Here is a 115,343-nt window from a genome sequence, read left to right as displayed (position 1 = left end):
GTATCTGCTCATTTGGCTAGGATCATCACAAAAAAGCACCGCCCCTATTCAAGTGGCAGTGCCTATAAATACATTAATGACTCTTTAACGGTATAGATGTTTAGTAGAGTTGGATATCCAATTCATTTTGGATCAAGACAATGCACTGGGAAGCAAACAGCATTTTCGGCCCTAAGCTAATTTTCATTGTATCAAGACGTTTTAAACTATTGATTGTTTTCTTCGGCATAGGGATATGATCAGTCAGTAAAAAACACGAATCATGGGCTAACTCGATATCTCGAACAGAATCGCCTTTTTTATCCAATAAATAGAGCTGATAGGCCTCTGCCAGTCTTTGTACTAAACGCTCAAAACTGATGGTTTCTACAGTAACGCCTGATTCTACTTCACGTAACTGTTCCTTACCCATACCGACTGACATTTCGAGGGCTTGGGCAATTTTATTGATCAACGCTTGTTCATGAAAACCACCGATATTGCGAATAAGGCTCGATTGAAAACGCACGGTGCGCGAATAGTCTTTGGTACTTTCTAGTACTAAGAACACTTCTACATCATCCCTATGCGACTGCGCGGTAAAAATAGCATTCATCAACACATGAGCCAAAATTTCGGTATGTGCTTCTTCTCCTACAGAGGCTAGGAATGTGTTTTTATCAGTTGAAGCGGCTCGCGCTCGAACAACAAATGCTCTCATGTTGATACTCTTTGGCCAATGCGATAGCAACCTCGTTGTTGCTATCCAGTAAACGGGGCACAAAGGATACCATAGAGATCACGCCCTAACCTATTAGACTCCGACTAAATAGTGTCTGGCGGATTGTGCTTTACATAGATTGCGCGTTAAATAGATTACGCACTAAATAGAAAGCAACTAAATAGAAAGCAACTAATGCTCAATCCCCGACGGGTTAAAACTAAACTCAGTTTGCTGATAGACCTGTGATAATGATTTACTGCGCGCTTGCTTCTTAGAGCGCTTTTTTATATCGGTGCACTCTTGCTCTCGTAAAGCATGTTCATGCTCTTTTGCTGAATCGATGAACTCTTGGTTGCTTAAAGCTTCTTGTCGTAAGCGATTCACTCGCTCTAAGGTTTCCCACAACATATCTCACCTCAATTAACGCTGTACCTATAAACAGTATAGAAGCTGATTGAGATTTTACAACAAAATACTGTATATAAAATCAGTATCGATATGTGAAGCACTCACAGCAGGCTATCTGAAGCTTTAGCCTGTTAGGAAGATAGGAATAAATAAAAAAAATGAATGCGCAAAGTAAGAGGCGTTAACGCCCCTGTGATTGGCGGGTTAATAACGAATGAAATGAATGTCCTTTAGAGTAGCTCCAAAAATACTGATCGTACGCATGACTCTGGCTACTCGATGATGCCATTTTCAATCGCGTATTTAGCAAGCTCTACGGTCGAATTGAGTCCCAACTTATGCTTAATATTTTGCCTGTGAGTCTCCACCGTACGGCAGCTGATATCGAGCAAGAGCGCGACTTTTTTGCTACTGTTTCCTTGAGCAACGAGTTTTAACACCGCCTCTTCTCGGCGACTCAATGGGCTGACGGTGCTGCTTGATGGAATCACATTTTCAGAAAATAGAGTTTGAGTAGCGGTTTCACAGAAGTAAGTCGACCCCTGATTAACCGTCTTGATTGCTTGCACCATCTTTTCTGCCGTGATCTCTTTTAGCATATAACCCACCGCTCCGGCTTGCATCACCTTCATAATGTATTCACGCTGATCGTGCATCGTCAGCATCAAGATCTTGGCGTCAGGGGACTCTTCTCTAATCAGACGTGTTGAGTCAATGCCATTCATTAAAGGCATGCTCACATCCATTAGAACGACATCGGGTTTTAGATCTCTGACCTTATCAATGGCTTCAATTCCGTTACTCGCTGTGCCTATCACCTCGATGTCTTTTTCTAATTCCAATCGAGCGATGAATCCATCTAATACGACCTGGTGATCATCAACGATGACGACTCTAATAATTTCATTCATAAATTAATCCATCTAAATCCAGCAATACGATTATTTCCGTCCCAAAACCGGGTTCGCTCATCATTTCAAAATCTCCGCCCATAAACTCGACTCGTTCCCGCATATTCCTTAAACCAATGCCACGTGTCTTTAGGATACCATTAACCAGAAATCCTACGCCGTCATCTCGAATCATGAGTTGGAGCATACTGCCCATTTGTTGGAGTACAACCGTTACCTTAGTTGCGTTGGCATGTTTCTCAATATTGTTTAACGATTCTTGAGTGACTCGATACAGTGTTGTTGCCGCCTCTGATTTCAGCTTCCCTTTCTGCATATCAAACACGGTTTCAATCTCCACACCCGAATGAGATCGAAAGTCTTGTAACAGCGCGGACAGAGCCGCCTCTAGACCAATATCATCAAGGGCGCTTGGTCGTAATTGATGAGAAATATGACGCACTTCATTAATTGCCGACATCAACGATTGCTGAGATTTCTCAACATGCGTTTTAAGTGACTGATCTTGAAGTTTATGCCCCAGTAATTCCAGGTGACATTTACTCGATACTAATAGCTGATTAATACCATCGTGTAGTTCTCTAGCTAGGTGTTTCTTCTCATCCTCTTGAAACATCACCGTCTGATAAACGAGTTCTTTTAGGTTTTTATCCGCTAACCGGTGCTCATGCAAATTAATCGCAAGTGTCAGCACGATGATCACCGCAACCGTCACCGCTAGAATCACCATAACCGTGAAAAACGTCGTTTCTATATTGTTCCGGACGGCGGATTGCATCGTCGCGACTTCTTGACTGATGTCCTCAATATAAAGGCCAGTACCAATCATCCAGTCCCATTTCTCTAGCCATTTTGCGTAGCTCAGCTTTGGTACTATTTCCCCTGTCGAAGGCTTTTGCCACAAATATTGGTGGAATCCTCCCCCTCTCCTCGCCTGAGAAATGAGGGCTTCAATAAGGTAGTCTCCATCACTGTCTTGAATATTCAGTAAGTCTTTACCGATCAGATCTGGCTGGATAGGGTGAACAAGGTTAATGCCATTTTCATCATACGCAAAAAAGTACCCGTCGGTACCGTATCGAAGTCGAGTGAGTATCGCTTTAACCTCTGCTTTTGCTTCGGCTTCGTAGAGGTCAGGGTTATTGTAGACATAAGAAATTGCGTCGAAGGCAAGATCCAAACTGTCCTTTAGAGCACTCTCTTTCGCCGCAATCAGACGGTCATAAAAAATTTCGACTTCTTTTTCGCCGAGTTTTTGGGCTTGATAAATAGAAATCCAGCTAATGCTCACGGTAACCAGAAGCAGCGGGATAAGCGTTAATAATATTAATTTAGCTTTTAGAGGCATTCCTTTTCCTCATAGAAAAACGGCTTATCAAAACTTGATAAGCCGTTCTACTGTAACAGTTTGTCACGCCAGGTTGAATTTAAGCGATCACACTATTTCATCTAATCATTAAACTCACGGATGAATCCGCCAGCGAACCCTCAACTGTCACAAATTAACCTGCTATTAAGACATGCCATAGAAACCAGGGAATAGTAACAATGACATCAGTACGACAATTTGGATTGCAATAAATGGCATCACTCCTCGATAAATATCCATGGTAGTCACTCCTTTAGGCGCAACCCCTTTCAAATAGAATAAACTGAAACCAAATGGCGGCGTTAAGAAGGAGGTTTGTAAGTTCATCGCGACTAGGATTGCAAACCACGTCATATTAATGCCCATTATCTCAGCGACTGGTGCGATAATAGGAACAATAATGAAACAGATTTCCACAAAGTCGATAAAGAAACCGAGGATTAAAATCACAACCATTGTGATGATTAAGAAGCCCCATTTTTCGCCAGGCAACTGAAGCATCCACTCTTCGACTAAGTAATCTCCACCAGTGTAAGTGAAGGCCATAGAGAACGCCGTTGCGCCTAGCAAAATAGCAAAGACCATTGCCGTCACTTTAACAGTCTCTTTCGCTGCCTCATAAACCATTGAAAAGCTAAATTGTCTGTACAGAAGTGCTAACACTATTGCACCAGCACCACCTAAAGCAGCAGATTCAGTTGGTGTAGCAATACCGGCAAAAATAGATCCTAGTACAACGATGATTAAAGTCAGTGGCGGGATGACCGCTTTTAGCGCCGTGATCACTTCATCTTTACGACTAATCGACTCATCTCGCTCCATCGATTGTGCAGATTCAGGGTTGAGTTTGGCGTAAATGAGAATGTAAACAATGTAAGCGCCAACAAGAACAAAACCGGGGCCAATCGCTGCACTGAATAAATCACCGACAGGGACACCCAGCACATCACCAAGTAAAATCAAGACTATCGAAGGCGGAATGATCTGACCAAGCGTACCCGAGGCACAGATGGTTCCACACGCGAGACCTTTGTCGTAATTGTATTTAAGCATGACAGGGAGTGAGATAAGCCCCATCGCCACAACCGACGCTCCAACCACACCGGTAGACGCAGCCAATAATGCACCGACTAGAACGGTAGATATTGCAATACCGCCTTTAATGCCCCCAAAGAGTCTGCCCATCGATTCGAGCAGCTGCTCAGCCAAACGTGTTTTTTGTAGCACTAATCCCATGAAAACAAACAAGGGAACGGCCATTAAAACGGTGTTCTCCATGATCGATTGGATTCGGTAAGGCATGAAAGCAAACATTTCAATGCCTTCCGCCCAAACGCCAAAGATCAGTGCAATACCACCAAATGTGAAGGCAACAGGGAAACCAAGTAACAGTGCAAACAATGCAACAAAGAACATTACTATTCCGATCATAACAATATCCTTTATTTAGTAGAGTGGATTAAATGAGGGTTGAATATCTTATTAAGCGAGTGCAAAACAAGACCCACTCCGCTCACTGCCATAAAGAAAAATGACAATGGAATAAGACCTTTAATGATCCATCGGTAGGCTAAACCACCTGGATCCCCAGAGGTTTCTCCGAGTACATAACTCTCTTTAGCGAAGTCCACGCCATACCAGGTAACCAAAAGACAAAAAGGAAAGAGAAACAGAAAGCAACCGGCTAAATCAATGATGGCCTGAGCTTTGTGGGATAAACGTTCATAGAAGATGTCAACGCGAACGTGCCCCCCTGCTTTAATCGCATAAGGTACGCCAAGTAGGAAAACAGCAGAAAATAAATGCCATTCCATTTCTTGAAACGCAATCGACACATCATTGAAGACATATCGCATGACTACGTCATAGACGACATTGATGACGAGTAAAATGAATAACATGCTCGATAACCATCCAAGCATATCTCCAATTCGATTAAATATTCGTTCGATATAAATTAGGCTTCTCATTCCGAACTCCATGGAATTTTGAAAAGTGCGCCACTTCATCCGTAACAAGGTTACCTATGAGTGGCGCTTAATAATAAGTGTTTCTTGGGCTTCTTCGATGCGATGGTGTTTCCATCGCATCTATTTGGGTTTTATTTTGCAGCTTGGCTGTTCAAGTAAGCTCGGTGTGAAATATCTGACCATGGACGAACCTGATCAATATACGCCGCTTGTGACTCTTGGATTTCTTTTGCAAGTGCATCTTTATCCGCATGCTCTTTTAGTAGACGAGTGTTCGCCTCTTCCAAAGCTGAGATAACTTCTTCTGGGAAATCTTTTACCTGTACGTTCGGGTACTCTGATTTAATTGATGCCCAGTTTTTGCCACTTTCATGCTTAGATTGGGTGTACATGTCGTAGGCAGCTGTTTTCATTGCCACTGTTAAGATAGCTTGAAGATCTGCTGGTAACTTTTCCCATGTACGTTTGTTCACTAGGAATTGAAGTTCCGTTCCTGGCTCATGCCAACCTGTGTAGTAGTAAGGTGCAATTTTGTGGAAGCCCATACGAAGGTCTAGTGAAGGTCCAACCCACTCAAGAGCATCAATCGTACGACGCTCAAGAGACGTGTACAGTTCACCCGGTGCAATGTTCGTTGGTTTTGCACCTAGCTCTGCCAATATTTCACCGGCGAAACCAGGGATACGCATTTTCAGACCTTGAAGATCTTCAACCGAGTTGATTTCTTTTTGGAACCAACCACCCATTTGAGTATCGGTATTACCTCCAGGGAACGACATCAAATTATGTGGAGAGTACACCTTTTCCATCAGCTCCATACCGCCACCGTGGTAGAACCAAGCGTACTGCTCAGTAGGAAGCATACCGAATGGCATTGACGTGAAATACAAAGTATTCGGTACTTTGCCTTTCCAGTAGTATGACGCGGAATGCCCCATGTCATATTGACCCGATTTCACCATATCAAACACGCCCAAAGGCGCTTTGTGTTTATTCGCAGAATCTATACGGATCTGTAAGCGACCGTTTGACATCTCTTCTGCCATTTTTGCCATGTTTTTCGTTGCATCACCGAAAATTGGGAAGTTTGCACCCCACGTCTCTGCAAGTTTGAGGCGGTAAACTTTTTCTGCTGCAGTGGCTGAAGTCGCCATCATCGCTAAACAGGCAGTGGCAATCACTGTACTGTTTTTCAGTACTCTCTTTAGAGAGCAAGTAATAAGACTCATATCTACGTCCTTTGTTTAGTGGTAGCCATCTAGGCTTATGTCGTTATTTAGCATTAACCAAACAGGAAAAAATAGAATCAGCGAGAACACGCAATAAGAATTGAGAGAAAATTGGGCATTAAACTTTGGTGGTACGTATAACTACGTAAGATAAAATTTAAAATCATTAAAATTCAACAATTTAATAATTTGCCCACACAAAAAATAAGAGAGATTACGTAGGTAGATACCGAATCGAATAGTTATACATTTGTTCACAAGTTGTGACATATGTATATGCACTAAAGCGAATCTGTGGGGAATCGAGGTGTAAAGAGCAAGATTCAGCCAAAGATAGTGAGAAAATGACAAGCTCATTAAGATGATGAGAAACAGAGAAACACATAAACAGAGAAACAGATAGAAAAAAGCCTCGCAAAAGCGAGGCTTAAACTTAAGAGATAAACCTATTAAACAGATTTATAGATAACTTTGTTACCCGCTAACTGTTCTTTTTCTACAAGGTTTTCTTCCAGTAGTTTTTTTAGTGCGCCTGTCGCCCAAGAAGCCGCTTTTGCTTCTTCTTGACCAGCGGCAAGGCCGATACCTTTCGGGTTAATACCTTCGGCATTGCTAACAACGATGTCTAATACTTGTTGCTGTTTAGGTGTTAATGCAACATCCACTGTTTTCGCGACAACCGCTTTCACTGGTGCTTTTACTGCTTCTTCAGCAACAGGCTTCGCTTTTGGGGCTGCTTTAACAGTGGCAACTGTCGTTCTAATGCGCTTTTGCAGTTTCATCTGCACTTTACGCTTATGAGCAAGTCTCATCGAGTATTTCTCCATTTCACTGCAACGATACAGTGGTGAAAATTTGAAGCGCGATTTATACCAAAAAAACGCACCTATTTGTAGGGAATTAGCGATATTGTCGTTGAAAAATGCGCTCAAAACCCAACTATGGCTATAATTTAAACAGACACATTGCCCACTCAAAAGAACCACTGATTATTTATACATAGGTCAATAACCAGCGATGAAAATACAGAGCCAGCACCTTTCCAATCATAACCTCGATAACACATTGGCTGCTTTTAGGCCCGTATTCATCGTCGTGACGATGGTATATTTGATCTTAATTTACTCGTTTTTGAGTGTGAAAATCGCGACGACCATGGCTATCACCACCTTAATCATTGCGGTTACAAGCTATGCACTTATTCAACGTTCTAAAGTCTCCTACACGCTCACAGCCACTCACTTTCAGCAACATTTGCATAAAGGAGGCTGGGTGGTTAGGTGGAGCAACATAGAAAAAATAGAGCTGTGTCATATCGAAAAAAGTGGCCTTCAAATACCGCTCCCCTGGATAGGGATAAAATTGAGGCACTACTCCCCTTACCTCGACAGTATATGCCCTAGAATCGCGAGCGAGATACTCTTGAGCCAACGAGCACTGCTGTATACCGGGCTTCGTAATATGCAAGATAAGCGCGATTCCTCGCTCGGAAACAAGCCCTTTGAGGATCTTGTTTTAGACTCGTCACCCCATACCACCCAATCAGGAAAACAGTATGATGGATTAAAGGCGATGCTGGGTAACCGAATGGCTCATCAAAGAGCTGCACTTGGGTTTGATATTTTTATCTCGACTAATGACTTGGATAGAGATGAAGGGAGTTTTGTGGGATTAACTCGGCGGTACTTAGCGGCCGCCGAGCCTAACATACTGGACTGATTTAACGATAGAATCAGTACAGTGGCATTTCATCGGCAACAAATGGATTAGAGACTCGCTCTTTGCCAAATGTCGATGAGGGGCCATGACCTGGGATGAAGGTAACGTCATTACCTAGAGGCCATAATTTTTGCTTAATCGAAGCAATCAGCGTGGCATGATCACCTTGAGGAAAATCAGTGCGGCCGATTCCACCCGCAAAAAGAACATCCCCCACAAACGCCAACTTGGCCGTCTCACTAAATAAAACCACATGGCCAGGAGTATGACCTGGCGTGTGCAACACGCTTAATGTTTGATGACCCACAGTGACCGCGTCACCTTCATCCAACCACTGATTGGGTGTAAAAGGTTCTGTTTTTTCAAAACCAAACATCTGACTCTGCCCGACCAAACCATCAAGCCAAAAGCGATCACCTTTATGTGGGCCAATCACTTCTATGCCACCCAATTCTTTTGCCAATGGCTCGGTCCCACCAACGTGATCTAAATGGCCGTGAGTAAGAACCAGGCGAACGACATTCACACCGAGTTCTTTGATCATCATAACGAGTTGTTTTACATCGCCGCCGGGATCGATCACGACGGCTTCCATCGTATCGTCACACCAGACAATAGAACAATTTTGTGCAAAAGAAGTCACCGGAACAACTTGGTACTGAAGAGACATATATCTACCTTGGAACTATCGAAATTGCTCGAACTATGACACTACCACTCGAGATTTTCAATGCTTGAAGGGCTCAAATCCACAGAGCCATGAGAACACGCTAAACCCAACTTCTGACCGGTCCGGTATCGATGTGAATAAAATTGCTCCTAGGATAATACCCAACACCACCAGCTTTGAGACTCATTGCCGCTTCACGGACATCTTTCAAATTGACACCATGGAGCCTAAAATCCATGGCTTGACCTAGCATATGGAAGCTCTTTTTTGCAACGCCATTAGAATTAGCACGCAAAGCACTATTTGTTGCAGGGGAACGATAACCTGAAATGATCTGAACTTCCGATTGAGAACCAAGCAGAGATTGAATCTGTGAAATTTGATCGAACAAACGTCGATCCATTGGATGAACTTCGTTACGTCTAAAATCTCGACACAAATGACTCAAGCGGTCCAGCTCGCCTTCCACGTAGTCAATCCCATTAAAATAACTCGATTCCAGACTTTCTCCAGTATGTAAGTTATTCATCACAAGGTGTCTTGGCTGATCGGGATAAGAAGCCAGAGCTAAAGAAGGAATGCCACTCGCAACAACGATACTGCTCCCTGCCAATTGAATAAAACGACGACGAGACAAACTCAAAATATTAACCTTCACATACACTGCCCAATGATTCGAACGTGGACATTACCTAACTAGAATATGAAGTTCAAATGCATAAATCATGCTAGAAGCGCTTAAACAGCTCTCTATTTTCGTTTACTCTCTGACCAATATACATATTTTGTATGCTGGCACTAAATTGCAAAAAAATGGTAAAAATTACCCTTCACTCAGTGGTGGTTGATTTTGGCTCAACGTGTCGTATTGATAAATATCATCCCGATACTGAACCTGGCCTGACTCAACCCAAACTGTTTGATAGATAATATGAACCGGAATTCGTTTTTTTAGGGGGATGGCATGCGTCGTTGACTGATCATTTTTCCCCGCTTCAGTCCTATCCATGCCTTGGGTTGCCAGTAAGGTAGCCGCAAATTTGTCCGCATGTTCCACTCTTACACAACCTGAACTGAAGGCCCTGACATCCTTGGAAAACAGGTGTTTACTCGGTGTGTCGTGCAAAAATATGGCTCGCCGATTCGGGGTGTTAAATTTGTACAACCCTAATGCATTTCTTTTTCCCGATTGCTGACGCATTTTATACGGGAATGTCTCTGGGGTTACCTCTGACCAATTTATCTCAGAAGGATTAACCGTTGATGATGCATTCCATCGTTCAATGATCTCTATATTATGGTGAGTGAGGTACTCCTTATCACGTTTTACCTGAGGCAATATATCTTCAACCATAATTTTCCACGGTACATTCCATGTTGGATTTAGGATCAGTGAATCCAGTTTGGTATGCATAACCGGTGTTTTACGAGTGGTTTTTCCGACCACAACTTTTGACTGAAACACCTCTTCACCCAGATACCAATAGCTCATATCAAAGCTGGGCACATTGACCAAAATCACCGTATCTCGTTGCACAGGCCAAAGCCTAGATCGCTCAGCATTTAATGCAAGCATTGATAATCGAAGTGAAGGATCCATATTCAGCCACTTCATTGTTTGATGGCCAATCATCCCATCCTGTTTTAACCCATGGATACGCTGAAACTCTTTGATAGGCTCAATCAGTGATGCGTCGTACCAACTGACATCCTTTCTGATCGGTTTAGTATCAATATTGACGACATTAAGACGTAAAATGAGTTCATCACGATGTGATAGCTTGTCGCCTGCTTTTTTGAGTCTGTTTTGGTGGTATTTCGGCAGCTCTGTTTGTTCAAACTGTTTTAAGTGCTGGTAAGAACCGCTGATCTGACGATAATCTTCATTGGACGGCGTATAGTCATCAATAAATTCACTAAGCTGGTTGAGCTCAATAGAAACCAATAGTGAGTTTGTCGCCTCTTTGCTTGGCGCAGGTAGTGAATCTGTTAGAGGCTGATTAAAAAACCAAGACTGCCCCATCAGAGGAGCTTGCTCAGCGTAGCTGATGTAAAGGAGCAACGTGTCGGTCGCCAGCAGATCATACTCAAACCAACGATTCTGATTCCGAAGCTGCTGTAGTTGTTGCAATCGACTAGAGAACAGTGGGCTAAACCCTGCCTTATCGATCATTTCCAGTTGGAGTTCGAATTTTTGACTTTGCTCTACATCAAACCAAATCAATTGGTCATCGTTTTCTTGATAAATGTCACTCAACAATTCAGGGTATTGAATCAATTGATAAGTCGATGATTGTGGCTCTAGCCATGTTAACTGTTCAAAACGCTCAAGGGCGAGAGATGGCAGCGATAAAAGCACGCCCAAAAACACGGTTAGAACTTTAATTATCATACCCACATGCTCTCTTTTGAAATCCAATTTTTCATTCTGAAGTAAAGTATGGCAGATAATTGAGAAACTGTATGGGGGTGACAAAGCAAAACCGCCTCATGGTTTGAGGCGGTTTGAAAAGATTCGATAACGCGAGGCAATTAGAGCTTTAGATTATGTTTTCCGTGGGAAACCTTAGCTTGCAGATAACTCTCGTTCCCGACTTTAATATGAGCAGAAGTATTGACTATTTCCTCAATGTCAATTCCGTTTTCTTTTAGCTCTTTGATCTTTTTCGGATTATTAGTGACTAATCGAATCTTTGAAATATTCAATGCCGTAAGCATTTGAGCCGCTTCAGTAAAATCTCGAAGATCATCACCAAATCCTAAGTGATTATTTGCTTCGTAGGTGTTCATTCCATCACTTTGTAAACGATACGCATCAATTTTATTGTACAGACCAATTCCACGGCCTTCTTGACGTAAATAAAGAATGATACCGCCCTGCTCGCCCATCTTATTGATGGTCTCTTCGAGCTGTTCACCACAATCGCAGCGTGAAGAGTGGAAGACATCTCCTGTCAAACACTCTGAATGCATCCGAACTAATGGGGTGTCTGTCTTTTTATCCGCTTGCTTAAAAACGATCGCAATGTGCTCTTTTTCTGTCTGCAAGCCATGAAAAGAAAGAATCTCTGCATCAATATTGCTTTGGGAGCCAACTTTCAGGTCAACTCTGGCACGAACTTCCGCCATATTTTTACTCACTCAACTGTTTGCTTTAGTACTAATGACAACAACTTGTAAGGTGCCTCTTTGCTATAACTATGGGGATTATCGCGAAATTTTTCAATGTTTCATTGAAAATGAGAGACTACTCCAAGGTGATTCATAACAATAAAGGGAGTAAGAACCAAAAATAACACGAAGGTTTTATTCACAACATCACAGAAACGACGAGAAAGGTAAACGGGAAAAAAGAAAGGTTACTGACTCTGATTATGTTGCCAAACAGACAATTCGACCCAAACCGATTCAAGAACTTTTAATTCTTCTTCAGTGAGCGTTGAAAGCGTTGGATCGGGCACTTGTTGAGCTTCAGCATGAATAAAACCCAACTTTGTATAAAAGTCTTTTTTAAACTGTGACAGTAGGTTTTCCACCGTGCATTCTGGCATGTGAACACTCAAAATTAATAACATGTCAATATAATGTTAGAATACCACATGATGTTTCAGAGTCTTATTTAGGCCACAATTATGGAATAATAATCACAGATAACCTCTTGAAGATGCTTGCAAATTAAAATAATTCCACATCACTATCGCCCTTATCATCTTCTATCAATATACCTTCGTCTTTTAACCACTGATAGCTGAATACTTGATTCCTACCGTTATCTTTCGCGTAGTAGAGTGCTTTGTCGGCGTTATCTAAAATATCGGTTAGAAAGTCGGTTGTTTTGATCGTACATATACCACCGCTGAATGTGACTTGAGGTACTTTAGGAAACTCATAGCTTTCAATATGCTGTCTAAATTTTTCCATTTTTCCTTCGGCTTGTTTCAATGTCGAACGCGGGAACAACACCACAAACTCTTCGCCCCCAAAACGAAACAAATTCTCTTCATGGCTAAAAGACTCCTGCATTTGTTGAGCAAACATGAGCAGCACCTCGTCACCAATCAAATGACCATAGGTATCATTAATATCTTTAAAATTGTCGATATCGATAATGGAGACGATTGAAGCGTATCCGTCATCCAACTGATTGTTCACCGTTGATTCAAAGCTTTGATTTAATTTCTGCTCCATCATTTTACGATTCCATAACCCCGTTAACGGATCATGTTCACTTTCACGTAGAACCACTAGATAGTTCTTATAAATTTGACTGAAGCCATCCATAAGCAACTGATATTCATTAGGAGGGCGGTCCATCAAAACGATAAAGCGGGCGGATGAATTTTCATCGATACGTATTGGGAATGTGCAACGATAAAACCCATTGTCGTCACGCTCGACTACGCTCAAACTCAGCGTATGATCAAAATCTTCAGGCACTTTTTCATCGCGCTTGCTCAACCATTCATAGCTGGCCTGTTCCGCTGGATTTTCTACTCGAGTAAGGGCTGCGGTGAGTTGGGCGATTTCGCCGTTATAATGAAATAGATAAACGCTTTGAATGGGGACCATTTCCGACAATGTCGCGACGACGCAGTGTGCCAGCGAGATGGAGTTGGTTTGTTCTGTTATACCAACAACTAAATCAAGTATCTTTTTCTCGACATTCATTCTTAGCCTATTTGTTGATAACTGTCTGCTAAGTATAGGCACTGAATGTTGAGTCAAGCACAAAAAAAGCAGCGAACGTCACTGCTTTCATACTACTTGGATAAATTTTATAAGGCTTTGATAAAAGAAACTCAGCTCCGAACGCCGAACTTAACCGTTCCTTTAGAGTTAAACCACAGTGCTTCTTTTCTGCGGCGGGCAATCAAGATTGGGCCATCATCATAGAATAAAAAGTTCTTCCAATGCTGTTTAAACGTAGCCCACTTGGTTTCCAATACATTGTATTTCTCATAGCAAAAGTAAACGGTCACATCATCTTGCCAGTTCAACATCTCGGCTAATTCTTCAGGAAAGCCTTGATCGTCATCTTCCCAACTGTCTATCCAATTCACTTCCGCCGACCAGTTAGAATCTTTACTGGGCCAGTCTTGATTGCTTAGACGATCGGCATCAGGGCTCTGTGGGCTGATATTTTCTTTCCACAGTTGCGATGCTCTCACGGCATCCATAGGTTTAATCTTAGCGAGATCCTCTTCTGGAACGGGCATGGACTGGTGTGTGAAAATCCATTTTCTTTGGTACTGTTCCAAAGGCAAATACGACATTAAATTTCCTCGTTATTTTTTAGCCAGCCATTGTCGACGGCTTGCTCAATCATTCTTTTCGCTTCATCCCACAATGTTTGCGAGCCGAGCGCTATTTTACTGTTAACGCCAAGGACTTGCTCTTTGGTGACACAGTGCTCTTTCCAACTCTGCCCTTCATTATGAAAGTTTAATAACATTGGAATCAAGCGATCAAGCGCTTTGGCAAACTTGGCGTCTGCTGTGGAGGCCGATTCGAATTCTAGCCACAAGGTTTTCAGTTCATGACCTTGATCACTTGGAAGCATTGAAAACAGACGCTCTGCTGCGGCCAGTTCTTTTTCTTCTTGCTCTAACGAAGCAGCGACATCATAAACAAACGTATCTCCGGCGTCGATTTCAACGATATCATGCAGTAATAACATCTTAACGACTCTCGATACATCTACGCTCTCATTGGCATGCTCTTCCATCAATATCGCCATCAGCGCAACATGCCAACTGTGTTCAGCACTGTTTTCTAACCGACCATTTGCACTCTTGACTCGCGTACGACGCAAAACAGATTTGAGTTGGTCAAGCTCAATAATTAGAGAGAGTTGCTTTCCTAAGCGTTCATTCACTTACTTCACCGCCTTCCAATCTTCATTAATACAACTGGTTAAAATATGGTCTTCCCACTTGCCATTGATGAGCAAGTATTTTTTGGCAAACCCTTCTTTTTCAAACCCATTATTTTTTAACACCGCAGCGCTGCGCTCATTATTGGGCATGTAAGCGGCATTAATTCGGTGCATTGACTGATACGTAAACATGTAGTTTACCGCTCGATTGAGAGCGCGAGTCATGATCCCTTTACCCTGTAACTGTCCATCTAACGAATAGCCGACCGTACAGGTGTAGCAAGGAAAACGGGATAAATTACTAAACGAGACGGTCCCAAGGACGGTTTGCGAATCGGAAGAGAGGATAATCAAATAAAACCCTAACCCCAGAGAGTGCAGTTCGTGTAGTTTGATCAGTTTTTTTAACCAACCTTCATACGTGAAAAATGCGTCTTCTCGCTTAGGTTCCCAAGCCTTTAGGTGAGTCCGGTTGCGATTAAAGTAATCCGTAATTCGCTGAGCATCGTCTATTTCAGCGGTACGAAGAATAAAATCATCATCGGCTTCATAAACACTTCTATGGGAGTTAACTCTATTCATTAATTTTTACGTATCGAGTAGTCACGCAACTTATTTGCGATGGAAGTATGAGACACGTTCAATCGCTTCGCGAGCTTACGACTCGATGGGAATGACTGATACAATCGTTCAAGCACCTGAGACTCGTATTCTTTCATGATCTCATCAAGCGAACCGTCTAAGTTTACGTTGGGAATGCCTGAAGAGGCGGTTTCTAATTGTGGTAAATGGAACAAAGACAAGTCTAGCGGACCTTCTTGCCATTCTGTTAGCGCCCTAAGTACCATATTATCGAGCTGTCGCATGTTGCCCGGCCATTGGTAGTTCGATAACCCATCCACCAGGTCATCGGCTAAACTAGGTCTCACCATACCCAGCTGATTCGCGTATTTCGCCGCAAATAACTCTAACAAAGGAACGATATCATTCGTTCGTTCTCGCAATGCTGGAATACGCAGTGTCAGGACATTGAGTCGATAGAATAGATCTTCTCTAAATGCGCCTGAATCGGCGAGTTCAGCCAGCTTATGTCGGGTTGAGGCAATAACTCGAACATCAACATGGACTTCATGCTCTTCACCCACCCGTCGGAACGTTCCATCTTGTAAGAATCGTAGCAACTTAATTTGTAGATGCGCACTCATTTCACCGATTTCATCTAAGAAAACTGTTCCGCCATTGGCTTGTTCAAAAATTCCTTTATGACCTTGCTCGTGATTGAACGAACCCGGTGCGTGACCGAACAATTCCGTTTCAGCCACATCATCTGGCATCGAGGCACAACTTAAGATAAGAAATGAAGAAGCCGCTCTGTTAGATCGATTGTGGCATGCTCTTGCCAGCATCTCTTTTCCAGTGCCCGTTTCACCCTCAATCAACAAGGGCTGATCGAGCATTGAAAGTTTCTTAGCTTGGCTGATTAACGCTTTATGTCGGTTAGATACGCCAACGAAATGTTCAAAACCGAGATTGTTATTCAGCGGTAAACTGTCATCAAATTGAGGCTTATTACTTCCTGAACGGATGATCATAACCGCACTGGCTAAACTGGATTCATTCGACTCACTGCTGATGTATACCGGCATGATTTCCATGGCGTAATCTAACCCATCAATGACGATGTTTTCACGTTGGCGAGTAATGTTACCTTCAAACCACAGTGAGAAATCAAAGCAGGGTAAAAGTGCTGAGACCTGTTGCCCAATAATGTCCGTATCAGCAAGCTTAAAGAGGTCGACTGCGGCATGGTTGGCGAGATCAATTTGACCATTCAAGTCGATGGCCAGTACGGGATCAGGAAGGTTATTAAGAAGAGAGATCAGCTCAGTATTGTGCCTTTCCATAGGCATAAATTGAATTTTTCTCACATCCTTAACACCAGATATTCGACGAATTTCAGTCATAAGTTCGCTGAACGTATCAAAATCAATATCTGGGCAATTCAGGTAAATGATGCCACTGATATCGATTTCGATGCCACGCAAATCTATATTCTTCGAGGCCAAGATAGCAAGCAGTTCACGGGTAAGGCCTAATCGATCTTCACAAAATACTTCAAGACGCACTAAGAAATCCTAATTGAGCGGTGTCAGAAAAAGTTGACACTAGTGTCGCTCATGGCTTTTATTGCGTCAAGAAATCTAACTTGAATACGCTGACACCAGCCACTATTTGATTGAAATTGCAGCGACTTTCGACACGATCTGTGTGCGTATGGTAGAGAGCGTCAATGCGTTTTCTTTTTCCCAAGCCATTGGTCGTAATAACGCGATAGCCTTTAAGCCGACTCTTGCCGACAGAATACCCACGCCAATCCCTTGCCCTGCTCTCGCAGAAAGCTTGCCCGCGAGATCCATCGACAATAGATCCATGCTTGCATCAATCGCCAATTCACTGGCTCCGGCTGCCGCCATATTTGTTAACACCATTTTGAACAAGGAAAGTCTCGACCAGTAACCCAGCTCTACCCCATACAGTGCCGCCAGTGAGTCGATCATTTTCAAATTACGCCAGGCGACTAATGCCATATCAGCCAAAGCAAGTGGGCTAACCGCCACGAGTACGGCCGATTCGCAGGCATGTTTTGTCACGACCTGCGCCGCTTTTTGATCAAATTGCTTCACCACGATGGACTCGTAAAGCTCGATGACTTCCGCATCGCTGTGGGACGCGGTTAGGCTATTTTTCCACTTATCAAAACTTGGGTTCTGGTCCGACAAACCACTTTCTTTTGCTACTCGGGTACAAAATGAACGTGCTTTACCAATTCCCCCCTCTTGAATTAAAGCGTGACTCTCTTCTTGAGTGCTGAAGTGATGGCGGAGCTTTCTTAGCTTCCATAGCTCCTTTCCTATTGCACTAAGACCCAATAACGAGACACCACTGATCAGTGCTGCCCAGCCTAAAGAGAGCCAATCCGATGCGCTAATCGCAGCTACTACCGCATCAACCGCTTGCCAACCCAATAAACCACTAAAAGCAATAAATAGGGATACTGCCAGGCCTTTGGTGCGTTTTTTGGGCTTAATTAATTGCTCCAATTCGAGCTCTGGGCTTTCCTCTTCTACCGATGTAACCATGGGTGAGAAAGTGTCTGGTGACTCAAAGGTTTGTTGTTTATTCAGCACCAGATGCGCGTTTAATTCTTTTTTTTCGTAACCATCGCTTTGGTGACTATCGTTTTCGTAACCATCGTTTTTGTAACCACCGCTTGGTTGACCAGCACTGGATGTGTCTAATGACGTCACTAAGGTTTCGTTAAATACCTGTTTATTTTTTAAATCGGTCATCTAAGCTTATCTCCAATGACATACTCTAACGCCTTATCCATGCGAATATGTTCACACGGGCCATATTCACTCTTTGGTTTTGGCGAGAATGAGGTAAATTCAAACCCGGCTTTATCCCAATAATCAGCGGCGGGAAGTGTATTCGGTAATTCACCCGGAAATACCGTTAATGCTTCACCTTGTAAGGTTGTTCCTTGTATTGCGGGCATCATTTTATCGCCTGCCCCAATAAAGCCTGCCGTGGTTGCTTGTATTGATGACATAGCCATGCAACTCATATCAACATTTTCAAACGCGGCACTTTGCCAAGCCGGGTGAACAAGCTGCTGTAACAAGGAGACTAAATTAGGGTGCTGCTCCGGCGTGACGTGATCAGCCTTGGTTGCCGCAAACAAAATCTTATCGATCTTAGGCGAAAATAGTCGCTTTAACAGACCGTTACGCCCATATCGAAAGCTGTGCATTATTTGCTCTAGGGCTCCGCTCATGTCATTAAACGCTTCATGACTGGTATTTAAAGGCGATAAGCAATCGACCAACACAATCTGGCGATCAAACGTCGAAAAGTTCTGCTTATAGAAACCCTTAACGACATTTTGCTGGTACTGCTGATAGCGCTGAATCAGCATCTGTAACTGGCTGTTTTTGGGCGTTTTTGTGCTGGAATTGAATCGACATGGAAAAAACTGCAAAACCGGTGCCCCTGCGAGATCGCCTGGTAAGATAAATCGACCCGGTTGTACCCAGTGCAGCCCTTCTTCTTTGCATTTGTGCAAATACTCAGTGTAAGCATTAGAAATCGACTCTAGCTGTTTTTCATCGACTTCGGCCATTGCGTCTAGCGCATCCAATCGATCAAGCCAATCTTGAGCCAACTCTTTTCTTTTGCCCTTGAGAGCGTCAAATTGGGACGTGGACCATTGATGAAAGTCCATATCGAGAAGAGGGAGATCAAGTAGCCACTCTCCTGGATAATCAATAATATCCAAGTATAAAGTCGCCGTAGAACTGAGAAGTTTTTTATGGCGCTTCATTGGCTTGTACTTGATAGCCAACCTAATTTCACTGACATCTCGAGTCGGCTCTGGCCATTGAGGTGGCGTTGAGTCTAACTGGGCAATGGCTTCATCGTAGGAAAACCTTGGAATCATCATATTGCTTTGCGGGACACGCTTTGCGCCAATAATGCGTTTGTCACGGGTTGACTTGAGCAGAGGCAAATTATCATGGGTCGACGTGTGCAATAACTGATTTACCATTGAAGTAATGAACGCCGTTTTACCTGCTCGTGATAATCCAGTAACAGCAATACGGACATGGGAGTCCATACTCCGATAGATAAAATCGTTCACTTCTCGAGTCAACTTTTTCATTCATTCTCTCTTTTTATGACTTTCGACTACTTTAATTGAGTCAATCTTAATCTTAGATGAACAAAAAAGCCCCCGATAACATTCAGAGGCTTTAGAAACAATGCACTTAATAGTTGGGCTAATCGTCTTCTATGAGCTTGTAGATGACGAACAAAGCTAATTCTAACATGACGAATAAGACACAAGTGATAGTGACGTATTTGACGTCAAAAATACTAATGCCATGTAAAATCAAGTCGTAGCCTAGAAAGCTACCCACTACGACCGCAATGGCAATCTGTAAAATCTGAATAAATCGAGGCACGCTCGTCTCCTTAAATGACCGAGAGAGTATACTGCGTTATGGTGTGGTCAACACCACACCAACGTTATATTTTCTTCATTAGGTCAACGTTTTGTCAAAGTCTTAGAACTAAGAAAGTTTTTACTTCGAAGATTCCGCTTCCGCTATTTTCACTTTCCAAGTGTCAGGGCCAATTTGATGGGCATTCGCACCTGTCGAATCAACAGCTACAGTGACAGGCATGTCTTCAACATCAAATTCGTAAATAGCTTCCATACCGAGATCTTCAAACGCAACCACTCGTGCTTTCTTAATCGCTTTTGAAACAAGGTATGCCGCGCCACCAACAGCCATTAGATAAACGGCTTTATGTTTTTTGATAGACTCAACCGTTGCAGGGCCGCGCTCAGCTTTACCTATCATGCCCATGATGCCGACATCATTGAGCATCAAGTCCGTGAATTTATCCATGCGTGTCGCGGTTGTTGGACCGGCTGGGCCAACGACTTCATCGCCTACTGCATCAACTGGGCCAACGTAATAGATGAATTTCCCTTTCAGATCCACACCTTCAGGTAGGCTTTCCCCTCGTTCGATCATGCCTTGCAAGCGCTTATGCATCGCATCTCGACCGGTCAATATTTTCCCAGACAGGAGCACTGTTTCACCGGTTTTCCACTGTTGAACTTCTTCTTGCGTGACAGTATCGAGATTGACGCGACGAGTATTTTCCCCCGCTTCCCAGGTAATATCCGGCCAATCTTCGAGTTTAGGCGGTGTTAATTCCGCAGGGCCACTGCCATCAAGCGTGAAATGCACGTGACGAGTCGCGGCACAGTTCGGGATCATACACACGGGTTTTGATGCCGCGTGAGTTGGCGCTGTCTTAATTTTGACATCAACAACGGTCGTTAAGCCACCTAAACCCTGTGCTCCAATACCCAATTTATTCACTCGGTTGAAAATGTCCAAACGCAGCTCTTCTTCTGCATTTTCTGGGCCTTTATCAATCAAATCTTGGATATCGATATGTTCCATTAAGGATTCTTTCGCCATGACTGCAGCCTTTTCAGCCGTGCCGCCAATGCCTATTCCTAACATACCCGGTGGACACCAACCCGCCCCCATAGTTGGAAGGGTTTTTTCTACCCACGCAGCAATGTCATCTGACGGGTTCAACATCACCATCTTAGTCTTATTTTCAGAGCCGCCACCTTTAGCCGCTATCTGAACTTCCACTTTATCTCCTGGCACCATATTGATATGGACCACGGCAGGGGTGTTATCTTTGGTATTGATTCGTTTGCCGGCAGGGTCTTTCAGAATAGAGGCGCGTAATGGATTGTCTGGATTGGTATAAGCTTGACGTACGCCTTCATCCACCATTTCTTGAACCGTTTGGTCGGATTCCCATTGAACATTCATACCGATGTTGACAAAACAGGTCACAATGCCGGTATCTTGACAGATAGGTCGATGCCCTTCTGCCGACATTCTTGAGTTAATTAAGATTTGCGCGATCGCGTCTTTAGCCGCTTGGCTTTCTTCTCGTTGGTATGCAGCATCAAGAGCTTGGATAAAATCGAGTGGGTGATAAAAAGAGATGTATTGTAGAGCATCAGCTACGCTGCTGATGAGATCCTGTTTGCGAATGACTGTCATTGCTTGCCTCGTTATAGTTATACTTCCTTGTCGCTACCCATATAGTAGAAAGAGTCGTGTGTTATCGAGAGGGACGAACCAGTGTCATTAACAGCTTCTATCTACAATACAGTTAAGTAGAGACTTTTTAATTTGTTTTTATGATACTCTTGCTTTCCTCTAGGCGCTATGAAGCGATCGTTTTCTTCGTCACAAATTATACAAATGAACTGTTATCTGCATGAATAATAACGCTATCCAAACGATTCCTGTTGACTATCAACCAAAACTAGCCAATGAGCTATTTCATTATATTCAGCATCAGCCGTGGGCAATGTTACTGCGCTCGGCGTCTAACGATCATGTCGATAGCCGATTTGATATTTTGGTCGCTTGCCCGGTGGTGACTCTGACAACCAAAATAGACAGCACTTTTGTCACTACCCCTGACGGCGATTATACGAGTAGCGATGACCCATTTGAGCTGTTAGCGACGCTTCAGGAGCACTACTTACCCAGTATTGCACACAGTGGTGATCTACCTTTTATTGGGGGCGCGGTTGGCTACTTCTCTTACGATCTTGGACGACGAGTCGAAACACTGCCCAATATCGCTATTGATGATATTGAGCTGCCAGAAATGGTGGTCGGTTTGTATGAATGGGCACTGGTTATTGATCATCATAACAAGTCAGCGTCTGTCGTCGGTCATCAACCTGAACATCATTGGCAATGGTTACAAGCACAGAAACCGTATCAAGTTACCCAAAACAAGGGCGTCCAGGACAAGGGTATCCAGAACAACAGTGGCCCAAAGCACGAACAGAAGAATAATGAGCAGACGCCATTCAAGCTCAGTTCAGCTTGGCAGTCCAACATGACCAGAGCAGACTATTCACAAAAATTTGATGCGGTGCAGCAGTACCTATTATCTGGAGACTGTTATCAAATCAATTTAGCCCAACGATTTCACGCTCAATTTCAAGGCAGTGAATGGCAAGCGTATCAAAAACTGGAATCCTATAATCTCGCTCCTTTTTCTGCTTTCATACGGACCGATGATGGTGCGATTCTCAGCGTTTCTCCGGAGCGTTTTTTACAGGTGAAAGATCGAGTTATCGAAACAAAGCCGATTAAAGGCACTCGACCACGATCTCAAGATGCCAACCAAGACCGACACTACGCGGATGAACTGACCAACGCAGAGAAAGATCAAGCCGAGAATCTGATGATTGTCGATTTACTGCGCAATGATATCGGTCGTGTTGCAAAGCCTGGTAGTGTCCACGTACCAAAACTGTTTGATGTAGAAAGCTTCCCGGCCGTTCACCATCTGGTGAGTACCATTCGCGCCAAGCTCGATGACGACTTTAGTAATGCCGATTTGCTCAAAGCGTGTTTTCCTGGTGGATCGATTACTGGTGCACCAAAAGTCAGAGCGATGGAAATCATTGAGGAACTGGAACCTCACAGGCGAAGCGCTTACTGTGGCAGCATTGGGTACATTAGCCGTAACGGCACTATGGATACCAGCATTACTATTCGTACTTTGGTTGCAAAAGAAGGAACTATTTATGCGTGGGCGGGCGGTGGTGTCGTGGCAGATAGTGAGTGCGAGTCTGAATACCAAGAAACATTGGATAAGCTCAGCCGCATCTTGCCGATACTGGCTACGCACTCCACTTCATCATAATTTCATGCAATCCTGAGGCGGTATAGGGCTTGGTTAAAATATCATCCATACCGCTTTTCATGCACTTTTCTCTCTCTTCCAGCGTGGTGCCAGCGGTTAAGGCAATGATCGGTTTTTTATAGCCTTGTGAGCGTAAAATCGCCGTTGCCTCAAAGCCATCCATTTCTGGCATACGGCAATCCATAAAAATGATGTCGTACTCATTTCTTTTGACAGCATCGAGAGCTTCCACTCCATTATTACCAATATCCGCATTCAATTCGAATTTTTTAAGCATCTGATTAATAATGATTTGGTTCATACGAATATCGTCAACCACCAAAATAGACAAGGATTTAACCAGTGGCTTTAATGGCCCCTTCGATAGGGCTTCTTGATTGGCATCGGTATTCTTAGCCTCTTCCAGTGGAATCTGAACCGTGAACGTAGTGCCTTTACCTAACTCACTGTTGAGGTCGACGCTGCCTTTCATCAAGTCCAGTAACTGCTTACAAATCGCAAGGCCCAATCCTGATCCCTCAAAATTTCGCTTGCTCGAACGGTCGGCTTGGACGAAAGGATCAAACAGATTATCTTGCGCCTGCTTATCGATTCCAACCCCCGTATCGACAATCACAAAGATCAGTCGATTCGATTCCCAACTCACTTTTAATGTCACAGAACCGTACTCGGTGAACTTAATCGCATTACCGACAAGGTTGACCAATACTTGGCTTATCCTCTCAACATCACCGATAAAGACATTAGGAATCTCGTTGCTGTGCTCTATGGAAAAATCGATTCTCTTTTCCATTGCCTTCGAGGTAAAGATCCCTTTCACCGTTTTTTCTACATCATGCCAATAGAATTGACTGGGAATCAACTCCATCATACCGGCGTTCATTTTACTAAAATCCAGAAGATCGTTAATAATGCTCCGCAATAGCTCACCCGATTGCGTCAAATTCATCAAATAACTGTTTTGCTCTTCATTTAACCCCGTATCAGCCATCAACTCTGCACTGCCCAGTAGCCCATTTAATGGCGTTCTAAGCTCATGGTTGATCATGGCGACAAACTCTTTGGTGGCGCGTTCGGAGTCTTCCGCCCGAGTTCGAGCTTCAATCGTTTCATTGAGCATAAGCTGTCGATTAATGGCACTGCACAGTAGGTCGTTCACAAGCAGCATTTGGCTGACAATGAATTCTTTATCAACATCACCAACAATCACGCCAAAAATCAGTTCGCCAATCAAATCATTACCAATTGCTATTGGCAAATGGAGAGTGTCTCCTTCCCAGTGAATATCATGGCTCAGTTGCCTCGTATGCCGATGCTCCGAGTGCCCAAAATGTTCGTACTTCAAAGACGCTACCGGGACATTTGGAATGGTTAAATAAGCCGTTTCAATGACACTGCTGTTTGTGAGTCGCTTCAAAAAGCTGGACAGCAAAACATCGTCGAGATTTCGCGACAGAAAAGCTCGTCCAAAGTGAATCAGTGCTTCATCAATCAGCTGCTCAAACTCAAATTTTCTTAGGTCCGTCGTCGTTTGGTGCTCTAATTTCTTTAACGCTAACTGTAAATGCTGGTTAGATTGATAAAGCTCTAGTCCTTTTTGTTCCAGTAAACGTTCTGCTTCTTTTCGAGCAGCGATTTCCCTGTTGAGTTTACGTTCAAGGAGAGAGAGCTTGTCCATAGTCAAGAACCCAGAGTAAGGGTAAATCGAACATGGTCATGGTTCGCTGATTGACTTTGTGTCGCTATATTCACACTCTCATTAAAATGCTCTGCGCACCCTTTGATCAAACCAAGGCAAACATGAGACAAACACCGTGCACTCTTATAATCAAAGACCATCTCTGTTTGGGTCTCAGAGATAAAATCAAATGAGGGCGGTTTAGCGTCAGGGTAGAGTTTTTTTACCTCGATGTGGATGTAGTCTTCTACATGGCGGATAAATTGAAACGAACTGCCACACTGATTCAGCTCAGCATTATCTGGCATCGATTTATACAGGGTAATAAACACTGACTTACCAAATACTTCCTGTAGTTGTTCACTAGGAATATCGGTTTTTTTACTTAAGGCAACAATGAGCTTGACCAAGGCTTTGTGATCATAGCTCCCGACCGAAGTGTAAATGCCGCTATCTCCTGCCTCATCAAGAATAGTATCCAATACTTCCAGGCCAAACTCACGCTCAACCAGCTCCATAAATTCCGTAAAAATAATCCCTTTCATCTTTATGAGCTATCCTTATGATAAACAACACAGTTAAAAGCATGATCCATAAGTGGGTCTTTTACAAATCCAATTGCGAGGCAAATACGTTGTTTGAGCTTAATAAAAATGACCTAATTCAAAAATTTCAGTTTCAGCAACCGGTCAATTACCACGTGGAATCCACTAAACGCGTGTCTGCCTTGGCCCAACGCCCACTGAGAAAAGCTTCTGTATTAGTGGGGTTTATCGAAAGGCCTCACGGATTATCTGTCGTACTCACCAAACGAGCCAAACATTTAAAGCACCACCCAGGGCAAATCAGCTTTCCTGGAGGGAAATACGAAGAAAGCGATCCATCAATATTATTCACTGCGATTCGCGAAACTCAGGAAGAGGTGGGAATAGACCCTGAGCACATCGAAATTTTTGGCCAAATGCCAGAGTTAACCACCGTCAGCCATTTTTCTGTCACTCCGGTGCTCGCTTTCATCAGCCCAAACCATTCTAAGTCGATTGATCCAAATGAAGTGGATGAAGCTTTTGAAATGCCGGTAAGCTACATGCTCGATAAAAAGCAACTTCACAGCTACCTTTTTATGGTCAATAAAGACCATCACCGTGTTTTCGCCCTTCCCTATAAACATCATTTCATTTGGGGGATGACGGCTCAAATCATTCAGGCCATGCAGCAACATATTATGATAAACAACTGATCTTCGTCTCGATTTTTGTTTGTACGTCCTTCTATTTTTTAATTAGTTTAATTTACCCAACCAGAAGGCAAACGTTTGCCAAGCACCCTTCAACACCAATGAAATAGTAAACCCTGTCATTCCATTCATTAATAAAACTAATCCATGGTTTCAATTTAAATAATGAGTAGCACGTAAATTTCGTGACCTAAGCATTGTTTTTATTGATAGGTTTATAATCCAATCAAATACATGATCTAGATCTAATATTTGTGCAACAAATCTATGCACAATGCACTCAACTTATTTCCTGTTCCCAAAAATGAGTACTTTTAATGACTACACAAACTTCTTCAGCTACGGCTGTACAAACTTCATCTAAGTGGACTTATAAAGATTTTACTTGGTGTCTTTCACTTTTCGGTACTGCTGTCGGTGCTGGCGTACTATTCCTTCCAATTCGCGCTGGTGCAGGTGGTTTTTGGACCCTTGCAATTCTTGCGTTAATCGCGTTCCCAATGACTTGGTTCGCGCACAAATCTTTGGCTCGTTTCGTTCTATCTTCTAAAAACCCGAATGCAGATATCAGTGATACTGTTGAAGAACACTTTGGTAAAACTGGCGCAAATCTCATCACTTTTGCTTACTTTTTTGCGATTTATCCTATTGTTCTTATTTACGGTGTCGGTATCACGAACACCGTTGACTCTTTCTTGGTTAATCAAATGGGCATGGAATCTATTCCACGTTGGCTACTGTCTGGCGCGCTGATTGCTATGATGACAGCAGGTATCTTGTTTGGTAAAGAACTGATGCTGAAAGTCACTTCAGCTCTGGTTTACCCGCTGGTTGCTATCCTGCTTGCACTGTCGTTCTACCTGATTCCTGAGTGGAACACCTCAATGATCGCTGTTAGCCCTGACTGGAGCTCAATGCCAGTGATGATTTGGCTAGCACTTCCAATGATTGTGTTTTCATTCAACCACAGCCCTATCATCAGCCAATTTGCTAAACAGCAACGCCTGACTCACGGTGACAATGCGGTTAAGAAAACCGATGCCATTACTGGCGGTGCGGCAATGATGCTGATGGGTTTTGTCATGTTCTTCGTATTCTCTGTGGTTTTATCTCTATCACCAGAGCAACTTGCACAAGCGCAAGCTGAGAACATCAGTGTTCTGTCTTACCTAGCGAACATTCATGAATCCCCATTCATCTCAATCTTGGGTCCTTTTGTAGCATTCGCTGCAATCACTTCAAGCTACTTCGGTCACTTCCTTGGTGCTCAAGAAGGTCTAGTTGGTCTTGCAAAATCTCGCACTAAAGCTTCTGAAGCTAAGATCGAGAAAGGTTCACTTATCTTCATCGTGCTGACAACTTGGGCTGTTGCCATCATCAACCCAGATATCTTAGGAATGATCGAAGAACTGGGTGCTCCAATGATCGCGGCTATCTTGTTCCTAATGCCTATTTTTGCAATGAACAAAGTCCCAGCAATGGCAAAATACAAAACATCTAAAGCGGCTCAAATCTTCACAGCGATTTGTGGTCTTGCTGCTGTAACTTCTGCTATAAACGGTATATTCTAAGCCGAATCTAGTCTTGATTAGATATAATAACTATAATTAGGCTCCAGCTCAGGAGCCTTTTCTAATGAGGTTTCAAATATGATCAGTGTATTCGACATCTATAAAATTGGTGTTGGTCCTTCAAGCTCACACACTGTAGGGCCAATGAAAGCGGGTAAAGAATTTATTGATGATTTACGCTCAATGGGAAAATTGCGCGACATCACTAAAATCACCGTGGACGTTTATGGATCATTATCACTGACAGGGAAAGGTCACCACACCGATATCGCAATCATCATGGGTCTTGCTGGAAATTCCCCTGAAAAAGTCGATATCGATTCAATTCCAGGCTTTATCGCTCGTGTTGAAGAAACTGAGCGTCTGCCTGTTGGTATGCATTGCCATACTGTCTCTTTTCCAAAAGATGGCGGCATGAATTTCCATACTTCAAACTTATCTCTTCACGAAAATGGCATGCAGATACACGCCTGGATCGATGAAGACGTTGCTTACTCAAAAACGTATTACTCTATTGGCGGTGGTTTCATCGTTGATGAAGAGAACTTTGGAAAAGAAGACCAAAATCCAATTAAAGTGCCGTACGAATTTACCTCTGCTGAGCAACTGATTGAGCAGTGTAAAGAGAGTGGTTTGTCCATCAGTACATTAGTCATGGAAAACGAAAAATCACTCCATTCTGATGAAGAATCTCGTACGTACTACGCGAACATTTGGAAAACCATGCGCGAATGCATGGATCGTGGGATGAGCACCGAAGGCATTCTTCCTGGTCCCCTGCGTGTGCCTCGTCGTGCGCCAGCACTTCGTCAATTATTAATGACGTCTGAAAAGACCACAACCGATCCTATGGCAGTGGTTGACTGGGTAAACATGTTTGCCTTTGCCGTTAATGAAGAAAATGCGGCTGGTGGCCGTGTCGTGACAGCCCCGACCAATGGCGCTTGTGGTATCATTCCAGCGGTTCTCGCTTACTACGATAAGTTCATTCAAACCGTGACCGAAAAAGACTACACGCGCTATTTTGCAGCCTCTGGTGCTATCGGCGGTTTGTACAAACGTAATGCTTCCATCTCTGGTGCTGAAGTCGGTTGCCAAGGTGAAGTCGGTGTGGCTTGCTCTATGGCGGCGGCGGGCCTTGCAGAGCTTATGGGTGGCAGCCCCGAGCAAGTATGTATGGCCGCAGAAATCGCGATGGAACATAACTTAGGTTTAACCTGTGACCCCGTCGCAGGCCAAGTTCAAGTGCCATGTATTGAGCGAAATGGTATTGCCGCGGTAAAGGCGATCAACTCAACTCGTATGGCCTTACGTCGCTCTTCTGCTCCTCGCGTTTCGCTGGATAAAGTGATTGAGACCATGCTGGAAACGGGTAAAGATATGAACGCAAAATACCGTGAAACCTCTCAAGGTGGATTGGCTATCAAGGTCGTCTGTTAGAAACCTGCCTTTCTAACGCTTACCTTTCTAGTTTTACACTTCTCGATGATGAAGCCCAAGCAAATAGCCTGGGCTTTTTATTATTCCAAAGAATCAAGAGACACCTTAGATCGGATCTCATCACCAGCACCTCGAAGTAGGTTGATTGGTGATAACACCACCCCTTTCACTGCGCCTTGTGTCGCTTCTGCGGCTATTTGCTGTGTCTTGTCAATAATCTCATCGGCTTTGGCGAGCATTGGTGGGATATCACTTCGTAGGTTATTGGATTCCATTAAGACATTAGGTATCACCGTTGAACGGTACGCCTTACTTTCCAATAGTACAGGAGGAATCACATCGACCCGGTATTTTTCGAGTTCATTGACTGTGGTTGGAACGACATCAACACGATAATGTCTCATCTCAGCAAGCGCGGCGGGGATAGTGTTCTCGCGATACGCTGTAAATTCTGACACGATAGCAGGAATTTTCTTGTCAACAGAATCCACCGTCTGGTTTACTTCCACCAGCGTCTTATTCACATCGTTAACCGCAACCAAAATTTGTGGAACAATAGCTTCAACATGTTCTGTAAACAGCAACCATTCTTTTATTTCGAGTTTATCGGTGATATCACTAATATCTGTGACCATCTGCGGGTATTTATCGACAACCTCACCGACTTTTTCGGTAAAACCATGAATAGCAAAACCTAAATATAGAATCGCTATGGCTAGTACGGATTGAACAATAATTGAGAGTCGTAACATCATAAAACCATTTCCCCTTGGGCTTCACCTTAATACCTTCACCCGTGACTAAATCGAACCGCAGTACCAGTTCGATGTTAACACGATTACTCGGGTGAAAAAAAAGCGAAGACTCGCTTCGCTTTTTTATAACTGATTGTTAATGCTTAATCTTCACCAACATAAATACAGCCTGCTGTACACGTTTCTTTAATTTCAACTTTACTCAGCAGTGGAAGACTTGGTTTCAATTCTAGCCAAATCCACTTAGCTAAAACTTCACTAGTGGGATTTTCTAGCCCCTGAATATCATTTAAATAGTAGTGATCAAGGCGATCATAAATCGGCTTAAACGCTTCTTTAATCTCTGAAAAATCGATCACCCAACCAGTGTGAGGATCGACTTCACCTTCAACAAAAAGACGAACTAAAAAAGAGTGACCATGAAGACGTCCACACTTATGCCCTTCCGGTACATGTGGCAGATGGTGTGCAGCTTCAAACATAAACTCTTTGTACAATTCAGCTTTCATTTTTATTCTCTAGGTTTTTAACGACGCGCAATAGTAAGAAATAACCCACGTTGTGACAACGTTTAGTTGAGAGAAATTATATCACTTAACTTAGCCCTTCGAGCACTCGGTGTTAACGCTACCCTTAGCACTTAAACTTGGTACTTAGCATTTAGCATTTAGCATTTAGCATTTAGCATTTAGCATTTGGAAATGTATCACATGTAAAACAGCGAGACCACAAAGCGCTAACATCACATTTACAATGAAACCTTATGCTACATATCACATCAACAATACATCCATCATATTAACCTTACTTCAAACAAGGTATATTAGAGACGTCTGTTACAAAACTATAAAAATAACATTATGAAAATATCCGTCAGCTTCAAACTACTCGTGACCTTAATCTCGGTCTCTACACTGGTATTATCGGTGTCTACTGGTTATCAATACATCCAGCAGCGTAACCTGATCAACTCCGTTCTTAGTGAACAACTGCATGAAAAAGCGAGCAACTATTTCGATAGCCTGAATATGATGATGATCACGGGCACAATGGCTCAAAAAGAGACCTTGAGAGAGAAAGCGATGGCTCAAGAAGGTATTGAAAACGTCAAAGTGTTGCGCGCAGATGCAGTCAGCAAAATGTATGGGGATGGGACGGAAAACCAAAAACCAAGCGATGACATTGATCGCAGAGCGCTTGCCGGAGAAACCGTGATTGAACCGTATTCTGGCGAATGGGGGAATGGGATTGTAGTGGCCCTGCCGATGAAATCCAGCGAAAATTATCGCGGAACTAACTGTGTGTCTTGCCATTTAACCTCAGAAGGTGAGGTGCTGGGGGCTATTCGTTTAGAGTACAACTTAACCAACGTGAACAAACTCATTAACAGCCAAACCATCTTTGCTTTAGGAATCACAGCGCTGATTTCCTTTGTTGGTTTTCTCGTCACACTTGTTGTCATACGAAAAACGATTGTTCGCCCGATTCAACGCACTTCCCAATTCATGCAATCTGTTAGTCAAACAAAAGATCTTTCAAAACGCGTGCATAACACAAAAAATGATGAAATTGGCGACCTTTCGAATGCGATTAATTCGTTCATGTCTACCGTGAGTGATAGCTTAAGTAAAGTGCAAGAGACTTCCCACAGCTTGTCCGCATCGGCGGCGACTCTAATTGATGTTGCGAAAATCACCGATCATGCTGCCAATAACCAACAACGAGAAACTGCCGATGTTCAAGCTAATGTTGAACAAATGCAAACTCAGCAAAATCAAGTGGAACAAGCGACGGTCGATGCGTCATCTTTAATCAAACATACCACCACGATTGCTAAAGACAGTGCGCACCAAGCACACCAAGCGAGTGAGGGTGTTAAAGATCTTGTCGGCGATATTGAGAACGTTAAAGACAATATTCTGCAACTTAACAACCAAACCAATGAAGTTTCTAATATTTTGGCCGTGATTAAGGGAATTGCAGACCAGACCAATTTGCTGGCACTCAATGCGGCAATAGAAGCGGCCAGGGCTGGAGAACAAGGACGTGGGTTTGCAGTTGTTGCCGATGAGGTAAGACAACTTGCAAGTCGAACATCAGAAGCAACGGACAGTATTGAGCGCATTATTTCTGAGCTTCAATCAAATAGTGAAGGTTCGCTACTCTCTGTCGACAATGTTTGTGATCAGGCGCATCAACGGTCCACCGTTATTGATGCTTTATCTTCTGCAATGAACGAAGTGGTTACTGAAATGCAGCAAGCATTAAATCACGCAGACAGTATTCAACAACAAAGCCAAGTCAGCACTCAAATTAACCAAGATATACTAGGGAAAATAGACGTCATCACTCGTCACTCTGATGACACGTCGAGTTCCGCAACACAAACGCGTGAAATCAGTATAAATCTTGAGCAACTATCTGACCGATTAGAAGCTTTATTAAACCAATTCACCCTTTCAGACAAGAAATCCACATGAATGGATAAATATTCGCCAGATGAAGGATAATAAAGGTTGAAGCTCTCGATATGACAGGTAATATGTCCTATCGATTACAATGTTTTAACTGCCCCAGTGCTGTAAGTTTTGCTTCTTTATCTTTGTTGACAAACGAGTTGACCTAAGAGAGCAAGCGATCAGCGGCACTGGGTGATTTATCCCTCAATGGAGAATGAAACCAACATGACTTACGCGCCTGTAACAGACGTACTTGGCGGCAAGCTAGCGGTAGACAGTGAAGTCACTGTTCGCGGCTGGATCCGTTCACGTCGTGATTCCAAAGCTGGAATCTCTTTCCTTGCCATTTATGACGGCTCTTGTTTCGACCCGATTCAGGCCGTGGTCCCTAATAATCTTAATAATTACGAAAACGAAGTACTAAAGCTAACAACTGGCTGCTCTGTTGAAGTAACTGGCAAGATTGTTGAGTCTCCTGCAAAAGGTCAAGATTTCGAACTAGCAGCAACTGACGTTAAAGTTGTTGGCTGGGTTGAAGATGCTGACACTTACCCTATGGCTAAGACACGTCACTCTATCGAATACCTTCGTGAAGTTGCTCACCTACGTCCACGTACAAACGTGATTGGCGCAGTAGCACGTGTACGTAACTGTCTATCGCAAGCGATTCACCGTTTCTACCACGAGCAAGGTTTCTTCTGGACTTCGGCTCCACTTATCACTGCTTCTGATGCTGAAGGCGCAGGTGAAATGTTCCGCGTATCTACGCTAGACATGGAAAACCTACCTCGCACTGACGAAGGCAAAGTTGATTTCAACGAAGATTTCTTCGGTAAAGAAACTTTCCTAACCGTATCTGGCCAACTTAATGCTGAAGCTTACGCTTGTGCACTAAGCAAAGTTTACACATTCGGTCCTACGTTCCGTGCTGAAAACTCAAACACAAGCCGCCACCTAGCTGAGTTCTGGATGGTGGAGCCTGAAGTTGCGTTTGCAGACCTTGACGATGTAGCGAAACTGGCTGAAGACATGCTTAAGTACGTTTTCGCTGCTGTTCTTGAAGAGCGCCGTGACGACCTTGAGTTCTTCGCTTCTCGCATCGACAAGCAAGCGATCACTCGCCTAGAGCAATTCGTAGAGGCTGATTTCGCACAAGTTGACTACACTGACGCCATCCAAATCCTACTAGACTCTGGTAAGAAATTTGAGTTTGACGTTGAGTGGGGCATCGACATGTCTTCTGAGCATGAGCGTTACCTAGCTGAAGAACACTTCAAAGCGCCTGTTATCGTTAAGAACTACCCGAAAGACATCAAGGCTTTCTACATGCGCTTAAACGACGACGGCAAAACAGTGGCAGCAATGGACGTACTTGCACCAGGCATCGGTGAAATCATCGGTGGTGCACAACGTGAAGAGCGTCTAGACATTCTAGACGAGCGTATGATTGCTATGGGTATCGACCCTGAGCACATGAGCTGGTACCGCGACCTACGTAAATACGGCACAGTGCCACACGCTGGTTTCGGTCTTGGTTTCGAGCGTCTAGTATCTTACGTAACAGGTATGGGCAACGTTCGTGACGTGATTCCATTCCCACGTACACCACGCTCTGCAAACTTCTAAACCATTGGTTAGAACTTTAAAAGCCGGACATCAATATTTGATGTCCGGCTTTTTTATTACAACGTCCATTCGGCTATTTATTATTGTTTATTCTGAGTCAATGATCCTCACCTGACCTTTTCTCGCCTTTTTCGCTTCGTACATGGCTTGATCAGCCAATCTTAAACTATCGTATAAATTCGATTGTTCTTCTGAGGTAAATACGACGCCAATGCTTGCAGACATTGAGTGTTTCAGCCCTCTAAGGCTTTCTAGTCGATCATTTGAAAACAGATCAATTACATCATCCGCTAGCGCAACAACGTTATTTTCTCCACGTGGTGCCTGTTTAACAAAAATCGCAAACTCATCACCACCTAACCTCGCCACATCATACTGGCTTAATCCATCCCCTATTCTATCGCCAGCGATCCTCTTTAGATGGTAACCAAAGTCAACGAGCACACTGTCTCCGGCATCGTGCCCATAATCATCGTTGATCTGCTTAAAGTTATCGAGATCAATGTATATTAAGGCAGAACGCTGAGTCGATATTCTTTGCATGGTGCGGCCTAAGATAGAACGAAAAGTGGCTCGGTTGGCCAATTGAGTTAATCCATCAAAATAGGCTAAGTTATGGATACCTTCTTCATGCATTTTCAATATGTAATCATCGGCTTTATTTTGAAAATAGATCAAAATATGACACATACCACTCAGTGCAGATAGAGTGATAACAAAACGAATTTTCATCACATCGTTATAGTCAGCAATGAGCCAATCATTAACGATCAATAAGGTTAACACCCCAATAAAAAAAGTATTTAAAATCAGCCCTTGGCGAAAATGATTAATGAAAATACTGATAGCAGCTAGCGGATAAACCCAAAGAGAACCTGTATTTTGATAGCCCCCAGAAACGACCAATATTGTTGAAAGTGAATAGATAATCGTCGTCAAGACGATCAAACCTATATTTCTCCAACGGCTCATAACATAAATGTTCACTAGGCCGGCAACAGAAAAAAAAGCTAAAATACTGGCAAGAGTAATGTTTTGATTGTTAAAATTAAACAAGCTAAAAAGAGTAAGAAAGCATAAGCCCAAAACCGTTAGCGCATTCACCATCATCCTTTGCCGACGATGTTTATCTTCCACCACTTCTACAAGCTTTTCAGCAACAAAATTATGTGTTTTTAGAGACACTAATGCTATTTCCTTTACAATCGGTAAATGGGCATTCAACAACAGAAAAATGAATACTGATAATAACAATAACAGTAATTACAGTACAGCACCCTCTAACATGTCACAATTTACTATGTGTGACGCTCTATCCTCAATGTCACCGTTCTCCATGCTAGCGATAACAGCACTCGCTGTTCAATGGGATGATGATAATGATAAGCAAAATTGAAAGCGTTTTACTACTTACTCGGTCTACTTAAAGGCAGAATTGGTTTAAACGATTAAACTAACAAATAGACCAAAAATAAGGTAACTAGGCTAGGCTATGACAAACTATCGGTACAATGTTTCACTGACTCTCAAAATGTACATTCTTGCTGGTGTCATCTTTGGTATCTACGGTGGACGAGTCTGCCCAATGCTAGAGACATTAACAGCGAACGAAATACTGATTCATGTCGGGATTACTTTTACTGCGATGTGGTTTGTTCGTCATCGACTATCAATAAGCCATAACTCTTGGGCAACACAAAATGTAACCCAATTTGAACCTCTACTGTTCTTTATTTTCAGTATTCCACTCGCGCTGTTTTATAACTTCAGCTACGACTTTCCAATAGAAAGTAACCTTAAAGTTCTCTTCGGTATGACGCTGTTTGGTTTTTTTACTGGCATGATTTTGCAACTCCACTCAAAAATAGCGCACTTTGAATTATGGCAAGATAATAGTAATGAGAGCGAAGTATTAGCGGGTCAACGTGAGTCGATGGTCAAGCAAATGATCATGATGATGGCTTTATTGCTCATTACTCTCACTACGATGTTAGCCATGGTTGCATTAAAAGATATTTTCTGGCTACAACATAGACCGGACCGCTTGTTAGATGGTTCTGGCCAGTTAAGTGTTATCAAAGAGTTTGTCTATATTTCTCTCGTCTTAGGGGGCTATGCAGGAGCAATTTTGTACCTATGGACAAAATTGATGAAGAAAATCTTATTAAGCCAAGAGTGCTCTCTCATTGAAGTGACCCAGGGAAACATAAATACTCGTCTTCCTGTTTTCGAGCATAATGAACTGGGATCGATGGCTTTCTTAACCAACCAAATGCTTGATAGTCTTCAATCTTCCCAAGATGAAGTTAAAGTGACTCGAGATGTTGCCATCATGAGTTTGTCGGCTCTCGCGGAATCTCGCGACAATGAAACCGGTGCACATATCATGCGCACACAAGAATATGTTAAAGCACTGGCGACAGAATTGAGCCACGACAAACGTTACCAGCCGCTGCTCTCCCCTGACTACATTGAGCTTCTGTATAAATCCGCGCCGCTGCACGATGTAGGAAAAGTGGGGGTTCCAGATAATGTCCTACTTAAGCCGGGTAAATTAACCGAAGACGAATTTGAAATAATGAAGCAGCATCCAGAAATTGGGGCGCAAGCTCTCTCTATGGCAGAGGAACAACTGGGCACGACATCCTTCTTGATACTGGCAAAAGAGATTTCCCTCACCCATCATGAAAAGTGGAACGGCAGCGGTTACCCTAACCAATTAAAAGGGGAAGACATTCCTCTTTCCGGAAGACTGATGGCATTAGCCGATGTGTATGACGCCTTAATCTCTAAACGAGTATACAAACCCGCCTTTAGCCATGAGGAAGCCCGCTCGATCATTATTGAAGGTAAAGGGCTGCACTTTGACCCTTCTGTTGTAGATGCATTCATCGCCATTGAAGAGCAGTTCATTCAGATCGCTCGTGATCATCAAGATTAGACATAGAGCTGCGTGCCGAATACAAATTTAGGGACATTTGGTCACCAAAAAGGGCTAAAACTATGGGTGGGTTCTAATGCAAATAGCGATTCCAGCAACAAAATTATGACTATCGCATTTTTTTGTCATTTTCTGTTTTGTTTCGGTTGTTTCAAAAGGCGCACAAAGGTATAAATAAAGGAGTAATGAATACCACCCTAACCTAACACGGATGAAGATTATGTTTGAAAAAGTTCTCGCAGCTCCCGCTGACCCTATCCTTGGCCTGACAGAAGAGTTTAAGAAAGATACACGCTCTGAAAAGATTAACCTTGGCGTTGGCATTTACAAAAATGAAGCTGGTGAAACTCCGGTTCTTGCCACGGTAAAAAAAGCGGAAGCAGCGCTGCTTGAAAATGAGAAAACTAAATCTTACCTGACCATTGAAGGCACTGCCGAGTACGGTCTAGCTGTTCAAAAACTGCTTTTCGGTGCTGATTCAGACATTGTCGCTCAAAAAAGAGCAAAAACGGCACAAGCACCAGGCGGTACAGGCGCACTTCGCGTTGCTGGTGAATTCATCAAACGTCAACTCGGTGATGTGAAAATTTGGATCAGTAACCCTACTTGGGCAAACCACAATGGTGTTTTCGCGGCGGCGGGCATTGAAACGGCTCAATACGGTTACTACAACGCTGAAACCAAAGACAAAGATTTTGCAGGTATGGTTGCAGATCTTAACACAGCGTCTGCAGGTGATGTAGTTCTGCTTCATGGATGCTGCCATAACCCAACGGGTATTGACCCAACAGAACAAGAGTGGGAAGTATTGGCTAAACTGGTCGCAGACAAAGGTTTGCTTCCGATGTTCGATTTTGCTTACCAAGGTTTTGCTAAAGGCGTTGAAGACGATGCGATTGGTCTCCGTACTTTCGCTAAATACAACAACGAAATTCTCGTTGCGAGCTCATTTTCTAAGAACTTCGGTTTATACAATGAACGTGTTGGTGCTTTCACTTTGGTTTCTGAATCTGCAGACGTCTCTGAAACCGCATTTTCTCAAGTAAAAGCCATCATTCGTTCTATTTACTCAAACCCACCTGCTCATGGTAGTGCCGTTGTTACTCACATTCTGAATAACACTGAACTTCGTGCTGAATGGGAGCAAGAAGTTGCCGAAATGCGTGATCGTATCCAAGAGATGCGTGAATTATTTGTAGCAACATTAAAAGCAGAAGGCGTGAATGCAGACTTTAGCTTTATCGAGCGCCAAAATGGTATGTTCTCGTTCTCTGGTCTATCTAAAGAGCAAGTGACGCGCCTAAAAGATGAGTTTGCGATCTATATTGTTGGATCTGGCCGCATCAGCGTTGCGGGGATGACAAAATCTAACATGGGACCACTTTGTAAAGGTATTGCAGCCGTTCTTTAATGTTGCTTTATTGTTCGCAGTAACAATGACTTATACCGCATAAAAGCCATCACTATTGATTTATCAATGAGTAAGGCCGATACAAAGAGTAGGCCGATACAAAAAAGAGTCAGCATAATTGCTGGCTCTTTTTATATCTGGAATTTCGTCTCTGGGACACTTAATGATGCGTTAGCTTAACACTGGCGTTAGAAGTGCAATATAAATTCTTCTTGCTGCTGGCTAGTAACAGCAAACTGGCATTGTTGCTGTATCGCCTCAATTTGCTCTTTTTCTAAAGAGTAAGGCATCACGACTTTAAGTTGATCTATCCCCTCTTCTTTGGCCAATTCGACCAGTGTCAACAGATTAACTTCATCGCTATAGCTTGGAGATAAGGATTGTAATGCAGACGCCCACAAGCGTTCCTCGACAGACATCCGTGGTTGCTCTGTGCCACTGAGTTTCTGAGTCAATGTCGGAGCGAGCGCCCTTAAAGCTTCAACGAACGTCCATGTTTTCGTGCATGACGCGCCAAGAAAAGACGTATAGTCAAAAACTATGCACTGTTCTTCCTGTTTATCCATTGCATTCTCATTCAGTTAACCGCTCTGCGTTTACTTAATATCATGCAACCGCCTGACTATATCAATAGGATATAAAGGAATGGTCTGTTATAGCCAAAACAAAGGACAAATGGCTATATAAAAACCAACTATGTAACAAATGATGTACATGAAACAATCAAGTCACACCCTAATAGTTAATATTTTCCAACCTAAATTAAAGTGCCCTGAATAGTGATAGATCACTTAATATCAATGCTGATGGTTACTGTTAGAGTAGTAATATTGCAGACTGATACGAGTGTTGTAGGAAGGAAGTTTAAATCGCGTCAATTAGAATCGATGCATGATGACCCGCAGGCTAAGACATGAATGGCCTAAGATACTCATGTTATTCAAATAAACGCATTTGTATCAATATTTTCCATTAACATGGTTGAATTCGCGAGTCAGCATCCAGTGTTCTATTTACAATAAGATAACTTAACCCTATCATTTTGTAGTCCCTCCACCCTACAATAGGCACACAATGAAAATCGATAAACGCCCCCTCTATATTACCTACGCTGGGCCAGCGCTTCTTAGTACGCCATTGCTCAATAAAGGCAGTGCATTTACTGCGAGCGAACGAAGCTCTTTTAACCTTGAGGGGCTTCTTCCGGAAAGTACAGAAACCATTCAAGAACAAGTTGAACGTGCCTATCAGCAGTACACCAGTTTTGAAAGTGATATGGATAAACATATCTACCTTCGTAACATCCAAGACACCAATGAAACGCTCTTTTACCGATTGGTTCAAAACCACATATCCGAGATGATGCCCATCATCTATACGCCGACTGTGGGGGCTGCCTGTGAAAATTTCTCGAATATTTACCGTCGTGGCCGCGGGCTCTTTATCTCCTATGCCAACCGAGACCGCATTGATGACCTGCTTAACAACGCGACCAACCATAACGTAAAAGTCATTGTGGTGACGGATGGTGAGCGCATTCTTGGTCTAGGAGATCAGGGCATTGGAGGGATGGGTATTCCAATTGGTAAACTGGCTCTTTATACCGCCTGTGGTGGTATTAGCCCTGCGTACACCTTACCTATCGTACTGGATGTTGGTACCAATAACCCGCAGCGACTTGCGGATCCAATGTACATGGGCTGGAGAAACCCTCGAATTACAGGTGAAGAATACGCAGAATTTGTGGAAGAATTTATGCAGGCCGTTCAACGACGTTGGCCAGATGCCTTGATTCAATTTGAGGATTTTGCGCAAAAGAATGCCATGCCTTTACTGGAAAGATATAAAGATCGCGTTTGTTGCTTCAACGATGATATTCAAGGAACCGCGGCAGTCACCGTGGGATCTTTACTAGCAGCGTGTAAAGCGGCTGGCAGTCAATTATCTGAGCAGAGAATCACCTTCTTAGGGGCAGGTTCAGCCGGTTGTGGTATTGCTGAAGCAATCATCGCCCAAATGGTGTCTGAGGGCATCAGCGACCAGCAAGCTCGTTCACAAGTCTTTATGGTTGATCGCTGGGGCTTATTGCAAGAAGGTATGCCAAATCTCCTCGACTTCCAGCAACGTCTGGTACAGAAGAATGCCGACACAAAAGACTGGAAAACAGAAAACGGCGCGTTCTCTTTACTGGATGTCATGGTTAATGCCAAACCAACAGTACTGGTCGGTGTGTCAGGGGCTCCGGGATTATTTAGTAAAGAAGTTATTCAAGAGATGCACAAGCATTGCGAACGCCCGATTGTCTTTCCACTATCCAACCCAACCAGTCGTGTCGAAGCAACACCAAACGATATTATTCGCTGGACGAACGGGGAAGCTTTAGTCGCAACGGGCAGTCCTTTCGATCCCGTCATACACGATGGAAAAACCTACCCTATCGCTCAGTGTAACAACAGTTACATCTTTCCGGGCATCGGGTTAGGGGTACTGGCAGTAAGTGCTAAACGCGTTACTGACGAAATGTTAATGGAATCAAGCCGCGCATTATCCGAATGTTCGCCACTTGCGATCAATGGTCAAGGTGCTCTGCTTCCTCCACTGGAATCTATCCACTCGGTATCGAAGAAAATAGCGTTCGCTGTTGCTAAAAAAGCAATACAACAAGGTGTTGCGTTAGAAATCACAGATGAAGCCATTGAATCAGCAATTGAACAACATTTCTGGCAACCTGTATATCGCCGTTATAAGAGAACTGCATTTTAATCGATTCATTTTAATCGACTGTTGCCTTGCCTAACTCAAAAATAAGATGCTTAGGCAAGGTTTTTCCTTTGAGGTCCCTATGTTTGATTTGTTAGCGCCGCTCGGCCGCTATCTAAACCCCTATATGTATGAAGTCTCTACGGCTTTGATTGCCTGTACACTCGTCGTATTTGGCTCAGAGATAAACCGAGTCCTTAGAAACTTGCTACGCCCACATCACTTTATTCTCCGAACGCTAGCCTTTATTTTGGTCAACGCCTTTGGTTACGGGTTTTTCATCGTAAAAGCAACGCCTTATCTATCTCGCACACTCTCTGGCCTGAACTCTGGTATGATGTTTTTTACCGTTCTAATCAGTTTTATTATTATTGGATTATGGGCTCAACGGAATCGACAAATTTGATCGTGCGATTAATCAATAACCTTCATACCCGGATTTCCTGGCGGTTATCACTCCAGGTATTTCGTTATGGCGTGCTTGCTATTACCTTGATCGCGTTATTGCTCATTTCTATTGATCGTTGGATTAGCTGGCGTACCTCTGATTCCATCATTTCAAACAGCCAATCAATCGAGCACTATGACGTTGCCGTCGTGTTAGGCACCAGTAAGTACTTAGGGCGAACACTCAATGACTACTACCTGCACCGTATAAATGCAGCCATTGAACTGTTTCAACAGGGTAAAGTTGACGATTTCTTGCTGAGCGGTGACAACGCTCATCGCTCTTATAATGAGCCATGGACAATGAAGCGTGACTTGTTAAAAGCAGGGATACCTGAACGTAATATTCATCTTGATTACGCCGGATTTAGAACCTTAGACTCCGTCATACGAGCTCGGATGATATTTGATAGTGACGATTTTCTTATCATCACACAAAGGTTCCACTGTGAACGCGCACTCTTCATTGCAGAGCACCATAAGATCAATGCCCATTGTCTTGCCGTGTCTGGCCCCAAAAACCACTGGGGAGTCAAAGTTCGGCTTAGAGAGGTGTTTGCAAGAGCAAAGGCATTTCTCGACCTCTACATCATCAATACTCAGCCGAAATTTTTGGGCCCTAAAGAGCCTATTGTGAACAGCCGAGAATTAGAAGGCCCACCAGAAAACAGTTCGTCATTGGAGACAACCTCATCGAAATAAAGAATAAAACAGATGACTTCAAGTGAAACAGACTATTCATTCCCAGCGATAAACTGAACTCGATTCCGACCTAAATGCTTTGCCAGATAGAGTGCTTCATCGGCTCTTGCGATGGCTTCTGTTGAACGTTCATTGGTCAACATCGACACACCAATGCTGCACGTCAATGGATCACCATGGACCCATATATGGTTTTCGACACAGTGGCGAATGTGTTCAGCCAATTCCATCGTGTCCGTTTGACTTATCGAAGAGCAAAAAACAATAAATTCTTCTCCTCCCCAGCGAACCAATCGATGCTCTTGTTTGATGACGCTAAAGATCACCATAACAAACTCACGCAGAATATCGTCACCGATACTGTGACCGTAGTGATCATTTACCGCCTTAAAATAGTCGATATCAACATAAAGAATGCCAACAGAGTCGTTGTCATTCGAGCATTTTTCCGACTGGACCTTAAGCCAGTCGCGAATGGCATGACGATTCATTGCCCCCGTGAGAGCATCACGGTGGGCAAGCTCAGCGTATTGAAAGTTTTGAGCTCTTAAGGTGCGGTTGATATTTTTCAAGTGTTCTTGTCTTGCCGTCGACTGATTAATCAACCTATGATTGCGGCGTATTTCACTCAAAGAAAGTAAGCTCCCACCCACTACCCACATCAATAACAATGAGATGAATAACTGGTCACTTGGGATAAACTCGCCGACGAGTGACACTTCATGGATCGTCATTTGGTACTGACCAGAGGCCGTCTCCGACCCAGTGGCAAACTCTATCTTGTTGATATTCGAGAACTCTGGGGCGGAGTGTGCAATTGGAATATTATTATCCACCAACCACCACGTCATCACTTGTAAGCTGTATAACGGAATCTCAATAATACCTTGCCCCTCGATTGGCAAGTACTCTATCCCATTATATTTATGCGTATATTCGTCATCGACACTCGAATATTCCGGGTTGAAATTACGCATGTAAAAACGCATTCTGGGATGAGACTTATCCGTTAAGTTCACTAAATCCACATCTAGCCTGACCGTATGGTAGCCGGAAAAATCGAGCCCGTTCTCCGCTTTAGGGTCTAAGTGAATTGAAACACCACAATAAGGCCAAGGATAATCGCTTTCTTTAATCTCACAGGTCAACACAGCGGAGTTGCCAGCGCTCGTCACTTCAGAAGTAGATAGCCCCCCGTTAGAAGCGTCACTGGTGGGTAAAAATGCGTACATGCTTGGCGAAATGGTTTTGACTCGGCCATCGCCATACATAAGGTACAGCTGAACCGTAGATATAGTCACCACGACCATAAAAAGTACCGATTTATGTACGAAGTTCATGCTTTGGTGTTCACCCCATAGCTCATTGGAGAAATCAAAAACTTCCAAGCATAGAATCTAAGGGTTCGACCCGATCCGCTTTGCAGGAAACTCATGGTGCGCAAATAACGATATCTCTTTGATACCGTAATATAAGTATATTCTACTTTAGATGATTGGCATTTTATTAAATCACTTTTTGTTTGTTAGAATGAGTAACAAATCATAAAAAGACGAGCCATGTCATGTCAGCAACCGTAACCGGTACATTAAAGAAAATGTCAGCTTCCTTAATGGAGCAAGTCAGCTATCAATTGCCACTAGGAGACCACTTAGTCGATCTCAACCCGTATATTGGAAAAACCATTACGCTTACCCATACTGGTAATATATTTTGCAGTTCATGTGGCAAGAAAACCAAGAAAAGCTACTCGCAAGGTCACTGCTTTGTTTGTATGAAAAAGCTGGCGAGTTGCGATATGTGTATTATGAAGCCAGAAACATGCCACTACGAACAAGGCACATGCCGAGAGCCTCAATGGGGCGAAGAGAATTGTATGGTTGATCATTTTGTTTATCTCTCTAATACATCCAGTATCAAAGTGGGCATTACTCGTCATAGCCAAATCCCAACACGATGGATTGATCAAGGAGCCACACAGGGACTTCCAATATTCAAAGTGAAAACTCGTCATATTTCTGGGCTCATTGAAATTGAGCTAGCAAAACACATCGGTGACAAAACAAACTGGCGAACATTGCTGAAACAAGATGGTGATGACCTGCCACTTGAGCAACATTTCCAAGAACTGCTCCCATTAGTGCAATCGAAAATCGATGAAATAAAACAGCAGTACGGTGACGATTCAATAGAAGTACTCAATGGAGAGATCACATCACTGAGCTACCCAGTGCTTGAACATCCTGTAAAAATAACATCCCATAACTTTGATAAGAATCCCGAAGTGACTGGCGTTTTGAAAGGGATTAAGGGCCAATACCTTATTTTTGATACGGGTGTCATTAACATTCGAAAATTCACATCCTACGAAGTTGAACTAGGCATCTAATTAGAGAAAGCGCCTAACCCAAGCAAGAGCCTAATTAGAAATAGCGGGATTACATCACTCGATGCATACCGTTTACTTAAGCGAGCCTTATCTTTTGAACTATTAGAGTGAGGCTCGCCTATCCGGATAATGAGCACACCCATGATCAATGAGTGCATCTCTACCAAGTAACAGCCCTAACTAACGTCTCTATTTCTTCTAGACGTTACCTCTATTTCACGTTCATGCTCCATATGAAGAAAGCCACCTCCTCCCTGACGATCATTTTCTCACCAATAACCGGTTAATCACAGTAGCAGGCTTGTTTGTCCTTTCTTTGTCCCCATATCTTCAATACAATCATATCAATAACTATTCGATCATTAGCATTGGAGCAAGAATGAGCGACGTGAAACATTGTAACCTTCTAATCCTTGGATCCGGTCCTGCTGGATACACTGCCGCAGTTTACGCTGCTCGTGCAAACCTTAACCCGGTATTAGTGACTGGGATGCAGCAAGGTGGGCAACTCACAACCACGACAGAAGTTGAAAACTGGCCAGGTGATGCAGAAGGGCTAACGGGTCCTGCTCTAATGGAGCGTATGAAAGAGCACGCTGAACGCTTTGAAACCGAAATGATTTTTGATCACATCAATGAAGTCGACTTAAGCCAGCGCCCTTTCCGCTTAAAAGGCGACAGTGCCGAGTACAGTTGTGACGCTTTGATCATCTCAACGGGTGCGTCTGCAAAGTACCTGGGGCTAGAATCCGAAGAAGCGTTTAAAGGCCGAGGGGTTTCAGCCTGTGCGACCTGTGACGGATTTTTCTATAAGAATCAAAAAGTCGCCGTGGTCGGTGGTGGGAATACTGCCGTAGAAGAAGCGCTATACCTGTCCAATATTGCTGCGGAAGTTCATCTTATTCACCGTCGTGACACCTTCCGTTCTGAAAAAATTCTAGTGAAACGTTTGATGGATAAAGTCGAGAACGGCAACATCTTCCTGCATACCGACCGTACATTAGATGAAGTTCTTGGCGACGACATGGGTGTGACAGGCGTACGAATCAAAGATACGCAATCCGACTTAACTGAAGAACTTGACGTCATGGGTGTCTTTATTGCGATTGGTCACCAACCTAACACTGCGATCTTCAAAGATCAGCTCGATATGAAAGACGATTACATCATCGTTCACTCTGGGTTAAACGGCAATGCGACCCAAACCAGTGTCGAAGGTGTTTTTGCCGCTGGAGACGTGATGGATCATAACTATCGTCAAGCGATTACCTCTGCAGGGACAGGTTGTATGGCAGCTCTTGATGCCGAACGATACTTAGATGGGTTATCTGAACGCTCATAGCGGAACGGAATTGATTCACCTTGGTTCAAAAGAAGTACCCATCGCAGTCAGTAAGTGGTCAGAAGTAGCGTAGGAAAAAGGCTGGATAGTCAGGCGAGATTTTTCGATAATTCGTTATTCTACAATCAAAAGTTTTGACGCAACTATCGAGTATTTTAACACGCTAGGATGGCCCGTTATTTACGATGATGAGAATTATAGCCCAGAGGTATTACCTTTGGGCTTTCTTTTGTATACTGCGTCTCTAAAATTCATAATAATTATCATTAAGTTTTCATATGGATAAGAAAAAGCAACGGAGCCTGAATGTATGGCTCAAACAGCAAAGTAAGCTCGCAAAACGCTGGCTTATGATTACTGTTGGCCTTGGCGTACTTTCAAGTGTTTTTTTGTTGGCTCAAGCCGCTCTTCTCGCGACAATTTTAAGTCAACTTATTATGGATCACGTTGATAAAAGTGAGCTCGTTCCACAATTTATCGCACTTGCCGCCACCATTGCACTTCGAGCCATTTGCGCTTGGGGCAGAGAAATCGCAGGTTTTCGCTGTGGTGAACAAATTCGCATCTATATCCGTCAGTTGATCCTAGACAAACTGCGTGCACTCGGGCCTGCTTATATCAAAGGAAAGCCAGCGGGATCCTGGGCAACGTTACTACTAGAACAAGTCGAAGATATGCAGGACTTTTTCTCTCGTTACCTTCCCCAAATGTCTCTTTCCGTGATGATTCCTTTCATCATTTTGGTGGTCGTTTTTCCGGTAAACTGGGCAGCGGGCCTCATCTTCTTAATCACAGCACCGCTCGTACCCATATTTATGGCATTAGTTGGAATGAAAGCCGCTGAAGCCAATAGAAAAAACTTCAAAGCAATGCAGCGCTTATCTGGACATTTTTATGATCGTTTGCAAGCCATGACCACGATTCGACTGTTTGATAGAACTCAAGCAGAAACCGACGTGTTAAAAGGGTCATCTGAAGTATTTCGAGTGCGCACGATGGAAGTGTTAAAAATTGCTTTCTTATCCTCCGCTGTTCTTGAGTTTTTTACCTCACTCTCGATTGCGGTTACCGCCGTATACTTCGGCTTTGCTTTTATTGGTGAGTTGAACTTTGGCCACTATGGTGTCGGTGTCACTCTGTTCGCAGCGTTATTTATTCTTATCTTGGCACCTGAATTTTATCAACCGTTACGAGATTTGGGCACCTACTATCATGCTAAGCAGCAAGCAGTAGGTGCCGCTGAGAGCATTGTTGAGTTTCTAGAGACCGACGTCAGCCAAGTTGAGTCTGGCGACACAAAAGTTAAGGGCAGTGACCCTATTTCGATCACCGCTCACAACCTAGAAATATTCAGTCCAGACGGTAAAAAACTCGTCGGGCCAATATCATTTGAACTTAACTCGACGTCTCAAACCGCGCTTGTTGGCCCAAGTGGCGCAGGGAAAACCACCTTAGTGAATGCCCTATTAGGCTTTATGCCTTATCAAGGCAGCCTCACTATTGACGGAGTCGAACTGAGCCAAGTTGACCATTCCAGTTGGAGAAAATGCATCAGTTGGGTTGGACAAAACCCGCTACTTTTACACGGTTCAATACGCGATAACATGACTTTAGGTAATGAGTCCGTATCAGAGCAGAAGATAACTCAAGTTCTGGAAGATTCTTATTCTGCTGAATTTGTCGATAACCACGGTTTAGACTATCTTGTCTCTGACCGTTCTGGTGGCTTGTCTGTAGGCCAGGCTCAACGTATCGCTCTTGCTCGAGCCATGCTTCAAGACGGACAGTTTTGGCTGCTCGACGAGCCTACAGCTAGCCTTGATGCGCGAAGTGAACGCCTAGTAACAAAAGGCTTACATAGCCAAACAGTAGGAAAAACCACCTTAATGGTGACGCATCAACTCGAACCGCTTAAACGCGTCGATCAAATACTCGTGATGAGTGAGGGCTTGATTGTTGAGTCCGGTCACTATCAACAGCTTGTAGAAAATGACGGACTGTTCCATACCATGCTGAATTCCAACCAAGCTCTTAGCCAATCAAACGAGGGTAATTTAGATGCGTGATCTTCTTCCTTATTTGAAACTTTATAAAAAGCACTGGTTTGGGCTATCTCTTGGAATGGTGCTGGCTTTTGCCACTATTTTTGCTTCTATCGGACTACTGACTCTCTCTGGGTGGTTTTTGTCTGCGGCTGCTGTCGCGGGGTTAACCGTTGCTCGCGAAACCTTTAACTACATGTTACCCGGTGCCTTTGTGCGGGGCTTTGCAATGAGCCGAACCGCTGGGCGTTGGGGGGAAAGGGTCGTCAGTCATAATGCGACATTTAAGCTGTTGACTGATTTGCGTATTTTCTTTTTCAAGAAGCTCGCACCTCTTATACCTGGAAAAATATCCGCCATTCGCGACGCTGATTTATTGAATCGTCTGGTTTCCGATGTCGATGCAATGGACCACGTGTACCTGCGTTTAATCAGCCCTGTGGTTGTGGGCATTTTTGGTATCGCAGCGCTCACCGCTTTCTTAAGCTGGTTTGATCTGACTTTAGGGCTGACGCTCGGCTCAATTCTGCTTTTACTGCTGTGCACCTGGCCAATTCTTTTTTACAAGCTCGGGAAGCAGAATGGGCAAGAACTCACCCAAAACAAAGCAACCCTTCGTATCGCGACTCTCGATTGGATTGAAGGCTATAGTGAACTCACTTTATTTGGTGCTGAGGAAAAATATCGCAACGCTATTTTAAGCGCTCAAGATAAATTGATTCGGAACCAGTTTTTCAACGCACATTTCGCAGGGCTTGCTCAGGCGGCTCTCATGCTTGCCAGCGGTTGGACGTTGGTGTTGGTTGTCTGGCTATCTGCGGATGGTGTAGGAGGCAATCCACCCGACCCATTCATTGCATTGGTAGCGTTTGCCACAATGGCAAGCTTTGAGCTACTTATGCCTATAGCGGGCGCGTTTCAGCACTTAGGTCAAACACTCACCTCGGCAAGACGTCTTAATGAAGTGACACTCTCTGAGCCTGACGTTGTCTTTTCCTCAGAAAAACAGGCTCTACCCGATGCCTACTCTATTCAGTTTCAATCGATCAGCTTTCAATACCCAGGTAGTGAACAAGCGGTGTTGAATAACATCAATCTCGATATCGCGAGTAATGAGCGAATCGCGATTGTCGGCCAAACAGGCTCCGGTAAATCTACCTTGCTACAGCTGCTAAATCGCTACTGGGATCCTAAGCAAGGCCATATTTCTATCGCTGGGCTCCCCCTCACTCAATGGAACGAAAGCCAATTACGATCTTCTATTTCGGTAGTCAGTCAGCGAGTCGACATCCTGAATGGCACACTTAGAGACAATCTTCTCATGGCCAATCCATCCGCCGATGATGACACTCTGTCGAACGTACTAAACCAAGTACAGTTAGATAAGTTGCTGGAAGACTTAGGGCTGGATGCTTGGCTCGGTGACGGTGGACGACAACTTTCTGGTGGTGAGAAACGTAGAATCGGTATCGCTCGTGCTATTTTACATAATGCACCCATTCTACTACTGGATGAGCCCACCGAAGGGCTAGATAAGCAAACAGAACAACAAGTAATGGACTTACTCGAATCGCATTTTGTTGGTAAGACGGTGCTGTTTGTTACCCATAGGCTCGTTAATTTACATAAGATGGATAGAGTTTGCTTGGTTGAGCAAGGAGAAATCGTTGAAGTAGGCAGTCATCAAACGTTATTAGAGCAGCGCGGACGTTACTTCAAGCTGACTCAAACACTCTAGCGCTCGATCAACCACTATGAGTAAACCTTAAAGAGCGAGCCTATGTGGCTCGCTTTTTCTAGCAGCATTTTAATCATGTTGGATCTGATTTCTGCCATCATCTTTCGCTTTGTATAAAAGATTATCGGCTCTGGTTAACATGACATCAATATCATCACCTACTCTTAATGACGTTAGGCCAATGCTGACTGTTAGCTTCAGTCCTGCCTGCAAGGCATCTAGATTAGAATTTTTAAGCTGGGACATAATGCGTTGCAAAACTTTGGAAGCGGCTTGAGTATCTGTCGATGAATACACAGCAATGAACTCTTCTCCACCCCAGCGCCCAATAAAATCGGTTTTCCTACTGAATGAACGGGCTATTTCGCCAAATAATTGCAGCACCTTATCACCCACTAAATGCCCGTAGGTATCGTTAATATCTTTAAAATGGTCAAAATCGATGATAGCGACCGAAAGATGATTGCCATGACACTGAGAATGCTCGATGAGCTCTAGCAGTCTGATTTCTGAAAATCGTCGATTAGGCAGCTGCGTGAGTACATCCGTATTCGCAATAGACTCCATTTTCTGACTGACTTCTTCTAAAGCGCGTAAATCGTTTTCCCTCGCAATTTCATGACCTACCCAGTTCGAGAACAATTTCACTAACTCAAAATCCTGGCGGATAAAGGGACGGCAAGGGGTTGGGCTTGAAAAGTTCAAAGTACCAAAACGTTCCCCATCTACAAATATGGGTGCTCCGAGGTAAGACTCTAAACCAAACGCCACAAAACATGGGTGTGTCGCGATTTCACTTTTCGAAACATGGTTAAACCCTTGCACTTCATTGGCTTTATAAACGTGACTGCAATACGTTCCTGAAAGCTCAAAGCTCATGCCGGTTTCTAATCCATCTTCTGGGTGAATCGCTTGTTTGATGACGTATTTGTTACCATCAATTTGGCTGAATATTGCGATAGGTAAGCCAAACAAGTCTATCCCTAATTGGAGGATGGCGTGAACGCATTGTTGAAAATCCAATTGCCGAGAAGAAGTGATCGAATGAAGTTTATTAAGCGCTTCTTCAGCCGCTAGCGAGGCCGACTCATCCGATATCATTGACACAATGAGAAGGTTATTTCCTTGTTCATCTTTGATGACTCCGCCAGAGGTTTTTCCAATGAATCCATTTCCAAATTTGGTTTGGTAGTCAACGAGTATCGAAGATTCTGACGTGTTCATCTCTGGGTTGTAGCGAGAATCACCCAACCGTAAATATTCTTCACGATTTGGGTATAAGATTTCCGCACTTTGATTGATGACCTCATCGAGAGAATATCCAAAAAGATCACTTGCTGCTCGATTGATAGTAAGGATCCTTCTATCCAAAGAGGCGATGATAACCGCTTGATCTAGGTGTTCAAATACCTTGCTCAATAGCGAGCTGTCCATGACTTGTTCCGTGGGCTTATTGGGCATAACACTTCTCTGAATAACGTGCGATATTGAAAATAAGTATGCTATAACCTTAGCACATACCGCTTCATTGCCAACTTATTGATTAATTATATAAAGCGTCCAGTTTGGATGGCCAAAATTTGAAAATCAATTGAGAAACACACCACAATTACGATAAGACACAAACAATGGACAAAGGTTGTATTTGAAATTCAACATTACAGATATAAAAAAAGCTGATAGAGAACTATCAGCTTATCAAAACAGTGTTGTGTGGCAATAAACGCTTATTTAACGTCGACTTTTATTGCGTGCGCCCGGTTCACCTGCCGACTTCTTAGTTGGCTTTTTACCGCGAGACGGGTTATTGCTGCGACCTTTTGGCGTACTTACTCGCTCTTCGTGACGCTTAACCGCACGACGAATTTTTTGACTACGAGAACGTTCACGTTTACGTGATGTATTGTCTTTAGACTCATCAAGCATCGTGTTCTTTTCTGGGCCTAATTCAACCAGAGTTCTAAGGTAATTCACCTGGGTAAGATCAAGCTCAGCCCAACCACCACGAGGCAGTTTTTTATCTAAATAGATGTCGCCGTAACGCACACGCTTAAGGCGGCTTACCGTCGTATCTTGAGATTCCCATAAACGACGAACTTCGCGGTTACGGCCTTCGTTGATTGCTACGTAGAAAGTATGGTTCATACCTTCCCCACCCGCATAAACGACATCTTCAAATCGAGCCATACCATCTTCAAGCTTAACGCCGCGAACAAGGTTTCTTACTTTTTCTTCGTTAACTTCACCAAAAACTCGAACCAAATACTCACGTTCTACTTGACGGCTAGGGTGCATCAAACGGTTTGCAAGCTCACCATCAGTGGTGAATAAAAGCAAACCAGACGTATTGGCATCCAAACGGCCAACAGAAATCCAACGTGAACCACGAATTTTAGGCAAGCGGTCAAAGACGGTTCTGCGCCCCTCAGGATCATTGCGAGTACACAACTCACCTTCAGGTTTGTAATAGGCGAGAACACGACAAACCACTTCTTCAGAAACTTTAGCAGAGACCGTGTGTCCATCGATACGAATAACAGCACTTTCATCTTCTAGGCGTTCACCCAGTTTTGCTACTACTCCGTTGACACTGACACGGCCAGATTTAATTAACGTTTCAAGTTCACGACGTGAGCCATGCCCTGCGCGTGCTAAAACCTTCTGTAGTTTTTCGCTCATTTTTTTACCTAGTAATTGTCGTCTTCACAGACGTCGAAAGAATAATTGTGCGACCAAAAATCGCGGCCGCGCAGTATCTCAAATTATCATCTGAAAAGCATCATTTTTTGGTTATTCAAATGGAGATGGATCTCCTGAACCTATACGGGCTACAACCGCATCATCTTCACTAAAATCAATCACCGTTGTGGGTTGCTCGCCTAAGTAACCCCCATTTAAAATACAATCGACGGCATGCTCTAACTGATCTCGAATATCTTCCGGATCCGATTCGGTGTGATCATTACCCGGCAAGATGAGAGACGTCGACATCAGCGGTTCGCCTAAAGCTTCTAATAGATCCAGTGCGATTTTATTATCAGGAATACGAATACCAATGGTTTTACGTTTGGCATTCATCAGACGTCGAGGCACTTCTTTTGTCCCTTTGAAGATAAACGTATAGGGACCTGGTGTATTCGCTTTTAGCAAACGGAAAGCTGTATTATCAACTCTTGCGTACAGTGCTATTTCAGAAAGGTCTCGACATAAAAGCGTGAAATTATGCTTACTGTCTAGCTTACGTATCTGACAAATTCTCTCTAACGCTTGTTTATTTTCAAGCTGACAACCTAGCGCGTAGCCTGAATCGGTCGGATAAATCACAACACCGCCATTGCGTATGATTGCGACTGCTTGATTAATCAAGCGAGCCTGCGGATTGTCAGGGTGTACATAAAAGAACTGGCTCATTGTTATTCCTCATTATCGAGTCTCGCGACTCTATACCGTGAGATCATCTTCATTATTCGTGGTATTTGATGATCTCAACGTCCAATCTTTCCAAACTGGTTCAACGCCAGAAGGCAACCAGAGGTTTCTTCCTAACTCTGTCCACGGAGAAGGATAATGAAAGTCACTGCCTTGAGAGGCTAATAGTTTGTATTGTATCGCATAATCAGCAAGTGTGCGTCTTTCTTGTTGCGCTTGTTGAGGAAGCGCTATTTCCATCGCATCGCCCCCAGCTTCGGTAAAGGCCGCCAATAAACGCTTTATCCATTTGGCTGTCAGGTTATAGCGCCCCGGATGAGCCAATACTGCGAGCCCTCCCGCACTGTGTATCGCATCCACCGCATCTTTCATAGAGCACCAATTAGGTGGCACATACCCTGGGTTATTGCGAGTTAGGTATTTTTTAAACACTTGCTGCATTGTTTTAGCATAGCCGTTATCAACCAACCATTTGGCGAAGTGTGCGCGAGTAATGGGCGCATCCCCTGCGATATCCTGTACTTCGGAAAAAACACCGTCCCTTGTTGATTTCTCTAATCGGTGGGCAATCAGTTTTGCTCTTTCGTGACGATGTAACTTTTGTTGGTTAATTAACGCGAGTACAGCATCATCATTGGTGTCGATATTCAGCCCAACAATATGGATATCTTTATTTTGCCATACCGTAGAGAACTCAATACCAGTAATGAGCTCAAGGTCTAACGCATTTGCTTCAATGTGCGCCTTGGCTACACTGATCCCATCTAACGTATCATGATCGGTTATCGCTAACACTTTTACGTCAAAGTTCACCGCCCTTTCTACAAGTTCTTGCGGGGTCAGCCTGCCGTCTGAAGCGGTTGTGTGACAGTGTAGATCTATTTTCATTTTTTCATTCGTTTTGGTTGACTTTTTCTTCGCATACTAGTTAACTAGTACACAAATACAAGCATATCCGATAAGGCCTACTATGTTACAAGAATTTAACCTAACGAATAAAGATAAAGTTTCTGTACTTTGTGCTGACATTTGTTGGTGGCGTACTTGGACATATTCTAAGTGGGTAAACGTGTAAAAAAACAAGCCAGATTGTTTCACTATAGCCCGCTAAAATTAGCGGGCTTTTTTATTTTGTCGACGCGCTCACACTCAACCGCTGAACAATTCATCAAATAAGGCATATTGTTCATTGGGAGTCTAGGTAGTTTGTGCGAGTATGTACGATAAGCAGATACAAAAAACTAGAAGGAAGTCTTGTGAACAAGACCATAAATATTAAACAGTTGGGAAGTATTGAAACCATCAATACCGCCGTCCCATACGCTCAAGACCCCACTCAGCTATTTCATTCTCTGTGTGAAAATAAGCGAGACAGTTTATTGCTTGAATCCGCTGAAATTGACTCAAAACAGAACCTTAAAAGTATGCTTTTGATCGATTCTGCGGTCAGAATTATCTGTTACGGGCATCAAGTTACCTACCAGGCGCTCACGGAAAATGGTTGCAGCTTAATCAAACATATTCACGCCAATGTGAACCCAGAGATTCACTCTGAATTCACTGAAAATCAGCTGGTACTGACATTCTCATCGGCATGCGACACATTAGATGAAGATTCTCGCCTTAGGGAGTCTTCTTCATTTGATGCCCTTCGCCTTGTACAGCATAGCTATAAAACAAACCCAGACGAAAAGTTAGAACTGTTTTTGGCCGGCCTGTTTGCTTATGACTTAGTCGCAAATTTCGAGCCGTTAGGTGAGGCAGAAAGCACTAACCAATGTCCTGACTATGTTTTTTATGTCGCCGAAACCTTATTGCGCTTCGATCATCAAACCGAGCAAGGTCACCTTCACGCCAGTAATTTTAGCCAAGATCCAAAGGTTAAGGCACAGCTAGAGCAACGACTGACAGAAATCACGACGCAGTGCCAACAACCACCAACAGAGGTTCGCGCTCAGAAGCTCGCTAAGGTTGATGTGGTTCCAAGTATCTCTGACGATGTTTTTTGTCAGACGGTAAGAGACCTAAAACACTATGTCGTTAAAGGGGATGTATTCCAGGTGGTTCCATCACGCCGATTTACCTTGCCATGCCCATCTCCTCTTGCCGCTTATAAAGAGCTGAAACAGAGTAATCCAAGCCCGTATATGTTCTACATGCAGGATGAGCTTTTTACTCTGTTTGGCGCGTCTCCTGAAAGTGCCTTGAAGTACGAAACCGAGACCAATCAAGTGGAGATCTATCCGATCGCAGGCACTCGCCACCGTGGTAAGCGCCCGAACGGAGAGATTGACTTTGACCTAGACAGCCGCATTGAACTTGAATTGCGTAGCGATAAAAAAGAAAACGCTGAGCATATGATGTTGGTCGATTTAGCAAGAAATGACGTCGCTCGAATCTCTGAGCCCGGCACTCGCCATGTTGCCGACTTACTTAAAGTCGATCGCTACAGCCATGTGATGCACTTGGTCTCTCGCGTTGTCGGTCAATTACGTGGGGATTTAGATGCACTCCATGCCTACCAGGCTTGCATGAATATGGGCACCTTAACCGGCGCACCAAAAATTCGTGCGATGCAACTCATTCGCGACGTAGAAAAAGCAAGACGAGGCAGTTATGGCGGCGCTGTAGGGTACTTAACTGGAGAGGGAACGCTGGATACCTGTATCGTAATTCGTTCTGCATACGTAGAAAATGGCGTCGCGCAAGTGCAAGCGGGCGCTGGGGTTGTCTTTGATTCAGACCCTCAAGCCGAAGCCGATGAAACTCGTGGAAAAGCTCAAGCGGTTATTTCTGCCATTCAAGCTGCGCATAAGGAATAACGACATGACACACGCGAATAACACCTCATCCGCTGATATCGTATTTATCGATAATTTTGACTCATTTACCTACAACCTAGTGGATCAATTCCGCTCGCTCGGTTATCCCGTGACGGTTTATAGGAACAACATTGATGCTAACGTCATTGTTGAAGCCATCACAAAACTCACCAACCCTGTTGTGTTGCTTTCCCCAGGTCCTGGCGCGCCTTCACAAGCAGGTTGTATGCCCGAGTTAATTCAGTTACTCAAAGGGAAAGTGCCAATGATTGGGATTTGCTTAGGTCATCAAGCGATCGTCGAAGCCTACGGTGGCACAGTCTCTGGCGCAGGAGAAATCATTCACGGTAAAGTGTCAATGATGGATCACCAGCAACATGATATCTACCAAGGTTTACCCTCTCCTTTGGCTATCGCACGCTACCACTCTTTAGTTGCTACTCATGTAACCAAAGAGCTGACCGTCACTGCTGAAGTCGATGGCCTTGTCATGTCGGTTGCTCACGAACTCGATAAAGTGTGTGGGTTCCAATTTCACCCAGAATCAATTATGACGACTTATGGTGCAACGCTTCTTGCCAACGCGATAGAATGGGCATTAGAAAAAGACGTTAACCTTGAAGAATCCGAATTAGAAAGAATGGAAAAATAGGGAATTATCATGGAAAAGATCATTAACAAGCTGTACGAGCAGCAATCACTTACTCAAGATGAAAGCCAACAGCTATTTAACGTAATAATACGTGGCGAATTAGACCCTATTTTAATGACTGCGGCGCTCACCGCCCTAAAAATTAAAGGCGAAACGCCGGAAGAAATCGCCGGTGCTGCTAAAGCGTTACTTGCTAATGCCAACCCATTCCCTCGCCCTGATTATGATTTTGCTGACATAGTTGGAACCGGAGGCGATGGGCACGACACAATTAACATCTCGACGACCGCGGCCTTCGTTGCCGCAGCCTGTGGATTAAAAGTGGCAAAGCACGGTAACCGTAGCGTCTCTTCAAAATCAGGGTCATCGGATCTTCTTGACTCTTTCGGTATCAATCTCGCCATGAGTGCGGAAGATACTCGCAAGGCTGTTGATGATCTCGGAGTGGCGTTCTTATTTGCCCCTCAATACCACGGGGGTGTTAAGCATGCCATGCCCATTCGACAAACGCTGAAAACACGCACCATTTTCAATATTCTAGGCCCGCTGATTAACCCTGCTCGTCCGAATATAGAACTGATGGGTGTTTACAGCGAAGCGCTGGTTCTTCCTATCGCTGAAACCATGTTAAAAATGGGTATGAAGCGTGCGGCAGTGGTACACGGAAGCGGTCTTGATGAAGTCGCTATTCACGGCCCAACCACAGTGGCTGAGATCAAAGAAGGTGAAATCATTCAATACACATTAACGCCCGAAGATTTCGGTGTGACAAGTCACCCTCTTGAAGCCATTAAAGGCGGAACACCAGAAGAGAATCGCGCTATTATCACTAATATTTTGACCGGTAAAGGGACCGACGCCCAACTCGGAGCTGTTGCAGTGAATGTTGCGTTACTTATGCGCCTATTTGGCCATGAAAATCTAAAAGAGAACACGCAACAAGCGATCGCCGCGATGAACTCTGGTCGGGCATTCGATCTTGTTCAGCAACTAGCAAGCAGAGGCTAAAACCATGACTCAACTTTCTGAACACGTTTCGCTGCAAGAAACTGAAATGGCCGAAGTTCTCGCAAAAATCGTGAAAGACAAACATCTTTGGGTTGCGGAGAGAAAAATAGCTCAGCCGTTATCAGAATTTAAAGACCATCTAAACCAGTCGGATCGCGATTTTTACGCTGCGTTAGAATCGGGAAAAACCGCATTCATCCTTGAGTGTAAAAAAGCATCACCTTCCAAAGGGTTGATACGTGACGATTTCAATTTAGAGCATATCGCGGCTGTTTATGATCGTCACGCCAGCGCAGTCTCAGTGCTGACTGATGAAAAATACTTCCAAGGAAATTTTGAGTTTTTACCAAAGGTACGTGCTATCGCAACCCAGCCTATTCTATGTAAAGACTTCATGATCGACAGCTATCAAGTCTACCTGGCTCGTCGCTACAGCGCAGATGCAATCTTGCTGATGCTATCGGTACTTAATGATGAGCAGTATAACGAGCTGTCGACCCTCGCCCACTCTTTGGGCATGGGCGTGCTCACTGAAATAAGTAATGATGAAGAACTCGAAAGAGCCGTCGCATTAAACGCCAAGGTTATCGGCATCAATAACCGCAACCTTCGCGACTTATCGACAGACCTTAACCGAACAAAAGAGCTCGCGCCCAAAGTGAAAGCCAAAGCGCCTAATGCCATCATTATTTCTGAATCAGGCATTTACACGCATCAGCAAGTCAAAGATCTTATCCCATACGCGAAAGGGTTTCTGATTGGCAGTTCGCTGATGGCAGAAGACAACCTTGAACTGGCCGCTCGAAAAGTCATTCTTGGAGAGAACAAAGTCTGCGGCTTAACACACCCAGACGACGCAGCGAAGGCATACCAAGCGGGCGCAGTGTTTGGTGGGTTGATTTTTGTTGAACAATCCAAACGATGTGTTGATATCGAAACGGCTCGCATCACTATGAGTGGTGCGCCTCTTCTATATGTTGGTGTTTTTCAAAATCACCCCGTCTCTTCGATTGTCGAGGTCGTCTCTAAACTTGGTCTTAAAGCAATTCAGTTGCATGGCGATGAGCCGCAGGCATTCGTCAACGAACTTAAAGAGCAGATTTCAGATTCAATTGAGATTTGGAAAGCATATGGTGTTACCGACGCCATGCCTGTTCTTTTAAAGGAAAATGTTGACCGACACTTGCTCGATACCAAGGTAGGCGAGCAATCGGGTGGCACAGGAAAAGTATTCGATTGGGATATCATTAATCACACTCAACAAATCATGCTAGCGGGAGGTCTCAATGCTGACAATGCAAAACAGGCGTCCATGCTCGGCTGTTTAGGACTCGACCTAAATTCAGGCGTTGAGTACCAAGCAGGTAAAAAAGATACCGATAAGCTGCAACAAGCATTTGCAGCAATCAGAGATTACTAAGGAATATAATCATGGCAAAACTTGACGCCTATTTTGGTGAATACGGTGGACAATATGTTCCACAAATCTTGGTCCCAGCACTAGACCAACTGGAGCAAGCGTTTATTGACGCGCAAGCAGATCCTGAATTCCAGGCGGAGTTTATGACGCTGCTGCAAGAGTATGCGGGCCGACCAACGGCATTGACCTTGACAAGAAACCTCACTAAAGGGACAAAAACCAAACTGTACCTTAAACGAGAAGATTTGCTGCATGGCGGCGCTCATAAAACCAACCAAGTTCTTGGTCAAGCGTTGCTTGCAAAGCGTATGGGTAAAAAAGAGATCATTGCAGAAACAGGCGCAGGACAACATGGTGTAGCCACCGCGCTTGCCTGTGCATTACTGGATTTGAAATGTCGCGTTTACATGGGTGCAAAAGATGTCGAACGTCAAAGTCCTAATGTATTTCGCATGAAATTGATGGGCGCTGAAGTGATTCCCGTCCATTCAGGATCGGCTACGCTTAAAGATGCGTGTAACGAGGCGCTGCGCGACTGGTCTGCTACTTATGAAGAAGCACACTACTTGTTGGGCACCGCGGCGGGTCCTCACCCTTTCCCTACCATTGTTCGTGAATTTCAACATATCATTGGCGAGGAGACTAAACGCCAAATTCTGGCGCGTGAAGGTCGCTTACCCGATGCCGTGATTGCCTGTGTGGGCGGCGGTTCAAATGCCATCGGTATGTTCGCAGATTTCATCGAAGAAAAAGACGTCCGTTTGATTGGCGTCGAACCTGCAGGTAAAGGGATTGATACTGACCAACACGGTGCGCCACTGAAACATGGCAAAACAGGCATTTTCTTTGGTATGAAAGCACCTCTGATGCAAGATAAAGACGGTCAAGTTGAAGAATCATACTCGGTATCTGCAGGGCTTGATTTCCCATCTGTAGGCCCACAACATGCTCACCTTAACTCTATTGGACGTGCCGAATACGATAACGTAACGGACGATGAAGCGCTTGATGCGTTCCAAATTCTAGCTCGTAAAGAAGGGATCATCCCAGCGCTAGAGTCTGCACACGCACTCGCTCATGCATTGAAAATGGCCCATGACGACCCGGAAAAAGAACAGTTATTGGTTGTGAATCTATCTGGACGTGGCGATAAAGACATTTTCACCGTTCACGATATTCTAGAAGAGAAAGGAGTTTTATAATGGATCGCTATCAAACACTGTTTGCTCGCTTAAGTGAGAAAAATCAAGGTGCTTTTGTCCCTTTCGTTACCGTCGGTGATCCTAACCCTGAGCAATCACTAAGAATCATGGAAACCTTAGTGGAAGCAGGCGCTGATGCTCTGGAACTGGGTATTCCATTTTCAGATCCGTTAGCTGATGGCCCAACGATTCAAGGCGCAAATATTCGAGCATTGGAGTCTAACGTTACTCCTGATATTTGCTTTGAGATGATTGGAAAGATTAGGGCGAAATATCCGGAACTGCCGATTGGGTTATTGATGTACGCAAATTTAGTGTACTCACGCGGTATCGACAATTTTTACCAACGTTGTGCCGATGCAGGCATCGATTCGGTGTTAATTGCAGATGTTCCCACTAATGAAAGTGCGGAATTCGTTGCTGCTGCTGAAAAACATGGCGTTCACCCTATTTTTATTGCACCACCAACAGCCAATGATGACACACTGAAGTCCGTGGCTAAACTCGGTAGCGGTTATACCTACCTATTGTCTCGCTCAGGGGTCACTGGCACAGAAACCAAAGCCAACATGCCTGTGGACACTCTACTGAAGCGACTCAATCAGTTTGATGCGCCACCAGCCTTGCTAGGTTTTGGTATTTCTCAACCTGAACAAGTCAAACAAGCCGTGGAAGCGGGAGCAGCAGGCGCCATTTCGGGATCAGCCGTGGTCAAAATTATCGAAACCAATGTTCGGGAACCCGATGCGATGATTGCCAAACTGCATGAGTTTGTCTCTTCAATGAAGCAAGCAACACAAAAATAGCACTGTCGTAAACCGCATCACCATACAATCTAAGACCTTCAAGCATTGAAGGTCTTTTTTGTTACGCTTTCTCGCTACACGTCATTTTTACCGCCACAGAAACAAAAAACTCTCATAGTCACAATCAATACTAAAAAGCAAACCATTGACAAAAACCAGAGCAAACGTTTGCATTGAGCAAAATAAAATCAGTTTAGATAAAAAATGTCATCTTTTATAACGATTATGGCTCCAGTCGGTTGCCAATACCTCCTGTAACGTGTAAAAACATATCAAAATATTAATCTAATTATTTAATATTGATTGGTATTTAATATTAGGATTTTACAATTTAGTAGCACAGGAGTTATGCAAGTGTTAAAACAAAAGAATTTACTAAGCAACATTGGCGTGCAGGTTGTCATCGCGATGATCCTGGGGACCATCATCGGTGGTCTTATGGGCGAAAGCGCAGTTATGTTCGCTCCAATGGGTGCCATTTTCATTGCACTGATTAAAATGTTGGTCATTCCATTGGTTGCGGTCGCACTTATTTCAGGCGCAGCGGGTTTAGGCAGTAGCCAGTCAGCAGGAAAAGTTGGCCTCACGACTCTAGGATTTTTTGGTATGACTTCCGCTTTAGCCGTTGCGCTAGCGCTTTTTATGGGCGAAGTATTTCAACCAGGAATCGGCATTGATGTTTCTGGTGTTGAAGGTATGTTTTCTGCTGAGTATGCAGCGAAAGGTGAGCTTCCAACTTTCTGGGCGACCATCACAGGTATGATCCCAACCAACATTTTTAGTTCACTTAACGATGAAAACATCCTACAGATCCTAGTCTTTTGCCTTTTCTTCGGTGTGGCACTTTCTCAGCAAGCCAAAGAGAAACGCGATCCAATCATCAATGGCGTAAACACGATTGTTGATGCAATGGTGTGGATGATCAACAAAGTAATGGTGATTGCTCCGCTAGGGGTATTTGGCCTTATGGCTGAAGCGGTAGGCACTTTTGGATTCTCAGCCTTAATGATCGTTTTCAAACTGTTTCTGGTTTACACCGCTGCGATTCTGATTTTTGGCTTCATCGTCTATCCATTGATGATTCAACTCTTTACTAAGACCTCTGCTAAGAAATTCTTAACTGCAATGAAGAAGCCGCAAGCCGTTGCTCTTTCAACAGCTTCTTCTATGGCGACATTGCCAGTGACCATGGAAACGGTTGAAAAAGAACTCGGCGTTCGTAACTCTACCGCTTCTTTTGTTTTGCCTTTAGGTGCAACAATCAACATGTCAGGCAATGCGATTTACTACGGTTTGGTTGCAATCTTCTTTGCTCAGTTATTTGGTATCGACCTAAGCATGGGCGCTTACATAGCGATCATTTTGACCTCCACACTCGGTGCGGTTGGTCAAGCGGGTGTTCCTGGTCCATCATTCTTAGTCGTTGCTGTATTACTTGCAGCAGGCATTCCAATTGAAGGTCTACCGCTTCTTTTCGCTCTTGACCGTATCTTCGATATGATTCGTACTGCGCTTAATATCACTGGTGATGCGGCCTGTGCGGTTATTGTCGATTCTTTAATTGAAGAAGAAGCGGGTGAAGTCGAACTTCGAAAACAAGAAGCATGATCAAAAGCTTAATCTAAATAGACCAAATTAAGTCTCTTTCATTCAATTGGTTAAGTTACTTAAGTGAAGTCACTAAAGATAAGTCGCAGAGCCTACATCTAAGCAAAGCGTCTTAAAAAGGCCACAAGATCTAACCTCTTGTGGCCTTTTTGTTGTTTTAATTTGAGGCGCTATTATTGGGATCTATTGTTGGGATCTATCGCACGCTTTCCCTGTTATGCACTCGATGGCATTTAACTCTATTGTTATGGTACTAAGTTATCAACGAGTCTGTTCAGACAGGGAATTAAAATGGCTGCGATGAATGAATCTAATAGCATGGCAAAACCCTGCATCGGTAACGCACTCAAAGAAGAATGTTTCTACGCGGCGCTGTTTATTGAAAAAACGCTTTCCAATCAATTCTGCGAAACAATACTCATCGATAGACTCCAACTGGCCTATTCACTTGATCCTTCGGCTGAAACTTTAAGCATTGCGACCAGTTTAAAAACCCGTGCTTATCAACAGGCATTAGATATTAATATTAAGTCATGGCCAGATGAGTACAAATCATTAGAGAAGTCAGCCATCCAGAGATTCGGTCACTGGGCTCAGTTTTGGTGTGAATACGAGATTTTCAAAATCAAACAAGGCTACCCTTATGAGGCCGATCATCGTCCAAGGTCTCTATCATTAAGCGAAGAGAACTATCACTCAGAGTTCATTGAGCGTATCGAATCCGTCGACACGCCGTATCAGACGCTTCATCATGAAGTGCCCGTCACACTTAGCGATGCGATTGTATTAATCAACCTCTCCACACTTGTTTTGCATAGCCAGTGGTACGAAATTTTACTCAATCTAGACTTATCTCGCCAGGGTAGCCATTTCTTAATGACGACGACCAATGATTACCCTTACCTGAATAAGGCAAAGACCATTGTTTCATCGGCTCGCGTTCAAAACTGGCAAGAATCGGAAAATTGGCTCTATTTCACCCCGTTTTTCCGTAATCATCACTGGCAACTCTGCTTACCCAACAACCTAAATCAACGCTGTTTAGAACTCGAACTGTTTGACTCGACGTTTCATTTTGAAGGTCACTGCAATCAAAGCTTTGAAGATAGGTTTAGTGCACATATATTAGATAAAACATTCGTCTGTGAAGTACTGCGTTTAACAGTCAGTGGCTCAAATACTCAGGGTGCTTTTTTTCTGTTTCTTGCTCAAAAAAAGCTAATGAGATATTTGATGAACAAGAACATAAAATTGGCTTACACTATCATTGAACAGCCTTGGATGATTCACTTTTACGAAACCTTACGACAAGGCGGCTATTTACCGAGTAGTTTCAGGAATATCGATCATTCTGATAGGCATACATACAAAGGGTTTTGGGTTATTCCCAATTTATGCAATGAGCTCGAAAACACAAACTTTCACTCTTATAAACGTCGCGTTGTAAGCAGAATCAAGCAAATGAAAGAGATCAACTATGTTTGACACACTGATTGCCCCTCTACTTTACCCTAAAGCGCTGGTTCTTATAGGCATCTCTTTCCTCATTCTTAGTTGGGTAGGATACTTTCGGCTGTCCCTACACAGACAATCCAGCTCGAATAACAACAAGACCTTTCGGTTTTATGTACTGTACTCCATTGGTCTATTTTTCTGGATCATGAGTAACGCCTATTTTCATACCGACTTTCTTGTCATTTTCCCCACTGACGTTGCCATTTTCATGGCGATCTTTGCCAATTTATCCGCTTTCTTTGGCTTCATGTTTGCCTTTTTGTTCTCATGTCAACTTCGAGCTGAGTTATCTCAATCAGCGACACCCAAAATACACTACCTCATTCTCAGCCTATTTGTTATTTATGCTGTCACCGTCAACATTATTCCTGATTTGACCGTTATTGATGTTCAGGTGAACAGCGCAAGCAACTTTATTATTGAATTTGGTCCGCATACTCAAGGGTTTTTCATCGTTCTGATATCCCTCGTTATCCTTACGCTGACCAATCTTATCCATATCAGACACAGTGCCAATAAGCTCGGGCAAGCGAGAATTAACTATATGCTTCTCGGCATTGCTATCTTTATGATTTCAACAGCCATCATTCAGCTCGGTTTTACTTATTTGTTGAACGACTTCTCACTGACATGGCTACCCCCTGCACTGTCAATCAGTGAAATGCTGATGGTAGGCTACGCTCTGTTAACCCGTCGATTTTTTAGTGGCCGATATATCTTATTTCTGGGACTCACCGTCGCCCTAACGAGTGGTGTTTATTCCGCACTCTACCTGTCGTTATCTCAGTTCCTTGCGCCTGCACAAGCCGGCATTCATGTCATCATTTGGTGTATGTTTATCGGTGTCACATGGCGATACCTATTCAATACGATCAAACGCTATGTCAGTCTAATTATCTATCGTTCAAAAACCACGCCTCTCGATGATATCAACGCGTTAGTGAGTGAGTTTCAATCGTCTCCTTCCATCGCTATGTCTAAACTATCGCGGTTGTTAGATGTCCCTCAGTCTCAGATACAACTTATCCAAACCAGCGAAGAAGATGAACTTTACACCCATCAAATACAGCTGAATGGGAACGCGCTCATTGTTGATGAGATAAAGGATCAAATTGATCGTTCAACGTCAAATCAACCTAAAGAATTACTCGAACTGTATACAAAGATGAGCAATACCGATGTGGCCATGATGCTGCCACTCTATGACGATAGACAAGATGTCTCTCACTTCCTGATTTCCACCCATAAAATCAGCGGGCGTTTATTTTCACAAGAAGAGATACAGGCCTTGCAAGGAATGCTTAAAAAGGCGCAAGGCTATATCAATATGGAGTGCAAAATTCGACAATCTCAAGCACTGGCGAATACTATTGCCCATGAAATGAGAAACCCTTTAGCTCAAGTATTACTGCATTTTGAAGCGCTCAGCTCACACATTGCACGTGGTTCGCAAGTTGTAGAGCTTGAAAAAGAGATAGAAAACGGAAGAAACGCCGTTGAACGTGGCAAACAACTGATTGACATTATACTGCGCGAAGTCAACAGCGCCTCTTTGGACGATGAGCCTTCCTCCTCCTACTCCATCACACAGCTTCTTAAAGGCTCATTGGAACAATACGGGTTCGAACACCCTAATCATCGAGAGCGTGTTGCTCTGCAGATAGACGGTGATTTTTACGTAAAAGTAAACGACACTCTGTTTAACTTTGTTATCTTTAATCTATTACGAAACGCGATTTACTATTTTGATTCTTATCCTGATAGTCAAATTGCTATTTCAGCGTCACAGCACGAAAACCAAGCTACCGTGGTCATACGAGATTCAGGGCCAGGTATTTCTGACAAGATACAGAGCCAAATTTTTAACGACTTTTTCTCACACAATAAAAGTGGTGGCAGTGGGCTAGGCCTGAGCTACTGTCAGCGAGTCATGACCTCCTTTGGTGGCACAATTCGATGCCATTCTAAACTTGGTGAATTTACTGAGTTTCACCTCATATTTCCCGCGGTAAGCCCTCCTCCAGTCAATGAAAGAAAGACGAGCGGCGTGGTTAAAAATACCGACAAAAAACATCGCGTGGATGTGAGTAAGGTTTCCAATAAACATATTTTAGTTGTTGATGATAAGGAAGTTCAACGAGCTTTAGTCACTCTTTATCTTGAACAGCTGGACATGGGGTTCAACGTCATTCAAGCCAACAACGGAAAAACCGCCATTGATATCTTTAACACTAACCCTATTGATCTTGTGATCATGGACGTGCAAATGCCTATCATGAATGGTTTTGAAGCTTCGATTGAGCTAAAGAAAATATCCCCCGCAACCCCTATCATCGCTTTGTCTGGAGAATCTGGCGCCAAAGAACTGTCTCTGATTGCTCGCCTAATGGATGATCATTTGACTAAGCCAACCGGGCAAGAAGCATTAAAAGAAAAAGTACTCAAATGGCTGAATAAAGATAAGGAAACTCAATCGATCCATTAGTTGGCATTTAATATGCTTCATTTTCTAACAACGATGCGGTGGCAATTTTTTGGCTAATAAAAGCCCTCCGCGCCGATTTAGATTAGGAGCAATCACTATGGATATTCATCGACATACATACTACGGATTAATTCATCACGGAATAAAAACGCTGCTTGTGGATCGCATTGGTCATTTTACTGAGGCGGAGTACCACGAATACCTAAATGTAATGACAGGAAAATCCTGTTGTTTTTCAATGAGCGATGAAGAGTTAAGGTCAGCCGTCGACAATTTAAGAACCGAAGGGTATCTAGAAGATATAAAACAGCTGGTTTCGACTCAACAAACCTCCAGTTTGGAAAGATAGTTCGCTAGCTGGAGAGTACACGGATATCCCTAGTTTTATTATTCGTTGTATTTATTGTGCCTTGGTTATTGGTCATTGGTTATTGGTTATTGGTTATTGGTTATTGCATTGTTTTTTCTTTGGGTGATTTCAAGCCATAGCAGGCCAATCCAATAATGAAAAATCACTCTTCAGAATTATAACGTCACTTTCTTAATCTCTATTTGCTACAATGCCTCAATAACTGTTCTCAGCGACCTCTCTGGTCGCTTTTTTGTTTTTTGGAATACCTATGACTCATGAAGTAAATGCCCCAAAAGGGCAACTGTTATTAAGAACCCTCGCAATGCCCGCAGACACCAACGCTAATGGTGATATATTTGGTGGTTGGATAATGTCTCAACTCGATTTAGCTGGTGGTATCCTGGCCAAAGAAATTTCTTCAGGCCGTATTGTTACCGTCTCTGTATCCAGCATTACCTTTAAGAAACCCGTGAAAGTGGGCGATGTAGTGTGCTGTTATGGTGAATGCAAAAAAATTGGCAGGACTTCGATGTCCATTAAACTAGACGTATGGGTAAAGCCTGTGAAAGAAGATGGCGTCGGTGAACGTTTTCAAGTGTGCGAAGCCACGTTCAATTACGTAGCAATCGACCAAAAAGGTAGACCTCGTTTAATTAAGCAGCCCTAAACTCACATTAAGGTTATATTATTGCTGAAAAAAACTGCTACAGTCAGTACATTACTGTTCAGGAATGAACCGAACCGAATCATTCAACAAACTCGCTAATTATTATAAGGATATAGCCATGTGGTACGTAATTTTTTCAACAGATATTGAAAACTCACTCGAAAAACGACTTTCTGTTCGCCCACAGCATTTAGCCAGGCTAGAGCGTTTAAAAGATGAAGGTCGCTTACTGACGGCAGGCCCAATGCCTGCGATTGATTCAGAAAACCCAGCGGAAGCCGGCTTCACTGGATCGACGGTAATCGCAGAATTTAATTCACTGCAAGATGCGCAGCAATGGGCGGATGCAGACCCTTACATAGAGGCTGGTGTTTATGCCAATGTCATCGTTAAACCATTTAAGAAAGTATTTTAATATGCGTAAAGTTATCATTGGTGCCTTGGCTTCTTTGATGTTATTTGGCTGCTCTTCTAATGCTGATCAACAAAGAAATCTTGAACTCTTAGCCCAAAACAGAGCCAGCGTCTTAAGCTCTGAGTTACCTTTGGAGTATGGTCCTCTGTCAATCATGCGGGCGAGAGCAAAGGGTACAACCATCGAAATAATGATGGTTTACAATGATGATGCGCCTGGCGCAAAACCCACTCAACAAATCATGAAAATGAGTGTAGACAGCTATTGCAGTGACCCGGATGTAAAAAACAATCTCGAAGTGGGCGTTAGCTACCGTATACAAATGCGCAACAGTCGTGGCCAGCTAATGATTGACCAATACATTGATAATAGTACGTGCCAGTAGGTTGAAGTATAGGTGACACATGCGCTGTTAGATCGACCACACTGCTCAAGAACGCCATCTCTTAAATGATAATTTTTATCCTATCACTTGTGATACGCATTCAGGCCAGCAGTAATTGAAGCTTGCATATTCGATATTACGCATATACATTATGCGACTCAGGTCACGCATATACTGTTTGTTACATCAAACACTTATAAAATAGTAAGAACCCGCTGGAGTTTCCATGAAAAAAATTATTTCTGCACTCGCTGTTACCGCTGCACTTGCATCATCTGTCGCTTTTGCTTCTACGCCTGTGATGTTTTCATCGATTAATAATTTTAATGCACCCGACGAGCAAGCGGTTGGTGGTGTACGTGTCGCTGCTCTTTACGGTAAAGTCGACGACCTTAAAGGGGTTGATCTGGCTATTGTTGGACTTTCTGAAACGAACAATACAACGGGTGTTAACCTGGGGTTTTTTGGCGCTTCTAAAGTCAACGAATCGATGACTGGGGCATCTTTAGGCTTTTTTAACTGGAATACTGGTTCGACACTTGGCGCAAACATTGGTGCAGTCAACGTAACCAACGATGTTAAAGGTGCGAACATTAGTTTTGTTAACTATTCAGAGGGCAATACACTGGTTGATATTGGTGCAGCAAACCTTTCTGATACATCAACCGTTCAATTTGGCTTTTTCAACAAAACAGCAAAAATTGAAGGCGTTCAAATCGGTATCATTAACTGTGCTGATAACGGGTTCTTCAAGTGTTTCCCTATTATCAACTTCGCTAAGTAGTCTGCCTTTTGTCCGAACCTAGCGATTAGAAAATCGCTATAAAGAGAAATTCATCGGACAATAGAGCGAGATACAAATAAAAATGCCGCTATCGTAGCGGCATTTTCTCATCCAGAACCTTCTCGATCTTGTTGTCTTTACTCGCTAAGCGATTTCTCGTTCCTTCCATTCTTCTCTTAACGATTTTGCCGCTGAGACCAGATTGGTTAAGGCTTGCTCGGTTTCAGTCCAATTGCGCGTTTTTAACCCACAGTCTGGATTGACCCACAAACGGCTTGCTGGGATTTTCTCTGCCGCTTTTCTTAGTAGGCCTTGAATCCACGCTTCTGATGGAATATTTGGCGAATGGATGTCATAGACACCTGGCCCAATTTCATTGGGGTAGTTGAACTCTTCAAAAGCGCGTAATAATTCCATATTTGAGCGAGATGTTTCGATGGTAATAACATCAGCATCAAGCGCCGCGACGGAATCAATAATTTCATTAAATTCGCTATAACACATATGCGTGTGAATCTGTGTTTCTGGTCTCGCACTGGCCGCTGAAATCTTAAATGCATCCACCGCCCACTCCAAGTACTGCTTATGATCTCTCTTTTTTAGCGGCAAGCCCTCTCGAATCGCGGGCTCATCTATTTGAATGATATTAATACCTGAATCCTGCAAATCAGACACTTCATCTCGGAGAGCAAAAGCAAGCTGTTGAGCAATTTTTTTACGGGAGATATCTTCTCGAGGGAACGTCCAACACAGTATCGTTACTGGGCCTGTCAGCATGCCTTTCATTTGCTTAGAAGTCAGAGATTGTGCATAGGTGGTCCAATCTACGCTGATTGGCTTTTCACGCTCAATATCAGCAACAACAATCGCCGGTTTCACACAGCGTGACCCATAGCTTTGTACCCAACCAAATTGAGTCGTTTGAAAACCAGAAAGGTTCTCTGCGAAATATTCCACCATGTCATTACGTTCGGCTTCACCGTGCACCAGTACGTCCAAATCTAGGGCTTCTTGACGTTTCACGGCATCGGCAATATGCCCTTTTAACGCTTCATTATATTGGGATTCGGTTAAAAGACCTTGCTTATATGCACTTCGCTGAGCTCGAATTTCACCCGTTTGAGGAAACGAACCAATCGTTGTTGTCGGCAATAAAGGTAACCCAAGTGCCGTTGATTGATGTTTAGCGCGTGTCACATATTGCTCGCTCCGCTCAGATAGTGCTTTGGTAATACTGTTAATACGCGCTTCAACTTGCGGCTTATTCACCTGGCTTGACGAGAGTCTTGCAGCAATGGGGTGGCTGTATTCCTCACACGCTAAAATCGCTCTACCATCACCATCGATAGCCGCCGCGAGTAACGCAACCTCTTCAACTTTTTGTTTAGCAAAAGCAAACCAAGACTTCACTTCTTCACTTAACTCCGCTTCTAAATCCAGATCCACAGGGCTATGCAGTAATGAACACGATGTGCCAATCCATAACCGTTCAGCCAGTTTGTCTTTCACAGGTTTCAAGCGTTCAACCCAAGTGCTTAAATCGGCGCGCCAAACATTTCGACCATTAATTACACCTGCAGACAATATCCAGTCTTGAGGAAGTTTTGAAACAACAAGGTCTAATTGATCTGGGGCAGCAGCTAAGTCGATGTGTAAGCCTTGGACTGATAGTTCAACAATCTTGTCAATCGTATCTACTACTGAATCAAAATACGTCGTAAGTAGCAACTTCACATCACTTTGAATTACTTGGTATGCAAGTTTGAATGAATCAAGCCACTTCTCTTCCAGCTCTAAGGACAAAATAGGTTCGTCAATTTGAACCCATTCCACACCTAAGCTCGCCAGTTTTGAGAGAATGGCTTGGTAAGCCGTCAATAAACGCGGAAGCAATGTCAGACGATCAAAATCTTGCTCGACTTCTTTTCCTAAATAAAGATAACTCAGTGGACCAAGCAAAACGGGTTTGACTTTATGCCCCGCTTTCATTGCTTCATTCACTTCTTCGAATAGTTGCGGCCAACTGACTTCAAAACTATCATTTTGGCTGAATTCTGGAACGATATAGTGGTAATTGGTGTTGAACCACTTGGTCATGTCTGAAGCAGCGTTGCCGTCACTCTCTTCCGCACTGCTGCACCCACAACTCGCTTGGGATTGACCACGACCGACTTTAAATACTGTGTCTAAATCGGGGAAGCCATCGCTATGACGCTTTGGTGTATGACCCAATAACAGTGTTGTCGTTAACACATGGTCATACCATGCAAAATCCCCTGCGGTCGTAAAGCTCAGCTTTGCCTCATCCTGCAACTGCCAATGCTTATTACGAAGGGTCGACCCTACCTCTTTGAGTGCTTTTTGATCTATTTCACCACGCCAGTATTGTTCCAATGCAAATTTTAGCTCTCTTTTTTCGCCAATACGTGGGTAGCCTAATATATGTGTTGTTATGGTTGCTGCTGTCATTTCCCTAGTCCTTCTGATGATTTTGGTTCTGCGCCAATAATTCTTAAGCTCGTTAGTCAATGACTAATAAAGAGCTCTAGATGGCCAAACTATCTCGTTTTTCATCAATATGAACAATCTCCATTTATTCACCTTGTTTATTAATAATATTCATGAACACCCAGGCAAATAGCCATCTAGATGTTTACACATCCAATTATAATAGGTAGATTAGAGAAGCTAATGAAACTTCAAGGAAGATGAGAGGAACTCATGATTGAGCTAAAACATTTACGCACTCTGACCTCATTAAGAGAGACGGGGTCATTAACCGCCACCGCCACCGCTCTACACCTGACTCAATCGGCGTTGTCTCATCAAATAAAAGATCTCGAATCCAGAATCGGTGGGCAGCTCTTCTTGCGTAAGACGCGACCGGTGAAATTCACGTCCGAAGGTGAAATTTTACTTAAAGTGGCCAATGAGGTACTGCCGAAACTCGCTCAAGCAGAAAATGAAATTGCCAGTTTGAAAGAAGATGTGAATGGACGGTTACACATGGCCATCGAATGCCATTCCTGTTTTCAGTGGCTTATGCCTGCTCTCAAAGAATATCAACTCGCTTGGCCAAGTGTAGCCCTTGATTTTTCATCGGGATTTGGATTTGAGCCCTTGCCTGCTTTAGTGGCTGGTGAACTTGATCTTGTCATCACCTCAGACATTCAACCCCGATCTGAAGTCCACTATGAACCCTTGTTTGATTTTGAAATGCGTCTTATCACCTCAACCACTCATCCGTTCTCAACAAAGGTGTGTGTCGAACCAGAAGATATCAGCGATCAAACCATGCTCTCTTACCCGGTGCAGAAACAGCGCCTTGATATCGTAAAACACTTTTTGCAACCGGCAGGCGTCGAGCCTCAGAAATGGAAGCAAGCCGATAACACCTTGATGCTGGTTCAAATGGTGTCCGCTGGGCTAGGAGTTGCTGCTCTACCCAATTGGGCAATTAGCGAGTTTTCTAGGCAAGGGTTAATCAGCAGTAAACCTCTAGGCAAAGGCCTGTGGCGCAGACTGTTTGCCGCCACGCGAAATTCCGAGAAAGATAAGCGCTACTTACAAGCCTTCTTTTCGACCGCCAAACTTCAATGCAAAAGCCACCTTGATGGGATCAAGATGGCTTAAGGGAAATGGCTGATATGTCATTGTTTATTTATGCATTTCCCTTCAAACAAGGAAATGCTCTTAGCGTTGGTATGCTTTAAACTGATTGGTCAATGGATCATATTGATAACCTAATACATCCAGTTTTCCAATCAGGCTTTCAACATCCATTTCATACGTGCTGACCAATTCGTCAAAGCTGTCACATTCTAGACGCAGCTTTTCATTAACGATACCCAGAAGGATGGCGTTATCGAGACGAGTAATATTACTAAAATCCATCACTATTCTCCTTTATTGCAAGAGTTAAACTTCTCAGGGGTAAAGAGATAAAAAGTAAGGGGTAAACGTTTACCAATTCAGGCTTTACTTAAAGCGCATACCTTACTCAAAGCGCATACCTTACTCAAAGCATAGTTGCTATTCATAGTGTCGCTGTGATTTCTTAGTTAAAAAGTGATCCTCTTCTAAATCACCATGACTTGAGATGAAATGGTCGCGGAGCATAACAATAACAGCAATCCCAGACCTATCTGAATTTTTTCTGGTGCGCGAGTCGCCAATAAATGCCAACACGAAACCACTACCCCCAGTAACACAGATAAAAAACTAATCACTAGCGGTATCAATATTCGCTCCAACTGCGACTCATCGAACTGATAAATACTCGCTAGGACACACCCGGTGAACATCATTGCAGCAATCACTACGGTCACAGGTAAGATTCGATGGAACGCTTGTAAACGTGTTCGAGCAATGGTCAATAATAAGTGTGAGAAACTTGCACCAAGCAAAAAGATCAGAACAAAGTAAGTAAATGATTGAGGCACACTCAATTGCTGAATAATTTGAATACCCACAAACGACAAGGCAAAACCATTCGCGAGAAATAGCAACCAGATGGGGCCAGCATCACGTGTTTTGCCCGTTTGAACGCGAGAGTAAAAATAGAATATCGCAAAAACCACCATAAATGCTTCGATTTTCAAAGAAGCCGTCGCTAACCATAGGACCCCTATCGCTGGTAGCATTTTATGAATACGCCCACGCTGCCCAGGGCAAATATCGCCTTTGACTAAAATGAGAGTCAGTACCAGTTGTGCCCCAAGAAGCATCGCTGGAAAAAGAGAAATCAAGTGATTGACCATAATATCCACTGTTAAAAATCGAAGTATCAATAATTAGCAGAGGATAATAACAGACCTAAACCCATTCACTAACTGCAATCCTCCACGAACCGCTCTTGATACCGAATTTGTGATATCAAATCTACGCTCATACAAGTAAAAGGAAGCTATGTCTGCTGATGATAGTTTGCAGGCCACAATATGAATCGTTCTATGTGGTAAGTAGTTCTATGTGGTAAATAGTTCAATGTGAATGGGTCAGAGTGCATTGGTCAATGTTTCTGTAGTAGATAGTTCATTGCAGCTTCCAACTCTAAAATCCCTTTGTAGACCCCCTGTTCATCCACTAGCACCCACGGGAATGGCAATTGTTCTTCAATATAGCGTTCTAAATCTAAAAGAGACAAACGGTAATCCAACCTTGAAAATCCAGTTTTCATTAACTGGTTCACTGGGCGATTCCAAATGGCGGCTTCTCGGTTACTCTCTAATTCCGTCCCCATTTGAGGTGTGAGGTGTAAATTCACCTCAACTTTCGATACCAAACCCACGCATTTCTTGTTCACAATAACGGGAAAGGTTAACGACGGAGAGCTTTGAAGCCTTTCATTAACCTCAACAAGTGGTGTACTTGGGTCTAACGTTCCAACATTTGTCGCCAACTTGAGTAACGTCAGCTTTTGATGTGTGTTTCTAAAGCCTTCTAACTCAGACGCTAACGCCACTTGATAATCGAGCGCATAAGCAATGTTCTCGATCGCAACCGGTTTAGAAAACAGATAGCCCTGCATATAGTCAACCCCTAGAGCTTTTAGCACACTTAGCTCCCCTAAGGTTTCCACCCCCTCTGCCACCACCTTAATGCCCAGGGTATGTGAGAGATCAGTAATCATTTTAACAATGTGGTACTGTCCTGACCCTTTTGTTATCTCACGAACAAACTCGCGATCGATTTTCAGAATGTCAAAATGCCGCTCGCGCAAGTAGTTAAATGAAGAATACCCTGTGCCGAAATCATCAATAGCGATTTGCACACCGCTTTCGCGAAGCGCTTGCAAAGCCTTACCCTGACTCGGGCTACTCTCAAAATAGGCACTTTCAGTGAGCTCAATGGTTATTGATTCAAAACTATCAGCGTAATGCTCAAGCATCTGCGATGTTTCTTTCAATACCTGCTCTGTTCCCAAGTTTGTATTAAGTGAACGGTTAATCGTCAATCCTACGTTATCACCACATACGGCTCGGATTTTACTAAAATCACCTAAAGCAATCTTTCCAACTGTGCAATCCAGCTGCGGAACCAGTTCGAGATCTTCGGCAATATTGATCATTTCTTGAGTCGTAAATTCCAAATTCAGTACAGGGGCGAAGCGACACAATGCTTCAAACTTGGCTATCTGCCATGTGTTGGTGTCAATAATGGGTTGATAATGTACATGAAGTTTATGGTTCGCTATCGATTCTCGAACAATCTCTTCGAGTATTTTTTTTCTTTCCAGCTCTTTATGAGTTTTGCTGTGGTAGAACGAAATGCTCGTTTGACCGCTAGGCTTGCTATCCATCATCGCTTGCATCGCATGAGAAATGGCTCGTTTCGGGACATCGGTATCATAACCAATAATGGATACCCCAATTCGTCCGCTAACCACGTATTCATGTATGTTTTGTTCGCCTTCCAATTTAACTTCTTGGAAAAACTGGCTAATCGATTTCATCAATGCACGTTGTGGGCTGATTTTTTTCTGTGATGGGCTTTCGACGCAAACAACAAAGACACCATTTGAAAGGTATCCCGCCAAACTGCTGTAACGGCTGCGAGACAACATATCGGAAAACAACTGCCTATTTTCCAAAATATTCTCCTCACCAAAACTCGGCTGCAACGCAATCACCACTTTTCGGCTATCGATCGTATTCGAAGAACACAGCTCTTCTAGCAGTTTAACAAACCGATCTTTAGTCGGCAGTTGAGTTAAAAGCTCAACCCCTCCTAATCCTTTATCTGCAATTCGATACAATTGATTCGATAAATCGACGACGATCCCGAGGTAATAGACTTTATTATTACTAAAGGTGACCTTTTGGATGGTGAGATCTTGAGGAACTGTCAAACCTGCAGCTGTACGGCTTAAAATACTGCCGCCCCAAGAGCCTTTTTCGTGAATGTCTCGCCACATATCTTGGTAAAATTCGTCGGGATATTTGCCTGCATTAAATATATTGGCTTTTAATCCCAGCATTTCATTTCGCTTAAACCCTTTTAACTGCTCAAAATAGCGATTGCACGTCAAGATTCGAGTCTCACTGTCTGTGACGACGATGCCATGATGCGTGTTCTCGAACAGGATCTGGAATACCTCACACAAATCATCCATTGACGTTAAGCCAATCAAAGGGCGAAATGTCCCACTGATCGCGTTTTTCTCAGGCTTCTCCATGTACACTTCAACCTGAATGAAACCCGTTCCTTTGGGCATCAGAGTGCAATTGACGTATTCGCTCACTCCAGTTTTAAGCACTCGCACCAGTGCATCTTTCAAGTCACGTCTCTGTGTTCCTGGCATATACTCTAAAATATCGTCCATTGACGAAATTGAATTCGACGCATTGAGCAAGCCTTCAAGTTCTTTTTTATCAAAGTCAAACTCTCGCTTATCTAAATTCAAATACCACTCATACACGGCAGAGGCATCGAATACAGAATTCGTCTCGAGTACTCCAACATCTGGCACTTCACTATCCAGCGTACTCTTATTTTGAACCATAGATATACTCTCGTTTGTTGCATCTGATTTGGTTAAAGGTGCTCGACTCATTTTATAGAGAACCTATTTATAGAAAACTCGTTAAGTCACTATTATGAATATAGTTGAAACTATAGATCGCTCGCGGTTTAATTGGGATTGTTTTCTTCATTCTTGCCTATTATTTCCACTTCATTGCAACGAAACTAGCTACTCAGTCAACAACTCGCTATACTTCGCCCTCGCAATTCTAGAGGTCAAAATATGCACAGCAAAATCACACCAATCTTTGAACACAAAAAGTACTGGGCCGAATGTTTTGGAACGGCTCCTTTTCTTCCTACCAGTAGAAAAGAGATGGATATGCTTGGTTGGGATAGCTGTGACATTATCATCGTTACCGGAGATGCGTACGTTGACCACCCTAGCTTTGGTATGGCGATTATTGGCCGATTACTAGAAGCCCAAGGGTTTCGCGTCGGTATTATTGCCCAACCCGCTTGGAACAATAAAGATGCGTTCATGGCACTCGGTAAACCGAATCTGTTTTTTGGTATTACGGCCGGCAATATGGATTCAATGATTAATCGATACACGTCTGACCGTAAACTTCGTCACGATGACGCCTATACGCCAAATAATGAAGGGGGTAAACGACCTGACCGAGCTACTTTAGTTTACTCTCAGCGCTGTCGTGAAGCCTACAAAGGCACTCCTATTGTTCTTGGTGGTATTGAAGCCAGTTTGCGCCGTGTCGCCCATTACGATTATTGGTCAGATAAAGTGCGTCGCTCCGTTTTATTTGATGCAAAGGCCGATATTCTCCTGTTTGGTAACGCTGAACGAGCCTTAGTGGAAGTCGCTCACCGTCTTGCTGATGGTGAAGAGATGTCGACAATGACCAATATTCGTGGCACAGCCGTGAACCTAGCGGCCGCACCAGATCATTTCAAAATCATCGATTCGTCTCGAATTGAGAAACCTAATAAAGCTTACGTTCCCGTTAATCCGTACGAAATAGAAACACAGTGCGAGACGAAAAAAGACGAAGAACCCAAAGCGCAACCCATTACTGTTCGTCCTTCTCGTCACGATGCAAAAACAACCGCGGTTCGTATTCCTGCTTTTGAAAAACTGAACAACGACCGAATTCTGTACGCACACGCCAGCCGTATTCTTCACTTGGAAACCAACCCGTATTCTGGTCGCGCACTGATTCAACGCCATGGTGATCGAGAGCTTTGGGTCAATCAGGCGCCGATTCCACTTTCTACAGAAGAGATGGATTACGTATTTGGCCTTTCCTACAAACGCGTTCCACACCCTATGTACGGCAAGGCGAAGATCCCCGCCTACGACATGATTAAAACCTCCGTCAACATCATGCGTGGCTGTTTTGGTGGCTGCTCATTCTGCTCCATTACAGAGCATGAAGGTCGTATTATTCAGAACCGTTCAAAAGAATCTATTCTGGAAGAAATCGAAGATATTAAAGAGAAAGTGCCAGGATTTACTGGGACAATTTCTGATCTAGGTGGGCCAACGGCCAACATGTACCGACTAGGCTGTTCAGATCCAAAAGCTGAGATTAACTGCCGCCGTCCTTCTTGTGTGTTCCCTAAAATCTGTGAAAAACTGAACACAGACCACCAGCACACTATCGATCTTTATCGCTCAGCGAGAAAAGTTCCCGGCGTTAAAAAAATCATGATTGCATCGGGCGTACGTTATGACTTAGCGATCGAATCACCTGAATATGTGCGTGAGTTGGTTACCCACCACGTTGGCGGGTACCTAAAAATAGCGCCTGAGCACACTGAAAAAGGCCCTTTGGACCTCATGATGAAACCTGGCATGGGCACTTACGACCGTTTCAAAGAGATGTTCGAGAAATACAGCGCTGAAGCAGGCAAAAAACAATATCTCATTCCTTACTTTATCTCTGCTCATCCAGGCACTGAAGATGAAGATATGCTTAACCTTGCGATGTGGTTGAAAAAGCACAATTACGAATGTGATCAAGTACAGAATTTCTACCCATCGCCTATGTGTAACGCAACATCCATGTACTACTCAGAGACAAACCCTTTGAAGCGCGTTAAATACAAAAAACGCGAAGATGTAACGGTACCAAAAGGCGATCGTCAGCGTCGTTTACATAAAGCACTGTTGCGATACCATGATCCAGATAACTGGAAAATCATTCGTGAAGCCTTGATCAGTATGGGTAAACAGCACCTTATTGGTGATAAGGCAAACTGCTTAGTTCCTGCCGAAGATTTGGATACCATGACACCTGCGCAGCGAAGAAAATCAGGTCGTCACGGAGCCAATCGATTTGCTACCAAACACACCAAAAACCAGCCTGGTTTTGGCCCCAATCGTTCCACGCTAGGTGATGACACAGGGAAGCAACATAAAGGGAAGTCAAACAATCAGAATGCAGGTAAGCAAGGATCGGGGCAAGGGCAAAAGCCGAATCGTTCTGGTAAGCCAAACAACAGCGGACCAGCAGGTAATAACAGTGGCAACAATACCGGTGGAAACAGAAAACCCAAGCGCCACTAAAGCGATGTTTGGCTAAATATACCGGCCATTCAAACAATTATGGGTTAGTGTTTCACTAACCCATTTTTTCTAAAACGTACTCTATAAAATCATGCTCCGACAACGGTTTACTAAAATAGTAACCTTGAATAAACTCAATATTTTTCTCTCTCGCATAATCAAGTTGCTCTAACGTTTCCACACCTTCCGCAACAACCGGCTTATTTAGGTTGGTCGCTAAAGACGCGATTGAGTTAAAAACGGTTTGTAGTTTGGTGTCGTCAACCACGTGTGTCACAAATGCCCTATCAATTTTTATCTCATCAAAACTCAAGCGGCAAAGATAACTCAAACTCGAAAAGCCGGTTCCAAAGTCATCAATAGAGACTTTAAAGCCGATGTTTTGCAGTTGCTTCAATACTTGATTTACATAATTAAAGTTGTCAATCAGCGCGGATTCTGTCAGTTCCAACTTGATATTTTCAGGCTCAATATGGGCGTTTTTAATTGCTAACGAAAGCTTACTAACAAAGTCAACATCCAGTATTTCAACCACACTGATGTTGAGCGCAAACAGAATTGTGGTGGTATCGACGCCTTTGTTTTCCAACTTAATGATCAACTCTTGCAGTTTTTTAACATTAAACTTAGTCAAAAGGCCGATGTCTCCGATTCTCTCAGCGATAGGAATGAACTCAACTGGTGAAACCATTTGCCCTTTGACCGTCCAACGAATCAAACACTCTGCCCCGGTTACTTGCTCGGTGAACGTGTCATGAACAGGCTGAAAGACAACATAAAATGACTCATTAAGATCACCTTGGGAAACCGCGGCTCTGAACTCATTTTCAAGATTGTTTTGATGTTCAATTTGCCTTGCTAAGTCTTCCTGGAACTCGGCTAAACGTACCCGCTCAGATAGCACATCCAGTATCGCCATTTCAGCTTTATTCAGGCTTTGCTCGTGAGAGTCCCCTTCTTTTTCAAGATAATACCCCAGTGCAACATTGCTAAAGAAATGCCGACCATTAAAATGAAAGGGGGCGTTCAACGCACGATAAAAACCTTCAACATCAAAAGCGGTATTAAAGGGAATGAAAATATTGAAGCTGTCGGTAGAATGTTTACTGCAAATAGCGTCGTCAATCTCAGTATTCACCCTGGCCAAAATCTCCATGAAAACAAGGTTTGCGACAGCTGTGCCCCAAATTTCATTGATTCTTTGGTAATTGCAAATTCGCACACAACACACCAGGCCAGTCGTGTATTCAGAATAAATCTTGGCTAGAAAGGCTTCGCGGTACAATAGCCCTGTATGAGGGTCCAACATGGATAGTTGTCGATTGAGTCTGCGTGTTGTCACCAACTCCCCTTGCTCTACCGCATGTAAGAGGCAAAGCTCGCCATGAAACATGACCGAAATCTTTATCCACTCGATATTTTTGTCGGGGTAGCTAATACCCACCTCGATTTCACACTTTTTTTGTTCCGATATGGACTGAGACACCATCGAGGCTAGATCAACACGCTTATATTCATCGTCCACAAAGCCAATATCTGCGTCAAAGACATGCCCCCCCACATCACATCGAAACAGAGCTTTGGCCTCATCCGATAGCGAATTAACCACTAAATCTTTACTAATAAGCACATAAGCTATTTTTAGATCCAAAAACTGCTCACTCAACCTATTCATTTAACCACCAATGCCTTTTGAACTTGATAAGGTAATGCATGCAGTGAAAACACACCTTGCACCCCACCTTTAGCAATCGCCTCTTTGGGCATACCAAAGACCAAACTGCTGTCTTCATCTTGAGCAAATGTGACCGCACCAGCTTGACACATCTCTACCATTCCTTGCGCTCCATCACTTCCCATTCCTGTAAGTATGACTCCAATGGCGTTATGCCCTGCGGCTTGCGCTGCCGAGCGAAATAGCACATCAACAGACGGCTTATGCCTAGAAACTAACGGCCCATCCTTTAATTCTAGATAATAATGACCAGAATGGCTGACCAATATTAAATGCATCCCTCCTTTGGCTATGTAAACCACGCCCGGGGTCAGTTTCATTTTATCTTTTGCTTCAACCACCTGGTGCCTCGTCTCATGGTTTAAACGCTGTGCAAAAGCCAAAGTAAATTTTGGAGGCATATGTTGAACAATAACAATAGGCGGGCTATTCACCGGGGTCTCTGTCAAAAACTGGAATATTGCTTCGGTTCCCCCAGTAGACGCCCCAATGACAATGACTCGATCATCAGACAGGACTTTATTAAACTCCGCTTTTAAGACGACATCTGCGGAGTTTTTTATTCGGTATGTTTGTTCGCTAAGGTACTTTAACTGCTTTACTTGAACGGCAGCAGCGCGCTTCAATGCTTTGATGATTGTGGATACTTGTTGCGAATGAAGAAAATCGGCAAGGTGACTTTGAGGCTTATTAATCACCTCTATTGCACCTGATGACAAAGCCTCCAAGCTCAACTCTACCTTCTCCTCGGTTTTAGAGGAACAAATCACCGTCGGGGTCGGGTGCGTTGACATTATCTGCTTCAAAAAAGAGATGCCATCCATTTTAGGCATCGCAATGTCGAGTAAAATCACATCGGGCCAGCACTTATTCATTTTTCTTAGAGCCAAAATTGGGTCTGGGGCCACGCCGATTAACTTTAGATCTTTATCGGCCTCAATAACCTCGCCAAGCACTTGCCGCATAACCGCTGAGTCATCTACGATGAATACTTTGTAGGGTGGTTTATTCATTGGCTACCTTTCTATAAATACAGTTGTCGACCAACTCAACGTTTGGGTTATCCCGTAAAATATTTTCGCTATGCCCCAAAAATAAAAGCCCATTTTGTTTCAGTGCATTGATGCTGTTTCTAACGATCAAGCGCTGTTTTTCGCTAGAGAAATAGATCAATATGTTTCTTAAAAAGATGACCTCATAAAGCGCCTCACCCACTGGTTTCAATAGGTTATGTGATTGAAAATGGCAGTGTTTTTTTAGTGCTGGAACCACCGTAAAATGATCCGAATACGCGCCGATTCCTTTTAAGCAATAGGCTCTCCGGTAGCGGGAGGGGATTTTCTCGGCGGCCGGTAGATCGTAGTGACACAATTTGGCCTGGCTAATGGCTAAGTCTGAAATATCGGTCCCTAACACAGACCAAGCTCCTTCCCCCAGGGTATCTTCTAACACCATAGCTAACGTATAGGCTTCCTCTCCTGTGGAGCACGCCGCACTCCATACATTGATGGGTTGCGTCAAGTGTGATGTTTCTAATAGCTCTCTCAATGCGAAAAATTGATATTCTTCTCTGAAAAACGAGGTTTCATGAGTTGTCATTTTATCAATGAATGTCCAGAACTCTCCTTTTTCACTTCGATCATCAAGGGACGCAAGATATTGCTCAAAATTCTGACACTGACTAGCATTAAGGCGCGATTGAAGTCGGTTTTCAACAATGCCACGTTTGTTATCCGCAAGATAGATGCCCGTATAGGACTCCACTAAGTTCTGAATATGATTGAAATGACGATCACTCAATGTTTTTGCCATGTTCATCATTCTCTATGCCCATAAGAAGATCTTTGGCTTTGAACTATCTCTTTGTTAATCGCCGCGCAATCCAAAAGAGCGGGCATATCTAAAATTGGCAACGTCAGGTTGTGTATTCGTATCATCTGCAATATGTATTGCTGCGGTACATGAGACCCAAAAGCGGGCGTGTTTGTTGCCATGCTCTCTGTCACAGCTTCAATCGAACGGACCCTATTGACAATCAAACCCAAGGTCACGACTTCATCGGTGACGCTATCGACATTTTGGTACAAGACGATGCAACTGTACTTGTCATAATCACGATACTGAGGTATTCCAAGCCTTGTGGCTGCATCGATAACAGGCACTACACTGCCTCGAACATTGATGACCCCATTGATGATATTTGAACACATGGGAACCGAGGTTATTTTACTCAGCTCAATAACCTCTTTGACAAAATGAATAGGAATCGCAAACGCTTCTTCACCGATGTCGACAAAAAGCTGTCCCATCTCATTTTGCTCGTGAATCTGGTGCTCGAATTGTTGAGTCAAAGCGGTTCCTCACTCTGCGTAACGTTGGAAGTATTTTCAGTTCTCTGTTGTATCAGCCACTCTTCTTGCCCTCTATTTAGCAGCTTGTCGACGTCCAAAATCGTGAGTAATCGAGTCTCCAACTTTGCCAACCCTTTAATCATTGGATTGGATAAACTGCCCGCCAAGTCCGGTATGACCTCCAGTGCACTGGCGTCGATTTCTATCACTTGAGTGACCAAATCCACTTTATTACCCACGGTGTACTTAATACCTTGGTGTTCTAGCTCGGTGACCACTACACAGGTTTTAGGTCCTGGTTTCATGGTCTCTTTACCTAAACATAATGAGAGCTCAAAAATCGGAAGCAGTTGACCTCGTAAATTCATGGCACCGTTGATGTAATGAGGTGCACCTGATATTGGCTCTACCTGAGGGTACTCCATGATTTCTTTGATCTTGGAGATAGGATAGGCAAAGAGGCTAGCCCCCAACTTAAACTCTAGGTACTTATCGTAATGAGGCGTTTCTGTTATGTTTTCACTCACGAGCCTCTCCTAATCCTTGAACGGGACATACCCTGCTTCGTAATTCTCTGATGGCGTAACCTGGGGATCCCTGTCGTGATTTCTATCCATGTTTCTATCGTAGGTGTTTCTATCGTTGTATCGATACGAGGTTTCCCTATCGCCCGTTAGTTTGAAAAAGCTGACCGTCTTTCTAATTTCTCGTGTCTTTTCTTGCACCATGACTGCCGTTGAAGCCAGTTCCTCAGAAGCGGACGCATTTTTTTGCGCAATCTCATCGAGTTGGGAAACCGTGCGATTTATTTCAGCCACGCTGGTACTTTGCTCTGTCGATGCCGCTGTAATCTCTTGGACAAGATCCGCCGTTTTTTGAATATTGGGTACCATACGATTGAGCATGTCACCAGCATGCTGGGCCACTTTGACACTATTGTCCGCTAGGGTACTGATCTCTTGCGCAGCGACTTGGCTTCTCTCTGCCAGTTTACGTACCTCGTCGGCCACAACAGCAAACCCTTTGCCATGCTCTCCGGCCCTAGCCGCTTCAATGGCCGCGTTCAATGCCAACAGATTGGTTTTATACGCGATGTCTTCAATGATGCCTATTTTCTGAGCTATTGCTGTCATTGCGTCAACAGTATCATTTACAGCCTGACCTCCTTCATTCGCCTCAGAGCTAGATTGTGTCGCGATACCATTAGTGACTTTTGAGTTTTCGGTGTTCATAGAAATAGAAGAGCTCATTTGATCCAAAGAAGCGCTGGTTTCTTCTACGCTTCCAGCGAGCTGGCTTGAAGTGCTGCTGAGCATCTGTGACGTTGTGGTCACTTCATTGGTACTGTGCGCAATAGACTCAACCGAACGTTGAATATCTAACAAGATGTTTTGTAATTTATCAATGAACCCATTGAAGCTTCGAGCTGTATTGCCCACTTCATCAGAGCCAAAATCCGGTATTCTTCTCGTTAAATCCCCTTCACCAGAACGTAAATCCTCGGCGGCTTCCGCCAGAGCTTTAATAGGAATGACGATACCTTTAATAAGAAATAGCGCAATAGCAAAAGCCAGTATCACAGCAAGCGCCAACAACCCCCAAACCAGAGAAATACTTTCTTTCGCAGCATTAATAAGCTCTTGGAGTGATTCTCCCCCCTGGGCTGTAGCAGTAATACTAATTTCATCTAGGATGGTCTCCAATTTTCGAAATATTTCGTGCTCAAGTTTGTCGATTTGAGCGGCCGCTTCGAGTTTGTCTCTCGGCCGATAGGTTTCAAATATGTTTTTCCCACCCCTATACAGTTCTAGGTACATTTGTTCGACTTGGCTCAAACTTTGTATCTCATTGGGTTTACGTTCTAACGGTTTTATCTGAGCCAGAAAATCAGCAAATGTGCGTGCTTCTCTTTCAAAAGCGACAACCGCCCCTATTTCCCCTCGCATATAGTTGTTGAGTGCTGACATCATATCGCCTTGCTCGTCAATCAACTCGAGATAGTAACGAACCCCAGGTAGATCATCATTGAGCACTTCATTAAAATCACCGCTTCTTCCTGCATCTTCCACCTCTTCTTCTTTTAAGGTATCAAGAAGTCGCTCTAGCGGTTCTGCAAACTCTTTAATCAAATAGTGATATTGTCTGCTAGCTTTACTCTCTAGGGTTGGATCAAACCGTTGAAAAACAAGCGTTTCCATATCTTCATAATAGCGATTAGACAGATCACTCAATTGCCCAATTAATGCTGGTTCAACAGAATTAAGCTTCTTTAGCTCTTCAAAAAACGTAACAAACTCCGTGTAATTAGCGAGAAAATCTTCTTTTTCTTCTGCTTCACCGGTTATGAATTCCAACACGTTCGAGTTCATATCACCCAATGCATCTAGCATATTCAATGAAAGAAACGCAGCAGGGATATCGGTTTGTCCAACGCTAATCGCATAGGATTCAATAGTTCGGTTCTTCATTTGAACCGAAATAGCGAGCACCAATAGCAGTAAGCCCATGGTGAACATAGCGATGATGATTTTATTCCTTATTGACAACATTCCTATCATGTCATTCTCCTCACCAGAGCTTGAAGCCTAATGACTAATTCCTAACGGCTAAGTCCTAACTGCTAAGTCCTAACTGCTAAGTCCTAACTGTTAAGTATAGATAACTAGGTTTACAAGCGCTGTTTACCCTCAGTTTCGTTACGACTCAGAATAATCTGAATCAATGCTAATACATCCAAGATTATGGCAACGTCGCCATTCCCTAATATCGTTGCACCACTGACTCCTCGCAGCCCTTCAAAAATCGGACCTAGAGGTTTAACCACCGTTTGATATTCACCGCTCAAGGTATCAACGATCAACCCCGCCCTGAACGAACCAAACTGAACAACAACCAAAGCTTCTTGTTCAAAAGTGCAACGTGATTCCACACCAAACCATTCACTCAATCGCATAATAGGCAACGTTGTATTCCTGAGATCGACAAATTTCTTGTGGCGAATCGCATCCTCTGTAGTTATTTCACTCAGCTCTAAACATTCGATAACGTTATCTAGAGGGATAACGTAATTGCTGCCAGAGACTTGGAACATAAAACCATCGATGATCGATAATGTTAAAGGAAGCCGAATGATGAAGCGTGAGCCTACCCCCAACTCGCTATCCATTTCGATCGTTCCTCGTAGCAGCTCGATATTTTGCTTAACGACGTCCATTCCGACACCACGACCAGAAAGGTCACTGACTTCACTCTTGGTCGAAAAGCCCGGTTCAAAAATCAGTCGCTGTAATTCAGAAGAGTTAAGCTCTTTAGGGGAATCAATGAGCCCCTTTTTAAGGGCAATAGACGCGATATTTTCTTCATTGAGCCCACGGCCATCATCTGACACCTCAATCACGATTGAGCCAGAGTCATGGTACGCATTCAGCCGAATCACTCCTGTGCGCGATTTGCCCGCGAGTTCTCTTTCGCCACACGCTTCAATGCCATGATCAATCGCGTTACGAATAAGATGAGTCAGAGGGTCACTGAGCTTTTCGACAAAAGTCTTATCGAGTTCGGTTTCCGCGCCAGTAATGATGAGCTCCACGTCTTTTCCAAGATCCGAAGCGCTGTCACGAATGATTCGCTTGTATTTTTTGAACGTATCGCCGATTTGAACCATTCTGAGCTGCAACGAGCTATCTCGTATACTTTCAACCAAGCGCTCCAACTGTGTCATCGCTTCAATCAGCATTTCGTTGCCCGTTTCATGGGCTAATAGATTGGTTCTAGCACCCGTGATCACCATCTCTCCCACTAAGTCGATCAACTGATCGAGCTTTTCTGCTTCCACACGCAGAGTCTTAGCAACGCCAACAGCCGGATGCTGTTTTTTAACGGCCGCTTTGATGACTTCTGAGGGAACATGCTGATGCTGCGTCAAGAGACTGCCTAGCAGTGGAGCTGGAGAATGAGAACCACCTAGCTGCTTTTGCATACTTAAACATTGATTGAGTTCATCTTGGTTTAACGCGCCGACCTCCACTAAGATTTCACCCAGTTTCCTAGACGAATCAGGTAATTGGTTAATGAGGTCGATATACGCGTTCACGTGTCCGTTAGGCGGAATAATAGTCAAGTCTGCGTCGTTGAGAATAAATTCAAATGCATCGAGAATCGCTTGACGAGTGGTTGAGGCAAGAAAGCGAATTTCAAACCCCAAATAGCACTGGCTCGGATCAAATGAACTTGCTGTATTCACCCCCTCATCCATAAGGTGCACGGAAACGAGCTCTCCCTGAGTGGAGAGGTAACGAATAAATGAGATGGGATCTAAACCATCTTTTAAAACATCAGGCGCTGGACGAAACGAAATATGCCAAATACCCTTTATTTCTTGTTCAATTGCTTGTTGTTCATCGTCAGGTTCGTCATCTGGCGATGTCGGCTGCGGAAGGTACTCTTTTATTTTCTGAGCGAGATTTTCTGATTTTAATGCAAGTTGATCCGGTGGGTTTGACCCGATGCTATCGATATGAATTTTAAGTACATCCGTCGATTCAATCACCAGTGAGATGATCTGTACATCAACGTTTAGGCTTTGGTCTCTTAACCTTTCCAGTAATGATTCAAGTAAGTGGCTAAAATCGACCAAATCATCTAGGCCAAAGAGCCCCGCACTGCCTTTGATGGTATGAACACCACGAAAGACCTCGTGCAACCACTCGATATCACACCCGATAGGCGAACTTTCGTTATCCAAAAGTAACTGTTCAATGTCACTGATCAGCTCTTCGGCTTCCGCAATAAATGTCGTTAACGCTTTATTGATATCAATGCTCATAAGCACCGCTTATTAATGCTGATTCTGGGCTTAATTCGAAGTGTTTGATGTTGAGTAATTGAATATAGCGCGAGACCGTTTGACTTAGCGGACAGATGGGGGCGATCGAATTAGGAGTGTTCGAATTAAGAGCAATGACATGAGACTGCTTGGTAAACCAAATCAGTAGCTGAAACCCTGCAGTATCTAACTCCTCGACAGCCGACGCATCCAATTGAATGAATTCATCTTTATCAATCAGTTCAAGTAAATCTTGGTGAACTTCACTCACTTCGTAAATGGTTAGCTCTTGCGGTAATACATATGAAAGAGAGAATTAAAAGTTAATACAAAATACAAAGTGAGTTATACAGTGGTAACGTATTGAAAATACATAAAAAAGATAACTTCTAGCCCTAAAATGAATTATTGAAGATTTTAGGGCTTTTATGAAGAGAGCATACTTAAGAGTTAAAACAGATCAACATTGTCCGTAGAATGATCTTTTAGTTATGCTTTTTTGCCCTCTGTAACACCCTAACCATTCGGCCTAGAAGCTGGAAACGACCTTCAAACTCCTTGCCAATAAAAAACGGTTCATATGCTGTGTTATCACTGGTGATACGATATCCGCCGCTAGCAAAGTCATACTGCACACGCTTTACCATCACTTCATCATCAATGCGAAGTACACATACACCGTCACGTGCCTGCTTCGGATCTTCTATTACTTCCACCAACATTAGATCTTCATCTAATAGGGTCGGCTCCATAGAGTCACCATAAACCTCCACAACGGTTAGGTGCTTACCGTTCAAGCCTTGCTTAATTAACCACTCTCTTGAGAACTCAAATTTTGCAACGGGGTTCTCTGATACCACTAAACATCCCGCCCCTGCACTCGCCTTAAAGTCATATTGAATAACTTCTACACTATCTTTGTGCATAGGTGACGCCGTAGGAAGGCTTTGCAAGCTACTTTCTCCATAGGCAAGCCAGTTAAGATCAACTCCTTCTAACTTGGCAATCGCAGCAATTACATCAAATGAAGGCGATGTCCCTTTTGTTAACCAGTTCCTTAAAGTATTAAAGGCTATTCCCCAGTCTGCCGCGGTTTGCCGAATACTTCTTCCTTTTAGCAACGTTTCTAAGCGCTCTTTCATCGTTGTTTTCTCATCTTTCAAAAAGAACGAGACTGACCCTTATTTGGTTCGTCATTCCTTTTGGAATTCAATCTTTAAAAAACAATGACTTATCAGGATTTGGTTCACTTATTCTCTTTCTTTTGAAAAGAATGCTTGAAATGAACCTTATTGTGATCAAGAATTAAGTCACCAACTTACTTTATGAACCACATCTTGCATTGTACGCATTAGGTTAGTTCATGAATTGATTTAAATAGGATATCAAATATGCCTGAAACAAGCACTGTATTTGAAAAAAATGCATTTGATATGGCTCGTGAGGACATCGTTGCTGCTCTTCATAAAAAAGGGTTAACACTACGAGCTTTATCCATTTTGAACGGATATAAACCGACAACACTAAATAATGCCCTCAATGGCCCATATGAAAAAGCTGAACAAATTATTGCTAAAGCTTTAGGTGTGGAGGTTAGAGATATTTGGCCTGAACGTGAAGCGAGACGTGAAAGAAAGCGAGATTTGAAAAAACGACTAGAGATGAAATGAGGTAGAAAATATGTGGTTGCTAGTAAAAGATTTAGTTGGCGCTCCATGCATGCCGAATACCTCTCAAAATGCTCGTTTAAAGCTGGATCGTCTGACTAAGTCCTCTCTAGGCCAAAAACGCAAACGCCAAGGCTCAAAAGCATTTGAATATCATATCGACTGCTTGCCAGAAGAAACTCGTTTGCACTTATTGCGTGAAATCGCAAAACAAAAGACAGAGCAAGCTGAGAGCAGTCGTCATGTTAATCAGGCGGTTACTCCTGCTTCCGATGAGCTATGGCTTGAGTACGAAGAAGCGACCGATAGCAAGAAAGCGTCAACCAAGCAGCGTTATGAGTTGTGTATGCGAGTTAAAGCGTACGTTGAGTCGGGTATCAGCATGCGTAAATCAATGAAGCGCGTAGCGGAAGAATCTGGAAGAACCTATTCCAAAATTGTGAGCTGGTTTTACAACATCCCAGGATTACAAACCAACAAGATCCCTGTGGAAGATTGGTTGCCAGCACTTCTCGATAGAATTGGCTCTCACGGTAAGCGAACTGCCCCTTTATCACCGGAAGCCTGGTCTATGTTTCAGGCCGATTATTTACGACCTGAGCAGCCCACCATCACCGAGTGTTATAACCGCATGGGCAAAGCCGCTAAACGTGAAGGTTGGAGTGTGCCTTGCCTTTCCACAATCCGAGAGCGCGTGAATACCGATATCCCCTATGAGCTTCAAGTGTATTGCCGAGGTGGCTTGTTTGCCGCCAAGCAAACATTAGTCCCTGCGCAGCGTCGCACACGAGTCGGTATGCATGCTATGCAGCGCGTATCGGGGGATGGTCATGAGTTTCGTATTCGCTGTCATATGGAAGATGGCACGGTGGTTCGTCCTACCGTTTGGGTATTCCAGGATGTTTATAGTTCGATGATTGTGGGTTACGCCATTGATATTACAGAGAATACCGAAATGCTAGGTATTGCTCTTTTCAATATGGTTTCAACGTTCAGCATTCCTGAAGTATTCGACCTTGACCGAGGTGCTGTAGCGTTAAGTGAAGCGATGACAGGCCGAACCTCACGCCCTAAAGCGACAGGCAAAGGCAAAGGCAAAGGCAAGTTAGAGCATAAGAAGTTTGATAACGCTGAGATTGAAGGCGCGATTACGGCTCTAGGTTCAAAAGTGAACTGGACTCGCGTTGAAGATGACAACGTAGGTCGTAAAGGTAACGCGCGAGCCAAACCTGTTGAGCGTTTGTTCCATTCTAAAGGTGGCATCGGTCAGTTTGAACGCCATCCCGCTTTTGCCGGAGCCTACGCAGGTGAATCCGCCACCAGCAAACCCGCGAATTACGGTGAAGCCACAGTACCTGTTGAGTTAGTGGTTGAGCTGTTTGCTGAGTGGGTGGCCGATTGGAATAGTCAGGAAGGCCGTCGCAGTGAAATGGCACGTGGCATTCATAGTTATAAGCAAGTGTTTGAGCAAAGTTACACCCAAATCCAAGTACGTAAACCCACCGCAACACAGTTGCGCTTGTGTCTGCACCGTACCCGAAAAAGTGTGAAGGTTCACGATGGCGGTTTAGTGGAATTAAACGCAGGGCGTTACAGCAAGCATTTGTCGAACCGTTACCGCAGCCCACTCTTATTCGAATATGTCGGTAAAAAGGTTCATCTTCGATTCAATCCTTACGACTTAACAGGTTGCGTGTATGCCTACAGCGAGCGTGGGGAATTCATAGGTGAGGTACCACTGTTTGCTGATGCAGCTTATGACTACTTAGGGGATGCACGTCGCCAAGAACTGCATCAAACCCAAGAAGTTGATCGAGCGGCTTGGTTGAAAGAGCAGATGCTTGGATTAACGAATGACGATCTTGCCCACTTAACGCGCAGCAATGAAAAGCCAGAGCCATTAGGCGGCATGGTACCGAGTATTACTGAAATGACGCCCGAGTTGGCAAGAACGCCAGAGCAGCATCAAATGAACCCAAGTGAATTTGAAGGCTTGCTCGAGAAGAAAGCGGTGGGCGCAGGTTTTGAACCCACGATGGATTTAGACGCATTAATGCAGCAATACGGGAAAGCAAAATGAACCATATTATTCAACAAGTCCTTGCCGTGAAAGTCAGTGAAAACCTCAGTAATCGTAAGATTGCCAAAGAGTCTGATATTGGCGAAGGCATTTTAAGTAAGTTACTTAATAACAAACCTTATACAGGCGACACCGAAACCCAACTTCATAAACTTGAAACCTGGTTGAATACACGGTGTACCCAAGTTGAAGAGTTCGCCGATACGTCACTTCAAGAGCCTGAGTTTTTGATGTTGCCAACGTCGGAAACCATTTGGAAGTTGATGGACTTGGCTCGTACGATGCGCCGCTGGTCGATGGTGTATGAAGGCTCAGGTATTGGCAAAACAGTCACTGCAGAAGAATATCAACGCAAACACAATAACGTCTGGATTGTGACCGCTTCAAACCTGTGTAAATCAGCACGTGCCATTCTCTCTGAGCTTTGTGAGCGCATGAATATCAAAGCCTCCAACATGACGGTCTACCGCATGCAAAAAGCGATAGCACAAGAGTTAGATGGCTCAAACGGGCTCATCATCATCGATGAAGCGCAATACCTTTCAGATGATGTATTGAATGGCTTGCGTATCTTAGCTGAGCGGAAGTGCGGCGTGTTCCTTCTTGGTAATGATGTAGTGCGTACTCGTATGAGCGCAGCTCGCTCTCAAGTCAACATGAACCCGATTTGGAGCCGAATGATACGACCAACCTGCATCAAAGTGACGTCAAACGGTGACATCAAAAGTTATATGCAGGCTTGGGGTATTCAAGACCAAGAGCTGTTTAAAGCGGCTTACGCCATTGTTCCGAAAACCACAGGGCAACTTAGAACGCTCGCAGACATGATCATGTTAGCCAGTTCGTCAGCATCCCGAAACCATGAGCCGTTGACACCGAAACACTTGGCTGCGGCTCACCACTACTTGAAAGAAAGCATAGGAGTGTAGCCATGACACTATTACTCAACACTACTGAGGTCGTAATGGCACTGTTGACTAAGCACCAGCCCTGTACGTGTAAGGCTCTTTGGCAACAACAAGTTGGACGTGACCGCCTTGCGCTCACCACCATTAAGAACCTGTTGATGCGTTTAAAAGCACATGGCGCAGTCACCGCTTGCGGGCAAGAAGGGAATGCGTACCTCTATCAACTGACAGGAACCTCACCTTATGCCCCGTGCATTACTTGCCGAGGAAAGACCCTGCAATGGCACTTACACCATGGTTATTGTAAGGATTGCAGACCCAAAACAGGCAAAGGCAACAACTCTCAGTTGGATGCAGAGTTTCAATTTTTACTCTCTCCTGCTTACCAGTTATTAAACCAAGTTCTACGTCCTTGGGAGGCAATATGAGTCGCAGAGAAACGGATGAATTTGTTTGGTTACGTGGCGGTCGAGTTGCCAGCCGTAAACCAAAAGGAAAAGGTGAATTGGTGATGAGTGATAGACCTTTATTAATTGTTGATACCGACATGGCTAAATTCGATATCAACATGAGCTGTCAAGGCATCGAGCGACACATGCAAGCCGTCAAGCTTAACCACAGCATTATTTATTGGGAGGCATAATGAAACAACAATCCAATCAAGACATTAAGCTCGAAGTGATTGTTCGCTTTGACCCAAAGAACCAAAACGGTATCGGAGAGTTCTCTATTGTCGATTATCGAGCAGAAGCATTGACACAAGTGGGATCACACACAGCCATCGCCGCTTATGGAGCAAAAGACACGGCTTACCAGGCCGTCAACCAATTTTTAAAACAACAGAACGAGCTTATTAAAGCTGACCATTTTGTAAAAACAGGAGCACCACAATGAACAAAACGACTCAACAACCAGAAGTAAAGCCAACTCGTCCAGTAGCACCAGATGGCTTTGTGTATAACGCGGAAGGCAACCTTATTGCACAGTGTAATATTCCGGCTCATGAATTGCGTAAAGATGCGTTCGTCACCAGTTTAGTTAAGCAGGTAAAAACGCATCAAAAACACCTGCAAGCCTTCAAAGAGAACCTGGTGAAAGCCTTTGAAGAGTTTCGAATTGAAATGCTAGAGAGCTACGGTACGAAACTGCATACCCGTGGGAATGGCGATAACGTGGCGATGTTTAGTTTTGATGGTAAGTACAAGATCACTTACAAAACCGCCAAACTGAAAACCCTTGGTCCTGAGCATGATGCAGCTCGTCAATTGGCGCGTGACTACTACAATAGCCAAAAAGACAAATTGCCGCATGATGTGTTAATCGCGGTTCAAGACTTCTTTGTGAACGATGCCTCTATTGCAAACACCATTAGCTTTATAGGCAAAGACTTCCAAGACGAAACATTGCGTAAGGCGCAGGAAGCGGCAAAAGAGTCACTGCTCATCATTGGTAGTAAGTCGTACTTCAACTTCTACGAACGCGATGATGAAGGCGAATATCAACAGGTTCACTTAAACTTCAGCAAGCTGTAAGGATGTCATCATGGATAAAGTGACTACTTTAATTGGGACTAGTGTCGATGATGCTAAAGGTTCACTGGAATGCATGCTTGCACATGATCCTCAAGAGGCAAAAATATTAGCCCAGAAAGCATTAGACCGTCTAGGTAAGCCGAGTGTGAAATGTGGAAATATGACTCGTATCTCTATGCTCAGAACCATCGTCCGCAAGGCAGATAAACAGTTACTCGCAACGAGTAAATAAACCCAATAACCAACCAATTAAATACAGGCAAGCGGCGCTCTACGCGAACCTGCTTTGGCTTCGCTTTGCCTGAATTTGGTGAAAGTCATAATTAAACGCAATTTAAAGGTGTTTCAAAATGAATATTCAGCACTTTAAGCATATCGAAAAAATCAAAAAACTATTGCGCTTGGCAAAATCAGCCAACGAACACGAAGCGGCTGCGGCAATGTCTCGCGCTCAAACGTTAATGCAGCAGTATGGTCTTTCGAATGAGAGTCCAGAGCTCAGTGATGTTTGTACTGGTGAAATTCAATCTAAGTTTAAAGCGAAAAAGCCTACGAACTACTTTGCTTGCCTTAGCTCTATGGTTGCTGAAGCTTTTGGATGCCGTGTACATTTCAACTGGAACGGGTTTAAAGGTGGATACGTTGTTGCGTTCACAGGGCACAACGAGCGACCCGATGTAGCATCCTATGCTTATGAAGTGTTAGAGCGACAACTTATCAAAGCACGTAAAGCGTTTATCTCGACGCTAAACAAGCGTATTAAGGCAAGCACTAAAACATCTCGATCCGATCTTTTCTGTGAAGGTTGGGTTGAGAGTGTAAGAGCCAAGGTCAAAGCATTTGTGCTTAGTGATGAAGAATCACAGCAACTTGCAACTTACATGAAGCAAGCTCATCCCGATCTAAGAACTGGTGATACACGTAAAGCTTCAATCAAGAATGCGAGAGGCGGAGCAGATGATGCGTTGTTGGCTGGTCATTTAGCTGGTAAAACCGCTAAATTGAACCATGGCGTTAGCGGACACGAGCAAGGTAAGCTCTCTATTTTATAACGCGCTTAATTTTTGTTAACTAGCCCACCTTTTATTGGTGGGCTTTTTGTTATTAATCAAGATTCATAGTAGTGTGCGATTGTCTTAAATTTAACACAAGGAGGCCAAATGGCCGCTCCACAACGCCCATTAGTTATCAATGAATCGATGCGTGATAGCATCGAAATTCATAATTTCATTTATCATATTTTACTCAAAGAAGCTGAAGAAGTAGATTACTTGAGCGAGGTTGTCTTGACTAATTCTCAAAAGTATTTTTTCAGAGATATGATAGCTGAAGCTTCAAGAGGGACCAAGTATGACTTCGTCGACCGCGAGCATGGTGATGTTGCGTTAAATTGTCAAAGCATTCTAGATGATAAAAGTAACGATAACTTTGTAGTATGTAGTGAAAAATTAGCTCACACTTTCAAAGCTCAACATGATAAGCGTATGGCAAATGGTATTGTAGTTGTCACTTGTTTCAGCATGGTAGTGAACACTGAACGTAAACGATTTATCGCGCTGTTAAAATTAGATTATCAGTCGGTGTTAAGACAAATTAGAGACCAAGAAAACCCCAAGAAAGTATCTTTTCAAGAAATCGCTGAGTCTTTGGTGGAAGATAAGTCTGCAATTCAGAAGCGTGCCGTTATTGATGTCGGTGATTCTTTCAACTGGGATGTTATCGCTGTCGAGCAAGGGAAGTCATCATCAAAGCAAGATACGGATGATGCTCTAGGTACGCACTTTAAGAATTTTTTAAACATAAAATTGAAAGAAAGTAGTTCGGCATTAACTCGAAGCGTTATTAGCCACTCCAAAGTATGGGCATCTAAACAGGAAGGGCTTTCGCCATCTGATGTAAAAGCCCGTGTTATTAATTATTTGGAGGCTAATGATGACCGTGTCGTAGCTCTTGATGATATCAGAGACATTGTTTGTATCTCCGATGATGAACAAGGCACCAATGACTTAAAGGTTAGTTTCAATAATTACATGGATGAAGTAAACTTAAGTGGAGCGTCTTTTACCTCTAGACCTCAAAGTATTCCTAAATCTGAGAAGAAAAACAAGTTACAAACCAATAAGCATGTAACAATCACTTGGGAAGGTGATATGAACAAAGCAGGTATCATACAAGAGCAGATAGGAGATACCGTTAAGATCGTAATAACGGCAAACCAAGTAGATGCAATCTATTAATCAGTTATGTCAGCTAGTAAATAAAATTGAAGGCCACGTAAACAAGAGCGAGAACACAACTTCGTTCTATGTTGAAGGGGCCTTTAATGATGCCTATGAAATCATCTATTCGATCGCAGAGCTTGCTATTTCAGAGGCTACTTTTCTGAAGGAGTTCATTACTCTGTTTGTCGACGCGGAACGCGTATGCATTCTTGATTATCCAGACTTCTGTGCAGAAGGACGCTACCCTGCTGAGTACAAATTAACCGTGGATACGAAAGATTTAGTGCAAAGCCACTTTTCAGGAAGTGGTGATATTAATGAATACTTATTTACGTCTATTGATGCGTTTCAAAAAAACCTATCGGAGCTAGGTCTGCTTACTCCTTTAAGTCAAGGGGCTCTTACTGAATCACGTAACACTCGCATTCACGTATGTGGTTTGGAAAATGCTTTTGGTGGTCCTCAACTGGCTGTCGTACCTGTGATAGGTAATCGAACTGACGAACCTGATTGGTTGGCGGGTAGTCTTTTACCATCACAAGAAAAATTACTGAAACAAGTTCATATAGTTTCAAAAGAGAATATTCAACTTGACCCTAAGAGTGTCCAGCTCTCGTGGGGAGATTATTCTCAGGACATAGCACTGCCTTTTCGTTTAGCTTATGCTCAGCACTTATTAGTTTCATTGAGTAATGTTTTTTACTCAGTAGATAAGGTTCACTTTAAAGGGGTTAAACACATAGAAGCCTCAATCTGTAATGTAGGTAATAATAACATTACGATTGATTGGTTAAATGCACTACAACAGTCTGTGATGTGGTGCTTTAGTATGGAAGATCCTGATGTTCCAATTCAATTGTTTATTGACCGTTTGACCCTTGAATACAATGGCCATAGTTTGTTGAATATAAGTTCAGGATCTTTAATCAGTTGCTTGGAGCAAGCAAAAAACAACTATAAATATGTTGTTGCTAAAAGAAGTGATGACTATAGGAAAGAATTAAAAGACATTTATTCTGACATAAAAACAGTTACGGATAAGTTTGCAGAAAAAGCAGCGTCTCTATCGGGAGAGTTACTCAAGTCACTCATGGCTATTGCTTTTGTATTTACTGTCGGAACAATGTCAAAAGCGATCGTTTTAGGTGAGCTTCTACATTCAAAAGAAAGTCATATATTGTTCAAAATCATTGCTTTATATCTGATTTTTAGCTTTATTATTCGATGGCTCAACGCTAGCTCTGAGCTCAAAGTTGCAGAACAAGCTCTTAATAGTTGGTCAAAAAAACTTCATAACCATATATCAACCCAAGATGTACAAGACTTAATTGACTCTCACACCAGGTGGTCTAAGTATTTTTATTACGCTTCATTAGCCATCGTGACTGGGGTGCAGGGTACTATTGCAATAGCTGCTTTTTATATCGAAGGGGTATTGTGGTACTTTAATTTATAGTTAACCGCCTTCGGGCGGTTTTCTTTTATCTATTCTCAAGTTTTTCTTACAAACGCTTCTAGATGCATAAACTATGAACAATAACTTATTGTGAGTGAGTAACGTTTATGGTCATTTCTTCCGCTCGTATCGGGCGTCCTAAAGTCGATAACCCCAAATCTCAAGCCGATAGAACCCGCGATAGTCGTATGCGCAGCAAGGCATTAGGTCGAGTCGAGCGTAAGTTCATTCTCGATGCCGACAGTGCGGTTCTATTTGATACGCTGCGCCAAGACGCAGGCTTTTCCACCAAAGAAAAATCCGAGTTCTTTGCGGCGCTACTGCTTCGTGTCGCTAACAAGAGTTGGCTCGGCAAACCTTTCACCTTACCCATTGAGGAGGCGTTATGAAAATGAAGATAAATCGTCATGCTTACTACGGTTTGGTGCATAAAGGTGTTAAAGCGCTGTTGAATGACCGCATGGGGTTTTATGAAGACGATGAGTATCGCAACTACCTAGGCATTCAAACGGGGCAGACAAGCTGCAAAGACTTGAGTGATGATACGTTGCGAGAGTTGGTCGCGGAATTAAAGCGCCAAGGCTACTTAGAGGACTCAACCAAGTTTAAAAAGCGCCTAGGAGGCAGTTCGTCTCGCCAGCCATCCAACTTACAATGGGCGAAGCTAGCGGCATTGGCTAAATCTATGGGCTGGCAAGGGCTGGATGACCCCGCATTAGATAGCTTTGTGAAGCGTACGGTAAAAGTCGAACGCGCTCGTTGGCTCACTCGTGACACGATACGTGCTGTGATTGTGGGACTGGAACGCTGGGAGGCATCATGTCGAGACGAGTAAAGTTTCGGGCTGAGCCTCGCTATGAGGTGTTAAACCCTCGGACCCAAGAAGAGCTCGAAGCGCTCTTGCTGGAGATGTATCCAGACAACCGCATCGCGGCAAGCGAGTTTCAAGCCGCGCTCAATCCCATTGATAAAGCGATCATCAAAAGTGATTTGGGTATTCGTAACTGGTACACCCCTAAAGAGCTGGCCGAGTACCTATGGAGAAGGAGTAATTATCATGCCATCGAAACCGATCCGTATGCTTCCAGCCTATGAAGTATTTAATAGCTGTACTCGCACTCAGCGCAACCACGTGCGAGATGGCTATTTCTTTGCCTCCAAATTGCAAACCTGGTTTGTGTTCGTAAAGGACAAAGGTGAAACCGCCAATGGCAAACCAGAGGAGCAGCTCAGTTTATTTGGGTAGTGGGCAGTGATTGGAGAGTTTGAATGGCGCTTGCATCCAGTTTGGAGCAAGCGTCATTTTTATTGGTGTAACCGTAGAATGTTCGATTGCGCTCTATCTTACAGGCGCACAATCGAAAGTACGTAAGCCAGACAGCATCACGGCTGGCCGCTTCGCCATAAGTCAGCGGCTTTTGGTCAAACGGCTGCTCACACTCCACCAAGTCACCCACTGGTGGCGTTTGGATAATGTCCTGGTATTCATATTGAGTGACAATCCTAGTATCCTGACACCCAGCCAACAGGATAAGCGATAGGCTCAGCGCTGCATATTTCATGTTCAAGTTCCTTTTTTAATTGTTCGACTCGTGTTTTTAGCTGATGTCGAGCATGGCGCTCTCGAGTCGACGTCTCATCCGCGATTTTCTGCGCTTCACGCCTTTGGGTGGTTAATCTGGTGATGCGCTCAGCCAGTAAATGATTAGTGGTTTCCTGACTGGTAATGGTCTCGCCTAGCATTTGGTTACTGGCCTTTAGCTCACTGGTGTAGTGGAAGAGCTTATAGTTGACCAGTAAGCTCACGATGAGTATGGCGCCGCCTAACCAAAAAGCCGTGCGTTTGAGCTGGCCTAGAACGCCCATGTTACTGCCATCCATTCAAACAAATCTTCATCTCTTTATCTCGCCGTTTGGGAATACCTTCGCAGCCACTGCCTTTTATGCGGCAGTCTTTCTTATTAACATAGACCCAACGCGGATATTGCAAGCAGGCTCCGCGATGGTCTCCTTGATTAAATTTCTCGAGCAAGGTCGAACGAGCAAAATTGCCCGCACCGAGGTTGAACACAAAACTCACCATCATGTCATATTCCGCTTGGCTAGGCGTTTGTGTGAGATGTTTTTTCACCACGCTCTCAGCACTGGCCACATCCTTAATAAAGTCGTGGGCGATTTGATCATTCGTTGCCGTGTCACCTTGCTTTACCCCTTGAGTATGCCCAAGACCGAGAGTCCAAGTATTGGCGCTGCATTGATAGGCTTGAGCGCGGCAACCTTCTTCATTCGCAATATGACGCAGGCCAGGTTCACTGACACTCAATACGTCATCGATGTTAAACACGATGGCCAATACGGCAGTGATGGAGCACACCAAGGCTTTCGTTGCTTTCATTTTCAGGCTCATGAGGTTTCCTCCGACTCCATCACGCTGTCATCACCGGTTTGTAAGCGAGCCAGTTTGGCTTTATTGAGTTGAGTCGCCACCGCATAATAGCGAATGGCCATACAACCCGACACAATGCCCACCGTGATAGCAACGAGTTGCGCAATATCATTAACGCCAAAGCTCACAACCGTGGCCATCACGGACGTACCGACTTTCTTTAGACCCGCTAAGTCCGTGAGGGACATCAATATGGCTTTCATTCCCGTTTCACTCATTGGCTTTCTTCTCTCTTATTGTTGTTATTCAAAGGTTTGTTGACTGCTTTCAGTGATAACTTCAAAGGTGACGGCCGTGAGGGTGATAAGCGGCCTTTGTTTTTGAGTCACCGGTTTCGTGTCAGCAATCACTTGGCCATCGCTATCGGTTAGCGCCCCTTTCGCGAGATACACCCCTTCTATACGTTGAGCCAGCGACGTTAAGGCCGCAGGTACAATGTCGCGTCCGTGCTGCGTCTTCCACGTATTAATGACGGATTCAATGTTAGTTTTTGCCGTCATTTGAATGGACTCAGCTAATGAGGCGTAGTCACTGAATATCTGCAGGTGAAAGCTCGCTGTTGCCGTGACATCCGTTGCATCCACCACGCGCACCAAATCCCCCATCGGCACACGCTTGTCTCCTGAGCACTCTGACTTAATCAAATCCTTGATGGCTTGGTTGGGGAGCGAACCGTCTTGCAAAATCGCACTTATCTCAATTTCATTCGGTGAGGGTGTCCATACCGACACGTTTTTAATGGACGAGCTGCTTGAACGAGCAAAGTACTCATACGCTTCATAAGGCCCTGCCACACTGAACTTTGACGGCGAAATATAGATTCGATAGGCAAAATCATCATCATCCTCAATCTCAGAGCCGCCTTGTGTCGTTTCGGTATTGGTCACACTCTCAAGCGCATCCAATGGCGCAACGGCTTGATTGATTTGTCCGGCTAAGAAGCCATTCCCCTGAAGACCAGCGTCGATGCACTCGACGTTGGCATTGATGCTTTGCGTGCCAGCACTGACCACCACCTCTTCCAATGTTTCAAACAGGGTTTGGTTATCCACGGCAATCACTTGATAGCCTTTCGCAATGACAAAGCCAGTATGAGGGGTAAAGGTAAAGACCATTACCGTACGGGCCTTTGACGCGGGCAGGCGCCCGGTTTCGGTCAGTAGACCGATGTTGTCTAAGCGCTCCTTGTCAGCGAACGAGAGAAGGTTTTGCTTACTTTCGTAGTTAATCAGCGCTTTGAGTTCGTTCTTCTCGTAGGCAATCTGCTCAAGGTGGAAGGTTTCTGGATCGTTGATGCCAGGATAGTGTCCTGTGCCGACTTGGTAACGCTGCTTGAGGCTGACAAGGTCGGCATCATAATTCACCTCGACCAGCTTCGGCTCTGGAATGTTCGGAAATCGGTTTGTCATATCAGCTTGCTCTTGATAGTTGTGCGCTGGCCGTCCATGAACGACCACTGATGGAAGTGGTGACCGTGGTCGGTTTCCAACGGTTTGGCACTTTGCCAAGGTTTAAAAATTCAATCAGGTGCGCAGTGGTCAGCATGGTATTCACCACCGACATGCGCCCCTTCGCGCCTTGCTTACCGTCTTCACCGTTCTGTAAATAGGACTCGGCATACGCTCTGGCATCGGCCATGGATTTCACGTTGTCGATATTGCGAAGTCTCTTCACTCTGTCACCTTTAGCGGTGGCATCACCAGCTCGGTAGCTGAAGAGTTTGTTTGACTGTTGATCGTATCCTTCGACTTCCACTGCTACATATTTAGAACGGGCGCTGTCAGGCAGTTTAAGAGAGGTCAGAATGCTGCGGTTGAAGGTGTCGATTTGAATTACATCGGATTCAAAACTGCCCATAACAAGGTTTTTGCCCTTGATGGCCATCGGCACACTGGTTTGCTCTGACAGTCTGGTTAAGAACGCGGGCGTACTTTCATCACGCTGTTCAATGCGGTAAAAACGAAAGTCCGGCGTATTTGGCGCTTTGATAAACGACAAGCCACTGTCTTTTGCCCAGGACTGAGCGACGCGCTCGAAGGTCACGTTCTCTTGTACCAGACATTGCTGGTTATCAATAAAGCCACGCTCAGCAGTTGGCGGCTTGGCGTTCGCACCGACCATCACATCATCAGGGCCAATCTTGAACGACACTTCATCAATACTGAACTCGCCCCACAGCCATTCATGACGCTGACCTTGCTCATCTAGCCAACCGATACCAGGCTTTAAGGTGTTGCCTTTGGTTGGATACCACGCATCACAAAAGCGTCGGTCTTTGTTAAACAGCGTCAAAGACAAAGTATCGGTGCCCGTTTGCTTACTCTCCATCACATCGGTATAGGTCATTGACTTCACATAGCGGCTAAGCTCTGCGGTCACATCCTTTCCCGCCCAATGCAAAATAGCGAATGGACGAATAAGCCCTGTTGCGGTTATGTCCATGGCGCTTTCTCCACGTTGACGGTGTTCACCACTTTCACCGCAGGGATGTTGACAGTTTCTCCTCCGCTGAAAGTAAAGGTGGTCATGGCTCGGGTCAGTTCACGGTTAGCATCAAAAAGCGCACCGACGAGTGCTTGATTGGTGGCGCTATAGGCGCGATAACAAAGCTGCTCCCAGCGCTCGCCTTGACGAGCAATTAAGGTGTTCATGCACGTACTTCCACAATATCCAGTTGATAGTCCACGCTGGTCACCACGCCACTTGGCAGTGTTTGGATATTTGTGCGGCTAATCTTGCGAATGCTGAACTGACCGTGCACGGTTGAACCCACCACCAAAGCGCGTGGCACTCCGTTTTCACCCATCTGCTCGAGTTGCTTGGTCATCTTGGTAATGTCCACAAAGTGGTTGTTGAAGGTCAGCTCCAATGATGCGGTGTGCTCATCTTCGCCCATGTTCTGGTGCATGGGATAACCGTTAACCAGATCTTGTTTGTTGATCTTAAAGGTGCGCGAGTCACTGATTTTGTTGGGTGTGAAGCGACCTTTAAACACCAAGTCACCAAAGCCGCCCCACTGGGCATAGTTTGCCGATTGTTCTGCCATGTTATTGTTCCTCGTCGCTGATGGTGTGGCTTTCGCCGGTTAATTCACTGTGGGCGGTAATTTCGGTCACATCGGGGTTGGTAAACTGCTTGTGTACGGTCAGCTCTAATGTGGCTTGCCAATCTTCACGCCAGACAAACAGCTCGTCTTTGTGTTCAAAGTCATCATCACGTTTTGGCTCGCTCCAGCCCGATCCGATTTTTCGAGCGTCGGAAATCTCTGCGTCGCCCACAACAGTCAGGCGCCCACTGAGTTCTCCAAAGCCAACAGGCAGCGCCTCGCCAATGTCTTTCAATACAATTAAGTCGTTGGTTAGAAAGTCCGTCATACACAAATTGAGTTGCATCTGCTGACTGGATAAGAAGCACTGCGTGTTACCACCACTGACGCGGGCGGATATCACTACATCCACCAATATTTCATAAGGGACGTAGGAACCTTGAGCCGCAAGGGGTAAGCGGTTCAAACCGCGAATGCCGTTAAACATCACGCGCACTTCTTTTCGGGCGATGGCATTGGACGGTTCAACCACCGCCTGCATGCCAAGCGCCTCTTCTAATGCTTTCTCTAATGCTCGTATCACCTTCATTTGATTACTGCCTTTAACTGCTCTAATGCCATCTCTCTTTGCGCTTGCTGCTGCTCAGGGCTTAAATACATGAACTCGCGGCTGGAGACTTTGACCTGTGGCGTTCGGATATACAGCACATAGAACACGCCTTTATCCGCGCCTTTGTTATTTCGGTTCGCTTTGGTTTTGACACGCTGACCAAAGGCTTTCGCACCGAGTGGCGCTCGCCCCATAATCGAATGAGGGCGGTAGAAAATTTTCCACCCTTGACGCTCTAAGCCTTCAAGCGTTTTACGCACCCCATACACCTCAGTGCGTTTCTTTACTTGCTTGTTCACTGGAATGGCGAGCTGTCTGGCTTTCTTAGCCTTAATCACGCCGCCATCGTTAATCAGCGGTGCGTGAGCTTTGTTTGTTCCCACACGGTATTCGTCTTTGCCTGCAAGGTAGGTCAGTGACGCGTAGGTCTCACCCGTATCAAACAGCGGTTTTGCGCCTGCGTTCTTGGTCTTTTTGGTCAGCGGAGAGTTGGCTTTAAAGGTGCCGTTCTTCATGTTGTCGCGCACACACTGCAACCCAAATGGAGCCAGTGTTTCTGGCAGTCCATCAATCGCTTTGGTGGTGTTGTGCAGTGCATCGAGAAACCCTTTCATCACTGATACGCTCCATTGAACGGTGTTTGAACCAGGCTTAAATTCTGCCTTTTATTTAGCGGCCATCTGCCGAACGGAAGTTAATCAACGCTTCGGGGGATAAGCTTCACACTCACTAGAACAATAAGAAGGAAACCCCATGGCCCCACGCTCAAAGGTGGAATTGCACGGGCTGCTTGAGCGCGTCATTGAGATGTACACCGTGGACAAGATGAAGCTGGACGATATCGCGGAGGCGCTCAAAGAAGACGGCTTTGATATTTCACGTTCGTCAGTGCACCGTGTGCTTCGCAGTAATCAGGAATTGATTGAAGAGCAGCGTCTGGTTCAAGAGCAGGCAGAGGTCTTTCTAAAGGAATTCAAAGACAGCCCCAACACCGATATCTCAGAGCTGAACTTACAAATCATGCAGCGCTATATGTTCAAAGTATTGCGTGAATTGGAGTTTGGCCCTGAGTCATTTAAAGATCCGAACAAGCTGGCCAACTTATTAGCGCGACTATCGGATGCACAGGTGAACCTTGACCGATTGAAAGTTGAATTTCGTAAAGGGGTCGATGCGGCAAAGGCCGAGTTTGAAAGTCAGCTTACCGATATGCTCAAAGAGACGCGCCCCGAGCTCTTGCTTGAGTTGGTTAGCATCATTCAGAAAATTCGCATTGATCAAAAACCGAAACGAGGCCGTCGATGAGCGGCCTCTTTGGTGGATTATCCGATGCGGATTTAGAGAATATTCGAGACAGTGCACATATCGCCGCTGAAGATAAACGCATCACGAAGAACACCAAAGCCCAAGAACGGCGTGATTTAGCACGAAAACAAAAAGAAGAAAAGGCGCGCCAAAAGCGCCGCGCCAAATCTAAACGTGACTTTGCGTACTTCTGTCAAACCTATATGCCGGATGCGTTCACGCTTGAGTTCAGTGAATACCAGCTTGCACTGACTCGCCTGGCCGCCAATCGACATTTGAATCATCAAGACGAAGCGCTGTTCAAAGCGCTCATTGACCCGCGTGACCACGGCTTTATCAAACAGCCCCTTACGCTTGAAAATGGCAAGCGTGGTGAGTATGAAGGCATTCTCGATATCGAGCCGCGTGACCACGGTAAAACCACCCGTAATACTCAGGCCATGCCCTTATGGCTGGCGCTTAATCATCCTAGCTCTTTTATTGTCATTTGTGGTGCGTCCGCCGATAGCGCCAAAGAAATGATGGATGCCATCAAAGATGACTTAGAAGATAACGAACTTATCCTGGACGATTACGGAGAGCAGCGAGGTAATACCTGGACGAAACGTAAAATCAAACTGGCCAATGGCTCTTCCATCGTGGCGGTCGGTCGTGGGCAACGGCTGCGTGGTATCAAAAACAAGTACCAACGTCCGACTCACATTATCTGTGATGATTTGCTCGATGACAAAGAGGTGGAATCGCCGACACTGCGTCGTCAGGCAGAGCGCTGGTTTAAACGCGTTATTATGAACCTGGGTAAAGGGGCGCTGACTATCATCGCCAACACCATCATGCACCCAGATGATTTACCGTCACGTCTGCTTAAACAAATTGAAGATGGTCGTTTGCCTAACTGGTTGGGGCTGCGCTTTAGTGCCATTACCCCGTTGGGGCATTCCTTATTTCCATCACGTTGGAGCTTGCAAGAGTTAGACAATAAACGCATTGCGTCAGGCAGTGCGTGGTGGACAGAGTGGATGAACCGTCCCATTGCCGATGAAGATGCCGACTTTAAGGAAGAGTGGTTTGTCTACTTCAAACCTTATGAACTAGACCTTCGAGATTGCACCATAGGTATGGCGATTGACCCAGCTACGGGCCTTAAAAAAGGCGACTGGTCCTTTATTGCCGTGGTGGCTCGACACAAAATTACCATGGTGGATCATGTGCTGTTTGCTAAAGGTTGGAAAGAGTCGGATCTTAAGTTTGCCCAGCGCATTGTGGATGTCTTCCGGCAACACAGGCCGTCCTTTGTAATGTTCGAAACCGTTGCGTTCCAGAAGATTTACAAAAAAGAAGTGATGCGTTACGCCAAGAAGAAAGGCGTGCGCCTTCCAGTTCGTGAGTTCAAAGGAGGCAATAAGCAAGTGCGTATTAAGTCACTTTCTTCGCAAGTGGAGAACGGACTTATCCAATTCTTAGAGACTCAGACGTTGCTTCGTCAAATGTTTTTAGAGTTCCCTCGTGGCCATGATGACGGACCCGATGCAGTGGAGATGGCCATCAGTGGGTTCGAGTCTGGCTTTGTGGGCGGCGCAACACCACAAACGCCCAAATCAATCAGTAGCGCCGCCAAAGCGCTCTCACGCTTTGGTGGTGGTGCTTTGCGACGAATGATGCGTTAGGAGTCACTATGTTCAATAAACTTGCAGAAATTAAAACCAAACTCAGCGATGTGCTCTCCATGCTGCGCAAGCTGGTGTGCATTGGCAAGGTGAGTAAGGTGGATGCCGAGCTAAGGCGCGTCAAAGTGACCTTCCCAGGGCTGCGTTACCCTGAGTCAGATTGGCTGCCTGTGCTGGGGCTACGAAATAAGAGCGTCAGTATTTCGTGCAACCTTGAGCCAGGTGAACAGGTGCTGTGCCTGTTCATCCCCAGCGGTTCAATGATGTCTGGTTTTGTGCTTGGCTCGATGGCAAACAAATCAGCAAAGCCCTATATCGCGAATGTCGATAAGTTTGGGGTTCAATTTAAAGACGGCACATTGCTTGAGTACGACCAGTCCACCCAAACGGGCGTGTTAAAGATTGGGGGCGGAACCCCTGCCATTACCGTCAATACAGAAAAGGTATTGATTGACGCTAAGCTGGAAGTCACAGGTGCGACCTCGCTCAATGACACCCTCAAGGTCGTAAAAGCGACGACCATGATGGATACGTTAACAGGAATGAAAACCGCCACCTTTACCGGACTCGTCGGGGCTGCTGGATATGGCAGTACAACGGGGGGCGCAGCCGTGATGAGCAGCGGTGCCACCATGCAAGGTTCAGTAACCATCAACGGTGTTACGGTCGCCGTGATTAGCCATAAGCACAATGACGCAGAAGGTAGACCAACGTCCACCGCAAACCAATAAATGACAAAACGCCCTCAGAGCGATTCTGAGGGCGCTTAATTTCTATCTGGTGTGAATATTCAAATAATTTTATTCAAAACGAATTCAAACGGGGTACGCATGACCTACTCACTTAAATTTGCAGGAAGCGGACGAAACACCGATTTGGTGGCCGATATCAAGCAGTCACTTTTTATGATTGTGTACACCGGCAAAGGTGAACGTATTTATATGCCGGATTACGCCGCGGATGCCTTAGAATATATTGATAAGCCTCAATGGGAAGTGCAAGGGTTAAAAGTGTCCATTGCTGAATCGGTGGCCAAGTATGAGCCTCGAGTCAAACTCGACAGTATAGTGGTCACTCAAACCGATTTGCCACAAGGCATTATTGGCATTAAGCTTTCTTGCCAAATCCTCGCCACGGGGCAAAGTGATGTGTTCGATTTTACTAACGCTTAAGCCTGCCGAACGGAAATTATCCCTCCAATAATCTCAGATACTGACTCCACTGATTAACAGGAGACAGTATCCATGGCCGAATTACTTCACGGCATCCGAACCATCGAATCGCTCACAGGTCCCATTTCGGTCATCGAAGTGTCGTCCAGTGTGATTGGTGTGTTTGGCACCTCTGAGTTGGCAGAGCCATTAAAGCTCTACCACACCACCAATTACGATGACGCGAAAAAGACCTTCGGTGAGGGCACGCTCGCCAACGCCATTCGCCGTGTTCACCACTATGTACCAAGCAACTCCATCTTATCAATCCCTTTAGGTAAGGACGGCGACTTCCCTGAGGTTGAAACACCTGCGACCTCTGGCGTCACGATGAGCACATCCAGCGTCTCTATTTATATTGATGATGGCGCAAGCTTGCCTGTCACGATTTCAAACCCTCACGCTTGTCACATTGCGTACAGCTCGGACAATGACCTCATTGCTACCGTGGATGCTGATACGGGGGTAGTAACGCCGGTGAAAGCGGGTGTTGCTAACATCACCGCTTTGGTCACCTTTAATGATGGTGAGAATGACGTAGATGAAGCCCATGTCTATGGGATAGCGGTGGCGCAAACCAATCCAAACGCAGGCAAGACCATGAGTCCAGCGACGCTGGGCGATTCTGTTGCGACAGCGTTCCTAGGCGCAGACTCTCAGCCCAACGCGTTAATCAATCCGTACGAACAAACCGCTGTTTGGTCCATTGATGATGAAGCCCTTGCCTTGGTTGATAGTAGTGACGGCACGATCACACCACTTTCAGAAGGTCAAACGGTGGTCACCGTGACGCTCGCACCCAAGAGCAACGTCAGCTACACCAATGACAACGATGTGACCATTAATGTGGGTGACGTTGCTGGCGTAGCGCTGACTTATGTTCTGACTGTGGCTCGCGTCACGGATGCGCTGTTAGCAAAATTCATGGAAGCGCTACCGTTATTGCGTAAAGCGAAACAGAGCTACGGCTTTTCATCCAAAATCAACATGGCTCCAGGCATTTTACATAAGGATGGCGCAATGGGGCTCGCAGTGGCAGCGGTCAGCACTATCCGCGGCATTTGGGTGGGAGATATGCCGGAGCATATTTCAACACCCACTGAGGCGTACGCTTGGAAGCAAAAGTACACCTCACAACGAGCGTATGTCGGCTGGCCACGTCCCAAAGTTTTAGACGAAGACGGAGCAACGGTGGTCGATTGGTACGCGCCAAGCTTGTGCGGCTTAATTGCTCAAGTTGACCGCAATCAAACCGAACAGAACATTGTGCCGGAAACCGGTTACTGGTGCTCCCCATCCAACTATGTCATGGCCGATGTGATAGGCCCTTCCATTGAGCTCGATTACATCCCAAGCGATCCATCGTGTGATGTGAACTACTTAAACGTGAACGGTATTACCACGCTGATGAACCATGGCGGTTGGAAGAACTTTGGTAACTACTCCACCGCATTTCCAGCCAAGAGCGATTACCTGTCGTTTTTATCGGTGCGCCGAACGGCAGACATCATAGAGGAAAGCATTGAGGACGCTACACGTCAGTTCTTAGACTTTCCGATGTTCACCAGCCCAACGGATATTGCCAATACGACCTGTGGCCGAGTGAAAGATACGGTGAACGATTATCTTCGCTCGAAAGAAGGCACCGCATTGGTGTACAGCAATGTGTCAATTGATGCCGGTGACAACCCGCTCACCAATCTGATGCAAGGCAAAATTAAGTACCGCTATCGAATGACACCGCCCGTGCCTATGCAGAGTGTGGAGTTTGAAGCTGAAATTTACGTTGAAGGGTTAGAAAGCGCCTTTAACAAACTGATTGCATGAGGTAAGTCATGGCAGAGAAAAGTGTGGTCTGGCGTGACCAGATGGCGTTCATTAATGAAACCCAATACGTCGGACGCGTAAAAAGCGCAAGCAGCGACCTACAGCGCAAAATGGCCACGGTGGGCGGCTTAGGTGGTCTGGGTGATGTCGAAGTGCCAACCGGCAAGTACGAAGCCCCAACGGCAACGGTGGAGTTTCAATCGGTGGCGCTTGGCGACGTGGCTCAACTCACCAATAACGATGGGTGGATAAAACTGCGTCTCACCGGACAAGTACGCATGCTGGATTCCGAAACAGGGACCAAGATCATTGATGCGGGAATCACCCGTATTCATGGGTTTGTGAAAAATCCTCCGGTGCCTGGTTATAACGATGATGGCTCACCGTACACCGCCAACATTGCTGTGCATTTTATTGAGATCAGCAATACTTCTGGACGCGTATTCATGCTCGACATGCAAACTGGTGCGAAATACCCGCCGGATGCACCAGGGCAATTTGGTATCACCGTGACCTTGTAAGGAGTCGATATGCGAATTCGTAAGTTGGAAATTGTGGCAGATGGCATTCAAAAAAATGGTCAGCCAGTCACTAAAGCGCAGTTGGAATCGGTGGTTCGCAACTACAAACCGGACGCTCGTCCACCCGTGACCCCTGGTCACCCAACCAAAGGCAGCGATCAGATTGCCGCGTTGGGGCGAGTGTCCAACCTTCGAACCGAAGCAGGCAGCGGCGATAAAGCCGGAAAGACCGTGCTGGTTGGGGAAATCATTTACACCCCTGAAATGGAGGCTCTGGAAGATTCGGGCAAGTTTGAAGGCTTCAGTGCTGGCATCCATCCGGTGCCGGACAAAGACGGTGAATGGTACATGCATCACACCGCGTTCTTGGGTCAGCTTCCTCCAGCGGCTGAAACCAAAACCCGTGATGTGGTGGATCTAAGCGATAGCGACTTTTGTGATGACGCTATCTATCTCAGTGCAGATGTCGGTACTCAACCTGGCTCTGATGACAATGAAACAGGAATAACCATGAAAAAAGACGAATTAAAAACGCTGCTTGGCGATGTCGTCAAAGAGCAGCTTGACGGTATGGGGATTAAACCCAATACACCGCCAGTTAAAAAAGAAGGTGATCAAAGCAAAGATGGAGGCCCGACTACGACCGATGGCGATAAATCAAACGGTGCGGTTACTGCGATGCAAGAAACGTTGGCAGGCGATCGTAAAGAAACACTGACTGAACTTGCGGACTCGCGTGAAATGAGCGACGAGCTTCGCAAGAGTGTGAAAGTCATGATTGAAGGTGCTTCGTCGATTGAACTTTGTGCATCCGGCGATGGTAATCGTTACAGCCAGCTCAAAGGTATGCTGACCGCGATGCCTGAAAAGAGCGCGACCCCACCTAAAAAGTCGGCGTGGGATGCATTGACTCAAAATCTAGAGCTTGCCGATGGAGGCAATGCTCAAAAAGATAACTTTGATCCGGAGGGTTGGTAATGGAATTTGGAATGAAAACCACCCTCAAGGGCGCGCCCGCCATTGTCGGCAGTTATACCGGTGGCAACGTCATCCAACAAATGATGGTCGCCAATGGCTTAGAAGGTTTAGAACCTGGTCATGCGGTGCTGATTACCGATGGCGTTGTTACCGAACGTTGGGATGGCGTTAGCAATACCACTCGTTGGGCGGGTAGCTCGCTGGGTATTGTCACCGCTAAACAATTTGAAGGTGACAGTTCTGTGTCCGTAATTCGCTTTGGGGTGTACCTGCGTGACCGTATTGTGCTGGCTGATGATTCAGCGCTCACTGCGGCCAATGAATTTACGCTTTCTTACTTTCAACTCTTTGCAGAAGGAGCCTGGTTATGAGTCCCCTAGAGCAACAAAAAGCCAAACAAGATGGTGTCTTTTCTAAAGCGCTGCGTGACGCGTCGAATGCCTTTGTTCAAATGGGCGCTCACCCCCGCACACTGCTGCACCATTCACGTCGTAACGATTTGATTGAGCAAGCCATCGCAAAGCTTCACCTCTTAAAACGTGAAGGGGATGCTTATCATCAATTAGGTCAACCTATTGTGGAAGCAAACTCAAAAGCGGATGTAGAAAATAATTCAGACGATAACGTAAAGCTTGAGCCTGTCGGTTTTCGTAAAGTGGATGATTCACCGGTTGTGTACTCAGAGCTTGGCGTTGATGTACTAAGCGGCGGTTTGAATTTTGTTCTCAATAACCCTTATGAGCAAATCGTAAAGTACACCTCGAGTGATGAAGCCGTGGCCACCGTCGATGAGAAATCAGGACTTATCACCCCTGTTAGTAATGGTGAAGTGACGATTCATGTCGCCCTAACGAAAAAAGGGGAATACCCACGCGTCGAAGATAGCGTTGACTTGGTGATTGCGGATGAGCCAAAAGAAGACTCAGAGCCATCCCCCGATGATGAAGCGCAATCAGACAACAACGCTTCTGAGTCAGGCTTAGACAAATAACCCCACCCATTAATGCATGCCGCTGTTTGATAAGCGGCTATAAAGAGAACAAAGCATGGATATTATTGATATTTTACGCGGTCTGTTAGCCCCTCAAGAGTGGGCAGAGCTGCTGAACAACTACAAAAAGCGCAAGCCAGTGCCTATGCGTATTCGCAAGAAGGTGTTTGGGGATGCGGTGTTTTACCCAAGTGTGCGCATCCCTTGGAATGTGCTCAAAGAGACCCTTTCTAACATTCCGGTGGTACGTCGCGGCACCAAAGCGTATCAGCTTGGTGGTAATGACTTAGAAACTCAATCCATTGAGCCACAGGGTTTTTCGACGGTATCGCATGTGTCAGCAGCGGAGCTCAACAACCTCAAGGCATTAGGTTTAAAGAACATTCAAAAGTTTTTTGAAATGCTTCAGTTTGGTGTGATGCGCAAGATTGAAGTCTCAACTGAAGCGCTGTGCGCTCAATCGCTGACAGGCAAGATTGCCTACCCAATGAAAACCGCAGACGGCGCAATGGAATTGTTTGAAGTGGACTTTGGGGAAACCCTTCGCTACAACTTTGACAGCTCACTGAAAGCCACAGACGCCACCATCGAACACGTGTACACCGCCTTGCAAGAAATGGATGAAACCATTCAAGCGAAAGGTTATGGCGCAAACTTGGAAGTATTGAGTGGTAAAACGTTGTTTGCTCGCATTGTCACCTTAGCAGGGCAAAATAAATCCAACGTGCTCGATGTGAAAGTCAGCAAGGGTCAAGTCAATGTCGGCGGCTACCTCATCAACCTTGAAAATGGTTCATACGAAACCATGGTAGGCGGTACGAAAACCCGCGTAAAAACCGTTGATGATGACAAAATGGTGATGATTGACCTTGATGCAGGGCACACACCGTATTATGCCGCGCTCGATGATTTGGACGCAGGTCTTCAGGCCTTACCTTTCTTCTCGAAGGTGAAGAAAGTCGATGACCCAAGTGGAGCGGATGTGTACACCATGTCAAAACCTTTGCCTGCGGTTGTCGTCGATGCCATCTGCTGGGCCGATGACGCACTGAAGTAAGGAATGATAATGGCTATTACCCTTACTGAGTTAAGAGCGATGGTCACCATCCAGGGCGTATCGAGCTCCCTGGATGAACAAATCTACCACTCCTTAACTTACAACGATGAGAACAACGCTCAAACCGCTTGTCAATCCGCCGCGCGTTGGTGCTATGCCTATCTTGGTCAAAAGAATGCCTTGTCTCGCCTTTATAACGAGGATGACAAAGAAGTGCTGGCTGAAGGCATGACTCAAAGGGCGATTTACGAGTTAGGTGAAATCAGCGAGTTTGATTTTGATGAACGCAAAGACGAAGCGCTCGCATTAATCAACGCCTTGCTTGGCCTTAATAATGGCACTGAAAGCGGTGCTCAATACACAGGAGCTGCGATTGCCCGTGATAAAGAATCTCACATTATCGTCCCTTATCGCTCGGCTTCCCACCGACGTTATCGTTAATCACTACCCATTACCTGCAGAGCTCGGCAACGCTCGCTACCAAAGCAGCAACTACTATTTTGGGGCCATTCGCGCCATGCTGCTCGATGAAGAGGTCGCCTCCGATATTGAAATGCGTCATGCCACGGCCATGACGGTGCCCTACGTGATGGAAGGATCAGCCAATGACATCGCATTTTACAACGAGGTGATGGCAGACTTTGATTTAGAAATGTTAATGGAGCAGATGTTAAGTGCGACGGAATTTGGTTTTATGCCCGTGGAGCTTATTTGGGAGAAAGTCGGCTCACAGCTTTACCTCACTCACTCAGAGCCCAAACGGCCTGAAGACTTTCGCCTATTAAAAGATGGCACCTTGGTGTACAGCGCCGTGGACTACACAGCGAAAACGCCTGTGGCAGGGAAAGTCATTCCGGTGCTGCGCAATGCAACCACCGAGCGTCCATACGGCGAAACCATCTTAGAGTCAGTGTGGCCCATTTGGCAAAGTAAGTGGATAAGCTGGGCCAACATCGAGCGACTGGGCGAGAAGTACGCGATCCCAACCGCGATTGCTCTGGCTGAAAATGCCAATGGCGGGGATGAGGTACAAGCGATAGCCAACTCGTTGGCTCCTGTGATGAACGGAGATGCGGTGGCACTCTCTGGTGTAAAAGAAATCGTCACCCTTGATGCAAACGGTAAGGTGGATGAACTGCTTCGAACCATTGAATACATCGACAATAAAATCTCCAAGCGCATCACAGGGCAGACCCTTACAGGCGGTAACCAAAAGTACGGTTCTCGCTCTTTGGGTGAAGTTCACGAGCGCGCAGCCATGCGCGTTTCCAAGCGTGATGCTCGAATGGTGCATAAGACGCTTAACGATACGCTGTTTAAATGGATATTCTTAGCCAACGGTCGTGAAGGCAGTCTCAAAATCCGAGTGGATGAGGATGCCTACAAAGCCATGTTGGAATCGGCATTGGCGAATGGCTCAGGGGTTGACCCTGTACAAGGTTTTAATCAACGTCCAAGTCTGGAGTTTTCAGACGTACCAGGAAAGCATCTATGTCTGCTTTAAAGAGTATCGACAAGAAAGAGACCAGTAACCTCACCAAATTACAGCGCCTCGAAGATGAGGCGCTTTCATTA

116 protein-coding genes, 1 pseudogene and 1 other annotated feature (1 of these 118 cut by a window edge) are annotated in these 115,343 nt (G+C 44.4%); of the genes and pseudogenes, 61 read left to right on the top strand and 56 right to left on the bottom strand.

The window, feature by feature from the left end; translation table 11 throughout:
• Positions 1–100: 100 nt before the first annotated feature.
• The 8 genes from trmY to QF117_RS12755 all read right to left on the bottom strand — a co-directional run bounded on the left by trmY (position 101) and on the right by QF117_RS12755 (position 7,402).
• On the bottom strand, positions 101–700 hold the full coding sequence (gene trmY / locus QF117_RS12790) for a tRNA (pseudouridine(54)-N(1))-methyltransferase TrmY (RefSeq protein ID WP_282389275.1): 600 nt from the start codon (positions 698–700) through the stop codon (positions 101–103).
• Positions 701–892: 192 nt separating this feature from the next.
• Positions 893–1,111, bottom strand: a complete 219-nt coding sequence (locus QF117_RS12785) for a hypothetical protein (protein WP_282389274.1) — start codon at positions 1,109–1,111, stop codon at positions 893–895.
• Between the two features lie 272 nt (positions 1,112–1,383).
• The gene (locus QF117_RS12780; protein ID WP_282389273.1) at positions 1,384–2,022 is read right to left on the bottom strand and encodes a response regulator transcription factor; all 639 of its coding nucleotides are present in this window, start codon (positions 2,020–2,022) and stop codon (positions 1,384–1,386) included.
• The gene (locus QF117_RS12775; RefSeq protein ID WP_282389272.1) at positions 2,015–3,370 is read right to left on the bottom strand and encodes a cache domain-containing protein; all 1,356 of its coding nucleotides are present in this window, start codon (positions 3,368–3,370) and stop codon (positions 2,015–2,017) included. The genes QF117_RS12780 and QF117_RS12775 overlap by 8 nt, the downstream gene beginning before the upstream one ends.
• Before the next feature lie 165 nt (positions 3,371–3,535).
• Positions 3,536–4,822 carry a TRAP transporter large permease subunit gene (locus QF117_RS12770; RefSeq protein ID WP_282389271.1) on the bottom strand — a complete coding sequence of 429 codons (1,287 nt, stop codon included), beginning with the start codon at positions 4,820–4,822 and terminating at the stop codon, positions 3,536–3,538.
• Positions 4,823–4,833: 11 nt separating this feature from the next.
• Positions 4,834–5,361, bottom strand: a complete 528-nt coding sequence (locus tag QF117_RS12765; protein WP_282389270.1) for a TRAP transporter small permease subunit — start codon at positions 5,359–5,361, stop codon at positions 4,834–4,836.
• A 131-nt stretch (positions 5,362–5,492) separates the two neighbouring features.
• Entirely contained in the window at positions 5,493–6,590 is a 1,098-nt protein-coding gene (locus QF117_RS12760; protein WP_017033451.1) for a TRAP transporter substrate-binding protein, read from the bottom strand.
• 449 nt (positions 6,591–7,039) lie between these two features.
• Positions 7,040–7,402 carry a MarR family transcriptional regulator gene (locus QF117_RS12755; RefSeq protein ID WP_282389268.1) on the bottom strand — a complete coding sequence of 121 codons (363 nt, stop codon included), beginning with the start codon at positions 7,400–7,402 and terminating at the stop codon, positions 7,040–7,042.
• A gap of 205 nt (positions 7,403–7,607) precedes the next feature.
• On the opposite strand from QF117_RS12755, the gene QF117_RS12750 reads away from it, so the two are divergent.
• A complete protein-coding gene (locus QF117_RS12750) occupies positions 7,608–8,309 on the top strand; it encodes a DUF2982 domain-containing protein (protein WP_282389267.1) in 702 nt (233 codons plus the stop codon).
• A gap of 13 nt (positions 8,310–8,322) precedes the next feature.
• Here QF117_RS12750 and QF117_RS12745 read toward each other — a convergent pair whose 3' ends face one another.
• The 14 genes from QF117_RS12745 to QF117_RS12680 all read right to left on the bottom strand — a co-directional run bounded on the left by QF117_RS12745 (position 8,323) and on the right by QF117_RS12680 (position 21,522).
• Complete coding sequence (locus QF117_RS12745; RefSeq protein ID WP_282389266.1) at positions 8,323–8,979, bottom strand: MBL fold metallo-hydrolase; 657 nt, start codon at positions 8,977–8,979, stop codon at positions 8,323–8,325.
• Between the two features lie 100 nt (positions 8,980–9,079).
• Entirely contained in the window at positions 9,080–9,622 is a 543-nt protein-coding gene (locus QF117_RS12740) for a DUF882 domain-containing protein (RefSeq protein WP_282389474.1), read from the bottom strand.
• A 180-nt stretch (positions 9,623–9,802) separates the two neighbouring features.
• Positions 9,803–11,371 carry a L,D-transpeptidase family protein gene (locus tag QF117_RS12735; protein ID WP_282389265.1) on the bottom strand — a complete coding sequence of 523 codons (1,569 nt, stop codon included), beginning with the start codon at positions 11,369–11,371 and terminating at the stop codon, positions 9,803–9,805.
• A 140-nt stretch (positions 11,372–11,511) separates the two neighbouring features.
• On the bottom strand, positions 11,512–12,108 hold the full coding sequence (ribA, locus tag QF117_RS12730) for a GTP cyclohydrolase II (RefSeq protein ID WP_282389264.1): 597 nt from the start codon (positions 12,106–12,108) through the stop codon (positions 11,512–11,514).
• 230 nt (positions 12,109–12,338) lie between these two features.
• Positions 12,339–12,530, bottom strand: coding sequence for a hypothetical protein (locus tag QF117_RS12725; protein ID WP_282389263.1), 192 nt, complete (start codon positions 12,528–12,530; stop codon positions 12,339–12,341).
• Between the two features lie 124 nt (positions 12,531–12,654).
• A complete protein-coding gene (locus tag QF117_RS12720; RefSeq protein ID WP_282389261.1) occupies positions 12,655–13,647 on the bottom strand; it encodes a GGDEF domain-containing protein in 993 nt (330 codons plus the stop codon).
• A 131-nt stretch (positions 13,648–13,778) separates the two neighbouring features.
• Complete coding sequence (locus QF117_RS12715; protein ID WP_017038654.1) at positions 13,779–14,252, bottom strand: DUF2947 domain-containing protein; 474 nt, start codon at positions 14,250–14,252, stop codon at positions 13,779–13,781.
• Positions 14,252–14,854: an HD domain-containing protein gene (locus QF117_RS12710; RefSeq protein WP_282389260.1), complete on the bottom strand. Its 603-nt coding sequence runs from the start codon at positions 14,852–14,854 to the stop codon at positions 14,252–14,254. The genes QF117_RS12715 and QF117_RS12710 overlap by 1 nt, the downstream gene beginning before the upstream one ends.
• Entirely contained in the window at positions 14,855–15,436 is a 582-nt protein-coding gene (locus QF117_RS12705; RefSeq protein WP_282389259.1) for a GNAT family N-acetyltransferase, read from the bottom strand. It lies immediately after the preceding gene.
• Positions 15,436–16,980 (bottom strand): transcriptional regulator TyrR, encoded by a 1,545-nt coding sequence (gene tyrR / locus QF117_RS12700; protein ID WP_282389258.1) that lies wholly within the window; start codon positions 16,978–16,980, stop codon positions 15,436–15,438. The genes QF117_RS12705 and tyrR overlap by 1 nt, the downstream gene beginning before the upstream one ends.
• A 102-nt stretch (positions 16,981–17,082) precedes the next feature.
• Positions 17,083–18,204, bottom strand: a complete 1,122-nt coding sequence (locus QF117_RS12695; RefSeq protein ID WP_282389257.1) for a TIGR01620 family protein — start codon at positions 18,202–18,204, stop codon at positions 17,083–17,085.
• Entirely contained in the window at positions 18,201–19,577 is a 1,377-nt protein-coding gene (locus QF117_RS12690) for a YcjX family protein (protein WP_282389256.1), read from the bottom strand. Before QF117_RS12690 ends, QF117_RS12695 begins: the two co-directional genes overlap by 4 nt.
• A 118-nt stretch (positions 19,578–19,695) precedes the next feature.
• Positions 19,696–19,881: a hypothetical protein gene (locus tag QF117_RS12685; RefSeq protein WP_017034420.1), complete on the bottom strand. Its 186-nt coding sequence runs from the start codon at positions 19,879–19,881 to the stop codon at positions 19,696–19,698.
• Between the two features lie 120 nt (positions 19,882–20,001).
• Complete coding sequence (locus QF117_RS12680) at positions 20,002–21,522, bottom strand: fumarate hydratase (protein WP_282389255.1); 1,521 nt, start codon at positions 21,520–21,522, stop codon at positions 20,002–20,004.
• A gap of 220 nt (positions 21,523–21,742) precedes the next feature.
• Here QF117_RS12680 and pabB point away from each other — a divergent pair, with 220 nt between their 5' ends.
• Positions 21,743–23,194, top strand: coding sequence for an aminodeoxychorismate synthase component I (pabB, locus tag QF117_RS12675; protein WP_282389254.1), 1,452 nt, complete (start codon positions 21,743–21,745; stop codon positions 23,192–23,194).
• Here the strand turns inward: pabB and QF117_RS12670 are convergent.
• Entirely contained in the window at positions 23,172–24,872 is a 1,701-nt protein-coding gene (locus QF117_RS12670) for an ATP-binding protein (RefSeq protein ID WP_282389253.1), read from the bottom strand. The genes pabB and QF117_RS12670 overlap by 23 nt on opposite strands.
• A gap of 2 nt (positions 24,873–24,874) precedes the next feature.
• On the bottom strand, positions 24,875–25,417 hold the full coding sequence (locus QF117_RS12665; protein ID WP_282389252.1) for a heme NO-binding domain-containing protein: 543 nt from the start codon (positions 25,415–25,417) through the stop codon (positions 24,875–24,877).
• Between the two features lie 41 nt (positions 25,418–25,458).
• On the opposite strand from QF117_RS12665, the gene QF117_RS12660 reads away from it, so the two are divergent.
• From QF117_RS12660 to QF117_RS12650, 3 genes are all read left to right on the top strand, one after another.
• Positions 25,459–26,112 (top strand): CoA pyrophosphatase, encoded by a 654-nt coding sequence (locus QF117_RS12660; protein WP_282389473.1) that lies wholly within the window; start codon positions 25,459–25,461, stop codon positions 26,110–26,112.
• Between the two features lie 314 nt (positions 26,113–26,426).
• A complete protein-coding gene (locus QF117_RS12655; RefSeq protein WP_282389251.1) occupies positions 26,427–27,680 on the top strand; it encodes an aromatic amino acid transport family protein in 1,254 nt (417 codons plus the stop codon).
• Between the two features lie 78 nt (positions 27,681–27,758).
• Positions 27,759–29,120 carry an L-serine ammonia-lyase gene (locus QF117_RS12650; protein ID WP_282389250.1) on the top strand — a complete coding sequence of 454 codons (1,362 nt, stop codon included), beginning with the start codon at positions 27,759–27,761 and terminating at the stop codon, positions 29,118–29,120.
• Between the two features lie 80 nt (positions 29,121–29,200).
• Here QF117_RS12650 and QF117_RS12645 read toward each other — a convergent pair whose 3' ends face one another.
• Both QF117_RS12645 and queD read right to left on the bottom strand, forming a co-directional pair.
• Positions 29,201–29,875 (bottom strand): hypothetical protein, encoded by a 675-nt coding sequence (locus QF117_RS12645; RefSeq protein ID WP_282389249.1) that lies wholly within the window; start codon positions 29,873–29,875, stop codon positions 29,201–29,203.
• A gap of 143 nt (positions 29,876–30,018) precedes the next feature.
• Complete coding sequence (gene queD, locus QF117_RS12640; protein ID WP_282389248.1) at positions 30,019–30,384, bottom strand: 6-carboxytetrahydropterin synthase QueD; 366 nt, start codon at positions 30,382–30,384, stop codon at positions 30,019–30,021.
• Between the two features lie 351 nt (positions 30,385–30,735).
• Between queD and QF117_RS12635 the strand changes: the two genes are divergently transcribed.
• Together QF117_RS12635 and asnS are read left to right on the top strand one after the other, a co-directional pair.
• Positions 30,736–32,355, top strand: a complete 1,620-nt coding sequence (locus QF117_RS12635; protein WP_282389247.1) for a methyl-accepting chemotaxis protein — start codon at positions 30,736–30,738, stop codon at positions 32,353–32,355.
• A 204-nt stretch (positions 32,356–32,559) separates the two neighbouring features.
• Positions 32,560–33,960, top strand: a complete 1,401-nt coding sequence (gene asnS, locus QF117_RS12630; RefSeq protein ID WP_282389246.1) for an asparagine--tRNA ligase — start codon at positions 32,560–32,562, stop codon at positions 33,958–33,960.
• An 87-nt stretch (positions 33,961–34,047) separates the two neighbouring features.
• Here asnS and QF117_RS12625 read toward each other — a convergent pair whose 3' ends face one another.
• Positions 34,048–35,145, bottom strand: coding sequence for a GGDEF domain-containing protein (locus tag QF117_RS12625; RefSeq protein WP_282389245.1), 1,098 nt, complete (start codon positions 35,143–35,145; stop codon positions 34,048–34,050).
• A 307-nt stretch (positions 35,146–35,452) separates the two neighbouring features.
• On the opposite strand from QF117_RS12625, the gene QF117_RS12620 reads away from it, so the two are divergent.
• Both QF117_RS12620 and QF117_RS12615 read left to right on the top strand, forming a co-directional pair.
• Positions 35,453–36,901: an HD domain-containing phosphohydrolase gene (locus QF117_RS12620; RefSeq protein WP_282389244.1), complete on the top strand. Its 1,449-nt coding sequence runs from the start codon at positions 35,453–35,455 to the stop codon at positions 36,899–36,901.
• Between the two features lie 220 nt (positions 36,902–37,121).
• A complete protein-coding gene (locus QF117_RS12615; RefSeq protein ID WP_282389243.1) occupies positions 37,122–38,312 on the top strand; it encodes an amino acid aminotransferase in 1,191 nt (396 codons plus the stop codon).
• 188 nt (positions 38,313–38,500) lie between these two features.
• Here QF117_RS12615 and QF117_RS12610 read toward each other — a convergent pair whose 3' ends face one another.
• On the bottom strand, positions 38,501–38,878 hold the full coding sequence (locus QF117_RS12610) for a transporter (RefSeq protein WP_282389241.1): 378 nt from the start codon (positions 38,876–38,878) through the stop codon (positions 38,501–38,503).
• A 508-nt stretch (positions 38,879–39,386) separates the two neighbouring features.
• Here QF117_RS12610 and QF117_RS12605 point away from each other — a divergent pair.
• From QF117_RS12605 to QF117_RS12595, 3 genes are all read left to right on the top strand, one after another.
• Positions 39,387–41,075, top strand: a complete 1,689-nt coding sequence (locus QF117_RS12605; protein ID WP_282389240.1) for an NAD-dependent malic enzyme — start codon at positions 39,387–39,389, stop codon at positions 41,073–41,075.
• 79 nt (positions 41,076–41,154) lie between these two features.
• On the top strand, positions 41,155–41,478 hold the full coding sequence (locus tag QF117_RS12600; RefSeq protein WP_282389239.1) for a DUF3392 domain-containing protein: 324 nt from the start codon (positions 41,155–41,157) through the stop codon (positions 41,476–41,478).
• The gene (locus QF117_RS12595) at positions 41,451–42,221 is read left to right on the top strand and encodes an ElyC/SanA/YdcF family protein (protein WP_282389238.1); all 771 of its coding nucleotides are present in this window, start codon (positions 41,451–41,453) and stop codon (positions 42,219–42,221) included. The genes QF117_RS12600 and QF117_RS12595 overlap by 28 nt, the downstream gene beginning before the upstream one ends.
• 32 nt (positions 42,222–42,253) lie before the next feature.
• Here QF117_RS12595 and QF117_RS12590 read toward each other — a convergent pair whose 3' ends face one another.
• Positions 42,254–43,561, bottom strand: coding sequence for a GGDEF domain-containing protein (locus tag QF117_RS12590; protein ID WP_282389237.1), 1,308 nt, complete (start codon positions 43,559–43,561; stop codon positions 42,254–42,256).
• A 224-nt stretch (positions 43,562–43,785) separates the two neighbouring features.
• Here QF117_RS12590 and QF117_RS12585 point away from each other — a divergent pair, with 224 nt between their 5' ends.
• From QF117_RS12585 to cydC, 4 genes are all read left to right on the top strand, one after another.
• Entirely contained in the window at positions 43,786–44,610 is an 825-nt protein-coding gene (locus QF117_RS12585; protein ID WP_282389236.1) for a DUF2797 domain-containing protein, read from the top strand.
• Positions 44,611–44,989: 379 nt separating this feature from the next.
• The gene (trxB, locus tag QF117_RS12580) at positions 44,990–45,952 is read left to right on the top strand and encodes a thioredoxin-disulfide reductase (protein ID WP_282389235.1); all 963 of its coding nucleotides are present in this window, start codon (positions 44,990–44,992) and stop codon (positions 45,950–45,952) included.
• Between the two features lie 278 nt (positions 45,953–46,230).
• Positions 46,231–48,018: a cysteine/glutathione ABC transporter permease/ATP-binding protein CydD gene (gene cydD, locus QF117_RS12575; RefSeq protein ID WP_282389234.1), complete on the top strand. Its 1,788-nt coding sequence runs from the start codon at positions 46,231–46,233 to the stop codon at positions 48,016–48,018.
• Positions 48,011–49,732, top strand: a complete 1,722-nt coding sequence (cydC, locus tag QF117_RS12570; protein WP_282389233.1) for a cysteine/glutathione ABC transporter ATP-binding protein/permease CydC — start codon at positions 48,011–48,013, stop codon at positions 49,730–49,732. The genes cydD and cydC overlap by 8 nt, the downstream gene beginning before the upstream one ends.
• A 69-nt stretch (positions 49,733–49,801) precedes the next feature.
• On the opposite strand, the gene QF117_RS12565 is transcribed toward cydC, so the two are convergent.
• The 4 genes from QF117_RS12565 to QF117_RS12550 form a co-directional block, all read right to left on the bottom strand.
• Positions 49,802–51,193, bottom strand: a complete 1,392-nt coding sequence (locus QF117_RS12565) for a diguanylate cyclase (protein WP_282389232.1) — start codon at positions 51,191–51,193, stop codon at positions 49,802–49,804.
• 270 nt (positions 51,194–51,463) lie between these two features.
• Positions 51,464–52,411, bottom strand: coding sequence for a 23S rRNA pseudouridine(2605) synthase RluB (rluB, locus tag QF117_RS12560; RefSeq protein WP_282389231.1), 948 nt, complete (start codon positions 52,409–52,411; stop codon positions 51,464–51,466).
• Between the two features lie 111 nt (positions 52,412–52,522).
• Complete coding sequence (locus tag QF117_RS12555) at positions 52,523–53,143, bottom strand: L-threonylcarbamoyladenylate synthase (protein ID WP_282389230.1); 621 nt, start codon at positions 53,141–53,143, stop codon at positions 52,523–52,525.
• A gap of 30 nt (positions 53,144–53,173) precedes the next feature.
• The gene (locus tag QF117_RS12550; protein ID WP_282389229.1) at positions 53,174–54,049 is read right to left on the bottom strand and encodes a PHP domain-containing protein; all 876 of its coding nucleotides are present in this window, start codon (positions 54,047–54,049) and stop codon (positions 53,174–53,176) included.
• Positions 54,050–54,131: 82 nt separating this feature from the next.
• On the opposite strand from QF117_RS12550, the gene QF117_RS12545 reads away from it, so the two are divergent.
• The 15 genes from QF117_RS12545 to QF117_RS12475 all read left to right on the top strand — a co-directional run bounded on the left by QF117_RS12545 (position 54,132) and on the right by QF117_RS12475 (position 69,282).
• Positions 54,132–54,236, top strand: a complete 105-nt coding sequence (locus tag QF117_RS12545; RefSeq protein WP_282389228.1) for a Trp operon leader peptide — start codon at positions 54,132–54,134, stop codon at positions 54,234–54,236.
• Positions 54,189–54,291: a sequence feature (Trp leader region), on the top strand. It overlaps the preceding gene by 48 nt.
• Before the next feature lie 126 nt (positions 54,292–54,417).
• Positions 54,418–55,983, top strand: coding sequence for an anthranilate synthase component 1 (locus QF117_RS12540; protein ID WP_282389227.1), 1,566 nt, complete (start codon positions 54,418–54,420; stop codon positions 55,981–55,983).
• 4 nt (positions 55,984–55,987) lie between these two features.
• Entirely contained in the window at positions 55,988–56,635 is a 648-nt protein-coding gene (locus QF117_RS12535; protein WP_282389226.1) for an aminodeoxychorismate/anthranilate synthase component II, read from the top strand.
• A 9-nt stretch (positions 56,636–56,644) separates the two neighbouring features.
• Positions 56,645–57,643 (top strand): anthranilate phosphoribosyltransferase, encoded by a 999-nt coding sequence (trpD, locus tag QF117_RS12530; RefSeq protein WP_282389225.1) that lies wholly within the window; start codon positions 56,645–56,647, stop codon positions 57,641–57,643.
• A 4-nt stretch (positions 57,644–57,647) separates the two neighbouring features.
• Positions 57,648–59,063: a bifunctional indole-3-glycerol-phosphate synthase TrpC/phosphoribosylanthranilate isomerase TrpF gene (gene trpCF / locus QF117_RS12525; RefSeq protein ID WP_282389224.1), complete on the top strand. Its 1,416-nt coding sequence runs from the start codon at positions 57,648–57,650 to the stop codon at positions 59,061–59,063.
• A gap of 11 nt (positions 59,064–59,074) precedes the next feature.
• Entirely contained in the window at positions 59,075–60,265 is a 1,191-nt protein-coding gene (gene trpB, locus QF117_RS12520; RefSeq protein ID WP_282389223.1) for a tryptophan synthase subunit beta, read from the top strand.
• The gene (gene trpA / locus QF117_RS12515; protein WP_282389222.1) at positions 60,265–61,071 is read left to right on the top strand and encodes a tryptophan synthase subunit alpha; all 807 of its coding nucleotides are present in this window, start codon (positions 60,265–60,267) and stop codon (positions 61,069–61,071) included. Before trpB ends, trpA begins: the two co-directional genes overlap by 1 nt.
• A gap of 348 nt (positions 61,072–61,419) precedes the next feature.
• Entirely contained in the window at positions 61,420–62,679 is a 1,260-nt protein-coding gene (locus QF117_RS12510; RefSeq protein WP_282389221.1) for a dicarboxylate/amino acid:cation symporter, read from the top strand.
• A gap of 291 nt (positions 62,680–62,970) precedes the next feature.
• The gene (locus QF117_RS12505) at positions 62,971–64,164 is read left to right on the top strand and encodes an acyl-homoserine-lactone synthase (protein ID WP_282389220.1); all 1,194 of its coding nucleotides are present in this window, start codon (positions 62,971–62,973) and stop codon (positions 64,162–64,164) included.
• The gene (locus QF117_RS12500; RefSeq protein ID WP_282389219.1) at positions 64,157–66,679 is read left to right on the top strand and encodes a response regulator; all 2,523 of its coding nucleotides are present in this window, start codon (positions 64,157–64,159) and stop codon (positions 66,677–66,679) included. Before QF117_RS12505 ends, QF117_RS12500 begins: the two co-directional genes overlap by 8 nt.
• A gap of 97 nt (positions 66,680–66,776) precedes the next feature.
• On the top strand, positions 66,777–67,028 hold the full coding sequence (locus tag QF117_RS12495; RefSeq protein WP_017038990.1) for a hypothetical protein: 252 nt from the start codon (positions 66,777–66,779) through the stop codon (positions 67,026–67,028).
• A gap of 271 nt (positions 67,029–67,299) precedes the next feature.
• Positions 67,300–67,698: an acyl-CoA thioester hydrolase YciA gene (gene yciA, locus QF117_RS12490; protein WP_282389218.1), complete on the top strand. Its 399-nt coding sequence runs from the start codon at positions 67,300–67,302 to the stop codon at positions 67,696–67,698.
• A gap of 118 nt (positions 67,699–67,816) precedes the next feature.
• Complete coding sequence (locus QF117_RS12485; RefSeq protein ID WP_282389217.1) at positions 67,817–68,113, top strand: YciI family protein; 297 nt, start codon at positions 67,817–67,819, stop codon at positions 68,111–68,113.
• Between the two features lies 1 nt (position 68,114).
• The gene (locus tag QF117_RS12480) at positions 68,115–68,498 is read left to right on the top strand and encodes a GspS/AspS pilotin family protein (RefSeq protein ID WP_282389216.1); all 384 of its coding nucleotides are present in this window, start codon (positions 68,115–68,117) and stop codon (positions 68,496–68,498) included.
• Positions 68,499–68,724: 226 nt separating this feature from the next.
• A complete protein-coding gene (locus QF117_RS12475) occupies positions 68,725–69,282 on the top strand; it encodes a phaC PHA synthase (protein WP_282389215.1) in 558 nt (185 codons plus the stop codon).
• Between the two features lie 144 nt (positions 69,283–69,426).
• Here the strand turns inward: QF117_RS12475 and metE are convergent, their stop codons facing one another.
• Complete coding sequence (metE, locus tag QF117_RS12470; RefSeq protein ID WP_282389214.1) at positions 69,427–71,751, bottom strand: 5-methyltetrahydropteroyltriglutamate--homocysteine S-methyltransferase; 2,325 nt, start codon at positions 71,749–71,751, stop codon at positions 69,427–69,429.
• A 252-nt stretch (positions 71,752–72,003) separates the two neighbouring features.
• On the opposite strand from metE, the gene QF117_RS12465 reads away from it, so the two are divergent.
• Positions 72,004–72,915, top strand: coding sequence for a LysR substrate-binding domain-containing protein (locus QF117_RS12465; protein ID WP_282389213.1), 912 nt, complete (start codon positions 72,004–72,006; stop codon positions 72,913–72,915).
• A gap of 60 nt (positions 72,916–72,975) precedes the next feature.
• On the opposite strand, the gene QF117_RS12460 is transcribed toward QF117_RS12465, so the two are convergent.
• The 3 genes from QF117_RS12460 to QF117_RS12450 all read right to left on the bottom strand — a co-directional run bounded on the left by QF117_RS12460 (position 72,976) and on the right by QF117_RS12450 (position 76,786).
• On the bottom strand, positions 72,976–73,176 hold the full coding sequence (locus tag QF117_RS12460) for a DUF4250 domain-containing protein (protein ID WP_282389212.1): 201 nt from the start codon (positions 73,174–73,176) through the stop codon (positions 72,976–72,978).
• Positions 73,177–73,361: 185 nt separating this feature from the next.
• Positions 73,362–74,042: a hypothetical protein gene (locus tag QF117_RS12455; RefSeq protein ID WP_282389211.1), complete on the bottom strand. Its 681-nt coding sequence runs from the start codon at positions 74,040–74,042 to the stop codon at positions 73,362–73,364.
• Positions 74,043–74,293: 251 nt separating this feature from the next.
• On the bottom strand, positions 74,294–76,786 hold the full coding sequence (locus tag QF117_RS12450; RefSeq protein WP_282389210.1) for an EAL domain-containing protein: 2,493 nt from the start codon (positions 76,784–76,786) through the stop codon (positions 74,294–74,296).
• 243 nt (positions 76,787–77,029) lie between these two features.
• Here QF117_RS12450 and QF117_RS12445 point away from each other — a divergent pair, with 243 nt between their 5' ends.
• Entirely contained in the window at positions 77,030–79,333 is a 2,304-nt protein-coding gene (locus QF117_RS12445) for a YgiQ family radical SAM protein (protein WP_282389209.1), read from the top strand.
• A gap of 55 nt (positions 79,334–79,388) precedes the next feature.
• On the opposite strand, the gene QF117_RS12440 is transcribed toward QF117_RS12445, so the two are convergent.
• The 9 genes and pseudogenes from QF117_RS12440 to QF117_RS12400 form a co-directional block, all read right to left on the bottom strand.
• Complete coding sequence (locus QF117_RS12440) at positions 79,389–81,008, bottom strand: bifunctional diguanylate cyclase/phosphodiesterase (protein WP_282389208.1); 1,620 nt, start codon at positions 81,006–81,008, stop codon at positions 79,389–79,391.
• A complete protein-coding gene (locus QF117_RS12435; protein WP_282389207.1) occupies positions 81,005–82,081 on the bottom strand; it encodes a chemotaxis response regulator protein-glutamate methylesterase in 1,077 nt (358 codons plus the stop codon). Before QF117_RS12435 ends, QF117_RS12440 begins: the two co-directional genes overlap by 4 nt.
• Positions 82,074–82,880, bottom strand: a complete 807-nt coding sequence (locus tag QF117_RS12430; RefSeq protein WP_282389206.1) for a protein-glutamate O-methyltransferase CheR — start codon at positions 82,878–82,880, stop codon at positions 82,074–82,076. The genes QF117_RS12435 and QF117_RS12430 overlap by 8 nt, the downstream gene beginning before the upstream one ends.
• 5 nt (positions 82,881–82,885) lie before the next feature.
• Positions 82,886–83,419 carry a chemotaxis protein CheW gene (locus tag QF117_RS12425; RefSeq protein WP_282389205.1) on the bottom strand — a complete coding sequence of 178 codons (534 nt, stop codon included), beginning with the start codon at positions 83,417–83,419 and terminating at the stop codon, positions 82,886–82,888.
• Positions 83,416–83,946, bottom strand: a complete 531-nt coding sequence (locus QF117_RS12420; RefSeq protein WP_282389204.1) for a chemotaxis protein CheW — start codon at positions 83,944–83,946, stop codon at positions 83,416–83,418. The genes QF117_RS12425 and QF117_RS12420 overlap by 4 nt, the downstream gene beginning before the upstream one ends.
• A gap of 9 nt (positions 83,947–83,955) precedes the next feature.
• Positions 83,956–85,977 (bottom strand): methyl-accepting chemotaxis protein, encoded by a 2,022-nt coding sequence (locus tag QF117_RS12415; RefSeq protein ID WP_282389203.1) that lies wholly within the window; start codon positions 85,975–85,977, stop codon positions 83,956–83,958.
• A gap of 110 nt (positions 85,978–86,087) precedes the next feature.
• Positions 86,088–88,244, bottom strand: a complete 2,157-nt coding sequence (locus QF117_RS12410) for a chemotaxis protein CheA (protein ID WP_282389202.1) — start codon at positions 88,242–88,244, stop codon at positions 86,088–86,090.
• A pseudogene (locus QF117_RS12405) lies at positions 88,234–88,530 on the bottom strand (STAS domain-containing protein); the annotation flags it as partial. The gene QF117_RS12410 and the pseudogene QF117_RS12405, both read right to left, overlap by 11 nt.
• 199 nt (positions 88,531–88,729) lie before the next feature.
• Complete coding sequence (locus tag QF117_RS12400; RefSeq protein WP_282389201.1) at positions 88,730–89,386, bottom strand: S24 family peptidase; 657 nt, start codon at positions 89,384–89,386, stop codon at positions 88,730–88,732.
• 249 nt (positions 89,387–89,635) lie between these two features.
• Between QF117_RS12400 and QF117_RS12395 the strand changes: the two genes are divergently transcribed.
• The 15 genes from QF117_RS12395 to QF117_RS12325 all read left to right on the top strand — a co-directional run bounded on the left by QF117_RS12395 (position 89,636) and on the right by QF117_RS12325 (position 99,355).
• Positions 89,636–89,914: a helix-turn-helix transcriptional regulator gene (locus tag QF117_RS12395; protein WP_282389200.1), complete on the top strand. Its 279-nt coding sequence runs from the start codon at positions 89,636–89,638 to the stop codon at positions 89,912–89,914.
• A 10-nt stretch (positions 89,915–89,924) separates the two neighbouring features.
• Entirely contained in the window at positions 89,925–91,991 is a 2,067-nt protein-coding gene (locus tag QF117_RS12390; RefSeq protein ID WP_282389199.1) for a transposase domain-containing protein, read from the top strand.
• Positions 91,988–92,920 (top strand): AAA family ATPase, encoded by a 933-nt coding sequence (locus QF117_RS12385; RefSeq protein ID WP_132784989.1) that lies wholly within the window; start codon positions 91,988–91,990, stop codon positions 92,918–92,920. Before QF117_RS12390 ends, QF117_RS12385 begins: the two co-directional genes overlap by 4 nt.
• Positions 92,921–92,922: 2 nt before the next feature.
• Positions 92,923–93,327, top strand: a complete 405-nt coding sequence (locus QF117_RS12380; RefSeq protein WP_282389198.1) for a BlaI/MecI/CopY family transcriptional regulator — start codon at positions 92,923–92,925, stop codon at positions 93,325–93,327.
• Positions 93,324–93,542: a hypothetical protein gene (locus tag QF117_RS12375; RefSeq protein ID WP_282389197.1), complete on the top strand. Its 219-nt coding sequence runs from the start codon at positions 93,324–93,326 to the stop codon at positions 93,540–93,542. Before QF117_RS12380 ends, QF117_RS12375 begins: the two co-directional genes overlap by 4 nt.
• Positions 93,542–93,793: a hypothetical protein gene (locus tag QF117_RS12370; RefSeq protein ID WP_282389196.1), complete on the top strand. Its 252-nt coding sequence runs from the start codon at positions 93,542–93,544 to the stop codon at positions 93,791–93,793. Before QF117_RS12375 ends, QF117_RS12370 begins: the two co-directional genes overlap by 1 nt.
• Positions 93,790–94,431: a DUF3164 family protein gene (locus tag QF117_RS12365; protein WP_282389195.1), complete on the top strand. Its 642-nt coding sequence runs from the start codon at positions 93,790–93,792 to the stop codon at positions 94,429–94,431. Before QF117_RS12370 ends, QF117_RS12365 begins: the two co-directional genes overlap by 4 nt.
• A 10-nt stretch (positions 94,432–94,441) precedes the next feature.
• The gene (locus tag QF117_RS12360) at positions 94,442–94,663 is read left to right on the top strand and encodes a hypothetical protein (RefSeq protein ID WP_282389194.1); all 222 of its coding nucleotides are present in this window, start codon (positions 94,442–94,444) and stop codon (positions 94,661–94,663) included.
• Between the two features lie 118 nt (positions 94,664–94,781).
• Positions 94,782–95,483, top strand: a complete 702-nt coding sequence (locus QF117_RS12355) for a DUF2786 domain-containing protein (RefSeq protein WP_282389193.1) — start codon at positions 94,782–94,784, stop codon at positions 95,481–95,483.
• A 108-nt stretch (positions 95,484–95,591) separates the two neighbouring features.
• Positions 95,592–96,668: a hypothetical protein gene (locus tag QF117_RS12350; RefSeq protein ID WP_282389192.1), complete on the top strand. Its 1,077-nt coding sequence runs from the start codon at positions 95,592–95,594 to the stop codon at positions 96,666–96,668.
• Positions 96,655–98,109 carry a hypothetical protein gene (locus QF117_RS12345; RefSeq protein ID WP_282389191.1) on the top strand — a complete coding sequence of 485 codons (1,455 nt, stop codon included), beginning with the start codon at positions 96,655–96,657 and terminating at the stop codon, positions 98,107–98,109. The genes QF117_RS12350 and QF117_RS12345 overlap by 14 nt, the downstream gene beginning before the upstream one ends.
• Before the next feature lie 107 nt (positions 98,110–98,216).
• Positions 98,217–98,498, top strand: a complete 282-nt coding sequence (locus tag QF117_RS12340) for a hypothetical protein (RefSeq protein WP_282389190.1) — start codon at positions 98,217–98,219, stop codon at positions 98,496–98,498.
• A complete protein-coding gene (locus QF117_RS12335; protein WP_282389189.1) occupies positions 98,495–98,944 on the top strand; it encodes a regulatory protein GemA in 450 nt (149 codons plus the stop codon). Before QF117_RS12340 ends, QF117_RS12335 begins: the two co-directional genes overlap by 4 nt.
• A complete protein-coding gene (locus tag QF117_RS12330; protein WP_048615421.1) occupies positions 98,929–99,204 on the top strand; it encodes a hypothetical protein in 276 nt (91 codons plus the stop codon). Before QF117_RS12335 ends, QF117_RS12330 begins: the two co-directional genes overlap by 16 nt.
• Positions 99,167–99,355 carry a hypothetical protein gene (locus QF117_RS12325; protein WP_136985798.1) on the top strand — a complete coding sequence of 63 codons (189 nt, stop codon included), beginning with the start codon at positions 99,167–99,169 and terminating at the stop codon, positions 99,353–99,355. Before QF117_RS12330 ends, QF117_RS12325 begins: the two co-directional genes overlap by 38 nt.
• Here the strand turns inward: QF117_RS12325 and QF117_RS12320 are convergent.
• The 10 genes from QF117_RS12320 to QF117_RS12275 are packed head-to-tail and all read right to left on the bottom strand — an operon-like array spanning position 99,339 to position 104,825.
• Entirely contained in the window at positions 99,339–99,671 is a 333-nt protein-coding gene (locus tag QF117_RS12320) for a hypothetical protein (RefSeq protein WP_282389188.1), read from the bottom strand. The genes QF117_RS12325 and QF117_RS12320 overlap by 17 nt on opposite strands.
• Complete coding sequence (locus tag QF117_RS12315; protein ID WP_282389187.1) at positions 99,613–99,990, bottom strand: hypothetical protein; 378 nt, start codon at positions 99,988–99,990, stop codon at positions 99,613–99,615. The genes QF117_RS12320 and QF117_RS12315 overlap by 59 nt, the downstream gene beginning before the upstream one ends.
• Positions 99,977–100,516, bottom strand: coding sequence for a lysozyme (locus QF117_RS12310; RefSeq protein WP_282389186.1), 540 nt, complete (start codon positions 100,514–100,516; stop codon positions 99,977–99,979). The genes QF117_RS12315 and QF117_RS12310 overlap by 14 nt, the downstream gene beginning before the upstream one ends.
• Positions 100,513–100,773 (bottom strand): hypothetical protein, encoded by a 261-nt coding sequence (locus tag QF117_RS12305; RefSeq protein WP_282389185.1) that lies wholly within the window; start codon positions 100,771–100,773, stop codon positions 100,513–100,515. Before QF117_RS12305 ends, QF117_RS12310 begins: the two co-directional genes overlap by 4 nt.
• A 24-nt stretch (positions 100,774–100,797) precedes the next feature.
• Positions 100,798–101,964 carry a baseplate J/gp47 family protein gene (locus QF117_RS12300; RefSeq protein ID WP_282389184.1) on the bottom strand — a complete coding sequence of 389 codons (1,167 nt, stop codon included), beginning with the start codon at positions 101,962–101,964 and terminating at the stop codon, positions 100,798–100,800.
• A gap of 1 nt (position 101,965) precedes the next feature.
• A complete protein-coding gene (locus tag QF117_RS12295; protein WP_282389183.1) occupies positions 101,966–102,997 on the bottom strand; it encodes a hypothetical protein in 1,032 nt (343 codons plus the stop codon).
• Entirely contained in the window at positions 102,988–103,206 is a 219-nt protein-coding gene (locus QF117_RS12290) for a tail protein X (protein WP_282389182.1), read from the bottom strand. Before QF117_RS12290 ends, QF117_RS12295 begins: the two co-directional genes overlap by 10 nt.
• On the bottom strand, positions 103,203–103,601 hold the full coding sequence (locus QF117_RS12285) for a phage tail protein (protein ID WP_001900885.1): 399 nt from the start codon (positions 103,599–103,601) through the stop codon (positions 103,203–103,205). The genes QF117_RS12290 and QF117_RS12285 overlap by 4 nt, the downstream gene beginning before the upstream one ends.
• A gap of 1 nt (position 103,602) precedes the next feature.
• Entirely contained in the window at positions 103,603–104,190 is a 588-nt protein-coding gene (locus QF117_RS12280) for a hypothetical protein (protein WP_282389181.1), read from the bottom strand.
• Positions 104,187–104,825 (bottom strand): hypothetical protein, encoded by a 639-nt coding sequence (locus tag QF117_RS12275; RefSeq protein ID WP_282389472.1) that lies wholly within the window; start codon positions 104,823–104,825, stop codon positions 104,187–104,189. Before QF117_RS12275 ends, QF117_RS12280 begins: the two co-directional genes overlap by 4 nt.
• Before the next feature lie 139 nt (positions 104,826–104,964).
• Between QF117_RS12275 and QF117_RS12270 the strand changes: the two genes are divergently transcribed.
• The 13 genes from QF117_RS12270 to QF117_RS12210 all read left to right on the top strand — a co-directional run.
• Complete coding sequence (locus QF117_RS12270; protein WP_048615430.1) at positions 104,965–105,516, top strand: phage protein Gp27 family protein; 552 nt, start codon at positions 104,965–104,967, stop codon at positions 105,514–105,516.
• Complete coding sequence (terL, locus tag QF117_RS12265; protein ID WP_282389180.1) at positions 105,513–107,183, top strand: phage terminase large subunit; 1,671 nt, start codon at positions 105,513–105,515, stop codon at positions 107,181–107,183. Before QF117_RS12270 ends, terL begins: the two co-directional genes overlap by 4 nt.
• Before the next feature lie 8 nt (positions 107,184–107,191).
• Positions 107,192–107,914 carry a phage baseplate assembly protein V gene (locus QF117_RS12260; protein WP_282389179.1) on the top strand — a complete coding sequence of 241 codons (723 nt, stop codon included), beginning with the start codon at positions 107,192–107,194 and terminating at the stop codon, positions 107,912–107,914.
• 99 nt (positions 107,915–108,013) lie between these two features.
• Positions 108,014–108,355, top strand: coding sequence for a GPW/gp25 family protein (locus QF117_RS12255; RefSeq protein WP_048615433.1), 342 nt, complete (start codon positions 108,014–108,016; stop codon positions 108,353–108,355).
• A gap of 72 nt (positions 108,356–108,427) precedes the next feature.
• Entirely contained in the window at positions 108,428–110,221 is a 1,794-nt protein-coding gene (locus QF117_RS12250) for a phage tail protein (RefSeq protein WP_282389178.1), read from the top strand.
• 8 nt (positions 110,222–110,229) lie between these two features.
• Positions 110,230–110,742, top strand: a complete 513-nt coding sequence (locus QF117_RS12245; protein ID WP_282389177.1) for a phage major tail tube protein — start codon at positions 110,230–110,232, stop codon at positions 110,740–110,742.
• A 9-nt stretch (positions 110,743–110,751) separates the two neighbouring features.
• Positions 110,752–111,720 carry a hypothetical protein gene (locus tag QF117_RS12240; RefSeq protein ID WP_282389176.1) on the top strand — a complete coding sequence of 323 codons (969 nt, stop codon included), beginning with the start codon at positions 110,752–110,754 and terminating at the stop codon, positions 111,718–111,720.
• Positions 111,721–111,731: 11 nt separating this feature from the next.
• Positions 111,732–112,091 (top strand): hypothetical protein, encoded by a 360-nt coding sequence (locus QF117_RS12235; RefSeq protein WP_282389175.1) that lies wholly within the window; start codon positions 111,732–111,734, stop codon positions 112,089–112,091.
• Positions 112,088–112,711, top strand: coding sequence for an Ig-like domain-containing protein (locus tag QF117_RS12230; protein WP_282389173.1), 624 nt, complete (start codon positions 112,088–112,090; stop codon positions 112,709–112,711). The genes QF117_RS12235 and QF117_RS12230 overlap by 4 nt, the downstream gene beginning before the upstream one ends.
• 55 nt (positions 112,712–112,766) lie before the next feature.
• The gene (locus tag QF117_RS12225) at positions 112,767–113,768 is read left to right on the top strand and encodes a major capsid protein (protein ID WP_282389172.1); all 1,002 of its coding nucleotides are present in this window, start codon (positions 112,767–112,769) and stop codon (positions 113,766–113,768) included.
• Positions 113,769–113,777: 9 nt separating this feature from the next.
• The gene (locus QF117_RS12220) at positions 113,778–114,209 is read left to right on the top strand and encodes a hypothetical protein (RefSeq protein ID WP_282389171.1); all 432 of its coding nucleotides are present in this window, start codon (positions 113,778–113,780) and stop codon (positions 114,207–114,209) included.
• Positions 114,148–115,272, top strand: a complete 1,125-nt coding sequence (locus QF117_RS12215) for a DUF935 family protein (RefSeq protein ID WP_282389170.1) — start codon at positions 114,148–114,150, stop codon at positions 115,270–115,272. Before QF117_RS12220 ends, QF117_RS12215 begins: the two co-directional genes overlap by 62 nt.
• Positions 115,260–115,343: the beginning of a phage minor head protein gene (locus tag QF117_RS12210; protein WP_282389169.1), read on the top strand. Its footprint extends 1,257 nt past the window's final position; the window shows 84 of its 1,341 coding nt (coding positions 1–84); it begins with the start codon at positions 115,260–115,262; the stop codon falls past the right edge of the window. The genes QF117_RS12215 and QF117_RS12210 overlap by 13 nt, the downstream gene beginning before the upstream one ends.

Source organism: Vibrio sp. YMD68, assembly GCF_029958905.1.
Lineage (GTDB): Bacteria > Pseudomonadota > Gammaproteobacteria > Enterobacterales > Vibrionaceae > Vibrio.
This window is presented reverse-complemented; position numbering and strand designations above follow the sequence as displayed.

Excerpts from the sequence above, each read along its gene's own strand:
- trmY (WP_282389275.1), bottom strand. The coding sequence starts at position 700 with ATGAGAGCATTTGTTGTTCGAGCGCGAGCCGCTTCAACTGATAAAAAC.
- QF117_RS12785 (WP_282389274.1), bottom strand. The coding sequence starts at position 1,111 with ATGTTGTGGGAAACCTTAGAGCGAGTGAATCGCTTACGACAAGAAGCT.
- QF117_RS12780 (WP_282389273.1), bottom strand. The coding sequence starts at position 2,022 with ATGAATGAAATTATTAGAGTCGTCATCGTTGATGATCACCAGGTCGTA.
- QF117_RS12775 (WP_282389272.1), bottom strand. The coding sequence starts at position 3,370 with ATGCCTCTAAAAGCTAAATTAATATTATTAACGCTTATCCCGCTGCTT.
- QF117_RS12770 (WP_282389271.1), bottom strand. The coding sequence starts at position 4,822 with ATGATCGGAATAGTAATGTTCTTTGTTGCATTGTTTGCACTGTTACTT.
- QF117_RS12765 (WP_282389270.1), bottom strand. The coding sequence starts at position 5,361 with ATGAGAAGCCTAATTTATATCGAACGAATATTTAATCGAATTGGAGAT.
- QF117_RS12760 (WP_017033451.1), bottom strand. The coding sequence starts at position 6,590 with ATGAGTCTTATTACTTGCTCTCTAAAGAGAGTACTGAAAAACAGTACA.
- QF117_RS12755 (WP_282389268.1), bottom strand. The coding sequence starts at position 7,402 with ATGAGACTTGCTCATAAGCGTAAAGTGCAGATGAAACTGCAAAAGCGC.
- QF117_RS12750 (WP_282389267.1), top strand. The coding sequence starts at position 7,608 with ATGAAAATACAGAGCCAGCACCTTTCCAATCATAACCTCGATAACACA.
- QF117_RS12745 (WP_282389266.1), bottom strand. The coding sequence starts at position 8,979 with ATGTCTCTTCAGTACCAAGTTGTTCCGGTGACTTCTTTTGCACAAAAT.
- QF117_RS12735 (WP_282389265.1), bottom strand. The coding sequence starts at position 11,371 with ATGATAATTAAAGTTCTAACCGTGTTTTTGGGCGTGCTTTTATCGCTG.
- ribA (WP_282389264.1), bottom strand. The coding sequence starts at position 12,108 with ATGGCGGAAGTTCGTGCCAGAGTTGACCTGAAAGTTGGCTCCCAAAGC.
- QF117_RS12725 (WP_282389263.1), bottom strand. The coding sequence starts at position 12,530 with ATGCCAGAATGCACGGTGGAAAACCTACTGTCACAGTTTAAAAAAGAC.
- QF117_RS12720 (WP_282389261.1), bottom strand. The coding sequence starts at position 13,647 with ATGAATGTCGAGAAAAAGATACTTGATTTAGTTGTTGGTATAACAGAA.
- QF117_RS12715 (WP_017038654.1), bottom strand. The coding sequence starts at position 14,252 with ATGTCGTATTTGCCTTTGGAACAGTACCAAAGAAAATGGATTTTCACA.
- QF117_RS12705 (WP_282389259.1), bottom strand. The coding sequence starts at position 15,436 with ATGAATAGAGTTAACTCCCATAGAAGTGTTTATGAAGCCGATGATGAT.
- QF117_RS12695 (WP_282389257.1), bottom strand. The coding sequence starts at position 18,204 with ATGACCGATTTAAAAAATAAACAGGTATTTAACGAAACCTTAGTGACG.
- QF117_RS12690 (WP_282389256.1), bottom strand. The coding sequence starts at position 19,577 with ATGAAAAAGTTGACTCGAGAAGTGAACGATTTTATCTATCGGAGTATG.
- QF117_RS12680 (WP_282389255.1), bottom strand. The coding sequence starts at position 21,522 with ATGACAGTCATTCGCAAACAGGATCTCATCAGCAGCGTAGCTGATGCT.
- pabB (WP_282389254.1), top strand. The coding sequence starts at position 21,743 with ATGAATAATAACGCTATCCAAACGATTCCTGTTGACTATCAACCAAAA.
- QF117_RS12670 (WP_282389253.1), bottom strand. The coding sequence starts at position 24,872 with ATGGACAAGCTCTCTCTCCTTGAACGTAAACTCAACAGGGAAATCGCT.
- QF117_RS12665 (WP_282389252.1), bottom strand. The coding sequence starts at position 25,417 with ATGAAAGGGATTATTTTTACGGAATTTATGGAGCTGGTTGAGCGTGAG.
- QF117_RS12660 (WP_282389473.1), top strand. The coding sequence starts at position 25,459 with ATGATCCATAAGTGGGTCTTTTACAAATCCAATTGCGAGGCAAATACG.
- QF117_RS12655 (WP_282389251.1), top strand. The coding sequence starts at position 26,427 with ATGACTACACAAACTTCTTCAGCTACGGCTGTACAAACTTCATCTAAG.
- QF117_RS12650 (WP_282389250.1), top strand. The coding sequence starts at position 27,759 with ATGATCAGTGTATTCGACATCTATAAAATTGGTGTTGGTCCTTCAAGC.
- QF117_RS12645 (WP_282389249.1), bottom strand. The coding sequence starts at position 29,875 with ATGATGTTACGACTCTCAATTATTGTTCAATCCGTACTAGCCATAGCG.
- queD (WP_282389248.1), bottom strand. The coding sequence starts at position 30,384 with ATGAAAGCTGAATTGTACAAAGAGTTTATGTTTGAAGCTGCACACCAT.
- QF117_RS12635 (WP_282389247.1), top strand. The coding sequence starts at position 30,736 with ATGAAAATATCCGTCAGCTTCAAACTACTCGTGACCTTAATCTCGGTC.
- asnS (WP_282389246.1), top strand. The coding sequence starts at position 32,560 with ATGACTTACGCGCCTGTAACAGACGTACTTGGCGGCAAGCTAGCGGTA.
- QF117_RS12620 (WP_282389244.1), top strand. The coding sequence starts at position 35,453 with ATGACAAACTATCGGTACAATGTTTCACTGACTCTCAAAATGTACATT.
- QF117_RS12615 (WP_282389243.1), top strand. The coding sequence starts at position 37,122 with ATGTTTGAAAAAGTTCTCGCAGCTCCCGCTGACCCTATCCTTGGCCTG.
- QF117_RS12610 (WP_282389241.1), bottom strand. The coding sequence starts at position 38,878 with ATGGATAAACAGGAAGAACAGTGCATAGTTTTTGACTATACGTCTTTT.
- QF117_RS12605 (WP_282389240.1), top strand. The coding sequence starts at position 39,387 with ATGAAAATCGATAAACGCCCCCTCTATATTACCTACGCTGGGCCAGCG.
- QF117_RS12600 (WP_282389239.1), top strand. The coding sequence starts at position 41,155 with ATGTTTGATTTGTTAGCGCCGCTCGGCCGCTATCTAAACCCCTATATG.
- QF117_RS12595 (WP_282389238.1), top strand. The coding sequence starts at position 41,451 with ATGGGCTCAACGGAATCGACAAATTTGATCGTGCGATTAATCAATAAC.
- QF117_RS12590 (WP_282389237.1), bottom strand. The coding sequence starts at position 43,561 with ATGAACTTCGTACATAAATCGGTACTTTTTATGGTCGTGGTGACTATA.
- QF117_RS12585 (WP_282389236.1), top strand. The coding sequence starts at position 43,786 with ATGTCAGCAACCGTAACCGGTACATTAAAGAAAATGTCAGCTTCCTTA.
- trxB (WP_282389235.1), top strand. The coding sequence starts at position 44,990 with ATGAGCGACGTGAAACATTGTAACCTTCTAATCCTTGGATCCGGTCCT.
- cydD (WP_282389234.1), top strand. The coding sequence starts at position 46,231 with ATGGATAAGAAAAAGCAACGGAGCCTGAATGTATGGCTCAAACAGCAA.
- cydC (WP_282389233.1), top strand. The coding sequence starts at position 48,011 with ATGCGTGATCTTCTTCCTTATTTGAAACTTTATAAAAAGCACTGGTTT.
- QF117_RS12565 (WP_282389232.1), bottom strand. The coding sequence starts at position 51,193 with ATGCCCAATAAGCCCACGGAACAAGTCATGGACAGCTCGCTATTGAGC.
- rluB (WP_282389231.1), bottom strand. The coding sequence starts at position 52,411 with ATGAGCGAAAAACTACAGAAGGTTTTAGCACGCGCAGGGCATGGCTCA.
- QF117_RS12555 (WP_282389230.1), bottom strand. The coding sequence starts at position 53,143 with ATGAGCCAGTTCTTTTATGTACACCCTGACAATCCGCAGGCTCGCTTG.
- QF117_RS12550 (WP_282389229.1), bottom strand. The coding sequence starts at position 54,049 with ATGAAAATAGATCTACACTGTCACACAACCGCTTCAGACGGCAGGCTG.
- QF117_RS12545 (WP_282389228.1), top strand. The coding sequence starts at position 54,132 with ATGTTACAAGAATTTAACCTAACGAATAAAGATAAAGTTTCTGTACTT.
- QF117_RS12535 (WP_282389226.1), top strand. The coding sequence starts at position 55,988 with ATGACACACGCGAATAACACCTCATCCGCTGATATCGTATTTATCGAT.
- trpD (WP_282389225.1), top strand. The coding sequence starts at position 56,645 with ATGGAAAAGATCATTAACAAGCTGTACGAGCAGCAATCACTTACTCAA.
- trpCF (WP_282389224.1), top strand. The coding sequence starts at position 57,648 with ATGACTCAACTTTCTGAACACGTTTCGCTGCAAGAAACTGAAATGGCC.
- trpB (WP_282389223.1), top strand. The coding sequence starts at position 59,075 with ATGGCAAAACTTGACGCCTATTTTGGTGAATACGGTGGACAATATGTT.
- trpA (WP_282389222.1), top strand. The coding sequence starts at position 60,265 with ATGGATCGCTATCAAACACTGTTTGCTCGCTTAAGTGAGAAAAATCAA.
- QF117_RS12510 (WP_282389221.1), top strand. The coding sequence starts at position 61,420 with ATGCAAGTGTTAAAACAAAAGAATTTACTAAGCAACATTGGCGTGCAG.
- QF117_RS12505 (WP_282389220.1), top strand. The coding sequence starts at position 62,971 with ATGGCTGCGATGAATGAATCTAATAGCATGGCAAAACCCTGCATCGGT.
- QF117_RS12500 (WP_282389219.1), top strand. The coding sequence starts at position 64,157 with ATGTTTGACACACTGATTGCCCCTCTACTTTACCCTAAAGCGCTGGTT.
- QF117_RS12495 (WP_017038990.1), top strand. The coding sequence starts at position 66,777 with ATGGATATTCATCGACATACATACTACGGATTAATTCATCACGGAATA.
- yciA (WP_282389218.1), top strand. The coding sequence starts at position 67,300 with ATGACTCATGAAGTAAATGCCCCAAAAGGGCAACTGTTATTAAGAACC.
- QF117_RS12485 (WP_282389217.1), top strand. The coding sequence starts at position 67,817 with ATGTGGTACGTAATTTTTTCAACAGATATTGAAAACTCACTCGAAAAA.
- QF117_RS12480 (WP_282389216.1), top strand. The coding sequence starts at position 68,115 with ATGCGTAAAGTTATCATTGGTGCCTTGGCTTCTTTGATGTTATTTGGC.
- QF117_RS12475 (WP_282389215.1), top strand. The coding sequence starts at position 68,725 with ATGAAAAAAATTATTTCTGCACTCGCTGTTACCGCTGCACTTGCATCA.
- metE (WP_282389214.1), bottom strand. The coding sequence starts at position 71,751 with ATGACAGCAGCAACCATAACAACACATATATTAGGCTACCCACGTATT.
- QF117_RS12465 (WP_282389213.1), top strand. The coding sequence starts at position 72,004 with ATGATTGAGCTAAAACATTTACGCACTCTGACCTCATTAAGAGAGACG.
- QF117_RS12460 (WP_282389212.1), bottom strand. The coding sequence starts at position 73,176 with ATGGATTTTAGTAATATTACTCGTCTCGATAACGCCATCCTTCTGGGT.
- QF117_RS12455 (WP_282389211.1), bottom strand. The coding sequence starts at position 74,042 with ATGGTCAATCACTTGATTTCTCTTTTTCCAGCGATGCTTCTTGGGGCA.
- QF117_RS12450 (WP_282389210.1), bottom strand. The coding sequence starts at position 76,786 with ATGGTTCAAAATAAGAGTACGCTGGATAGTGAAGTGCCAGATGTTGGA.
- QF117_RS12445 (WP_282389209.1), top strand. The coding sequence starts at position 77,030 with ATGCACAGCAAAATCACACCAATCTTTGAACACAAAAAGTACTGGGCC.
- QF117_RS12440 (WP_282389208.1), bottom strand. The coding sequence starts at position 81,008 with ATGAATAGGTTGAGTGAGCAGTTTTTGGATCTAAAAATAGCTTATGTG.
- QF117_RS12435 (WP_282389207.1), bottom strand. The coding sequence starts at position 82,081 with ATGAATAAACCACCCTACAAAGTATTCATCGTAGATGACTCAGCGGTT.
- QF117_RS12430 (WP_282389206.1), bottom strand. The coding sequence starts at position 82,880 with ATGGCAAAAACATTGAGTGATCGTCATTTCAATCATATTCAGAACTTA.
- QF117_RS12415 (WP_282389203.1), bottom strand. The coding sequence starts at position 85,977 with ATGATAGGAATGTTGTCAATAAGGAATAAAATCATCATCGCTATGTTC.
- QF117_RS12410 (WP_282389202.1), bottom strand. The coding sequence starts at position 88,244 with ATGAGCATTGATATCAATAAAGCGTTAACGACATTTATTGCGGAAGCC.
- QF117_RS12400 (WP_282389201.1), bottom strand. The coding sequence starts at position 89,386 with ATGAAAGAGCGCTTAGAAACGTTGCTAAAAGGAAGAAGTATTCGGCAA.
- QF117_RS12395 (WP_282389200.1), top strand. The coding sequence starts at position 89,636 with ATGCCTGAAACAAGCACTGTATTTGAAAAAAATGCATTTGATATGGCT.
- QF117_RS12390 (WP_282389199.1), top strand. The coding sequence starts at position 89,925 with ATGTGGTTGCTAGTAAAAGATTTAGTTGGCGCTCCATGCATGCCGAAT.
- QF117_RS12385 (WP_132784989.1), top strand. The coding sequence starts at position 91,988 with ATGAACCATATTATTCAACAAGTCCTTGCCGTGAAAGTCAGTGAAAAC.
- QF117_RS12380 (WP_282389198.1), top strand. The coding sequence starts at position 92,923 with ATGACACTATTACTCAACACTACTGAGGTCGTAATGGCACTGTTGACT.
- QF117_RS12375 (WP_282389197.1), top strand. The coding sequence starts at position 93,324 with ATGAGTCGCAGAGAAACGGATGAATTTGTTTGGTTACGTGGCGGTCGA.
- QF117_RS12370 (WP_282389196.1), top strand. The coding sequence starts at position 93,542 with ATGAAACAACAATCCAATCAAGACATTAAGCTCGAAGTGATTGTTCGC.
- QF117_RS12365 (WP_282389195.1), top strand. The coding sequence starts at position 93,790 with ATGAACAAAACGACTCAACAACCAGAAGTAAAGCCAACTCGTCCAGTA.
- QF117_RS12360 (WP_282389194.1), top strand. The coding sequence starts at position 94,442 with ATGGATAAAGTGACTACTTTAATTGGGACTAGTGTCGATGATGCTAAA.
- QF117_RS12355 (WP_282389193.1), top strand. The coding sequence starts at position 94,782 with ATGAATATTCAGCACTTTAAGCATATCGAAAAAATCAAAAAACTATTG.
- QF117_RS12350 (WP_282389192.1), top strand. The coding sequence starts at position 95,592 with ATGGCCGCTCCACAACGCCCATTAGTTATCAATGAATCGATGCGTGAT.
- QF117_RS12345 (WP_282389191.1), top strand. The coding sequence starts at position 96,655 with ATGCAATCTATTAATCAGTTATGTCAGCTAGTAAATAAAATTGAAGGC.
- QF117_RS12340 (WP_282389190.1), top strand. The coding sequence starts at position 98,217 with ATGGTCATTTCTTCCGCTCGTATCGGGCGTCCTAAAGTCGATAACCCC.
- QF117_RS12335 (WP_282389189.1), top strand. The coding sequence starts at position 98,495 with ATGAAAATGAAGATAAATCGTCATGCTTACTACGGTTTGGTGCATAAA.
- QF117_RS12330 (WP_048615421.1), top strand. The coding sequence starts at position 98,929 with ATGTCGAGACGAGTAAAGTTTCGGGCTGAGCCTCGCTATGAGGTGTTA.
- QF117_RS12325 (WP_136985798.1), top strand. The coding sequence starts at position 99,167 with ATGCCATCGAAACCGATCCGTATGCTTCCAGCCTATGAAGTATTTAAT.
- QF117_RS12320 (WP_282389188.1), bottom strand. The coding sequence starts at position 99,671 with ATGAAATATGCAGCGCTGAGCCTATCGCTTATCCTGTTGGCTGGGTGT.
- QF117_RS12315 (WP_282389187.1), bottom strand. The coding sequence starts at position 99,990 with ATGGATGGCAGTAACATGGGCGTTCTAGGCCAGCTCAAACGCACGGCT.
- QF117_RS12310 (WP_282389186.1), bottom strand. The coding sequence starts at position 100,516 with ATGAGCCTGAAAATGAAAGCAACGAAAGCCTTGGTGTGCTCCATCACT.
- QF117_RS12305 (WP_282389185.1), bottom strand. The coding sequence starts at position 100,773 with ATGAGTGAAACGGGAATGAAAGCCATATTGATGTCCCTCACGGACTTA.
- QF117_RS12300 (WP_282389184.1), bottom strand. The coding sequence starts at position 101,964 with ATGACAAACCGATTTCCGAACATTCCAGAGCCGAAGCTGGTCGAGGTG.
- QF117_RS12295 (WP_282389183.1), bottom strand. The coding sequence starts at position 102,997 with ATGGACATAACCGCAACAGGGCTTATTCGTCCATTCGCTATTTTGCAT.
- QF117_RS12290 (WP_282389182.1), bottom strand. The coding sequence starts at position 103,206 with ATGAACACCTTAATTGCTCGTCAAGGCGAGCGCTGGGAGCAGCTTTGT.
- QF117_RS12285 (WP_001900885.1), bottom strand. The coding sequence starts at position 103,601 with ATGGCAGAACAATCGGCAAACTATGCCCAGTGGGGCGGCTTTGGTGAC.
- QF117_RS12280 (WP_282389181.1), bottom strand. The coding sequence starts at position 104,190 with ATGAAGGTGATACGAGCATTAGAGAAAGCATTAGAAGAGGCGCTTGGC.
- QF117_RS12275 (WP_282389472.1), bottom strand. The coding sequence starts at position 104,825 with ATGAAAGGGTTTCTCGATGCACTGCACAACACCACCAAAGCGATTGAT.
- QF117_RS12270 (WP_048615430.1), top strand. The coding sequence starts at position 104,965 with ATGGCCCCACGCTCAAAGGTGGAATTGCACGGGCTGCTTGAGCGCGTC.
- terL (WP_282389180.1), top strand. The coding sequence starts at position 105,513 with ATGAGCGGCCTCTTTGGTGGATTATCCGATGCGGATTTAGAGAATATT.
- QF117_RS12260 (WP_282389179.1), top strand. The coding sequence starts at position 107,192 with ATGTTCAATAAACTTGCAGAAATTAAAACCAAACTCAGCGATGTGCTC.
- QF117_RS12255 (WP_048615433.1), top strand. The coding sequence starts at position 108,014 with ATGACCTACTCACTTAAATTTGCAGGAAGCGGACGAAACACCGATTTG.
- QF117_RS12250 (WP_282389178.1), top strand. The coding sequence starts at position 108,428 with ATGGCCGAATTACTTCACGGCATCCGAACCATCGAATCGCTCACAGGT.
- QF117_RS12245 (WP_282389177.1), top strand. The coding sequence starts at position 110,230 with ATGGCAGAGAAAAGTGTGGTCTGGCGTGACCAGATGGCGTTCATTAAT.
- QF117_RS12240 (WP_282389176.1), top strand. The coding sequence starts at position 110,752 with ATGCGAATTCGTAAGTTGGAAATTGTGGCAGATGGCATTCAAAAAAAT.
- QF117_RS12235 (WP_282389175.1), top strand. The coding sequence starts at position 111,732 with ATGAAAACCACCCTCAAGGGCGCGCCCGCCATTGTCGGCAGTTATACC.
- QF117_RS12230 (WP_282389173.1), top strand. The coding sequence starts at position 112,088 with ATGAGTCCCCTAGAGCAACAAAAAGCCAAACAAGATGGTGTCTTTTCT.
- QF117_RS12225 (WP_282389172.1), top strand. The coding sequence starts at position 112,767 with ATGGATATTATTGATATTTTACGCGGTCTGTTAGCCCCTCAAGAGTGG.
- QF117_RS12220 (WP_282389171.1), top strand. The coding sequence starts at position 113,778 with ATGGCTATTACCCTTACTGAGTTAAGAGCGATGGTCACCATCCAGGGC.